Raw genomic sequence first — 113179 nt, 5'->3', positions numbered from 1 at the left:
AGCGTGCCAGGCAGGTCGCGGACTAGATGGAGATAGTTGAATCCGAGAACCGCGTTAAACCGTGCCGTGTCAGATGTAAGCGCTTCTGCCGTTGCGGTGTGGAAGATAAGGCCGGGAATGGGACCAGCGGCGTGTTTCTCATTGGCGATCGCGATCATTCCAGCGGAAATGTCCGTAGCAAGATAGTCTTGAACATCACCTGCGAGCCGGAGCGCCGTTGTTCCTGTCCCGCAGCCCAGTTCTAACACCCGGTCGTCTGGTCGCAGCAGGGCGCGGGTCCGGTCCAGAGTGCGCTCATATCCAGCCTGATCCGCAATCGCACCCATGGCGTACTTCCGTGACGTCCGGTCCCAGAAACGGGCGTCGCTCGCTATGCTCATGATGATTGCTCCCCAGATCGTGACGTTGCCTTACTCGGCAGCTGGAAGGCCGGTGTCCGCTCAAAGTCAAGCCCCGCAGAAGCTCGTGCGGCTATCGGCGGTGATGAGGTAGCTATCTCGCAGAATATCGCGCAATCGGCGGCAAATGGCGGAAGGGGTGGGATTCGAACCCACGGTACCCTTGCGGGCACGCCGGTTTTCAAGACCGGTGCCTTAAACCACTCGGCCACCCTTCCAGTCCCGGGACGGTGTCGCTTAACCCAGTCGCCCGCGCAAGGCAACGCGAAGTTGGGCGCCCTCGCCTCCAGCGTCTCTGTCAGGCAGGCGTCAGCCTGTTCCTCTAATCTAGCCCCTCGGCAACCCCGATGCCGGCGACATCTCCCAGGGCGTCGCTGGTTGCGAGGCCCGGTTGGATTGGTCTCCATGCCCGGGCCTCGTTTTGCGGCTCCCAAAAGCAAACGGCGCCCCGTGAGGAGCGCCGCCCTAAGCGGGCCTCTTCCGTCAGCTCAGTAGCCGCAGGACGCGCAGTTCATCTGCACCGGGGCGTAATAGGAATAGCCCGGCGAGACCATCTCGACACGTTGGCGGGTGGCGTATTGCGGCGGGATGCGCTCGTACTGGACGCTCGGGGGCGCGACCATCACGGTCTGCGGCACCATCAAGGTGCGATACTGCGCCGGCGTGCGGTGCGCGACGACGGCGCCAGGCGAGACCATCACGGTCTCGTCGACGGCGCGGTATTGCGGCGGCACATATTGCTGCTGATAGCAGGTCGTACACGGCGGCGGCGTATAGCAATTGTAGCAGCCTGCGGAAGCTGCGCCCGTCATGGAAATCGCGGCGACGGCGGTGGAGAAAACAACGGCGAGAGTACGAGACATTGCGGTGGTGCCCCAGTTGCCCGAAATGGATTTGCGAAGGTCGCGCGAGTATACGCTGCAAAGCCTTGCGTTGCCGAACTTCGTCAGGGCATCCTTAATGCGAACGGCCGATCGCGAGGGAGCGGTAAGAACTCATTGACCACGCGCATTAACGCGCGCGATGGGCGTCTGCTCCGAAGTCTGCATGACAAGCGAGAGCGTGCCCCCCCGGCTGGTTAGCTTCAACGCCTCGCTGCTCTTTCCAGGAACTCCAGCAGCGAGGGATCGGTCTCCTCGAGCTCGACAAAGCGGCGGCGCAGCTCGTCGGCGATTTCGGCGGTGGCATCCCGCGACCATCCCTCCGCGGTATTGAAGGCCACGATACGTGCGGGATGGAGATATTGCCCTTCGGCGAGATGTCTGAGCAGGGTCGCGCGATTGGCATCCTCCTCGGCAGTCTCACACCAGGCGCGGCCCAGCCGGCGGCCGAAGTCATCGAGCACGAGATAAACGTCGCGGTCGGTCGTAATTTGCGGCACGAGCGTTGGAGAATGACTCATGGCTAACTCCGCTACTGGCAATCCGGGCCGTTGCGGACAGGTCTCGACACGGCGACCGCCTCGGCCGGATTCGGAAAAAATGGATTTCGGCTATTTTTCTCAGGATGGCATGATTAAATCAAAAATAAAATGGAAATTAATAAAAATTAAATAGCGGGATGTGGACAAATGCACTAGGTTGACAGTGCCTGGCGGGCGAGCCCGCACGTCGGGTGCCCACTTCGCAAACGGCTCCCGCTCCCACCCCCAACAGCCCACGCCCCCGGGAAGCGGGGGCCGTTCTTTCCGAATATCCGTTCCGGCTCCGCGTTTCTTGCAACGGCGCATCTACGCGCTCGCGTGGAGCCGCGAGTCGTTTCGAAGACCGTCGATCCAGCCTGTGACGTGCCGATCAGGCGCTATCTCGAGCGCCGCTTCACCTCGCGCACGGCGCCGCGCGCGGCGCTGGTGGTGAGCGCGGCGTAAGCCTGGAGCGCGGTCGAGACGTTGCGCTTGCGGCTCTGTGGCTGCCAGGCGGCATCGCCCTTCGCCTCCTCCGCGGCGCGTCGCTTGGCGAGCTCCTCGTCGGAGACTTCCAGGCTGATGCTGCGGTTCGGGATGTCGATGGCGATGCGGTCGCCATCGCGCACGAGACCGATGGTGCCGCCCTCGGCAGCTTCCGGCGACAGATGGCCGATCGACAGGCCGGAGGAGCCACCCGAGAAACGGCCGTCGGTGACGAGCGCGCAAGCCTTTCCGAGGCCCATCGATTTCAGATAGCTGGTCGGATACAGCATCTCCTGCATGCCGGGGCCGCCGCGCGGGCCTTCGTAGATGATGACCACGATCTCGCCGGCGACGACCTTGCCGCCCAAAATGCCTTCCACAGCCGCATCCTGGCTTTCGAACACGCGCGCGGGGCCGGAGAATTTCAGGATCGAGGTATCGACGCCGGCGGTCTTCACGATGCAGCCGTCCAGCGCGAGATTGCCGTAGAGCACGGCGAGGCCGCCGTCCTTGCTGAAGGCGTGCGCGAGATCGCGCACCACGCCCTTCTCGCGGTCGTCATCGAGCGCGTCGTAGCGGCGCTCCTGGCTGAAGGCGACTTGCGTGGGGATGCCGCCGGGCGAGGCGCGGTAGAAGGTGCGGACCGTCTCGCTCTTGGTGCGCTTGATGTCCCAGCGCTCCAGCGCCTCGTTCATGGTCGACGCGTGCACGGTCGAGACCGAGGTGTCGATCAGCCCGGCCCGGTCGAGCTCGCCGAGAATGCCCATGATGCCGCCGGCGCGGTGCACGTCCTCGACGTGAACGTCGGCGACGGAGGGCGCGACCTTGCAGAGCACGGGCACACGGCGCGACAGCCGGTCGATGTCGCGCATGGTGAACTCGACCTGCCCTTCATGGGCGGCGGCGAGCAGATGCAGCACGGTGTTGGTCGAGCCGCCCATCGCGATGTCGAGCGTCATCGCGTTCTCGAACGCCCTAGAGTTGGCGATGTTGCGCGGCAGCACGGATGCGTCGTCCTGCTCGTAATAGCGGCGGACGAGATCGACGATGGTGTGCCCGGCCTCGACGAACAGGCGCTTGCGGTCGGCATGGGTTGCGACCACCGAGCCGTTGCCGGGCAGCGCGAGGCCAAGCGCCTCGGTGAGGCAATTCATGGAATTGGCGGTGAACATGCCCGAGCAGGAGCCGCAGGTCGGGCACGCCGAGCGCTCGATCACCTTGACGTCGTCGTCGCTGACCTTGGAGTCGGCGGCCGCCACCATGGCGTCGATGAGGTCGACGGCTTTGGTCTTGCCCTCAAGCTTGACCTTGCCGGCCTCCATCGGTCCGCCCGAGATGAACACGGCGGGGATGTTGAGCCGCAGCGCGGCCATCAGCATGCCGGGGGTGATCTTGTCGCAGTTGGAGATGCAGACGAGGCCGTCGGCGCAGTGTGCGTTGGCCATGTATTCGACGCTGTCGGCGATCAGCTCGCGCGACGGCAGGCTGTAGAGCATGCCGTCATGGCCCATGGCGATGCCGTCGTCGACCGCGATGGTGTTGAACTCCTTGGCGACGCCGCCGGCCTGCTCGATTTCGCGCGCCACCAACTGGCCAAGATCCTTGAGATGGACGTGACCGGGCACGAACTGGGTGAAGGAGTTGACGACCGCGATGATCGGCTTGCCGAAATCGGCATCCTTCATGCCTGTCGCGCGCCAGAGGCCGCGGGCACCCGCCATGTTGCGGCCGTGGGTGGTGGTGCGGGAGCGATAGGCTGGCATGGCGGTTTCCGTCCTCGGGTTTGGGGAGCCGGGCGGGAAAATATGGAGCCGCCTCAGGCCTTTCCGGCCGGATAGCGCACGGGCCGGCGAGGTGCAACGGGAACTTGGCGCGGACAGGGCTCCCCTGCTCCCGGCGCGGGCTCCTGCCGCGCCCCGGATGCAGCGCAGCGTTATCCCGGCGATGCGAAGCATCGTCCGGCGCGACGATGCGCTGCAGAGCCGGGGCCCATGTGGCAGCGAGTGCTGTGGCCTCCTGGATCCCGGCTCGCGCTTCGCGCGTCCGGGACACGAGATATGAGCCCTATTGCAGCGTCGGATCGAGCCGGTCGCGCAGCCAGTCGCCGATCACGGAGACGGCCAACGTGGTGACGACGATGGTGGTGGCCGGCGCCAGCATGATCCAGGGCGCCCGGGTCAGGTATTCCCGTCCGTAGCCGACCATGTTGCCGAGGCTGGTCATCGGCGGCTGCACGCCGAGACCCAGGAAGGACAGGCCGGATTCCATCAGGATCACCTCGGGGAAGACCAGCGTGGTCGAGACGATCAGGGTGGAGGCGATGTTGGGCAGGATGTGCCGGAGGTAGATCCGCGATGGCGTCGCCCCTAACTGGCGGACGGCGGCGGCGTAGCCTTGCGCATTGGCGGAAATCGCAAGACCCCGCGCGATCCGGGCGTAGCGCTCCCAGCCGAACAGGCCCATCAGGCCGATCAAGAGCGGCAGCGAGTTGCCGAAGAAGGCGAGCACGGCGAGGGCCATGATCAGGAAGGGCATGCTGGCCTGGAAGTCGGTCAGCATCAGCACGAGTTGCTCCACGGCGCCACGAAAATGCGCGGCAAGGAAGCCGAGCGTGGTGCCGACCACGGCCGAGATCGCGGTGGCGCCGAACGCGATCAGCAGTGAGATGCGGATAGACACGAGAAGCCGCGACAGCACGTCCCGGCCGAGTTCATCAGTGCCGAGCCAGTGCGCGGCATTGCCGGGCGCCGCCAAGCGATTGCGCAGGTCAAGCTGGGTGAAGCCGTAAGGCGCGATCTTCTCCGCGAAAGCCGCGATCAGCAGCATCGCGACGATCCATGTGATCGCGAGCGCGACCGAGACCGGGATCGCCGGCAGGCTGATGCGGCGGCTGGCGCTGTCCTTCAGCGTCGCGTCGGTCATGCGTGCGCTCCTTTGGTGCGCAGGCGCGGATCGAGGAAGCCATAGAGGAAGTCGACGATCAGGTTCGACGTCACCATGGTCATGGCGACCAGCAACAGGATGCATTGCACGACGGCGAGGTCGCGGTTGGCAACGGCGACCACGAGCAGGCGCCCTACTCCCGGCCAGGCGAACACGCTCTCGACCACCACCGCGCCCGCGATCAGCGTTCCCACCATGAAGCCGAGAATGGTGACGGTCGGGATCGCCGCATTCGGCAATGCATGCGACGTCACCACCTTGCGCCAGGGCACGCCCTTGGCCGAGGCGGTGCGGATATAGGGCTGGCCCAGCACCTCCAGCATCGCGCTGCGGGTGAAGCGCGCCAACACCGCAGCTCCGCCAAGGCTCAGCGTTGCGATCGGCAGGATGGCGTGGCGCCAACTGTCCTGCCCGCCCGAGGGCAGCCAGCCAAGCTGCACGGCGAAGACGAGCACCAGCACCAGCGCGAGCACGAAGCTCGGCACCGTGAAACCAGCCACCGCCGTCGTCATCACGGCGCGGTCGATTCCCGAGCCGCGATGCAGCGCGGCGTAAATGCCGGCGGGAATGCCGAGCGCGACCTTGAAGGCGAAGGCTGGCAAGGTCAGCGCCAGCGTCGCCGGAATCCGCTCCAGCACGAGCTCGATCGCGGGCCGGCCGTCGCGCATGGAGCGGCCGAGCTCGCCCTTGGCGATAGCGCCGAAATAGTCGAGATATTGAAACCAAATGGGATCATCGAGGCCCCAGGCCTTGCGAAACGCTGCAAGCACCTCCGGCGGCGCCTCCGGTCCCAGGATCATCAGCGCGGGATCGCCTGACAGCCGCAGCACGACGAAGGCGAAGGTGACGACGAGGACGATCGTCAGCGCCGCGCGTCCAATGCGAATGGCGAAATAGCGTCCCATCAGGCTGCGTCCCGTGTCGCGGCGCCGGTGACGAGATGGCAGGCGACCCGCCTGTCGCCGCCGACGGTTTCGAGCGCCGGCACCTCGCGCGCACAGCGCGCGACGGCGCGCGGACAGCGTGGGTGGAAGGCGCAGCCTTGCGGACGCGCGGCCGGATTCGGCGGATCGCCTGACAGCACGATGCGGCCCGCGCTGCGGCGGCCCGGCGCGGGTGACGCGGAGACCAGCGCTTGGGTGTAGGGGTGCTCGGGCCGCGCGAACAGGTCGTCGGCGCTGCCGATCTCGACGATGCGGCCGAGATACATCACCGCGACGGTCGTGCTGATCTGCCTGACGACGCGCAGATCATGGCTGATGAACAGCAGCGTCAGCGACAATTGCGCCTGGAGATCGGCGAGCAGGTTCACCACCTGCGCCTGGATCGAGACGTCGAGCGCGCTGACCGGCTCGTCGCAGACCAGGAAATCCGGCTTCGTCGCCAGCGCCCGCGCCAGCACGATGCGCTGGCGCTGTCCGCCGGACAGTGCGCCCGGATACCGCGCGCCGTGCGCCGGCGTCAGTTCGACCGCCCGCAGCAACTCGCGCACGCGCTCTTCGCGCATCGAGGGCGTGCCGATGCCGTGAATGTCGAGCGGCTCGCGGATTTGCGCTGCGACCGGCAGCCGCCGGTCCAGCGCGCCCAGCGGATCCTGGAAGATCATCTGCATGCGCGCCCGTTGCGCACGCCAGGCGGCCGTTCCCGGCACGGCCATCGGCTTGCCGTCGAACCGCACCTCGCCGCGGTCGGGCGGCTCGAGGCCGAGCACGATCCGCCCCGTGGTGGACTTGCCCGAGCCGGACTCGCCGACGAGGCCCAGCGTCTCGCCCTTGACGATCGTGAGCGACACGCCGTCGACGGCATGCACGGCGGTGCTGCGACCGAACATGCCGGAGCGCATCGAATAGGCGCGCGAGATCGCGGACACTTCGACGAGCGGCGCGCTCATTCGGCAGCGATTCCGAGCAGCGCGCGGCGCGAGGATTCGGCGCGGATGCAGGCAACGGTACGATCGTTCGCGATCGGCGCCAGACTCGGTGCGGCAAGGCCGCACGGCTCGGCTGCCAGCGCGCATCGCGGCGCGAAGGCGCAGCCGCTTGGCATGTGCGCCGGATCGGGCACGGTGCCGGGAATGGCGGTGAGACGGCGACGCGGTCCGTCGAGCGGCGGCAGCGCACCGATCAACCCTTGCGCATAGGGATGCACGGGATCGGCGAACAGCTGGTTGCTCGGCGCCTCCTCGACGATGCGGCCGGCATACATCACCGCGACGCGGTCGCAGTTCTCGGCGACGACGCCGAGATCGTGGCTGATCAGCACCATCGCCATGCTCAGCTCGCGGCGGACCGTGGAGAGCAGCTCCAGGATCTGGGCCTGGATGGTGGCGTCAAGCGCCGTGGTCGGCTCGTCCGCGATCAGGAGATCGGGATTTCCGGCCAGCGCCATCGCGATCATGATGCGCTGGATCTGGCCGCCGGAGAATTCGTGGGGATAGGCCTCGAGCCGCCGCGCCGCATCGGGGATGCCGACGACATCGAGCAGCCGCCGCGCTTCCGCCTTCACGGCGTTGCCGGAGAGATCGCGGTGCAGCGCCAGTGCTTCGCAGAGCTGCTTGCGGATGGTCAGCACCGGGTTGAGTGCGCTCGCCGGATCCTGGAAGATCATGGCGACCCGCCCGCCCCTGACGCGGTCGAGCTCGGCGGCCGGCGCGCCCAGCAGTTCGCGCCCGTCGAGCCGTACCGAGCCCGAGACTTTCGCATGCCGCGGCAGCAGGCCCAATGCGGCAAGCCACGTCACCGACTTGCCGGAGCCGGACTCGCCGACGAGGCCGACGGCCTCGCCCTTGCCAAGTGCGAGATCGACGCCGCGCAGGACCGGCACGCCGCTGAAGGCGACGCTCAGGCCTTCGATACTGACCAGCTGCGGCACCTCAGACCTCGAAATTGCCGGCGCGGAAATCCATCGCGAAGGCGGGCGCAGCCTTCCACTTGATCGATTTCGGCTTGGCCGTGAAGGTCGCATTCTGGTGCAGCACCGTGTAGGCGGGGTCCTCGCGTTCGGCGATCTCGAGCATGCGGTGGAACGCCTTCCTGCGGGCGGCGCGGTCGGTCGAGGTTTCCAGGAACTCCGAGAGCTTGTTCAGCTCGACATTGGTCCACTCGCCGATCTGCTGCTGCTGGCCGTTCGGACCGTGCTGGGCGACCAGCGAGGACACGGGATCGTTGAACGCGGCCGAGTTCGACCAGTCGCGCACTGCGCGGGCGGGCCCACGCTCCATGATCTGCGACCAGTTCTCCTTGGTCTCGATCTGCACGTTGAGGCCGACCGACTTCCACATCTCGACCAGGATCTGCGCGGTCGCGACCTGGTTGGTGTAGTAGTTGTTGAGCAGGCGATAGGGAATCGGATCGCCCTTGTAATTGGCTTGCTTGAGCAGATCCTGCGCGAGCTTGGGATCATAGGCCGGCACGTTCCAGTCGGCATTGAACATGTCGCCGTAGAATTCCCATTGCAGGCCCTTCGGAACGCGGGTGCGGCCGGCCCACAGACTGTCGACGATCGCCTGCCGGTCGATCGCATGGGTGAAGGCGCGCCGCACCAGCGGGTTGGCGAGCACGGCGTGGTTCTTGTCGAACACGGTCAAGCGGTGATTTTGAATCGTGCCGCCCTGCACTTCGAACGCCGAATTCTTCTCGATGCCGGCAATCTGGTCCGGCGGGATGTCGCAGGCGAACTGGTATTCGCCCGAGAGCAACCCGTTGATGCGGCTTGCGACCTCAGGCACTTCGAGGAAACGGATGCGCTTGAGCGGCGGCCGGCCGCCCCAATATTCGTCGTGGGCTTCGAGCGTCAGCGAGACGTCGGGCTTGAGCTCGACGACCCTGTACGGACCGGTGGTGACGGGCTTGCGGGCCCAATCGAGATAGCTTGCGGATTCTTCCCAGGCGCGGCGGTTCATGATGTCGGAGCCGTAGCGCGACAGCCGGCCTTCGATGGTGACGTCGGGCGTCGCGTTGTAGAAGCGCACCGTGTACTTGTCGACGGCATCGACCCGCGCCAGGTCCGGCCAGATGCGGCGGGCAACCGCGGGCACGTCCGGCGGCAGCTCCTTGCCCGGGCGCGGCGTCGGGATCTTCTCGAAGGCCTTGATGGTGGAGCGGTTCTTGGCCTCGGTCTCGCCGAACATGCGCTCGCGGCTGAAGGTGAAGACGACGTCTTCGGCCGTCAGTTCGTCGCCATTGTGGAACTTGACGCCCTGGCGCAGCTTCACCTCGACGGTCTGATCGTCGATGCGCCGCCATTCGGTGGCAAGGCCGGGCATGGCTTCGAGATTGCCGCGCCAGTTCTTGGAGATCAGGCCTTCCCAGATCGAGGAGAAGAACACGCGCTCGCCGACGTTGGACTGCTCGCGCAGCACGTCGAGCACGTTCGAATTGGTCACCTTCTGCACGGCGATCGTCACCGACGGACGGTTGTCGCCTTGCGCGACCGCAAAGCGCGGCAGCAGCAATGTGCTTGCGGCAGCGCCGCCGGACTTCAGGATGGTGCGACGGGTGAGCTTGCTCATGAGTGTGACCCTGCCCTTTGTGATGTCGGTTATTCGGCGAGCCCGAGCGCGGCGAGGTGGGCTGCGCCGGTGCGGACGTCGTCGTGGTTGCGGAGTTCAAGGATCAGCCGCGGATTTGAAGTCAGCCGGCCAAGGGCGCGGAACACGGCAACCCACGGGATGTTGCCTTCGCCCGGCGCCCAGTGCCGGTCGGCAAAGCCGTCGGTGTCCTGGAGGTGCACATGCGTCAGCATGTCGCCTGCAGTCTCGACGTAATAGTCCACCGGCGGCGCGCCGGTGGAGATGTGGGCGTAGTTGGCGTGGCCGGTGTCGAGCGAGACGCGGACCTTGCTGCTTTCGAGCGCCTTGGCGAGGCGCACCCGGTCGCGCGGATCCTTGTCCTCGATATTCTCGATGACGATTTCACAGCCGATCGTCTCGGCACGTGCGATCACTTCGGCGAGCGTCGCCTTGACGCGCTCGACCAGATTGCCGCGATTGTCGGGATAGAGATCGAGGTTGTTGTGGTCCCAGGTCGTGAACGGCGAATGAATCACCATCTGTGTCGCGCCGAGGAACTCGGCGGCGTCCAGCCCCTGGAGCAGGCGCTTGGTCACCGCCTGGCGGATCATGGGATCATGGCTGTCGATCTTGAAGCCCCAGAACGGGCCGTGGATACCGAGCCGTCCAGTGTGACCAGCGAGCATCTGCTTGATCTCGCCGGCGGTTGCGCGCCAGTCGCTATCGAGCAGATCGGCGCGGAAGAAGTCCTGGATTTCCAGATCGCGCTGCCGTTCCAAGAGCCAGTCGCGATGGGCAGGGATGGACTTGATGGACAATGCGGCGCCCAGCACCGGCTTCGACATGGCATGCTCCTTCGTCGTCAGCGATGACAGGGAGCAGCGCTAGACCAGTTCAATGACAGGCCCGTGAAATGCAGATTGAGAGGTGCCGATGAGATGTGGACATCCCATCGGTCGCGCGCTGCAGATCAGCCATCAGCGACCGATGCAGAACGGACACATGGCAAGCGCTATCGTGTCCGTAGTGATCCGGAATGGAATCCTAGCCGTCCTTCGCGTACATCGCGGGACATCGATCGGCGGCCACTTCCACGGGCATCACCTCTGATCGCGCAACATGGGGTTGGGGGACCACATGGGGCGGGGGATTGAAGGCTGGGGCAAGGTGACGAGGTCCGGACTCCTAGGCACTCCGGACCTCGAAACTTTTCAGATTGAACGCACAACGCGCCGTCCGGCTGGTTCAGCCGGGCGGCGCGTTGACGTTTCTGCGTCGTCTTTCGCTCAGCGTGATTGCGGCTCGATCGTAACCGTGCAATCACCCTGCCCTTGCGTCGCGACGACGATGTCGCCGGCGGCAGCGCCGAGGGCAATCGGCGCGGACGAGCCGCCGCCGGGCATCTGAACCGTCACGCTCAACGAATCCGTGCGCGCTGTCGAGCCCACCGTCGTGGGTTCCGCCTCCGCGACGTTACCGGAGGCATCGCGCCGCATGACACGGCAGTTCACGTTGCTGCCGGCTGCAGCCATGCTCGATGTGGCGGCGCCGCCCATTTGTGCGCGGGCCCGCGATGGATCGCGCGGCACCTGGCTGACGATGCGATGCGTGCGCGGCTCCACGATGACGACATCGTCATCCGTGGCAAAATACTCGTAGTCCCGATATTGCGGCTCGATCGAGATGATCTCGGGCGGCAACCGGTGGAGACGCACGCGCGGAGGAATCGTCTCGCCGACCCGGATGGCGATGTTCAGGTTGCGCTCCGGCTGCGCAAGGCGCGCGCGGCTGACGGTTTCAGACATCCGCACCTGCCTCTCGGTTGTGACCTGAGCCTGCTGATTGACCTGCGTATTGGTCTGCGTCGTCTGATTGGCTTGATTGGTTTGCGTGCCCGTCGCGGCAGGGGCGCTCTGGGCGTTGTTGGTCGGAGCCGTCCGGCTTGTGTCAGTCGCCGTTGCCGGCCGGTTGCCCTGTTGCGCCGGCGGCTGTTGCTCGGCGGCATTGCGCGGCGGCTGGGCCTGGTTGCGCTCGTTCTGGTTGGCCGCAGCTCCGGTGCGCTCGTTCTGCCGGCCGGTCGGGCCGGCCTTGGATTTCTCGGACTCCGCGGTTGATTTCTGCGGCGCAGACTTGTCCTGCTTCGTTTCTGCACTGCTCTTGCCGCTGTCGCGTCCTTGCTTCGCGCTCTCGGCCTCGCGGTTGCGATCGCGCGCAGGCTCGCGAGTCTCTTGTGCCTGATCCCTACCCTTCGGTTGATTGCGCTCGGAAGCCGTGGCCGGCTGACGCTTGTCTTCGTTGGCCTCGCGCTTGGCGGCGCCGCCTTTCTCCTCGCGGCCCGCGCCCTGCAGTCGCTCCTGGGCGCCCTGCGCGCGCTCTTGAACGCGCTCTTGAGCCGGACCACCGCGCTGCGGTGCAGCGCCCTTTGACGGTTCCTCGGTCCGTTTCGGCTCGTCCCTCCGCTCGCCGGGCGCCTGGGCGTAGGCGAAGCCGGACGCGAGCATGAGTCCGATCGCCGCAGTCGATAACATCAAATGTTGACGCATGGTCCCTCTCCTCGACAATTCGCAACAACAGACGCGAACGTTCTGTCGGTGCGAAGGTTCCTGAGCAGGAACGTAGCCGTGGAGTGAGCAGATCAGATCGCGCTCATATTGCATCCTTCAGCGTCAGTCGCGCCGTGAACGTCACGCTGGTCTTGCCGACCAGTGCCATGCCTTCGACTTCCGCACCGCCGGGGAAATAGTCGCCGGAAAAGCCGCAGGTGACCTCGCGGCCGCCGAATGCGAGCGTCCTGCCGACCACCTCAGTGTGCTGATTGACGATCATGTCGCCACGCCACTTGCCGTTCCGGAAGGTGTAGCTGCCGGTGTAGTAGAAGAAGCTGTCGCCGCCCATGATGCGGCCGTCGCAGAGCACGACCACGCCCCTTGCCTGCCCACGCTTGCCGTCTCGCATCTCGATGTCGAAAATGTAGAGACCGTTGGTGACCTTGGCCTCACCCGTTTCCGCCCCGTCCCCGGCCGACATCAGATCGTCCCTCCTCCAACGCCGCGCCGATCAGTTCGGCACGTTCCGTTCGAGATCCTCGAGCCAAGCGGCCGCACTCGAATCCGACGGCGCGCGCCAGTCGCCGCGCGGCGACAGTGAGCCGCCGGCCGAGACCTTCGGCCCGTTCGGCATGGCCGAGCGCTTGAACTGACTGAAGGCGAAGAAGCGGCGCAGGAACACTTCCAGCCAGCGGCGGATCTCCGGCAGATCATAGGCCTTGCGCCGGTCGCTCGGGAACGCCGGCGGCCATTCGCCCTTGGCGGCGTCACTCCATGCCTGAAGTGCCATGAACGCGATCTTGGACGGCCGCATGCCGAAGCGCAGCGTATAGAACAGGTTGAAATCCTGCAGCTCGTAAGGTCCGACGGACGCTTCCGTGCTCTGCGGCTTCTCGCCGGCCTCGACCGGCACGAGCTCGGGCGAGATTTCAGCGGCCAGGATCGAGCCAAGCGTCCGGTTGACGTCGTCGCTGAACTGTTTCGAGGAGATCACCCAGCGGATCAGGTGCTGGATCAGCGTCTTCGGCACGCCGGCATTGACGTTGTAATGCGCCATCTGATCGCCAACGCCGTAGGTGCACCAGCCCAGTGCGAGCTCGGAGAGATCGCCGGTTCCGATGACGATGCCGCCGTGATGGTTGGCGAGCCGGAACAAATAGTCCGTCCGCAGGCCCGCCTGCACGTTCTCGAAGGTGACATCATAGACCTTCTCGCCCTTGCCGAAGGGATGACCGATGTCCTTCAGCATCTGGGTTGCGGTGGTCCGGATGTCGAGTTCCTGCCAGCTCGTCCGCAACGCCTGCATCAGCGCCAGCGCATTGGTCTTGCTCTCGCTGCCGGTGGCAAACCCCGGCATGGTGTAGGCGAGGATGTTTTCACGCGGCAGGCCGAGCAGGTCGACCGCCTTGGCGGCGACGATCAGAGCATGGGTGGAGTCGAGCCCGCCCGAGACGCCGATCACGACGCGCTTGGTACCGGTGGCGCGCATGCGCTGCACGAGACCGGCGACCTGGATGTTGTAGGCCTCGTAGCAATCCTGCTCGAGCAGGCGCTCGTCGCTCGGCACGAACGGAAAGCGCTCGACCTTGCGCAGGAAGCCGATGTCGGCCGCCGGCGGCTTCAGGGCAAATGTCACCTTGCGGAAAAACGCCTCGCGCTGCCGACGGTTGTCGTCGAACGTTCCCATCAGCGCACGTTCCTGCCTGAGCAGGTCGAGATCGACATCGGCCAGCGTGATCTGGCCGCCCTGGCGGAACCGCTCGCCCTCGGCCAGCAACACGCCATTCTCGTAGATCGAGGTCTGGCCGTCCCAGGCGAGATCGGTGGTGGATTCCCCTGCCCCGGCGGCGGAATAGACATAGGCCGCGAGGCAGCGCGCCGACGTCGATTGACACAGCAGCGCGCGCGAGCGCGCCCGGCCGATCGTGATCGGACTGCCCGAAAGATTGATCAGCACGCTCGCGCCCGCGAGTGCGAGCTCGGAGGCCGGCGTCACCGGGATCCACATGTCCTCGCAGATCTCGACGCCGATGGTGAGGCCCGGGACGTCCTCGGCCGCGAACAGGAGATCCACGCCGAACGGTGCGTGCAGGCCGCCGATGGCGATCGTCTCGCCGGCGATGCCGGCGCCGGAGGCGAAATGCCGTCCCTCGTAGAACTCGCGATAGGTCGGCAGGTAAGACTTCGGCACCACGCCGAGGACGTTGCCGCGATGGATGACAACGGCGCAGTTGTAGATGCGATTGCCGAAGCGCAGCGGCGCCCCGACGATCAGGACCGTCATCAGCCCCGCGGAGGCCTCAACGATCGCGGCGAGCCCACGCTCGACCGCATCGAGCAGCGGATCCTGCTTCACCAGATCTTCGATCGCATAGCCGGACAGGCACAGCTCGGGAAACAGGGCAACCGCCACCGACTGCTTGTGGCAGGCATCGGCCGCCGCCAGGACGGCCTTTGCGTTGGCCGTGGGATCGGCGACATGGGATGTGGTGACACAGGCCGCCACGCGCGCAAATCCGTGAGCGTAGATCGAATGGAAAGTCATCGAGCGCAGTACCCTTGAATCTCTTCGCTGCCGAAGCTGTCAGCTCCGGACCATATGTAGCGCATCGACCGGGTCCCGTGCGAGCCATCCGCCGTCATGCATAACGGATTTGCAAGGCGGCCTGCCCAGCGCTGGCGAGCTCAGGCGCTGCGGGCCAGCACGCCGGGCAGATCGTCGCGTAGCCACCCGGCGATCCGGGGCCAGGCATGCGCGTGGGTGCGCGCGCCCATGAACAGGCCGAGGTGATTGCTCGGCTCGGAAGCCGCCGCAATGAAGGTTGGCGGCGTGCCGACAAGCCCGGCGGTGGCAAGCGCTTGCGTTGCCGGCACCACATCGTCGTCGAGCCCGGCGAGCAGGAAGATCGGCGCCTTGACGTCCTTCAGATGAATCGGGCGGCCGAGCGCGATGAAATTGTCCCGAGCAATCAGGTTCTCCCGGAAGATCCCGTTGACGATCTCGAGATAATAAGTGCCCGGCAGATTGAGTGTCTCGGCGTTCCAGCGGTCGAAGCGCGCGAGCAGCGCCGTGCCCTGCTCGTCCGAGAGATCCCTCTGCAATGCCGCCACGATATCGTCGCTGTCAGGCGCTTTGGACCAGAAGCGCAGCATCTCCTCGCCGCTGACATTGCCGCCGCCGCGCGCGACGAGCTGGTCATAGACCAGCTCGGGCGCGTTGCGGGCGAGCCGGGAGAGCGAGGAATCAATCGACAGGTCCACGGGAGCGCCGACCAGCACCAGCCTCCGCACCTTGGCTGGAAAACGCGCCGCGTAGAGCAGCGACAGCCATCCGCCCTGGCAGAGCCCGACGAGATCGACCGGCGCGCCGATCTCGTCGATGGCGACGTTGAGATCGCCGAGATAGCTGTCGATTGAGAGATAGCGCATGTCTGATGTCGCCGACCGCCAGTCGGTGAGATAGACCCGGTCGATGCCGCCATTTTGCAACGACTGCACCACGCTATGGCCCGACGCGAAATCGGCGATCAAGGCCCGGTGCAGCGCATAGGGGGCGCAGACCAGCGCCGGCTGGCCGGATCGGATCTGCGAGCACTCGCGCAGCTGCATCGTTGCGAGCTCCAACGCAACGCTGTTGGGGGTCGTCCACGCCAGGCTGCTGTCACGCTGCTCCGCGGGTGCGCGCTCCAGCCACCAGAAGCAGGCATCCATGGCAAGCTGCGCCGCCGCAAACGGCCACAGCCGCGGATCATCAGGAGCATGCCCTGGTCCATGTGTCTGTTTGGCGGTCTTTTCCACCATGGCTACCTCGATGTCCTCACAGGAACGCCTCGAGGCTGACGACGGCGATGCCGAGCTCTCGAAAACTTTGATGGGTCGCGGCGAGCGAGCCGTCGAGATCGATGCCTCGGCAGGCATCCTCGACGACGGCCACCTCCAACCCCGCCTTGCGCGCATCCTCCGCCGAGAAGCGGACGCAGAAGTCCAGCGCCAGACCGGCGACAAAGACGGTCTTCAGCTCGCGTTCGCGCAAATAACCAAGCAGTCCGGTCGGTGTCCGATGGTCGTTCTCGAACAGCGCCGAATAGGAATCGATGCCACGGCGAAAGCCTTTGCGCACCACGAGGCTCGCCCGTGTCACGTCGAGATCGCGGTGAAATTCAGCGCCCGCCGTGCCTTGCACGCAATGCGTCGGCCATAGCACCTGCCGGCCGTAGCCGAGCTCGATCGTCTGGAACGGCTGCTTGCCCGCATGGTTCGGCGCGAACGAGACGTGGTCGCTCGGATGCCAGTCCTGGGTCAGGACCACATTGGTGAATTTTTGGGCGATCCTGTTGATGGCGGGGACGACCTTCTCGCCGCTGGGAACGGCAAGCGCGCCGCCGGTACAGAAGTCGTTCTGTACGTCGATCACCAGCAGCACGTCGCGGTCGGATATCTTCATCGCAAGGCCCATTCGATCCGCCCGGCGTCAAGCGCCGGACGCTCCCTCCCAATGTCGATCTTCCGGCGCAGCTTCGCAACCACCGACCGCGTGCGGCGATACCGCGCTGACACCAAAGGGGCGTCCAGAATGCAACGGTTTGACCTTGTCCGTGTTGACTAGGAACAATCAAGCGAGGATTCTCAGACCGTCCGCGTGCTTGCGGATCGGATCAGGAACGGAGGCGAAGGTTCCCGAGGGCCGGCAGGGCCGCGGAAGCCGCAGGGCCATGGGCATCGGCAAGACAGGAAACATTCTTCTCGCCGATATCGGCGGCACCAATGCGCGCTTCGCGCTGAGCCTGGCCGAATCCAGCGATGGCGACCAGACCGGGCCGATCGACTATGTGAAGGTCGCCGACTTCCCGACCGTCCGCGAGGCTATCGCGGACGTCCTGGCGCGCCGCTCGGGCGGCGAGCCGCCCCAAAGAGCGGTGCTGGCGGTGGCGGGTCCCGTCACCAACAACCGCTGCGTCATGACCAACAGCCCCTGGGTCATCGATGGCAACGAGCTGCAGCCCGCGCTCGGCTTCGACAGCGTCCATGTGCTGAACGACTTCGAGGTGGTGGCCTGGTCCCTGCCCGCCTTGCAGCCTGCCGACCTGGTCCCGCTCGGCGGAGGCGATGGCTTGCCCGGAGAGCCGTTGCTGGTCGTCGGGCCCGGAACCGGTTTTGGTGTCTCCTGTCTGATTGAACGCCATGGCTCACGACTGGCCGTCGTCACTGAGGCCGGACACGCGACCCTGCCGGCAGAGAACGAGCGCGAGGAACGCGTCATTGCCTGCTTGCGCCGGCGGCTCGGCCATGTCTCCATCGAGCGTGGCGCACTCTCGGGTTCCGGGCTGCAGAACCTCTACGAAGCGTTGGCTGAGATCGACGGCGTTCAGGTGCCGCATCGCGATGCTGCCGCCATCACCAAGTCCGCACTGGAGGGCAGTTGCCCCGTCAGCCGCGCGACGCTGGAGATGTTTTGCGCGATCCTTGGCTCGGTGGCCGGCAATCTCGCGGTGACCTTCGGCGCCCGCGGCGGCGTCTATATCGCCGGCGGAATCGTGCCGCGCTTTCACGAGTTCCTAGCGGCCTCCGCGTTCCGGGCACGCTTCGAAGCGAAGGGACGCTTCCAGGATTATCTGCGCAACATCCCCACCAGGCTCGTGATCAAGCCTGATGCGAGCTTCGTCGGCTTGAAGATGTTTGCCGACCACACTTCGGATTGACGGACCGTCGCTCTCCGGGCTCCAGCAATTCACAGCAGATTCCTGTGCACGCCGGGTTCCGGGCAGGAACGTGCTTGCGTACACACTTCAGATGAGAAACAATCTCACGGTGTGTGGCGTAGTTGCGGGGGCGTGACATGCGTAAGCAGGATTTTGGTTTCGACTATCACCGCTATCACCGCCTGCTGCGCGAAGCCGACAGCGAAGACAAGCGGTTGGCCCTGATCGAACTCTTGATCGAGGAAAAGGCCCGTGACCGGCTGGCTGCCCAGCGCGCTTCGGATCGCGCGGCCATGACGGCCCATACCATTGCCACGGTGCTGAGGAACGGTCGCAATAGAGCCGATTGAATCACTCTCCGGCCATGCGCCCCAGCGATAATCGGTCAACCTGGAATTGTGGCTGACGGCTCGGGAAACATCGAATCGATCATTGCCTTGAGCTGATCCATCGCGATCGGCTTGCGCAGGATCGGCCTGCGCCGGAGCAAGGACGGCAGCAGTTCCGGACCGTAGCCTGTGGCGAACAGAAACGGCTTTCCGCGACGCTCGATCAGGTCGGCGACCGGATCGACGTAGACGCCCATCAGGTTGATGTCGAGGATGGCCAGATCGTATTGCGCGGTCATGGCAAAGGCGCTGGCGTCGCGCACATTGTCTGCTTCCGCGACGACGTGGTGGCCGAGTTCCTCCACCATGTCGGCGATCATCATCCGGATCAACGCCTCGTCTTCGACCAGGAAAACGGAGAGTCCGTCCGCCATATCAACCCCGCGATCAGCCTTGCGAAGCTAAGCATAACCGAATTGCGGAAAGGATTCACGAATTCGTGGCGGGCGCCGTTAATTCAGACGCGCCCGAACCGATTCAACTTGATCAATCCAATCCGCGCTCGTGGCTGAGGCGCACCATCTCCTGAATGAAGACCTGCTTCTGCTTGTCGTCGAGGCTCGAATAGAGCGGCTCGGCGGCGTCGGCGACGTTGCGCTGGTCGGAGGCGCGATCAATCAGAAACTGGGCCTCGTTGCGCATCTGCTCGATGATGTCGTCGGGTGGATCCCGCTTGGCGCGCGCAACCCGCAGGTTGAGCCGCTCTGCACCATTATGCCCGAGGTAGTGCATCGCGCTCGAGAAGCCGTACCAGTGCTTCTCCTGATCCGGCGTGAGGTTCAGCTCGGTCTTGATCCGCTCGATGTAGGAATCGCTGTTGGCGACGATCTGCTCGGCGGTCAGCTGCGGCGCGCCGGGCTGGGTGAGGACCGTGACGTCCTTGTTGTCTTTATTGGCCTTGTTGTCCTGCGGCGCGTTCTTCGCCTCCTTGCTCGCCTTGGCACCCTTGCCCGCCTTGGCGCTCTTGGCATCCTTGTCCTTGGCCGCGCCCTGTTGCTTGGCGTCCTTGCTGGACTCCTTGGCGGCCGGCGGCTGATTGCCGGCGTTGTTGTTGCCGACACCGAGCACGCCGGTGAAGACGCCGACCACGCCGCCGATCGCGCCGCCGAGCACGCCACCGACCGGACCTGCCGCCTTGTTCCCGGCCGCCGCGCCTTCCTGAACGCCTTTGACCAAACCTTGAGCATTCGCCACCGCGGCGGCACCGAGCAGCAGCGCGAGCACGGTCCCCAGCGCGAAGCATCGCCGCAGGTTCAGCCGCGCTGGCGTCGCCGGGTTGATCATTCTCGTCTCCATCGTCGATCTGACTGGCCTATCCGGCGGGAGTCACCCGCCAGCTGCAACTCTATCGTTTCCGCCGCTTCGAGGTCCAGACGCCGCTTGCTGTCCACGCCCGAAAAGTCTTTCACGCGAAGCGGTTATGCAGGCTTATTCGAAACTGCGGCGTAAATGCGCACGGATCGTTCTCAGACGTTCGACGCGAAGTGTGCATCGCAAAACAGCGAGCGCTCTGCGCCTGCGACGCCTCGACACGCGTCGCGACGTTCCCGGACACAACGTTAGTTTTAGATGCAGAGCCATTCGGCTTTCTCGACAGACGCGATCAATCATGATCTGATCGCGCTACCAATTTGCTGCGGCATGCGTGAATTGCCCACGCGGGCCGACGCACCAATAAGAAAGTCGAGCAACAAGAACGCAATAAAGAAGTCTCTCAGAGGAAACTCCAACAACAACACCAAGCGAGGAAACGAGATGTCACGCAAGGCACTGACGCGACGTCAATTTGTGGCTGCCACTGCAATGTCCTCCGCGGCGCTGATCACGGCGCCCTATGTCCGGGGCGCCTACGCCGCCGGCAAGATATCGATCGGCTTCTGGGACCACTGGGTGCCGAATGCCAACGACGCCTCCACCGCCATGGTCAAAGCATGGGGCGAAAAGGAGAAGGTCGAAGTCTCGATCGACTACATCACCAGCAACAACAACAAGATCCAGCTCACGGTCGCAGCCGAGGCCCAGGCGAAATCCGGTCACGACATCCTGCAGATGCCGACCTGGTGGCCGCACGCCTACGCTGAAAATCTCGAGCCGGTGAACGACGTCATGGAGCCGCTTATCAAACAGAACGGCGAGGTCAACGGCACGGTCAAATATCTCGGTCAAGCCGGCGGCAAGTGGCTCGCCGTTCCCGCAACCCCGGGAAGCCAGATCAAGGGTCCCTGCTCCCGCATCGATCTGATGAAGAAGCATGCCGGCATCGACGTGCAGGAGATGTACCCCGTCGGCGCGCCCGCAAAGGCGGACAATTGGACGTTGGAGACTTTCCTCAAGGCGGCCGAGGCCTGCCACAAGGGCGGCGTGCCATTCGGGATCGGCCTCGGCGAAACCACCGACAGCGTCGACACTGCAGGCGCGATCTTCCAGTCGTTCGGTGCCGAGCTCGTCAACGCCAAGGGCGACGTCACGGTGAAGACCGATGCCGTTCGTCAGGCGCTCGAATACTACAAGAAGCTGATCGCCTTCCTGCCGCCGGACGCTCCGTCCTGGGACGATGCCTCGAACAACAAATGGCTGATCTCGGGCCGCGGCGCGATGATCCTGAATCCGCCGAGCGCCTGGGCGGTCGCCAGGCGCGACGCGCCGCAGATTGCCGAGCAGTGCTGGACGCACGGCATGCCGTCCGGGCCCAAGGGCCGCTTCGCACCCTACCTGCCCTACTTCTGGGGTCTCTGGAGCTTCAGCAAGAACAAGGAAGCGGCCAAGAGCCTCCTCAGCTACCTGTCGCAGCCGTCATCGATCGAAAAGTTCGTCGCGGCGAGCGGCGGCTACGATCTGCCCGCCTACGCCAACATGACGACGCTGAAGACCTGGGCCGAGGAAGGGCCGCCGAAGGGGACGCTCTATCACTATCCGAACCCCAACAACCATCAGACGCTGTCGATCGCGGCGTCTCCGGCGCCGCCCAAGATCGCACAGCAGATCTACTTCCAGGCGACGTTGACCAAGATGGCACTGCGCTATGCGCAAGGCGAAAAGATGGAGGCCACGCTCGCCTGGGCCGAAGGCGAGTGCGAGGGCTTCATGCGGAGTTGATGCCGGGCGTGTGCCAGGCGGTTCACGCTTGAGGCGTGAGCCGCCACGCATCGCGTGCCGCCAATCGAGGAAGCCGGCCGATCGGGCCGGCTTCGCCAGTCGACAATTTCCGAGAAAGCTACGCCATGGCCGATGTCGTCGTTGAGCAAGGTCAAACAGTCCGTGCGGCGCGCGCGCGCAAGCCGACCAGCCTTCGCAATGCCCTGGGACGAAAATCGACGGTCGCGTTCTTCCTGACGCTGCCGCTGATCCTGCTGATAGCGCTGCTCGTGCTCTATCCGGCAGTCTACTCCGTTCATCTGGCAACGCTGAACAAGTCGATGCAGAAGTTCGTCGGCTTCGGCAACTTCCTGTTCCTGTTCAAGCGCGACACGTTCTGGATGGTGGTGAAGCAGTCCTGCATTTTTGCCGTCACGGCGGTGTTCTTCAAGGCGCTGATCGGATTCATCGTCGCCCATTTCGTGCACAACATTCCGGCCAAGGGGCAGCGCAAATGGCGCGGCATGCTGCTGGTGCCCTGGGTGATCCCGCCGGCGATGAGCACGCTGGCCTGGCTGTGGCTGTTCGACCCCTCCTACAGCGCCTTCAACTACACGCTCTCATTCTTCGGCATCGGCCCGATCAACTGGCTCGGCGACAATGTTTGGGCTCGCTTTTCCGTCATCCTCGTCAACATCTGGTACGGCGCGCCTTTCTTCATGATCATGTATCTGGCCGCGCTGAAGTCGGTGCCGGACCAGCTCTACGAGGCTGCGGCGATCGACGGAGCCAACTGGTGGCAGAAGATCTGGTACGTCACGCTGCCGATGATGCGCAACATCATCGCGATCACGGCGCTGTTCTCGCTGATCGTGACCTTCGCCAATTTCGACATCGTGCGCATCCTCACCTCGGGCGGCCCGCTGGACCAGACGCACATCTTCGCGACATGGGCCTTCAAGGTCGGCATCGAGGGCAGCGACATCCCACTCGGCGCCAGCGTCTCGCTGTTCATGGTGCCGATCCTCGCCATCGCAGCGATCTTCATCCTGCGCGATGTCTCTAAACGCGGGAATGAAGCCTGATGAGCACGCTTGCAATCGACAAGGCCGGACCGTCGCGCAAGGTCAAGTACGGCAGCATGAGCCGGGACCGCGCCTGGGCGCTGCGCTGGTCCTACTTCTTCCTGGTGCTGTTCGCGATCTTCTTCCTGACGCCGCCGATCTACATGCTGATCACCTCGCTCAAGAGCAGCGCGGAAATATCGGCGGCGACCAATCCCTGGTGGGTGTTTCACCCCACGTTGTCGAACTATGTCGAGCTTCTGACCTCCAACCAGTTCCTGCGCTTCTTCTGGAATTCGTCGATCGTCTCGCTCGCGGTCGTCCTCCTGACCATGTTGATCAGTGTTCCTGCGGCATTTGCACTGGCACGCATGAAGTTCTGGGGTTCGACGACGCTGGCGACCGGCGTCTTCCTCACCTACCTCATTCCGGACAGCCTGTTGTTCATTCCGCTGTTCAAGATGCTGGCGTTGGTTCAGGATTACACCGGCATCACGCTGCTCAACAGATGGTACGTGCTGCTGTTCATCTATCCGACGCTGACGGTGCCGTTCTGCACCTGGATCATGATCGGCTATTTCGCCTCGATCCCGAAGGAGCTCGATGAGGCCGCGCTCATCGACGGAGCTTCCTGGCTGCAGACCCTGACGCGGATCTTCATCCCCGTCGCGCTACCCGGGCTGATCGCTGCGACCATCTTCGCGTTCACGGTGTCCTGGGCGCAGTTCCTCTATCCCCTGGTGTTCACGACGTCGGTGGATCAGCTCGTGCTGCCGGTCGGCATCACCACCACGCTGATCAAGGGCGACGTGTTCAACTGGGGGCAGATCATGACCGGCGCGCTGCTCGGCGCCGCGCCGCCGCTGATCATCTACGCATTCCTGATGGACTACTACATTGCCGGCCTGACCGCCGGCGCAACAAAGGGTTGATGACGAGGAGCTGAAGTTCGATGGCTGACGTTGCTTTGCGGAAGGTAGTCAAGCGCTACGACGATGTCGAAGCCGTGCGCGGCATCGATCTCGACATCGCCGATCATGAGTTCATCGTGCTGGTCGGCCCCTCCGGCTGCGGCAAGTCGACGACGCTGCGCATGATCGCAGGCCTCGAGGACATCAGCGACGGCGACATCATGATCGGCGGCGATGTCGTCAACGACGTGCCGCCGAAGGACCGCGACATCGCCATGGTGTTCCAGAACTACGCGCTCTATCCGCACATGACGGTCGCCGAGAACATGTCGTTCGGGCTGCGCCTCAAGCACTACCCCAAGGCCGAGATCAAGGCGCGCGTAACGGAAGCCGCCCGACTCCTCGACATCACCGACCTGATCGACCGCAAGCCGAAGCAGCTCTCCGGCGGCCAGCGCCAGCGCGTCGCCATGGGCCGCGCCATCGTGCGCAATCCGAAGGTCTTCCTGTTCGACGAGCCGCTCTCCAATCTCGACGCCAAATTGCGCGTGCAGATGCGGATCGAGATCAAGAAGGTGCACCAGAAGGTGCGCACCACCACCGTCTACGTCACCCACGACCAGGTCGAGGCAATGACGCTGGCCGACCGCGTCGTGGTGATGAACAGGGGCCGCATCGAGCAGATCGGCACGCCGAACGAGCTCTACCACAAGCCGGCGACGCGCTTCGTCGCGGGCTTCATCGGCTCGCCGGCGATGAACTTCATCCCGTGCCGGCTCGAGGATGTCGGCGGCACGCTCCAGATCCGCCTCACCGACCGCATCGCTTTCCCGCTGCCGCCGGCCCGCGCGGCACGCTACAACGCGCTGCCGCGCACCGAGAAGCTGCTGCTCGGCCTCCGGCCCGAACATCTCACCGAGTCGCACGCGCACCTCGGGCCCGGCGTCGAGACCTTCGAGACCGTGCTTGACGTCACCGAGCCGATGGGAATGGAGACGCTGGTCTATTTCGGGCTCGATGGCACGCCGGTCTGCGGCCGCGTCGATCCCAATGCCGGCGCCAAGGACGGGGCACCCATGCGTTTGGCGATGGACCTCAACAACATGCACCTGCTAAACGAAGAAACCGGCGTCGTGTTGTGACGCCGGCCTAAGAAACGCGAGGCAGGCAGGGGAGCGATGGCGACCAACAAGAAGAAGATTTTCGTTACACAAACTTTGTCGCAAGGGGCACGCGCTCTCCTCACCCAGCGGGACGATATCGAGCTCGTCGAGTTTCCGAACCTGATCTCCGCCAGGGATTTCGAGGCCTTGCTGAAGAGCCATGCGCCGGTCCATGGCGTGGCGTTAGGTGCGACCGCCTTCGGCGAGACCGAGCTCGAGGCCGCCCGCGACATGAAGGTGGTGACCCGCATCGGCGTGGGCTACGACGCCGTCGACGTGCCCGCCCTGTCCCGCCGCAAGGTGCCGCTGATGGTGGCGGGCAGCGCCAACTCGCCCTCGGTCGCGGAAGCGGCTCTGTTCATGATGCTGACGCTCGCCAAGCGCGCGCAGGAGCTGCATTCCTGCGTCAAGGACGGCACATGGGCCGACCGGCTCGGCATGCTGCCGTTCGACCTCTACGGCAAGACCGTGCTCGTCATCGGCTTCGGCCGCATCGGCAGTCGCACCGCCAAGCGCTGCCTGGCGATGGAAATGAAAGTGCAGGTCTACGACCCCTACAAGCCCGCTGCCGACATCAGGACGGCCGGATGCGAGCCGGTCACCGACCTCGACGCCGCGCTGCCTCACGCCGACTTCGTCACCATCCACTGCCCGAAGACGCCGGAGACCGTCGGCCTGTTCGATGCTGACAGGATCGGCCGCATGAAGCCGAAATCCTATCTCATCAACACCGCGCGCGGCGGCATCGTGAAGGAGACAGCGCTCTACGACGCCCTGGTCTCCGGCAAGCTCGCCGGCGCCGGCATCGACGTGTTCGAGGTGGAGCCGCCGCCGGTCAGCAACGCGCTGTTCGCGCTGCCCAACGTCATCATGGCCCCGCACGTCGCCGGCGTCACGGTCGAGGCGGTCCAGCGCATGAGCGAGCAGACCGCGCGCAACATTTTGAGCGTGCTGGACGGCGATCCCATCAGGCAGAACGTCATCAATCAGGACGTGCTGGGCTGAGCCGAACTCGGGGCGGGCGACGGATGCGCCCGCCTTCGGGGATGCCAGAAAGCGTCCCATTTTGGTGCAGATCGGGCCCCAACTCAGCCTTAATCAAACGCGCGTAATGGGCTTGAAACGCGGCGGCGGTGGGACAGACTGGCCGGCGCGGCGAGCTGGAGGATGGACCTTGTCAGAGATCGACCCGACCGACCACGCGCTGGCGACGATCGCCAGCATCCTGGAGCACCCCGAGCCCGTTCTCGTCATTCGCCAGACCGAGACGGAAATCGTGGTCGCCGGAGAGCGTGAGCACATCGCGTCTGACGAGCCGCCGATCGTGGACGAGCATCCGGTGATCGACGAACATCCGGTGGTCGAGGAGCAGCCGCTGGTGCCGGAGCACACCGATGCCGACGGCTACAGCAAGGTCGGTCCGGGGCCCATGGTGGCGATCCGCCTCAAATGGACGGTCCATCGCGGCGACGACGGCCAGTACTACGTCCACGAGACCATCGGCGAACAGTCCGCCCCCGTGGTCAGCGGCCCGATGACGAGCGAGGCCGCGGTGCGTTTCGTCGATGCGCAGCAGGATGAGGCGAACAGGCGTTTCGAGCTGCTGCGTAGCGAGATCGCCGGCCGCAGCTCGCTTGCCGATTATGAGCGCAAGGGCGAAGCGTAAGGCAGCTTGCAGACCGGATGCGTCTGCACCTCTCCCGAAGAGAGAGGTGCAAATCGATCCTGCCGCTACTTCCTTCCAAGATAATCCTTCTTCACGAGCTCGACGCCTGCGTGCCGCAAGAGGTCGTAGGCCGTGGTGACGTGAAAGAAGAACTGCGGCACGCTGAAGGTCAAAAGCAGCGTCCGTCCGGTGAAGGGCAGCTCGGTGCCGTTCTTCAACCTGAAGAAGACATTCCGTTCCGCAGCCGGGTCGATCTCCGCGCGCGGCAGGCTTTCGATGAACTCGATCGAGGTCGCGATGCGCGCCTGAAGCCCGGCCATGTCGTGCTCCAGTGCCGGCAGCGCCACCGGATCGCGCTGCGCCAGCAGGGCCGACGCAACCGTGGCGTGGCGGCAGGCCTCGCCGACCTGCTGCGCCAGGTCGTACATGTTCGGCGCAAGGCGCATGCCGAGCAGAACCGTCGGGTTGAACTTGCGGGCCTCCGCATAAGCAACGCCCTTGTCGAGCAGCGCGGACAGGTTGTGCAAATGGGGCACGAAGAGGCCGACCGAGGCCTCGTACATCGAGATCGTCACCTCAAGGTTTCCTTTCAATTCCGCCTCGCCAGCGACGGGCATCCGGTCTAAATCCACATCCGAAGAGCTGCACAATGACAGCTCGCGCAGGGGTGGAAAAGAGATGATCGTTCGAATATCCGTTCGAATCGTGGCGGCTTTGGCCGTGATGCTGCTGGCAAGCCTTTCGGCCCAAGCGCAGCAGGCGCCCTCGCGCTTAGATGAGATCGTCAAGCGCGGCAGCTTGCGCGTCGGCATGACCGGCGACTACAAGCCCTTCACCTATCTGGACAAGACCACGCAGCAGTTCAGCGGCTTCGACGTCGACATGGCGGAAGCGCTCGGCAAGGCGCTCGGCGTCAAGGTCGAATTCGTGCCCACGGCCTGGCCGAAGCTGATGAAGGATTTCGAGGCCGACCAGTTCGACGTCGCCATGGGCGGCGTCTCGGTCACGTTCGACCGGCAGAAGAAGGGCTTCTTCTCGACGCCGATCATGCGCGAGGGCAAGACGCCGATCGCGCGCTGCGCCGACGTCGGCAAGTACCAGAGCATTGCCGACATCGACAAGAAGGGCACCCGAATCATCGTCAATCCCGGCGGCACCAACGAGCGCTTTGCCCGTGCCAACATCAAGCAGGCCGAGATCACCGTCTTCGCAGACAACACCGTGATCTTCGACGAAATCGCCAAGGGCAATGCCGACCTGATGATGACGGACGCCTCCGAGACGCACTACCAGCAGAAGCAGCACGCCGGCGTGCTCTGCGCGGTGCATCCGGAAAAGCCGTTCGATTTCTCCGAGAAGGCCTACTGGCTGCAGCGCGACATGGCGCTGAAGGCCTTCGTCGACCAATGGCTCCATGTCTCCATGGAAGACGGCAGCTTCAAGAAAATCTACGCCGCCTGGTTCGATTAGGCCGCGTCCTCCTGTCGCTTGCCTCGGCCAAACTTTGGACCGCCCCCTAGCCTATTGAACCCGGAACCGCCGGAAGACGACTCATACCAACGACAGTGATCTAGATCACGTTTTGCGAGTGAGCCGGCGCGTAAGGGTCGGTGCGGGGACCACCTGTTCAGGAGACGGAAATGAGGAAGCTGTTGGCTACGGCCGCATTCCTGTTGGCGAGCACGGCTGCTCAGGCACAGTACACCTTCGAATATGGCGGGCGCACCATCCGCATCGATCCCGACCGCGGCACGGTGCAGATCCCCGGCGTCTACGACAACACCGGTCAGAGCAAGGCCAAGAAGGCCAAGAAGAACGAGCAGGCGCCTCAGCAGGCCACGGTCGACCCGCAAGCGCCGGCTGCTCCGGCTCCTGCCCCCGCTCCCGCTGCGCCGCCCGCAGCCGTGCAGGCACCCGCGGCTGCCGCCGTCGCGCCGCCTCCTGCACCGCCACCGGCGGCTCCCCCGCCGACCACGACCGCCACCAACACGCCAGCCCAAACAGCCGTTGTGCCGCCGCCTGCTCCGCCTCCGGCTCCTGCTCCGGTCGAGCAGCAGGCCGCGCCCGCCGTGGCGCCGCCGCCCGTACCGACCGTGGCTGCCGCCCCGCCGGCGCCGCCTCCGCCACCCGCCGCGGCGCCTGCCCCCGCTCCCGTTCAGGCTGCCGTCGCGCCACCTGCTCCGGCAGCTGCGCCCACGCGCGATCTCAATTCGCCGCTCGGCGTCTGGCTCACCGAGGAGAAGGAAGGCAAGGTCCGCATCGAGCAATGCGGCACCAACCTCTGCGGCTATTCGGTCGACAGCAAGTCGAACCAGAACGGCGAGCAGGTGCTGATCAACATGAAGCCTGGCAAGGACCAGAAATGGTCCGGCCGCATCCTCGATCCGAATTCCGGCTCGACCTACGATTCGACGATCGCCATGAAGGGTAGCGACCGACTGCGCGTGCAGGGCTGCGCCTTCGGCGGCATGTTCTGCGGCGGCCAGACTTGGACGCGCGTGAACTAGAGTCCTCCAGGCCGTTTGATACCGAGTCATTCCGGGGCACGCGAAGCGTGAACTATGGTGCGCACTTGCGCACCTGAGAATCTCGAGCTTCTCGGGTGCGCAATTGCGCACCATAGTCGGCTCTACGAGCCGCCGGGAATGACCGTGCAGGCAGCGTGTGCCAGCTCACAGTGCCCCTTGTGCACGTGACAGCCCTCACATCGCCGGTTCGTCGCCCATGCCACGATCGCCGCATGATCAACCGCAGGGGCATGCCATGACTGGATTTCGCAGGGGTCTTTTCGCCTCCATTGTCGCCATCGCCTTCCCGCTCACACAGGCAGGCGCTGCGACAAGCAGCTTCGACGGCGCATGGAATGTCCGGATCACGTCGTCGAGCCAGGCCTGCGGCAACGGCGCAACCGTCGCGATCGGCATCAACAATGGTCAGATCGCCTCGAGCAACGCCGCGGTGAGCGCATCCGGCCGCGTCGCCGCCGCCGGCAATATCAACGTCACCTTGAGCACCGGCCTCAAGCGTGCCGTCGGCTTCGGCCGGCTCAGCGGCGCGTCCGGCTCCGGCACCTGGCGCGGCGCGATGTGCACGGGCACCTGGACGGCGGAGAGGATATGAGCCTCCGTGTCCCGGACAAGCGGCAACGCGCCAGCGTTGCCGCGAAGAGCCGGACCCAGTGCTCTCAGTGGAGCGAAGACTCTGGGCCCCGGCTCGGCGACGCATCGCCAAAGGCGATGCGTCGCCGAGCCGGGGCACGCGCGTCAGCCGACGGCCGCGCCGTATTCCGCGTCCGTGACCGGCTCCAGCCAGGTCGAATAGACGCCGTCGAGCGCTTCCTGCATGGCGATGTGGCACATGCCGTTGGTCGGCGATGCGCCGTGCCAGTGCAGCTCACCCGGCGGAATCCAGACGGTGTCGCCGGGGCGGATCTCGCGGATCGGCCCGCCCTTGGACTGGACGCGCCCGACGCCGGAGATGACGTAGAGCGTCTGCCCGAGCGGATGGTGATGCCAGTTGGTGCGTGCGCCCGGCTCGAACGCGACGCGCGAGCAGTTCAGCCGTGCCGGCGCGGGCGCCATGATGACGGGGTCCTGCCACACGGTCCCGGTGAAGTGTTCCTTTGGCGCGTGGCGGGTCGGCCGCGTGCCGGCGACTGTAATCTCCATGTGGGTCCTCGCTTTCGTTACTTCTTGCTCGCGGCGTAGCGCGCCTTGGTCTCGGCGTTCATGGGATAGAGGCCCGGCAGCACCGCGCCGTTGTTCACCTCGTTGACGATCCAGGCTTCCATGCGCTCCTGCTCGACGCCTTCGGCAAGGACGTGGTCGAGCATCGCCTGCGGGATCAGCACGCAGCCATCCTGGTCGGCAACCACGATGTCGTTCGGGAATACGGCGACGCCACCGCAGCCGATCGGCTCGCCCCAGCCGACGAAGGTGAGGCCCGCAACCGACGGCGGCGCGGCATAGCCGTCGCACCACACCGGCATATTGGTGCCGAGCACGCCCTCGACGTCACGCACGACGCCGTCGGTGACGAGCGCAGTGACGCCGCGCTTGACCATGCGCGCGCAGAGAATGTCGCCGAAGATGCCGGCATCGGTGATGCCCATAGCGTCGACGACGGCGATGCAGCCCTCCGGCATCGCCTCGATCGCGGTGCGGGTCGAGATCGGCGACGACCAGGACTCCGGCGTCGCCAGATCCTCGCGCGCCGGCACGAAGCGCAGCGTGAAGGCCGGTCCCACCAGGCGCGGCAGGCCCGGGCGCAGCGGCCGCGCGCCGCGCATCCACACATTGCGCAGGCCCTTCTTCAGCAGGACCGTTGTGATGGTGGCGGTGGTGATGCCGGCGAGGGTCTTGCGGGCTTCGGGGGACAGCGACATGGACGAGAACGAGCTCCGAGGTGCGGGAAAGAACGCGCGCATCTTGCGAGCCGCAGCCCTTGCGTCAAGGGCCAATCGCCCCACAAGAATGCAGGGCCGCAGCGCCGTTATGCGATGCGATAACAAGGCTTTATCGCTTCCCCTTGCATTAATTTATTGGACTTGCGGGCGCATTTACGCGAAGCAGGGACAAGCGGAACTCAAGTTCGAGCCCGCGTTCCCGAGAAGCCCGATTACGACAGCGCTCTGACAGCTCAATGGCCGCGACGCTTCCCCCGCCCCGCCTTCTGCCTAGTGGCGACAGCGCCGTCACGGTCGAGTTCAGCCGCACCATCGATGAGGACGCCAACCAGCGCGTGCTGGCGCTGGACAAGGCGCTGACCGCGGCGCCCATCGACGGCATCACCGAGACCGTACCGACCTATCGCTCGCTATTGGTGCATTACGACCCCGGCAAGATCGGTTTCGATGCGCTCGGCCAAAAGATCCTCCCCATCGCCACACGGCCGCTGCCGCCGGTCACCAAGGCGCGCCGCTGGCGCATTCCCGTCGCCTATGGCGGCGAGCATGGCATCGACCTCGAGGATGTCGCGAAGGCGCTGGGCACCACGCCCGACGACATCATCGCCCGGCACGCGGGCGGCGACTACAAGGTCGCCATGATCGGCTTCACGCCGGGCTGGTCCTATCTCAGCGGGCTCGACAAATCTCTGCACATGTCGCGGCGGCAGTCGCCGCGGCTGCTGACGCCGGCCGGGACGATCTCGATCGGCGGCATCCAGGCCGGCATCCAGTGCCTGGCCGCGCCGAGCGGCTGGCACTTGCTCGGCCGCACGCCTGTCAGAACCTATCAGCTCCACCGCAATCCGACCTTCCTCACCGAACCCGGTGATCGCGTGACGTTCTTCGCGATCGACCACAAGACATTCGACGAATTGGACCGCGCGGCGGAAGCTGGCGAGATCATCGCCGAGCAGGTGGACGCATGAGCCGGCTCGTTGTTACCAGCATCGGCCCTGCCAGCTCGGTCCAGGATGGCGGCCGCCATGGCGCGCAGCGCTACGGCTTGACGGTCAGCGGGGCGATGGACCGGCTGTCGCTGGCGGCGGCGAACACACTCGTCGGCAACGAGCCTTTCGCGGCCGCGGTCGAGATCGGCCCGTTCGGCGCCTCCTTCACCGCCCGCGACGGCGCAGTGCGCGTGGCGATAGCAGGCGCGCCGCGCAATGCGGACGTCGCCGGAAACCCGGTCGCGATGGACACATCGGTGACGCTGAAGGACGGCGAGACGCTGACGCTCGGCTTTGCCCGCGGCGGCGCCTTCACCTATCTCGCGATCGAAGGCGCCATCAAGGGCGAACCGGTATTCGGCAGCCTCGCGGTGAATGCCCGCGCCGGTCTTGGCAGCCCCTACCCGCGCCCACTCCAGGCCGGCGACGAGTTTACAGTCGATGCCGCGAGCGGTGCGCCGGAGCTGCGCATCGAGCTGCCGAAGCCAGCGACAGGCCCGATCCGCGTGCTGCTCGGGCCGCAGGACGACGAGTTCGACGAGACCAACAAGGCGCTGTTCCTGAACAGCGAATGGAAGATCTCGGCGACCTCGGACCGCATGGGCTACCGGCTCGAGGGCCCCGCCATCAAGCATCTGCACGGCCACAACATCGTCTCCGATGGCACCGTCAACGGCAGCATCCAGGTGCCCGGCAACGGCGCGCCGATCGCGCTGATGATGGACCGCGGCACCTCCGGCGGCTATCCGAAGATCGCAACCGTGATCACGGCCGATATCGGCCGCCTCGCCCAGACCTCGGCAGGAACCGCGTTCCGCTTCAAGGCTGTCAGCATGGCCGAAGCGCAGGACGAGGCGCGCAAGTTTGCGCAACTGATCCGCACCCTGCCCGATCGCCTGCGCTCCTCCGACACCGTCGCGCTCAACATCGAGGCGCTTAGCGATGCTAACGTGGCGGGCTATGCGGTCAGCGCAGTCGATGCCGGGACCTGGCAGGTCACGGCGGAGCCTTAAGCGACAACAAGACCAGAGGCGGAGAGCAACCCATGAAGACAGTCGATCTTAATTGCGACCTCGGCGAAGGTTTTGGCGCGTGGGAGATGGGCAACGATGCCGCCATGATCGAACTGGCGAGCTCGGTCAACGTCGCCTGCGGCTTCCATGCCGGGGACCCCGACATCATGCGCCGGACGGTGGAGCTGGCGAAAGCGCGCGGCGTCTCGGTCGGCGCGCATCCCGGCTACCGCGACCTGCACGGCTTCGGCCGGCATCCGATCGCAGGGCTCAAGGCTTCCGAGATCGAGAACCTCGTCGCCTACCAGATCGGCGCTTTGCAGGCGATCGCGACCGCGGCCGGCCACAAGGTCACCCATGTGAAGGCGCATGGCGCGCTCTCCAACGTCGCCTGCGAGGACGACATGACCGCGAAGGCGATCGCCGCCGGCATCAAGGCGGTCGACCCCAGCCTGATCTTCGTCGTGCTCGCCAATTCGAAGCTGGTGAAGGCCGGCGAAGACGCCAACCTGCCGATGGTGCACGAGGTGTTCGCCGATCGCGCCTATGAGGACGACGGCAACCTCGTCTCGCGCAAGAAGCCCGGCGCCGTGCTGCACGACGCCAACGCGATCGCCGAGCGCGTGGTGCGCATGGTGCAGGACGGCGCGGTGGTGTCGGTGACCGGCAAGGTCATCAAGATGCGCACGGATACGGTCTGCATCCACGGCGACACACACGGCGCCGTCGAGATCGCGCAGACCTTGCGTCAGGCGTTGAAGGCTGCGGGGATCGAAGTGGCGCCGTTCAAGCGCGGGGCTTGAGCAGGCCCGGTGTCGTAGAGTGGGCAAAGCGAAGCGTGCCCACCAGATTGATGTCGTCTGTTGAGGGATGGTGGGGATGGCGCGAGCGCGCCTTTGCCCACCCTACGAAATCGTCAAAACGGGTGCACCGAAAGCGTGCCGAACACGATGGCGGCAATGACTGCAAACGCGCTGTACATCGCAACGTGGTGCAGGCTTGCCCCGCTCCGACGCGAGAGCGAGCGCGCGTAGAAGTGCAGCCTGGCTTCCGCCGATAGTTCGCGCATGGTCGATCTCCAACGCCCCATTTGCGGGAGTATGAAGGATCAACCAGGGCGGGAGGCAAGATGGTGGCGGAAATAGCGATGAGGGCCCTCTGGAGGCCCCTCATAGCAGATGCAAATTCTCTCTAGGTGCTGGTTCCGAGAATCTTATTCGTTCAAATCCGAGCCAGTTGGAACCGGCCCGGATGACGGTGGAGTGACAGCAGGCTTAGTAAACGTCGGCCTGGAAACGGCCGGTCTTCTTGAGCTCTGCGACAAAACTGACGGCCTCATCCGTCGAACGCGCACCGAACTGCGCGACGATGTCGACCAGCGCGCGCTCGACGTCCTTGGCCATGCGCTTGGCATCGCCGCAGATATAGAGATGCGCGCCTTCGGCGAGCCAGGTCCACAATTCGCGGCCGACCTCGCGCATGCGGTCCTGCACGTAGAACTTCTTCTCGCCGTCGCGCGACCAGGCCAGCGACAGCCGCGTCAGAAGCCCCGAGGTCTTCATCGCGTTGAGCTCTTCCTGGTAGAAGAAGTCGCAATCGCTGCGCTGATGGCCGAAGAACAGCCAGTTCTTGCCGGGCGCGCCGGTCGCCTTGCGGTCGAGCAGGAAGGCGCGGAACGGCGCGATGCCGGTGCCGGGTCCGACCATGATGATCGGCGTCTTCGGATCCTGCGGCAGGCCGAAACCATGCGCCTTCTGCACATAGACCTTCAGCTTCTCGCCCTCGGCGATGCGCTCGCCGAGGAAGGTCGAGGCGACGCCGACACGCTTGCGCTTGCCGATCACGTAGCGCACGGAGTCCACCGTCAGCGACAGTTTTCCCGGCGTCGCATTGTGCGACGAGGAGATCGAATAGAGCCGCGGCTGCAGCGGCTCCAGCGCCTCGACGAAGGCTTCGGGGTGTGGCCGCGTGCCGGAAAACTTCTGCAGCGCCGCCATGACGTCGAGGGTTGCGGCATCGCCATCGGGATCCTCGCCCTGCGCCAGCGCCCGCGCCTTCTCGCGCTGCGCGCCGCCGGTGATGAAGGAGATCAGCTCGAACAGCGTGTCGGGCGCCGGCGACAGCGAGACGTCGTCGATCAGCACCTCGCGCAGCGTCTTGCCGTTGACCTCAGTGGTGTGCGAGGCGCCGAGCAGCGCGATGATCTGGTCGACGAGGCCGACATCGTTGCGCGCGAACACGCCGAAGGAATCACCGACCACGTAGTCGAGCTTGCTCTCGGAGAGATCGAACTCGATGTGGTAGGTTTCCTTCTCCGACTTGCCCTTGTTGAGAAGACGGCGCGACAGGAACGTCGCTTCGATCGGGTTGTCGCGCGAGCGGCCGGGCTCTGCGATCGTGACGGTCACTGCCGGCGCCGGAGCGTCGGCTTTGTCGATGGTCTTGGCCGCGGGCGCCTTGTCGAGCTCCTCGTAGAGCGACTTCAGCATCCGCGCGGTTTCCTTGCCGCCGGGGACGCAGAGATTGAGCCGCGCTTCGCTGCGGCTCGCGATCGCTTCCGAATAATCGTGGCAATTGTAGCCGCACTGCCCGCAATCCTGCTGTGCCATCGCCGCCATCATCTTGCGGCGCAGGGGGCGGCCCTCGGCGAGCTTCATTCGTTCGGCGATCGGCATGGTCTGGTCATGCCATGGCGCTTCGCCGTCGTCGCCGTCGCCGGCCACGCCTTGCATGACGGCAGCACCCTGCTCCGCCGACAGCGGTGCGGCGACGTCGGGCGACAGCAGCCCGGCAAAGAAGCCGTTCAGCCAGGAACGCTGCGCATCGGAGAACGGAGCGCTGGCGGGAATGAGGTCGAGTTTCGGCGGAGGGGTGATCTGGTTCATGCGGACACCTGTGCGTCGGCCAGCTTGCGTAGCGTCTCGCCGTCGTGGCGGCGCGCAAAAGACAGGAAGGTTTCGTCGGGAGACGAGCGATGGGCGATGTAGGCCTTGAGCAGTCGTTCGACCGTCTTCGGCGCGTCCTCGGCCTTGAGGTCGTGGTAGACCTCCTGTCCGACATCGGCGTCGGGACCGAACCCGCCGCCGGTGAAGAGGTGATAGCCCTCGACCGTGTCGTCCTCGCCGACCGGCACACGCGCGCCGATCAGGCCGATGTCGCTGATGTAGTGCTGCGCGCAGGAATGATGGCAGCCGGTGACGTGAATGTTGACCGGCTTGTCCATCTCGACGCGCGGCTCGCACCAGTCGCCGATCTCTTCGGCATGGCGCTTGGTATTCGCCGCTGCGAAGCGGCAACCGGCATTGCCGGTGCAGGCGATCAGGCCGGCACGGATGTGCGAGGCCTCGACCGCGAGCCCGATCTGCTTGATGGCCGCGATCGCAAGCTCGACATTCTCGTCACGCACGCCTGAGATCAGCAGGTTCTGCCAGACCGTGAGGCGGATCTCGCCGTCGCCGAGATCGCACGCGACCTTGGCAAGGCCCCGCATCTGATCGGAGGTGAGCTTGCCGAGCGTCAGCGACACGCCGATCCAGTTGAGGCCGTCCTGCTTCTGCTTGTGCACGCCGATGTGGGCCGTGCGGTCCGCGGAGGGCCGCGGGACAAACGCCTCTTCCGGCACGCGCGTGAACGGCGTCTTCAGCCGCTCTTCGACCAGCTTGAGGAAGCCGTCATGGCCCATCGCGTCGAGCACGTATTTCAGCCGTGCCTTGTTGCGGTTGGTGCGGTCGCCATGGTCGATGAACACGCGCACGATGGCGTCGGCGACGGCGGTCGCCTGCTCCGGCCTGACGATGATGCCGGAATATTTTGCAAAGTCCTTGTGGCCGGTGATGCCGCCAAGGCCGAGCCGGAACCAGACCCCCGGCTCGACGCCGAAACCGTCCTTCACCTCGTACGCGGTGAAGGCGATATCGTTGGTCTCTTCCAGCACCGCGATCCTGCCGGCGCCGTCGAAGGCAACGTTGAACTTGCGCGGCAGGCCGTAGAGCGAGCGGTCATTGAGGATGTGGTAGTGCCACTCGCGCGCATAGGGCCGCGTGTCGATGATTTCCTGGGGATCGATGCCGGCCGTCGGCGTGCCCGTCACGTTGCGGATGTTGTCGGCGCCGGAGCCGCGCGAGCACAGGCCGAGCTCCTGAATGCCTTCGATCAGCTTCACGGCATTCTTCGGCGGGATCTCGCGAAGCTGGAGATTGGCGCGCGTCGTGACGTGGCTGTAGGGCCCGCACAGCTCGTCGGCGAGATCGGCAAGGCCGGACAGCTGCCAATGCTTCATGATGCCGTTCGGAATGCGCAGGCGGCTCATGTAGGAGTCCTGCGTCGGCGCGACGTAGAAGATGCCGTAATAGCGCCAGCGGAAATTGTCTGCCGGGGTCGGCGGAGCGTTGTCGAGCGCCTGCTGGCGCAGCCGCGGATAGGCGTCGAAGGGATGCTCGTCGCGCTTGAACTTCTCCTGGTCGGCGAGCTTCTTGCCCGACGCGATCACCTTGTCCTGCGCCTTGATGTGCACGGCGTCGGGACCAACAGGCTCGGCATTTGCCTTGCCGCTGCCGCCACCAAGGCCGCGGCCGACCCGGCTGATCTGCAGGCCGGTCGTGAAGCCTTCGAGATAGCGTTTCTGCTCGTCGGTAAAGTCGACTGAGAGCGTATCGATTTTCATGGTCGGTAACGAAGCTCCTGCGGCCACCAAAGTGGCTTCGACGGATTGGCGCGACCCGCGAGGAACTAGGGCTGGCTCAGGAGCCGGCTTCGTCACCCACGGTCCGATCAGCTTCGTTGCTGCGGGACTTGGCTCAGCAGGCACCTATGACAAGCTGGCCGCAGTGCAACATTCAAGTTGCGTGCCAGCTTGGTCGAAATAAAAACCACCGCAGTTTCAGGTAATTAGGAGAGGCTCCGGGAAATACCGGCCTGAATGCTCTCCCGAAATTCGAGCAGTCAGCCCAAACATTAGCCAACGAACTCTCGTGCTCAAAAACAAAGCAGACTCGAATCAGACCTTCCAGCGCCCAACCGCGAAGGCCTCGAGATGTCCCCGGATGTTGATGGGGTCGAAGACGGGGCCGGCAAAGGCGCCGAACGCCGCGGGCGCTTCGGTGGGTGCCCCGTTGCCGAGGGCCGCGTCGTAAAGCTCAGGTCTGAACACCGCCATCGCCGTCTTGACGCCGTCAGGGGTCAGCGCCGTCTGCCCCCACCGCACCATCTGCGCATAGAGCCAGGCGGCCTGCACCGGATCGGGGCGGCCTGCCTCCTCGCGGCCAACCAGGAGGTAGCGGCCGCTTTCGCGGAAGGTCCCATCAGGGGAAATCTTCAGGCGCCCCGTCAGGGTGCGCTGGATGACCTCGGCATCGACGCCGATCCGCTCCGGCTGCGCCAGGATCCGTGCCGTCTCGGTCCGATTTTCCGGATGTTCAATGAACTCGGCGGCCTTCACCGCCGCGCGGACCAGGCTGGCGACCACATCCGGGTGGGTCTCAGCCCAGGTCTGGCGGACCGCCAGCACCTTCTCCGCCGCACGGACCAGGATGTCGGAGACGAAATGCAGGATGTGGCCGATGCCGAGATCGACGGCGATCGAGTTCCAGGGCGCGCCGACGCAGAACGCATCGACATGGCCGTTCTTGAGGCTGTCGACCATATAGGGCGGCGGCAGCACCACCAGGCGCACGTCCTCATCGGGATCAACGCCCGCCGCGGCCATCCAGAACCGCAATTGATAGTTGTGGGTGGAGAACGGGAAGGTCATGCCGAAGGTCAGCGGCTCGGCCCCTGCCTTGCGCCTGATGGCAACGACTTTCGCCAGCGCCTTCGCGGTCGCCATCGGGTCGAAACGATCGCCGTCGATCTGCTCCATCAGAGCGGCATGGAGCGCCGGCGACACGGTGATGGCATTGCCGTTGATGCCGAGATTGAAGGGCGCGGCGATCGGCACCTTGACGTGACCGAGCCCGAGCGAGGACGCGATCGCGACGGGCGCCAAGAGATGCGCCGCGTCGAACAGGCCGATATTGAGCTTGTCGCGCACGTTGGACCAGGAGACCTCGCGCACCAGCTCGACCTCGAGCCCTTCGGCGGCGGCAAATCCCTTGTCGACCGCGACGATCAGGGCGGCGGCATCGACCAGCGGAATGAACCCGATGCGTAGGGTGGCGGTCATTTCAGCATCTCCGACGCGGTGATGATCGACTGCGCGATCTCGCCGATCTTCTTCTTCTCGCGCATCGCGGTGGAGCGCAGCAGCACATAGGCCTCGTCCTCGGTCAGGCCCTTCACCTTCATCAGGATGCCCTTGGCACGTTCGATGATCTTGCGGTCCTCGAGCTGCGACTTGGTCCGCTCCAGCTCCTCCTGGAGCTTGGCGAAGGCGTTGAAGCGGGACACGCAGAGGTCGAGGATCGGCTTGATGCGCTCCTTCTTCAGCCCGTCCACGATATAGGCCGACACCCCCGCCTCGACCGAGGCCTGGATCGAGGCTGAATCGCTCTGGTCGACGAACATGGCGATCGGCCGCTTCACGGCGCGGCTGACCTGGAACATCGCCTCCAGCACGTCGCGGCTGGGGTTCTCCAGATCGATCAGGATGATGTCGGGATCGACCGCATAAATACGGGCGAGCAGGCTCTGCATCTCGCTGATATGGACGACCTGGGTGAACCCGGCCTCCCGCAACCCCTCCTCCAGGATCGCGGCCCTGACAGGGCTTTCGTCGACGATCACGATTTTGGGCGACTGTTCGGCGCTCATGTCTCACTCACCACCAGTGATTCATCCATAGCACGCCGGATCGCCCTGCAAAGGGTTGTAATTATGGGCAATTGGGACTAGCTCAGACCGGTCAATCAGGCAGATCAGATATGGATCAGACGGCTGCGCCCAAGGTCAGCTTCGTGTCGATCGGCGGCGCGCGAGGGAACGAATGTAAACTTTTCCGTGCCGCCCACTCGCCCGATGGCAGCTGATCTGAGCTTACGCTCTCACGGAATCTTCGCGCCAACGATCATCTTGTCGAGCAGTGGCACGGCGGCCAACACCGCCCTCTCGTTCTTGCCGGAGACCGCTAGCCGCACGACGTAGGAGTTGCCGTCCTTGTCGAGATCGGCGTAATGCGCGATCACTTCGACCGGTTGGTCCTTCAGGGACGGATTGTCGTAGCGGTTGATGATGACCTTGGAGTTGACCGAGGGAAGCTTGGCGATCTTTGCATTCTTGCCGGATGTCGTTGCCCAATCCCGATCGCTGGCGGCGACCCATTGAACCAATTTGGTCCGGCCCTTGTTGTAGCGGCCTTCGGCATAGATGATTGCTTCTGCTTCACCGAAGTTCTTCCCGTTAGGCACGAACATCGATGCGCCGTACTTAACGCTCGCGGCCTCGTCCCTCACCCACCCATCAGGCGTTATCACGCGTGGCCTGAATTCCGGACACAATCGTTCTTGCCGATCGCAGACATGGATGATCTTGTCGACTTCGGCTCGCGCCGGAAACATCGCGCCATAGGAAACGGTAACGAAAGCCAAGCCGAAGATGAACCGGCGCATCGCAGTTAAGCTCCGTGGAATCAGGCAAGAAACAGAATAACAACCAAAACGGGCACGTTCGAGCAATTCACCTCGGATCCTCCACTCGTTCGATCCGAATGAGCTTCCAGATGAGGAACCCTCAGCCAGTCCATACCTTCCTGGTGACTGGCCGATCACGCCAAATACGCGCGAGTACTGCTTTAGCACCGTGCCGCATACGTTAGTTATTGAGTTTCGCCATCGGTTCAATTAGTTGGATCGCAAATCCGAACAATTCAGATGCAAAGTCCAGGCGATTACATGGAAAGAGCGCCGCGTATTTCGTTCACATCACTCGGGTGCCCCAAGGCCTTGGTGGATTCCGAGCGCATCATCACGCGCCTGCGCGCGGAAGGCTATGAGCTCGCCCGCAAGCATGACGGGGCCGACATTGTCATCGTCAACACCTGCGGCTTCCTCGACAGTGCCAAGCAGGAATCGCTCTCGGCGATCGGCGAGGCCATGGCCGAGAACGGCAAGGTGATCGTGACCGGTTGCATGGGCGCGGAACCCGAGCAGATCGAGCAGGCCTATCCGGGCGTACTCTCCATCACCGGGCCGCAGCAATATGAGAGCGTGCTCGACGCCGTGCACCGCGCGCTGCCGCCGGCGCACAATCCGCATCTCGACCTGGTGCCGCCGCAGGGCATCAAGCTGACGCCGCGCCATTACGCCTATTTGAAGATCTCCGAGGGTTGCAACAACCGCTGCACCTTCTGCATCATTCCGAAGCTGCGCGGCGATCTCGTCTCGCGCCCGGCCAATGACGTGCTGCGCGAGGCCGAGCGGCTGGTCGGGGCCGGCGTCAAGGAGCTGCTGGTCATCTCGCAGGACACCTCGGCCTACGGAGTCGATCTCAAATATGCCGAGAGCCCGTGGAAGGACCGCCAGGTCCGCGCCAAATTCCTCGACCTTGCGCGCGAGCTCGGCGAATTAGGAGCCTGGGTCCGGCTGCAATATGTCTACCCCTACCCGCATGTCGACGAGGTCATCGCGCTGATGAACGAGGGCAAGGTGCTGCCCTATCTCGACATCCCGTTCCAGCATGCGAGCCCCGAGGTGCTGAAGGCGATGAAGCGGCCCGCGGCACAGGACAAGACGCTGGCGCGGATCAAGCGCTGGCGCGAGGAATGCCCCGATCTCGGCTTGCGCTCGACCTTCATCGTCGGCTTCCCCGGCGAGACCGATGCCGATTTCGCCTATCTGCTCGACTGGCTCGATGAAGCCGAGATCGACCGCGTCGGCTGCTTCAAATACGAGCCGGTCGCCGGCGCAACCTCGAACGCGATCGAGAACCCCGTGCCCGAAGAGGTCAAGCAGGAGCGCTACAACGCGCTGATGGCCCGCCAGCAGAAGATCTCCGCGCGCCGGCTGAAGCGCAAGGTCGGCACGCGCCAGCAGATCATCATCGACGAGGTCGGCCCGACCGTTGCGAAAGGCCGCTCCAAGGCAGATGCGCCCGAGATCGACGGCGCGGTCTATCTCTCCAGCCGCCGCCCCTTGCGTGTCGGCGAGATCGTCACGGCCAAGATCGAGCGCGCCGATGCGTACGATCTGCACGGCAGCGTCGCGGGATTCTGAGGGCGTTCCGTCATTGCGAGCGTAGCGAAGCAATCCAGAATCCCTCCGCGGGGACAGTCTGGATTGCTTCGCTACGCTCGCAATGACGATGTGGAGACAATCACGCCAGCCATTTCGGCACCCAGCGCTCAGGCCGCGGGGCACGGGCGAGATCGGCCTTCGCTTCGGACAAATTCGCCGGCTCGCCCTCGATGGTCGGGCGCAAATCATATTCGAAGCTCGGCATGACGCGGCCGTCGGCATAGAGGCCGAATTTCATCGCATACCATAGCCCAAGCTCGGGCTGCGCACGGCGCATCTCCTCGCGCAGGTCGCGCAGCAGGGATCCGATCGAGGCGGCCTCCTCGAACGGCTGCGGCCCAGGCGAGAGCACGCGCGCCTCGTACTGCTTGCCGACGATCGCGACCTCGAAATGCGTTTTGTCCCAGGGGGACTTGCCCTTGGGCAGATGCGCGGCCAGGCGCCAGCCGAGCTCGGCCATCAAGCGGTGATTGGCCCAGTAGTCCTCGCGATCGCGGCCCCATTTTTCAACGAAGCCGCGGAAGTCGGGCAGCTCCGGGGCGCCGTCGTCGCACGCCGCCTTGTCGCAGACCGGCTGTCCGGCGAGCCATTGCGCGAGTTCGACCGTTTGAGGCTCGACCTCGTCATGCGGCTTCAGATCGCTCCAGGCCCTGTCGAATTGCTGCGATGTCAGCCGCGTCAGCAGCGCGTCGAGAGACGGCGCGAGCAATTCGTAATCGCCCTCCGACCCCAGTCCCACGATCGGCGGGTTGTCGCGGTCGAGGCCTGCGCCATACCAGCCGCCGACGGCCGAGCCATCCGGCAGCCGCATGAAGAGTGAAAACCTGTCGCGCAAGGGACTGCCGTCAACGATCGGCGCGGAATCGGAAAATTGGCCTTGCAGGGAAAAGCGGCCGACGCTGCCCCAGGGGCGCCCCTTGAGCCAGGCGGCAAAATCGACCAGCAGCGGCGGCGCGTCGATGCCCGGAGGAAATGCGCCGCGAATGCTGTCGAGGTCGATCGGGTAAGGCGTGTCGGACAAGGCTGAAACTGTCTCGTTGGTCCCGCCATTCTTGGTCTGAGCCGAGTTGCGTCCGGTTCGAACCAATTCGCGTGCTTCGATCACAAACGCGCCAGCGACGCAATGGTTTCCACGGGGTCCCACGCGAGACTACCCCGCGCATGTGACACTATAGTGCATTCACGCAGGGGTCACGGACTCGGCCTAACTCTGCCCGCGCTTTCAACGCGAGCGAGGAACGAGGATGAGCCGCCTCTCGGACATGCTGCGGACGCAGCGCTTCGACGATTACCGCTTCTACCACCAGAGCACCGTCAACCAGACGCTGCACCTCATCAGCGCCGTCATCTTCCTCGGTTGCTATGCCCTGCTGTTCAAGGACCCCGCCATCGCCGGCATCGTCGGCTGGCTCGCGATGCTGACGCGGCAGACCGGGCATTTCTTCTTCGAGCCGAACGGCTATGACGCCGTCAACGACGTCAGCAACGAACACAAGGAAGCGATCAAGGTCGGCTACAACCAGACCCGCAAGATCGCGCTGCTGCTGGTCTGGGGCAGTGCGCCGCTTGCGCTGTTCGCCTTTCCGACGTTGTTCGGACTGTTCGATGCGCCGGCCTCTCGCCTCGATTTCATCCGGCATGTCGGCACGCTCTGGCTGGCCATCGGCATCGGCGGCGGACTTGCGCGCATGCTGCAGCTGTTCGCCAGCCGCGGCGTCGCGACCGGCCTCGTCTGGGTGTTCAAGGTGCTGACTGACCCCTTCCACAACATCGCACTGTACTGGAATTCGCCGCTCAAGCTGATGCGCGGCGAGCTGATCGACACCGCGATTGCGGATGCGGATTGGGGCGACGTGGACGCCGAAGAAGCCGCACACCCGACCTGACCGATGCACGCTCGGCGGGTATCCCGCAAAACGTCCGCTTGACAAGTCCTGCCATTCGGCTGTAGGGACGCGCCCCATGATCAACTCTCGGACCCACCGCCGCGCAGCTTTCCGTCGTCGCACCCGCGACGATGATGGGTTGCGCCATGTCCGACGACGCCGCTGAAGCACTAGAATTCAGCCAGTTTTCGAGAAGGCCGCATCCGCAAAGTGCGGCCTTCTTGCTTTTTGCGTCCCTTTTCCACCCGCCTCCAGAGGAGTTCGACATGACCACCGCCACCCATCCGTATGACGCGCTGATGGACATCACCGCACGGCCCAAGGCCGTGTTCGTCCGCGGGGCCGGCTCCTACCTGTGGGACGACAGCCGCAAGCGCTATCTCGATTTCGTGCAGGGCTGGGCCGTGAACTGCCTCGGCCACTCGCCGCCGGCGGTTGCGGATGCGCTCACAGCGCAGGCCAAGCGGCTGCTGACGCCGAGCCCGGCCTTCTACAACGAGCCGAGCCTCAAGCTTGCGCAGGCACTGGTCGAGAACAGCGCCTTCGACCAGGTGTTCTTTGCCAACTCCGGCGCGGAAGCCAACGAGGGCGCGATCAAGCTCGCGCGGAAATTCGGCAGCCTGCACAAAGCCGGCGCGTTCGAGATCATCAGCTTCGAAGGCGGCTTCCACGGAAGGACACTGGCGACGATGTCGGTCTCGGGCAAGAAGGCGTTCGAGCCGCTGTTCGAGCCGAAGGTCGCCGGCTTCAAGAAGGCGAAGCTGAACGACATCGCCTCGGTGGAGAAGCTGATCAACGCCAACACCGTCGCCGTGATGCTCGAGCCGATCCAGGGTGAATCAGGTGTGTGGCCGGCGAGCGACCAGTTCCTGCAAGAGCTGCGCGCGCTCACCGAGGCGCACGGCCTGCTGCTCATCTTCGACGAGATCCAGACCGGCATGGGCCGGACCGGAAAACTCTTCCACTATGAGCACGCGGGGATCGCGCCCGACATCATGACGCTCGGCAAGGGCATCGGCGGCGGCGTGCCGCTCGCGGCCCTGCTCGCGACCGAACGCGCCTCCTGCTTCGCGCATGGCGACCAGGGCGGCACGTTCAACGGCAACCCGATCATGTGCGCGGCGGGACTTGCGGTGCTCGAGGAGGTCAACAAGCCCGACTTCCTCAAGGCGGTCGCCGAGACCGGCCTCTTGCTCGAAAGCGAGCTGCAGAAGGTCTCGGCCCGGCACGGCCTCGGCGGCGTACGGGGACGCGGCCTGCTGCTCGCGCTCGACCTCAAGCTGCCGATGGCGCCAAGCATCGTCGCGCAGGCGTTCGAGGCCGGCGTCCTCCTGAACGCCCCGCAGGTCGACACCCTGCGCTTCATGCCGGCACTGAACGTCACGAAGGGAGAGATTGCCGAGATGATCGATTGTCTCGACGGGATTTTGACCAAGGCCGGCGCAGCACGCCGCGTCGCGTAGCCCTCTCCGTGCCCCGGACGCAGCGCAGCGCTTCCCCGGCGATGCGGAGCATCGTCCGGTTCAGCGATGCGCTGCAGAGCCGGGGCCCATCTCTCCGAAGCGTCCCGTCTTGCCAATCGCGGAATATCAGAAACAGCTGGCCGTCAGCCGTCTCCTTTGTCCTTGACAGGCATAAGCTGCTACCGACAGACTTCAAATGGTGCAGTTGGTCCATGACCTGAGACAGATTTCATGGCACTTCTCATTCGGCCAGAAGAGCTGCCGCGTTGGGTACCGGGCGAACTATTGCGTTGCAGCGACGGGCAAGGCTGGAGCGGCGTCGGACTGCGATCCTATCGTTACAAGGGCCTCGACGTCCCGGTCCCGGCAATGGCCGACTTTATGGTTGTCTCCTACAAGCGCGGCAGCACCATGATGGAACGGCGCTTTGACGGCCGCTGGACCCGGACTGAGTGCCATCCTGGGGATGTTTCGCTCTTGAGCCGGTCACAGGCGTCGCACTGGCACTGGACTGAGCAGATCGATGTCACGCACGTCTACTTGTCGGACGCGGTCGTGTCCCGGGTCGCTGCCGACGTACTCGAGCGGCCAGTAGCCGCCGTTCGGCTCCACGACATCCTACGCACGCAGAGCCCAATCGTGACGGACATCGTGGAAGCCATCTCGCGGGAAGCAAGTGGCAACGGCATTGGTGGGGCACTCTACGTGGACGCACTGAGTACCCAGCTCGTCGTCAATCTGCTTCGCGACTTTGCGGCCGTGCAGTTTGTGGACAGGTCCGGAAGAGGCGAGCTACCGCCGGCCATACGCAAGCGCATTGTCGAATACGTCGAAGCTCGCATCGATCAGCCGATCACACTCGAGGAACTTGCCGAGGTCGCGTCCATGGGCGTATGGACGTTCGGAAAGCGCTTCCGAGCGTCGTTTCAAATCACGCCCCACCAATACGTCGTGGATCGTCGAATCGAAAAGGCTCGCCAAATGTTGGCGATTGGCCGACTTCCGGTGAAGGCCATTGCGTCGGAATGCGGATTTGCTGACCAGGCTCACCTGACGCGCGTCATGCGCGCTCGGCTTGGTCGAACGCCAGCCTCGCTGCGGGACGACAGGGCCTGACAGACAAGAAGAGCCCCCTCACCTGATCCTTCAACAGGTTCACCGATTCATTCAAGACGACCGCCCGTAGGCGCTCTTAGCTTCCCCCTCATGGTCAAAACGGCCTAAAGCCGCTCAAGCGGCAGCACAATCAGAGAGGAAACGATCATGGGCACCTTGTTGGAGCCGGCTACGTCGCGCGCGGATGGAGCGACGACGAAGCTCGACGCGATGGTCATCGGTGCTGGTATCGCTGGTCTCTACCAGCTCTACCGCCTGCGCGAGATGGGACTGAAGGTCCGCGCATACGACACGGCATCGGGAGTGGGCGGCACCTGGTACTGGAATCGCTATCCCGGTGCACGCTTCGATTCCCAAGTCGAAGTCTACCAGTATTGGTTCTCCGAGGATCTGTACAAGGCCTGGAAGCCGAGCGAACGCTTCCCGGCGCAGCCGGAGACCGAACGCTGGTTGAACTTTGTCGCCGAACGCCTCGATCTGAAGAAAGACATTCAATTCAACAGCCGGATCGTCTCCGCTCACTATCGCGAGAAGGATGGCCGCTGGACGGTGAAGACTGAGGCCGGCGAGACGATCGATACACAGTATCTGCTCGCCTGCTGCGGGATGTTGTCAGCGCCGCTGGCCGATCGTTTTCCCGGCCAGTCGACTTTCCGAGGGGAAATTCACCATACCGGCCTTTGGCCCAAGAACGGCGTTGATCTCAGAGGCAAGCGCGTTGCCGTAATCGGTACCGGCGCAACCGGGATCCAGGTCATTCAGACCATCGCACCCGACGTCGCCGAGATGAAGATCTTCGTGCGCACACCGCAATATGTGGTGCCGATGAAGAACCCAAAGTATAGCCAAGCCGAATGGGACAAATGGGCGGGTCAGTTCCACGAACTGAAGAAGCGTGTCCGTTCCACTTTCGCCGGCTTCCACTACGATTTCGAGAACCGTCCCTGGGCAGAACTGACGCCTGAACAACGCACGGAGGTGCTGGAGAAGTTCTGGGATGAGGGCTCGTTAGCGATGTGGCTCGCAACCTTCCCGGAGATGTTCTTCGATGAATCGGTCAGCGCCGTCGTGTCCGACTTCGTGCGCAAGAAAATGCGCGAGCGGCTGCGAAACGACCCGAAGCTCTGTCGCCTGCTGATTCCCGAGGACTACGGCTTCGGGACCCATCGGGTGCCGCTCGAGAACAACTATCTCGAGGTCTATCTCCAGGATAACGTCGAAGCGGTCGACTGCCGGAGCACGCCGATCGAGCGCATCGTGCCCCAGGGCCTCCAGACCTCCGACGGCAAAGTGCACGAGGTCGACGTCATCATCCTGGCGGTTGGCTTCGACGCCGGATCCGGCGCGCTGAGCCGAATCGACATTCGCGGCCGTGACGGCCGCTCGCTGAGAGATCAGTGGAAGGAGGAAATCCGCACCGCGATGGGCCTCCAGATCCACGGCTATCCGAATCTGTTTGCGACCGGCGCGCCGCTCGCACCCTCGGCAGCCCTCTGCAACATGACGACATGCCTGCAGCAGCAGGTGGACTGGATCAGTGAGTGCATTGATTACGCGCGGACGCACGGCAAGCAAACGATCGAGGCCAGCCGAAAGCTCGAAGACAGTTGGGTGAAGCACCATGACGAGACTGCCGCGGCGACGCTCGTGGTCAAAACCGACTCTTGGTACATGGGCTCGAATGTCGACGGTAAGCCACGCCGGCTGTTGTCCTACATCGGCGGGGTCGGCAACTACCATCGCCAATGCGACGAGCTGGCCGCCAGTGGCTATCCCGGCTTCTCAATGAATTGATCCTGGCCTCTGGAGGAGAATGCAGATGAGCAATAATCCGTACTATGGGCCCGAAGGTCATGGCCCCTATGAGATGATCGACATCGGCGAGGTGAAGTTGGAGGAAGGCGGCATCATTCCCGGCTGCAAGCTTGCCGTCGCCACTCATGGCGCGCTCAACGCCGCGAAAGACAACGCCATTCTTGTTCCCACCTGGTACTCGGGCACGAGCAAGATCATGGAGCAGGTCTATATTGGGGAGGGACGCGCGCTCGATCCGAAGAAGTACTTCATCATCGTTGTAAACCAAATCGGCAGCGGACTATCGACATCGCCCCACAACGCCCCTGGGGCTTTGGCCGGGCCGAACTTCCCGAAGGTCCGGATTGGCGATGACGTGCGCGCCCAGCATCGGCTGCTGACTGAAACGTTCGGGATCACGCGTTTGGCGCTCGTGGTTGGCGGATCGATGGGAGCACAGCAGACCTACGAATGGGCCGTGCGTTATCCCGAGTTCGTCAAGCGCGCGGCGCCAATCGCCGGCACAGCAAGGAATACCGAGCACGACTTCGTCTTTGCCGAGACGCTGAACGAGGCAATTACATCCGATCCAGGGTTCCGCGAGGGCCGCTACGGCTCACCGGCCGAAGTCGCTGCCGGTCTCAAGCGACAAGCGAAGCTCTGGACGGTCATGGGCTGGAGCACCGATTTCTTCCGCGTCAATCGCCACAAAGCCATGGGCTTCGAAAACATCCAGGCGTTCGTGGATTCCTTCATGACCGCATACTTCTCCCCCATGGATCCGAACAACCTGTTGGCCATGGCCTGGAAATGGCAGCGTGGCGACGTGAGCCGCAATACCGATGGCGATCTCGCGGCCGCTCTGGTGGCGTATCAAAGCCAAGACGTTCGTGATGCCCATCAGCCATGACATGTTCTTCCCCCCGGGCGACTGCGAGGCCGAGCAACGCTTGATTCCAGGCAGCGAGTTCCGGCCGTTGAAAAGCATCGACGGACATCTTGGGCTGTTCGGTACCGATCCGGACATGCTGGCGCAGCTCGACACGAACCTGTCCGAGTTGCTGGCCACGCCGGTAAACTGAACCTGCACACACAGCGCGTGGCGTAGAGCCTGTCCCGTGCCCCGGACGCAGCGCAGCGCCCCTTCGGCGTTGCGGCTCGTCCGGGACACGAGGCCTACGGCTTCAAGATCGACGCGCCCGTGGTCTTGCGGCTTTCGAGATCGATATGCGCCTTCGCTGCGTCCTTGAGCGCGTAGGCGTGGTTGATCGGCACGTGCAGCTTGCCGTTGATGACGGCGGCGAACAGCGTGTCGGCGCCCTCCAGCAGTTCCTTGCGCGTACCGATATAGTCGTTGAGCTTCGGCCGCGTCGCGAACAGCGAGCCGTGATTGTTGAGCTCGGCGATCGAGAACGGCGGCACGGGACCTGAGGCATTGCCGAACGAGACGAACATGCCGCGCGGCTTCAGGCAGGACAGCGAGCCCGGGAAGGTCGCCTTGCCGACGCCGTCATAGACGACATCGCAGCCCCCGTTGCGGCTGATCTGCTTCACGCGCGCAACGAAGTCTTCCTCGTTGTAGAGGATGACGTGGTCGCAGCCGTTGGCCTCCGCGAGCTCGGCCTTCTCGCGCGAGCCGACCGTCCCGATGACATGTGCGCCGAGCGCCCTCGCCCATTGGCAGGCGAGCAAGCCGATGCCGCCGGCCGCGGCATGGATCAGCACGCGATGGTGCGGCTCGACCTTGAAGGTCTTGTGCAGCAGGTACCAGACCGTCAGCCCCTTCAGCATCAGCACGGCGCCCTGCTCGTAGGTGATGTGGTCGGGCAGCTTGACCAGCTTCTCCCAGGGGATGTTGCGCTCGCCGGTATAGCCGCCGAGATTGTAATAATAGGCAACGCGGTCGCCGGGATGGAAATGCGTGACGCCGGGCCCAACCGCGACAACCTCGCCCGAGGCCTCGTTGCCCGCAATGAAGGGCAGCCCCGGCGCCTTGTAGAGGCCGGTGCGATAGTAGACGTCGATGAAGTTGAGGCCGACCGCATGCTGGCGGATCCGCACCTCGCCCGGGCCGGGCGCCGGCACGTCGACGCTCTCATAGACCAGGGCTTCGGGGCCTCCGACCTTGTGCACACGGATGGCTTTGGTCATCGCCTGACCTCCTCTTCTCCAAGGCTGAGCGAAAGACATCGCGCCCGCCTTGTCAACTCAACGCTCACGGGAACGGCTAGACCGACGGCTTGCTCGCCTTCTTGCGGTTGCGTCTCGCCAGCACGTTGAAGAATTCCACCGCCGCCGAGAACGCAATTGCGAAATAGATGTAGCCGCGCGGAATGTGAAAGTGGAATCCGTCCGCAACCAGCGCGACGCCGATCAGCACCAGGAAAGCCAGCGCCAGCATTTTCGTCGTCGGATGCTCCGCGACGAAGCGCGACACCGGCCCCGACGAAATGTACATGATCAGGCAGGCGATCATGACGGCCGCGATCATGATCTCGATGTCCTGGGCCATGCCGATCGCGGTGATGATCGAGTCCAGCGAGAACACGATGTCGATGATCACGATCTGGACGATGACCCAGAAGAAGGCGCTGCGGCCGGACGTCTCGTCGCCCTCGCCTTCATCGGCTTCGACCTCGCCGTGAATCTCGTGCGTCGCCTTGGCGATCAGGAACAGGCCGCCGCCGATCAGGATGAGGTCGCGCCAGGAGAAGTCGTAACCCGCAAACGAGAACACCGGCGCGGTCAGGCCGATCAGCCAGACCAGGACGCTGAGCAGGATGATGCGGAAGATCAGCGCCAGCGCGAGCCCGATCTGGCGGGCGCGGTGCGCCTGCTGCTCCGGGATGCGCGAGACGATCACCGACAGGAAGATGACATTGTCGATGCCGAGCACGATCTCGAGCGCCGTCAATGTCAGCAGCGCCGCCCAGGCTTCGGGGCTGGTCAACAGGTGCATCACGCCAAGGGTCTAGCCAAGGATCTCGCCAGGCGGATCAAGGCATCGCTGAAGCTGATCCAGACCGCGATGGCGCAGAGCACGAGGGTCACGCCGGTGCCGACGCGAAAATCCATCTCCAGCGTGTAGAGGCCGAGCACCGCCCAGATCGCGATCAGCGACATCGTCAGCCAGCGCAGCCGCACGACGCGGACCGGATGCAGCACGTGGAACGGCACGAAGGTCAGCACGACGAGCGCGGCCACCAGCAGCGTCGACCAGAGCGGGGGCCAGTGCAGCAGGAACAGGTAGAACGCCGCCGCATTCCACAGCGCCGGGAAGCCGCGGAAATGATTGTCGTCGGCCTTCATGCGCAGATCGGCGAAATATAATGCGCTGGTGACGATGATGGCGACGCCGAGCAAGGGCGCTGCGACCGGCAGCAACAGCCCGCTGGCCACGATCGCATAGGCCGGGACGAACACATAGGTGACGAAGTCGACCACGAGATCGAGCACGTCACCCGACCAGTTCGGCTGCACGTTCTTGACGTCGAGTCGGCGCGCGATCGGCCCGTCGATCGCGTCGATGATCAGGGCGATGCCCAGCCACTGAAACATCGCCGCCCAGTGCTCGCGCACGGCCTCCAGCATCGCGAGCAGCGCGATCGCCGCACCGAACGCGGTGAAGATGTGCACCGAGAAGGCCGCGGCGCGGATCGCCGGTCTCGGCTTGAGGGAATCCTGCTGCGTATCCATGGCTTCTGCTATCAGAATGCGACCGGTTTGCACATCCGCCATTGCGGCGCACGATCGCACAATTCGCCATAAAATCAGGCGAAATCAGCGGGCTTGAATTTGCCGCGGGGCGTGTCATTTGTCGTTCCATGACAGACGCATCGACACTCCATGACGCGGCCGTGATCGGCGGCGGGCCGGCGGGACTTGCGGCGGCCATCGCACTGGCGCAAGCGGGTGCACGGACCGCACTGGTCGCGCGGCGCGTGCCCTACGCCGACAACCGCACCACCGCGCTGCTCGGTGCCTCCATCGACCTGCTGGAGATGCTCGACGTCTGGTCGCGCTGCAAGGACAAGGCGGCAGCGCTGGAGGTCATGCGCCTCGTCGACGACACCGGCCGGCTGTTCCGCGCGCCGGAGGTGCGCTTCTCCTGTCACGAAATCGGCCTCGATGCGTTCGGCTACAACATCGACAACCGCTCGCTGATGCTGGCGCTGGAAGCGCGCGCGGCTGAGCTGGCCAATCTCGTCCGCTTCGACGGCGAGGCCGAAAGCATCGTCATCGAAGCCGATGACGTCGCGGTGCGCACGGCCTCCGGACAGTTTCTCTCGGCCCGCCTGGTGGTCGGTGCCGATGGCCGGCACTCGCTGTGCCGCGAGGCCGCCGGCATCGCGGTGACGCGGCGCGAGCTGAACCAGACCGCGCTGACCTTCAACGTCGGCCATGCCCGGCCGCATCGCAATGTCTCGACCGAGTTCCACACGCCGCACGGTCCCTGCGTGTTCGTGCCCCTGCCCGGCGACCGCTCCAGTATAGTCTGGGTCTCGGCGCCGGCGGAGGCCGAACGGCTGCGCGGCCTGAGCGACGAGGAGCTGTCCGCCGCGATCGAGAAGCAATCGCATTCGATTCTGGGACGCATGACGGTCGAACCCGGGCGCAACCTGTTCCCGCTCGCGATCGAACGTCCAAAATCCTTCGGGCGCGACCGCATCGCGCTGGTTGGCGAAGCCGCCCATGTGGTTCCGCCGATCGGCGCCCAGGGCCTCAATCTCGGCCTGCGCGATGCCGCCGACATTGCCCGGCTCGCCGGCGAAGCCATCGCTGCGGGCCAGGATCCCGGCGCGGACGAGGTGCTCAAGCGCTACGACCGGGCGCGGCGTCCGGACATCCTGAGCCGCACCTTTGCGATCGACATCGCCAACCGCTCCTTGCTCAACGACTTCCTGCCGCTCCAGCCGGTCCGCGCCGTCGGCATGCACCTGCTCGGCGCCATCGGCCCGCTCCGGCGTTTCGCCATGCGCGAAGGGCTGACGCCGACGTGGCGGCGGTAGGTTTGGCGGCGGCCAAGCCCGCTTAAGGAAACGCCAACCTTCCCGTTTGGATCGCCCACATCACGCTGGTCAGCGTGACCACCGACGCGAACGTCCCCAGCAGCACCGCCACCGAGGCGGACTCGATCCAGGCATCGTTCTGCCGGGCGATCACGAACACGTTCAGTGCCGGCGGCAGCGAGGCCATCAGCACCGCCGTCGCAGCCCAGGGCTGCGCGAACGGACCGAACGCCAGCATCAGGCCGAACGCCGTGAGCGGATGGATCAGCAGCTTGACCGCGACCACGCCCGGCACCTCCCACGGCACCCGATCGAACGGTCGCAGCGCCACGGTCACGCCGAGCACGAACAGCGCGGTCGGCGCGGCCGCGTTCTGGAGGAAGGTGATGGTGCGGTCGAGCGCGACCGGCAGCTCGATATGCAGCGCTGCGACGGCTGCGCCAAAACAGGCCGACATGATTAGCGGATTGAGCACGATCTGCTTCAGCACGACGCCGAAGGCGTGGACGAGCGAGGGATGGTCGCGGTCGGAGAGCTCGATCAGGAGCGGCACGATCGTGAACAGGAAGATGCTGTCGCAGCAGAAGATCAGCGCGGTCGGTGCCGCCGCCTTCGGCCCCAGCACCGCGAGCGCCAGGCCCGGCCCCATATAGCCGATATTGCCGTAACCGCCTGAGAGCCCGGCGAGCGTCGCTTCGCGCAGCGTCAGCCGTCCCAGCAGCTTGCCGACCACCAGCGCCAGCGTGAACGCCGCAACCGTCGACAGCGTGGTCGCCACCAGGAACGGCGGGTTGTTCAATTCCGAAAACGGCGTCTTCGACATGATCGCAAACAGCAGCGCCGGCAGCGACACGTAGAGCAGGAAGAAGTTCATCCAGGCGAGCCCTGATTCCGGCAGAGACTTGAACTTGCCGCAGGCAAACCCGACAAAGATCAAGCCAAAATATGGAAGGGCCAGATTGAGGATATCGACCATTATTGAAGTGTTTTCTGAGGACTTGGGGGCTATCCGCCCCGGACGCGAAGGTTAATTCCCGACAAGGCCACTAGCATCGGCCACAATCCTGGTCTATCGACGGGGGATGATTAAAGCGCGGACCGCGAAATTCCAGATCGGACAGGTCGTTCGCCACCGGATCTTCTCGTTCCGGGGGGTGATCTTCGACATCGACCCGGAATTCAACAACACCGAGGAGTGGTGGCTGTCGATTCCCGAGGAGGTGCGGCCCAACAAGGACCAGCCGTTCTATCACCTGCTCGCGGAGAACGCGGAATCGGAATACGTCGCTTACGTCTCCGAGCAGAACCTGTTGCCCGACGATTCCGGCGAGCCGGTCCGGCATTCCCAGGTCGCCGAGATCTTCATCAAGGACAAGGCCGGCGGCTATCGCCCGCGCAATCCATCGCTGAATTGAAATTCGCCGTCAGCAAGGGGCAGCAAAAAAGGCGCTCGAACCGAGCGCCTTTTTGCATGTTTGGGATGTGATTACTTCTGACCAGCCGGAGATGCGCCGGGAGGCGTGCCCTGCTGCTCGAGCTTCTTGCGCTGCTCGTCCGCCTTCTTCTGAAGCTCTTCCTGAAGCTTCTTCTGGGTTTCCTCGAACACCTTCGGATCGGTCGGCGGACCGTCATAGGCCTTCTGGAATTCGCCGGCGAGCGGCAGCGGCAGGGTCAGCGGTGCGCCGTTGGCGTTGATCGCCTGGACAACGAGATTCTGGCCCTTCTTCATGCTGTTGATGAGCTCGGGCGAGGCCTCGTAATCCGACATGCAGCCGTTCTGGAAGCAGATCACATAGGGTTGCTGCAGCGGCGCGTTGCTGTCCACGATGATGCGGGTGCCGTGAACCAGCTGCATGCCGAGCGGCAGCGTCACGCGCAGGATTTTCTTGGGCTCGCCTTCCGGCTCGATGATGACGGCCGCGATGACCGGCTGGCCTGACTCGATGCGCCCGTCCTTGCCGGTGAAGCAGACCTGCTTGGCATTGGCGTCCTGGCCCTTCAGGCAGAACTTGGTCCAGGGGGCGTAGATCAGCTGTATCTGCTGGTCAGCGGGCTGGGCCGCGCCCTGCTGCGCCGGAGCGCCCTGGGCGGGAGCCTGCTGGGCCTGCGGCGACGCTGCGGGCGCCGGAGCCTTGGGGGCAGCCTTCGGAGCGGCCTTTGGGGCCGGGGTCGCCTTGGGCGCGGGCGCGCCAGGAGCCGGTGCGGGAGCTTGGGCCTCGGCGGCAAACGGAACGGCCAACGCCGTCGCCGTCAACAGGGCGAGAAGTCGCCCGCGCGGCCGGACGGACGCGGCCAAGTAACGAAAATTCATTGCGGAAAACCCTTTCTGAACGGGAAGTGCCCGAACCGCTCCGAAGCGCCGAACCTGGCCGCCTTGGGCGCGGCTCTCTCCCCGTCAATTGAGGCGGATAAGTGACGGGCTCGACGCTCTTGCGCGATTGGGTGCCTTCTTAACGTGGCCGACGAAAAGATCAATGCCGACAAGCGTCTTTGGCCACATCCCCAGCTGCCCCCAGTGAAATTCCCTGTGATAGGATTCAGGCCCGCCGGTCCTCGAATCACCGTGTGCCGATGTCCATGTTCCTGCGCCCTCTCAAGGGCTCCGGCGTCCGTCTTTGCGCCCTCGCCCTTGCTGCGGCCACCGGACTTTCGGCAGGCGCCCGGGCCGAGGAGGCCCATGCCATCGCCATGCACGGCAAGCCGGCTATGGCTGCCGATTTCACCCACATGCGATACGCCAACCCCGATGCTCCCAAGGGCGGCCGCCTGACTTGGGGCATTCTCGGCACCTTCGACAGCCTCAATCCCTTCATCGTGAAGGGATTGGCGGTGCAGCCGGTCCGCAACTACGTGGTCGAGAGTCTGCTGGCACGCGGCCAGGACGAGCCGTTCACGCTTTACGGTCTGCTCGCCAGGACGGTCGAAACCAACGACGAGCGCAGCTTCGTCACGTTTCGTCTCGATCCCCGCGCCCGCTTCTCCGACGGCAAGCAGGTAGCGGCCGAGGACGTGCTGTTCTCCTGGCAATTGCTGCGCGACCACGGCCGCCCCAATCACCGGCAATACTACGCCAAGGTTGCCAAGGCCGAGGTGACCGATCCCCGCACCGTCCGCTTCGACCTCACCGGTGCCAACGACCGCGAGCTGCCGCTGATTCTCGGCCTGATGCCGATCCTGCCGAAGCACGCGGTCGACGTCGCGACCTTCGAGGAGACGACGCTGACGGCGCCGGTCGGCTCGGGCCCCTATCGCGCGACCGCGGTGAAGCCGGGCGCTAGCGTGACGCTGACCCGCAATCCCGACTATTGGGGCCGCGACCTCGCCATCAATCGCGGGCTCTACAATTTCGACGAGATCAGGCTCGATTATTTTCGCGAGGCCAACGGCCAATTCGAGGCCTTCAAGCGTGGCCTTTATGATTTCCGTGTCGAGCACGAGCCGCTGCGCTGGCACGACGGCTATGATTTTCCGGCCGCCAGAAGCGGCGAGGTGATCCGCGACACCATCAAGCCCGGCGTGCCGCAGCCTTCCGAATTCCTGGTGTTCAACACCCGCCGTCCGATCTTCGCCGACATCCGGGTGCGGAAGGCCCTGACGCTGCTATTCGATTTCGAGCTGGTCAACCGCAACTATTTCTTTGGCCTCTATTCGCGCGTCGCCGGCTATTTCGCCGGCTCGGAGCTGTCGGCCTATGGCAGGCCTGCGGATGCACGCGAGCGCGAGCTGCTCAAACCGTTCGCCGCGCAGATCCCGCCCGAGATCATAGACGGCAGCTACCGCCTGCCCGTGACCGACGGTTCGGGCCGCGACCGCACGACGCTGCGCGCCGCGCTGAAGCTGTTGTCAGAGGCAGGCTACGATCTCGACGGAACCGTACTGCGCAATCGCGCGACCAAGGCGCCCTTCACCTTCGAGATCATGGTCACGACCCGCGACCAGGAGCGCATCGCGCTCGCATTCCAGCGCGACCTCAAGCGCGCCGGCATCGAGGCGACCGTGCGGTCGGTCGATCCCGTGCAGTTCGACCAGCGCCGGCTCGCTTACGAGTTCGACATGATCCAGAACCGCTGGGACCAGTCGCTCTCGCCCGGCAACGAGCAGTATTTCTATTGGGGCAGCGCCGCCGCGGACAATCCGGGCACCCGCAACTACATGGGCGCCAGGGATCCCGCGGTCGATGCCATGATCGCCGCCCTGCTCGCGGCCCGTGAACATACGGATTTCGTCTCGGCGGTGCGCGCGCTCGACCGCGCCCTGATCGCGGGCTGCTACACAATCCCGCTGTTTAACGTATCGGAGCAATGGATCGCGCGCTGGAATCGGATAGAATGGCCGAAGGCCACCTCGCTCTCGGGCTATTTTGCCGGAGACCTGGTGGGCGAAGGGGCAGCCGCAAGCTCATCAAGCAAAGTGACGCCGTGAACCAGCCAGCCGTATCGCCGACGCTCGACACACTGTTTCAGCGCACGCTGATGCGGCAGCCGCACGCAACCGCTCTGCTCGATCCTCTCAACAAGGCGCGCGTGACCGGGCACCAGCCGCGGCGAATGACCTACGCCGAGGCTGACACGGCCATCGAGGCGCTGTCGGCCCATTTCGTCGAATCGGGCCTGCCGGCGAATTCCGTCATCGCGATCCAGTTGCCCAACACGGTCGAATTCGTGCTCACCGTGCTTGCGGCCCATCGCGCCGGCCTCGTCGTCGCGGTGCTGCCCCTGCTGTGGCGGCATGCGGAGCTGACCGCGGCGCTCAATCGCACCGCAGCGCGCGCCATCGTCACCATGAGCACGGTCGACGGTGTCAGCTATGCCGACCTCGCGATGCATGCCGCAGCCGAGGCGTTCTCGATCCGCCATGTCTACGGCTTCGGAGGCGACCTGCCCGAAGGCATGGCCTCGCTCGACCACGTGCTGGCCCGCCCGCCCGGCACCACGCGTGCCGTGATCCAGGACGGCCGCAAGGCGGCGATGATCTCCTTCGACGTCACCGCCGAAGGCTTCCGTCCGGTGCCGCGGCCGCATTTCAGCCTGATCGCCGGCGGTCTTGCGATGTCGCTCGAAGCCGACATCAAGCAGGGCGCGACCGTGATGGCGGCGTTCACGCCGATGTCGTTTGCGGGCCTCGCCTCCTCGCTCGCGGTGTGGCTGCTCTCGGGCGGTACGCTGGCGCTGCACCATCCGTTCGAGAACGAGGTGCTGGAGCAGCAGATCAACGCGCACCAATGCGAGGTGCTGATCGCGCCGGCCCAGCTCGCGCTGCGCCTCGGCGATGCCGGCCTCGCGGCGCGGATGCCGTCGTTGCGCAACGTCATCGGCCTCTGGCGCGCGCCCGAGCAGGTCGCGGCGAGCGATGCCTGGATCGCGCCGCATGCGCCGCTGACCGACGTCTATCTGTTCGGCGAGGCCGGACTGTTCGGCGCCCGCCGCGGCGAGGACGGCATGCCGGTGCCGGTCAAGCCCGGGCCGCACGGCGCCCCGCGCGAGCAGTCGGGCTCCTCAATTGCGGGGGAGATCCTGCTGACACCGAAAGGCACGCTCGGCCTGCGCGGCGCGATGGTGCCGATCGCGGCCTATGCCCCACCGCAGCCGGTCGGAGAGACGCTGACGGCGCAGCCGCCGCGCGACTATGTCGATACCGGCTATGCCGCGCGGCTCGACCGTGCCAGCGGCGCGATCTGCATCACCGCGCCGCCCTCCGGCATCATGGCCGTCGGCGGCTACCGCTTTCTCTCCAACGATCTCCAGGAATGGGCGCGCCGGCTCGGCCAGGGCGCCCTGCTCACGGCGCTGCCCGACCGCCTCTCGGGGCACCGGCTGGCGGGACGGGCCCAGGACAATGCCCGCGCCCGCGAGGCGCTCAGCGAGCTCGGGCTTAACCCCCTGATGGTCGAGGCTTTTCGCGACCACTCCGGGCCGGCCTAGGCACAGTTTCGCGCCTTCCGTTGACGCAGCATTAAGGCGGCCAAACTAGATTGCGCGGCATCTGTTGCGTGATCTGAGTCTCTCGATGTCCCAGGCGGGCCCGATCCTGTTTGTGTCCGATACCCACCGCCCCGCCTTCGTGGCGGCGCTGGACGAGGCCCGGCTCTTTCCGGTGGTCGACACCGACTGGGCCAGCGCGGCGCGTGCGGTTGAAGCGGTGCAGCCGGCCGCGGTTCTCGCTGCGATGCATGCCGGACACGAGCCGCACGTGGCGGCGCTCGCAAAGAAGATTGCCGATCAATCGCCTTACCTTCCCTTCGTGGCCCTGGATGCGGCGGGCATGCTGCCTCACAACGCCCTGCCCTTCTCCTCGCGCGGCGGCAATCCCGACCGCCTGATCGCGCGGCTCCGTGCCGCGCTACGCGTGCGCACACTGCATGCAACGGTGCTCCGCCGGCTGCCGGAAACGAAGGTCGCGCTGCCGGAGGGCGATCCCGCACGCGACGCCACCGTGCTGCTGATCGGTCGCGGCGCGGCCTATCCCACGCTCTCCGTCGCGCTGGGTGAGCGCGTCGGCGTGGTCGGCGCGCTCTCGATCGAGGCCGCCGCCAAGCACCTCAACACCCGCGACCTCGACGGCGTCGTGCTCGCCGAAGGTTTTACCGCGCGCGTGACCGATGCCTTCCTCACCGTGCTCGCCGAGGACACCCGCTTCCGCAGCCTGCCGGTGGTCGTCACCGCGCATCAGCTCACGCAGAGCTACGACATGCCCAATCTCGAGCTGATCGCGGGCGAGCCGGCGAGTATCGCCGCCAACGCGCTCCCCTTGATCCGCCAGCACGCGATGGAAGCGCAGCTGAGCCGCGCGCTACGCGCGATCGATGCCGGCGGCTGGCTCGATCCGCGCAGCGGCCTGCTCACGGTGGAGGCCTTCGCCCGCGATTTTGCCAAAGCCGTCGAGCAGACGCTCGCTCGCGGCGGCGGCCTCTCCGTCGCACGCTTCGCTTTCGATCCCGGCAACTCCCGTGCCCAGCTCGACGCCGCGCGCATCCTCAGCCGCCTGATGCGGCAGATGGATTTTGGCGCGGCGCAGAAGGACGGCTCCGTCATCGTCGTGTTCGCGGAGACCGACTTCCGCACGGCGCACATGATTGCGCGCCGCCTGTCGGCGGTGATGCGGCACACCTCCAACGGCAAGCACGAGATGCGCAGCGATCCCATCGTCAGCGTGGACTCGCTTTCGCCGTCTGATACGGCAAGGTCTCTGCTGGCACGGCTGTCAGCGGACGCGTCAAGGGCGGCGTCGTAGCCTTTTCGCGAACTGTTTCAACAAACACCGTCATTGCGAGCGCAGCGAAGCAATCCAGTCTGTCTCCGCGGACGCATTTCTGGATTGCTTCGCTACGCTCGCAATGACGTGGTGAGGCTGGTGCCTCCTACGCCGCCTTCTTGCTCTCGGCGAGCTGCGCCAGCTGCCGCATGATCTCCGTGGTGCCGACGAGGCGCTCTTCCGGGGTTTCCCAGTCCTGCAGGAACACCACCTTCATGTCGGGCCGCACCTTGGCGGCCTGGCCGTAGCTGCGGATGAAGGTCACGAGGCGCTCGGGATGGGCGAAGGAATTGTCGCGGAAGACGATGACGGCGCCCTTCGGGCCGGCGTCGATCTTCTCGACATTGGCCCGGCGGCAGAACGCCTTGATCGCGGCGACCTTGAACAAATAGCGCACCTCGTCGGGCAGGACGCCGAAGCGGTCGCGCATCTCGGCGCCGAAATTTTCGATCTCCTCCTCGGTGTCGAGGTCGGCGAGGCGCCGGTACAGCGACAGCCGCACCGAGAGATCGCTGACATAGTCCTCCGGGATGAGCACGGGCATGCCGATGGTGATCGACGGCGACCAGCGGTCGGCGGCAGGCTCGGAGACGCCGGCCTTGAGGTTGACGATCGCCTCCTCCAGCATCGACTGGTAAAGCTCGAAGCCGACTTCCTTGATGTGGCCGGACTGCTCCTCGCCGAGCAGATTGCCGGCGCCGCGGATGTCGAGGTCGTGCGAGGCAAGCTGGAAGCCCGCGCCCAGCGTCTCCAGCGATTGCAGCACGGTGAGCCGGCGCTCGGCCTGCGCCGTGATCTTCTGCTGCGCCGGCAGCGTGAACAGCGCATAAGCGCGCAGCTTGGAGCGGCCGACGCGGCCGCGGAGCTGGTAGAGCTGGGCGAGGCCGAACATGTCGGCGCGGTGCACGATCAGCGTGTTGGCGTTGGGAATGTCGAGGCCGGACTCGACAATCGTGGTCGACAACAGGATGTCGAACTTGCCGTCGTAGAACGCGGTCATGATGTCCTCGATCACGGCGGGCGGCATCTGGCCGTGCGCAACTGCGACCTTCATCTCCGGCACGTTCTTGTCGAGGAAGTCCTTGACCTCGGCGAGATCGTCGATGCGCGGCACCACGTAGAACGCCTGGCCGCCGCGATAGCGCTCACGCAGCAGCGCCTCGCGGATCATCAAGGGATCGTGCGGGGCGACGAAGGTGCGCACCGCGAGGCGATCCACCGGCGGCGAGGCGATGATCGAGAGCTCGCGCACGCCGGTGAGCGCCAGCTGCAGCGTGCGCGGGATCGGCGTCGCCGACAGCGTCAGCACGTGCACCTCGGCGCGCAGCGCCTTCAACCGCTCCTTGTGGCTGACGCCGAAATGTTGCTCCTCGTCGACGATGAGCAGGCCAAGATCGCGGAACTTGATCGCCTTGCCGAGCAGCGCATGGGTACCGACGACGATGTCGACCGAGCCGTCAGCAATACCCTTCTTGACCTGGTTCAGCTCCTTGGTCGGGATCAGGCGCGAGGCCTGCGCCACGTTCACCGGAAAGCCCTTGAAACGCTCGCTGAAGGATTTCGCGTGCTGGCGAGCCAGCAGTGTGGTCGGTACCACCACCGCAACCTGCTTGCCGTCGAGCGCAACCGCAAAGGCGGCACGCAGCGCCACCTCGGTCTTGCCGAAGCCGACGTCGCCGCAGATCAGCCGGTCCATCGGCCGGCCCTTTTCGAGATCCTTCAGCGTGGACTCGATGGCCCCTAACTGGTCCTCGGTCTCGTCATAAGGGAAGCGCGCGCAGAACTCGTCGTAGAGGCCCTGCTGCACCGGCAATTTCGGCGCCTCGTGCAGCATGCGCTCGGCGGCGATCTTGATCAGCTCGCCCGCGATCTCGCGGATGCGGTTCTTGAGTTTGGCCTTGCGGGTCTGCCAGCCGGAACCGCCCAGACGATCGAGCTCGACCGTGGTCTGGTCGGAGCCGTAGCGCGACAGCAGCTCGATGTTCTCGACCGGGAGGAACAGTTTTGTCTCGGCGGCATAATGCAGCTCGAGGCAGTCATGCGGCGCGCCGGCGACGTCGAGCGTTTGCAGGCCGATGAAGCGGCCGATGCCGTGCTCGACATGGACGACGATGTCGCCGGCGGCAAGGCTCGTCACTTCCGAGATGAAATTGTCGAGCTTGCGGCTGACCTTGCGCGGCCGCACCAGGCGGTCGCCAAGGATGTCCTGCTCGCTGATGATAGCGATCTCGTCAGTCTCGAAACCGCTCTCGAGGCCGAGCACGGCGAGCATGGTCTCGTTACGCGGGGTCGCCTGCACCGTGCGCCAGCTGTTGACACTGGTGGTATGGGCGAGCTTGTGGTCGCGCAGCATCGATGTCATGCGGTCGCGCGAACCTTCGGTCCACAGCGCGATCACGACCTTCTTGCGCTGCGCCTGCAACGCCATGACGTGGCTGACGACGGACTCGAACACGTTGACATTGGTGTCGTTGCGCTCCGGCGCGAAGTCGCGGCCCTTGCGCGCGCCGGCATCCACCACCGAAGTGCCATCGGTCGGCACGGAGAACGGCGTCAGACGCGCCAGCGGGATGTCGCCGAGGCGCTTGGTCCATTCCTCGTCGGTCAGGTAGAGCCGGTCGGGCGGCAGCGGCTTGTAGATGGCGCCGCCACCGGGATGCTCCATCGCCTCGCGACGGGCCTGGTAATAGTCGAGGATCTGCTTGAAGCGCTCGCGGACGGCGTCCTCGGCCTGCGGCTCGATCGCGACCGCCGCGCCTTGCAGATAATCGAACAGCGTGTCCATCCGATCCTGGAACAGCGGCAGCCAGTGCTCCATGCCGGGATGGCGGCGGCCCTCGCTGACGGCCTCGTACAGCGCATCGTCACGCTCGGGCGCGCCGAACTCGGCAACATAGCCCATGCGGAAACGGCGAATGGTGTCGGTGACGAGCTGGAACTCGGAGACCGGCACGAGGTCGAGCGAGCGCATGTCGAGCAGCGTGCGCTGGGTCTCGGCATCGAAGGAGCGGATCGATTCCAGGCTGTCGCCGAAGAAGTCGAAACGCACCGGCTGCTCGAGGCCGGCCGGAAACAGGTCGAGGATACCGCCGCGCACGGCGTATTCGCCGGGCTCGCGCACGGTGGAGGAGCGGTTGTAGCCGTTGTGCTCGAGCCAGGCGACGACGGTGTCCATCGGCACGACGTTGCCCGGCGCGACCGATAGGGCCTGCGCCGCGACAAGCTCGCGCGCGGGCACGCGCTGCACCACCGCGTTCACCGTCGTCAGCACGATCAGCGGCTTGTCGCTACCGGTGAGCGAAGCCAGCCGCGCCAGTGTCGTCAGGCGTTGCGCCAGGATGCCGCCATGCGGCGAGACGCGGTCATAGGGCTGGCAGTCCCAGGCCGGAAAGGTCAGCACCGGCAGATCGGGCGCAAAGAACCTGAGCGCGCGTTCGAGCTGCTGCATGCGCGGACCGTCGCGGCAGACCACGGCGAGGCTCACCGCCGGCTTCTTCGGCCGTGCCGCGATCGCACGGGCGAGATCGGAAACGACGAGGCCCTCGGCACCCTCCGCGACATTGGCGAGCGTCAGCGCGCGGCCGGGCGCGAGCAGCTCGGCCGGCGATTTCATTCCCTGCTTCATGCGTTGCCGTCCGCGATCGGAAACGCCTTGATGCGGGCAAACAGCGCGCCGGTGACGTCGGCCGGCAGCACCTTGTCGCCGGTGATGGCGGCATAGAGATCGGGATCGTTGACCTCGAGCAGGCGCTCGAGCTCGCCGAGCTCGGTGTCGGACAGGTTGCCGATCTCGGCATCCGCGAAGCGGCCGAGGATCAGGTCCATCTCGCGCGTGCCGCGGTGCCAGCAGCGGAACAGAAGCCGCTTGCGGCGCTCGTCCAGCCCGTTGCTCGATCGTGTCGTTCCCGTCATGTCTCAAATCCAGTCAAACGCAGAAAGCCCGGACGTGCCGGGCGGGGGTGATATAGCCACTCAAGGTGGCCATGTCAGCCTTTTGTTGTTGCAATTGTTTACGGTCGTCATTGCCGGGCTTGCCGTCTTCGCAAAGCTTCGCCGGCCTGCTATCGGGAGCCCGGCGAAGCCCCTTGCGGAGCCGGGACCCGGCAATCCATCCTCTTGAATAGATGGATGCGCGGGTCGAGCCCGCGCATGACGAATGTTGCGAAAATGCGCCCCAGCCTGCTCAATCCGCTGTTTGCTCCCGTGACCAGCCTGCCCGGCGTCGGTCCGAAGCAGGACAAGTTGTTGCAGTATCTGCTCAGCCGGAGCGAGGCGCCACGGCTGGTCGATCTGCTCTTGCATCTGCCGAGCCAGGTCATCGACCGCCGGGCCCGGCCGAAGATCCGCGACGCGGCCGTTGGAACCATGGTGACGCTGGAGGTCACCGTCGATCGCCACCGCCCGCCTCCGCCGCGCAATTCGCGCGCGCCGTATCTGGTCTATGCCAGCGACGATACCGGCGATGTCTTGCTGACCTTCTTCCGCGCCAAGCCCGGCTATGTCGAGAAGCTGCTGCCGGTTGGCGAGAAGCGCTACGTCTCCGGCACGCTGCAGATGTATGACGGCATCCCGCAGATCGTGCATCCTGATCGCGTGCTCGACGAGGAGGCGATCTCAAAGCTGTCCGGGATCGACCCGGTCTATCCGTTGACCGAGGGCCTCGCGCTCGGCTCGCTCCGCCGCGCGATCGCGCAGGCGCTGCAGAAGCTCCCCGCTCTGCCGGAATGGATCAGCCCCGAGGTGCTGCGCCGCTGCAATTTCCCCCCGGTCGCGGAAGCGCTCACGCGCGTGCACCAGCCGGTCGAGCTCACGGACATTTTGCCCGATCATCCGTTCTGGTCGCGACTCGCGTTCGACGAGCTGCTGGCCGGCCAGCTCGCGCTGGGACTGATCCGCGCACAGCTGCGTCGGCCGGCCGGCGTCCGCAATGCCGGCGATGGGCACCTGCGCAGCAAGATCATCGACGCCCTGCCCTATGCCCTCACGCCCTCGCAGCGCAACGCCGCCGCCGCCATCGCCGAGGATCTGAAGCAGCCTGTGCGCATGCTGCGCCTGCTCCAGGGCGACGTCGGCTCTGGCAAGACCGTGGTGGCGCTGCTCGCTGCCGCCGCAGTCGCCGAGGTCGGCAAGCAGGCCGCGCTGATGGCCCCGACCGAAATCCTGGCGCGCCAGCACATCAAGACCATCGCGCCACTGGCCGAGCGCGCCGGCATGCGCGTTGCCATCCTCACAGGCCGGGAAAAGGGCAAGGAGCGCCGCGAAATCATCACCCAGCTCGCCGAGGGCGAGATCGATCTCCTCGTCGGCACCCATGCGCTGATCCAGGACGATGTGATCTTCAGGGACCTCGCCCTCGCCGTCGTCGACGAGCAGCACCGCTTTGGCGTGCGCGAACGGCTGGCGCTGACGTCCAAGGGCGAGGCCGTCGACGTGCTGGTGCTGAGCGCCACGCCGATCCCGCGCACGCTGGTGCTGACCTATTTCGGCGACATGGACATCTCGGAGCTGCGCGAAAAGCCGGCCGGCCGCCAGCCAATCGATACCCGCGCGGTGCCGATGAGCCGGATCAGTGAGGTCATGGAAGGTGTCGGCCGCGCGCTCGAAGCCGGCAAGCTGGTCTACTGGATCTGTCCGCTGGTCGAGGAATCCGAGGCCGAGGGCACCGAGCATCTCACCAACGCGACCAAACGTTTCAAGAGCCTGCAAAGACGTTTCGGCGAGCGTGTCGGCCTCGTCCACGGCCAGATGAAGGGCACGGAAAAGGACCGGGTGATGGGCCAGTTCGCCGCCCACGAGATCGGCCTGCTGGTCGCAACCACCGTCGTCGAGGTCGGCGTCGACGTGCCGGCCGCGACCATCATGGTGATCGAGAACGCCGAGCGCTTCGGCCTTGCCCAGCTGCACCAGCTTCGCGGTCGCATCGGGCGCGGCTCCGAGGCCTCGACCTGCATCCTGCTCTATGGCGAGCCGCTCGGCGAGATGTCCAAGGCGCGGCTGAAGGTGATCCGCGAAACCACCGACGGTTTCCGCATTGCCGAGGAAGACCTGAAGCTGCGCGGCGAAGGCGACGTGCTGGGCGTACGCCAGAGCGGCCTGCCCGGCTACCGCATCGCGCGCCCGGAGGTGCACGGCCAGCTCATCGCCCAGGCCCGCGACGAGGCGCTGCGAATCCTGAAGGACGATCCGAAACTGAAGGGCGAGCGCGGCGAGGCGCTGCGGTGCCTGCTGTACCTGTACGAACGGGACGAGGCGATCCCGCTGATCGGGGCAGGCTGAGGCTTCCGCAAAGATGGTCCAAGAGGGACTCGCAGAGTCTCCTCCTCGTCGTTGCGAGCGGAGCGAAGCAATCCAGAATTCCTCCGCGGAGACAGTCTGGATTGCCTCGCTGCGCTCGCAATGACGATGCGAAGACATCCGCAACTCGACGGGTCTGTACGCGGAGACTGCCCTCATCCCCTCTTCTTGCTCGTCTCGGCAAACGCCTTCATCAGCTCCACCTCCACAGCCTCCCCCTTCGCATCCTCAGCCAGATGCTCGAACCACCGTGCAAACCCCTCATAGATCTGGCTGGCCGGATGATCCGGGCCCAAGAATCCGGAAATCTCCCGCATCTCCGCGACCCAGCGATAGGCTTTCGGAATCATGTCCGGCAGCGCGACGTCGAGCCGCGCCAAAATTGCCGGCTGGCTGAGCGCGAGCTCGTCGCGCAGCGCATCGGCTGCGCCCGCCTTCGTGGCCGCGATCACCATGGCCGAGCCGATGCCGGCGAGACCCTTGACGATGCCGGCGTACGACATCTTCAACGCTGACGCCGCGCCGACCGGTCCTTCGACGACCCGCACGTCGAGGCCGAGATCCTTCAGCACGGCGACGTCCTTGGCATGCTCGCCGGACATGTAGAAGGCCGGGCTCTTGCCGCCTGGCTGCGGCGGAAAGCCGATGATGCCGGCATCGACGAACGGCGCCTGGGCCGAGCCGATGATCTCCTCGATCCTTTGCACCGTATCGACATTGACGGCGTTGCAGTCGACCACCACAGGCTTCTTCTCGCGCCTGACGATCAGCGAGGCCAGCCGTTCAGCCAGCGCCACAGCCTCGCCCGGCGGCACGATCGAGAGGATGATGTCGGCGTCAGCAATCGCATCGTCCTCGGCGCCGATCATCCCGGCGTCCGCCGCGCGTTTCAGCGTCGCCTCGCTCCGGCCCTTCAGCGACGTCAGCACGCGGGCGCCGTTTTCGCTGAGCCGGCGGGCCACGGCGCCGCCCATGGCACCGGGGGCGAGGATCGCAATGGTTTTGGACATCGTGCACTCCAGGTCGACTTCCGAGCAGTGCGCTCGGATCAACCCGAGAATAGCAGAGGCCGGATGCGCCCGCGTGAACGTGGCCATCCCGCGACGGAATGGCCCTACTCCGCCTTCGCAGGCTCGGGCTGGAGCGCGGAGGCATTTGCAATGCGCGCGGCGTTCGCCACGCCGGCAAGCGCCGCCGCCTTCTTCGGATCAGGTGCCGAGCCCGGCTGCACGACGCCGGCCGACATGATCAGCGTGGCTGCGTCTTCGGCGCTGAGATCGACCTCGATGATCTTGCTCTTCGGGACATAGAAGAAGAAGCCGGTGGTCGGGTTCGGCGAGCACGGCAGGAACACCGAGACGTGCTCCTCCTGCCCTGGCAGGTTGCGCGCGATGTCCTCGTTCGGCGATTGCGAGATCAGCACGATCGACCACATGCCCGGCGAAGGAAACTCGACGAGGCCGACCTTGCGGAAGCTCGAGCCCTTGCCCGAGAACAGCGTCTCGAACACCTGCTTCAGGCCGCGATAGATGGCGCGCACTGCCGGGATCCGGCCGAGGAAGGTCTCGCCGACATCGACCAGCGTGCGGCCGATCAAATTGGCCGCGAGGAAGCCGACCAGCGTCAGCGTGAAGAATGCGACAATCAGTCCCCAGCCGGGAACGCCGTAAGGAAGATAGGTTTCCGGCCGATAGGCCAGCGGCACGAACGGCCGCACCACGCCGTCGACCCAGGTGACGAACCACCACACCAGATAGAGGGTGATCGCGATCGGCCCCGTCACGACGAGGCCGGTGAGGAAATAATTGCGGAAACGGCCCATCAGGCCGGTATGCGGTTCCGGAACGGGATCAAGAGGCGCAGGCGCGTCGTCGCGGGGGGTCATTCGGGTTCCAGGTCGGTCGCTACAAGCAAGCTAGGGTCTTCTAGCAGGTTTTGGAAGACTGCGACCGACCGATATCCCGATTGCCTATTCCACGGTCACCGATTTCGCGAGATTGCGCGGCTGATCGACGTCGGTCCCCATCACGACAGCCGTGTGATAGGCGAGCAGCTGCACGGGGACGGCATAGACCATCGGCGTGAATGCCGCCGCCATGTCGGGCATGACGATGGTGACGAGAGACTCGACGGTCGCCTCCGCCGCGCCCTTGGCGTCGGTCATCAGGATGATGTTGCCGCCGCGCGCGGCGACCTCCTGCATGTTGGAGACGGTCTTCTCGAACACGCGATCGTGGGGCGCGATGACGACGACCGGCATGGTCTCGTCGATTAGCGCGATCGGCCCGTGCTTGAGCTCGCCGGCGGCATAACCTTCGGCGTGGATGTAGGAGATCTCCTTCAGCTTCAGCGCGCCTTCGAGCGCCAACGGAAAGCTGGTGCCACGGCCAAGATAGAGCACGTCGCGCGATTTCGCGATCTCGCGCGCGAGGCGCTCGATCTGGATCTCCGTGGTGAGCGCATCCGCCATCAGGCGCGGAACCTCGACCAGGCCGTGCACGAGCTTGATCTCGTCCTCGTCGGACAATACGCCGCGCGCCTTGCCGGCCGCCACCGCGAGTGCGGCGAGCACCATGAGCTGGCAGGTGAAGGCCTTGGTCGAGGCAACGCCGATCTCCGGCCCGGCCAGCGTCTGCAGCACGGTGTGGCTCTCGCGCGCGATGGTCGAGGTCGGCACGTTGACGACGGCCACCGTATGCACGCCTTCCGCCTTGGCATAGCGCAGCGCCGCCAGCGTGTCGGCGGTCTCGCCGGATTGCGAGATAAAGATGGCGAGATCGCCCTTGCGCAGGGGCGCCTCGCGATAGCGGAATTCGGAGGCGACATCGACCTCGACCGGCAGGCGCGCAAAGCGCTCGAACCAGTACTTTGCAACGAAACCGGCATAGCTCGCGGTGCCGCAGGCCGTGATGTTGATGCGCTGGATGGTGTTGAAGTCGAACGGCAGCTGCACCGGCAGAGCGACGCGCTCGGTCGCCATGTCGACATAGCGCGCCAGCGTGTGGCCGACCACCTCCGGCTGCTCGTGGATCTCCTTCGCCATGAAGTGGCGGTAATTGGCCTTGTCGACCAGCGAGGTCGAGGCCGCATGCCTGATCTTGTCGCGCTGGACGGCGTAGCCGTCCTTGTCGAAGATCTTTGCACTGTTGCGGGTCAGCACGACCCAGTCGCCGTCCTCGAGATAGCTGATCGTATCGGTGAACGGGCCGAGCGCGATGGCGTCCGAGCCGAGATACATCTCGCCGTCGCCGTAGCCGATCGCCAGCGGCGGTCCGTTGCGGGCGCCGACCATGAGGTCGTTGTCGCCGGCAAAGATGAAGCCCAGCGCGAAGGCGCCGCGCAGGCGCGCCAGCGTCAGCTTGACAGCTTCGACCGGCTTGTTGCCGCGCGCGAGCAGATCGTCGACGAGATGCAGAACGATCTCGGTGTCGGTCTCGGTGTGGAACACCGTGCCCTTCGTCTCGAGCTCCTCGCGGAGCTCGCGGAAATTCTCGATGATGCCGTTGTGGACGACGGCGACGCGTTCGGTCGCATGCGGATGGGCGTTGTTGACGGTCGGCTTGCCGTGGGTGGCCCAGCGCGTGTGACCGATGCCGGTGGTGCCCTTGAGCGGCTCCGCCTCGAGCCGCTTCTCCAGATTCTTCAGCTTGCCCTCGGCGCGGCGACGCTCCAGGTGCTTGCCTTCGAGCGTGGCAACGCCCGCGGAATCATAGCCGCGATATTCAAGACGTTTGAGCGAATCCACCAATTGCTCTGCAACCGGCTCGCGCCCGAGAATGCCGACAATCCCGCACATGCGGATCACTATCCCCCAAATCGTCGAAAAATCGCCTAAACGACACGCTCGATTTTTAGCGAAACTACCTGGGAACCAGATACTCAATATTTATTGCTGATTGAGACAGCACCGGGTCGCGACCCGAACTTCGCCTGCGTCGAATTGGCCGGCCTCAGACCGCGCGCATTAACTTGCTATTAACAAGTTTGACCAACGATTCCTACCCAGGAGACACAAGGTCATGAAGGGCTCGTCCGACCGCAAAGGCCTGTCATCGATGTCCGTCCGCGCCAGCGAGACCACGGGCACGCACCTTGCGCATTGGCCGCCGCCCCTGCGCGGCAAGGAGAACAAGCCTCTCTTCATCAAGCATCCCGAAGGCGCGCCGGTGAAGCGCGCCAAGCCGCGCGGCTGGCGCCTGACCCGCGCGATCTTCTCCGAATTCGCCGACGACGAGTAGCGGCGCTTATTTTTCGGCCTTCTTCCCGCCGGTCTTCAGCTCGCGATAGCGCGCGGCGCCGCCTTCCCGGATGGTCTGCTGGTTGCGCTCCAGCGCCATCGCGTCGTCGGGTACATCCTTCGTGATCACCGAGCCCGAGCCGATATAGGCGCCGTTGCCGATTGTCACCGGGGCGACCAGCGAGGAGTTGGTGCCGACGAAGGCACCCTGCCCGATCACCGTCTTGTGCTTCTTGAAGCCGTCGTAATTGCACGTGATGGTGCCGGCGCCGATGTTTGAATTGGCGCCGACGGTGGCATCGCCGATATAGGAGAGATGGTTGACCTTGACGCCGGCCTCCAGCGTCGCCGCCTTGGTCTCCACAAAATTGCCGATGCGCGCGCCATCGCCGAGCGAGGTGCCGGGACGCAACCGCGCATAGGGACCGATCGAGACGTTCTTGCCGAGCGTGGTCTGCACGATGTGTGAAAAGGAATGGATCACGGTGGCGTCCGCGATCGACACACCGGGGCCGATCACCACGAATGGCTCGATGGTCACGTCCTTGCCGAAAACTGTGTCGGCGGAGAGATAAACGGTCTCCGGCGCGATCAGCGTGACACCGGCCTCCATCGCCGCTCTGCGCAAGCGCGCCTGCATCACGCCTTCGGCCTCGGCGAGCTGTGCCTTGGTGTTGATGCCGCGTACCTCGTCCTCGCTCGTCTCGATCACCACGGACTCCCATCCCTGCCTGCGGACGATTTCGACCGCATCCGTCAAATAATATTCGCCCTTGGAATTGGCGTTGCCGATTTGCCCGAGGATGTCGAGCGCGCGGCGGCCGTCGATCGCCATCACGCCGGCATTGCACAGGTCGATCTTGCGCTCCTCCGCGCTGGCGTCGGCCTGCTCGCGGATCGCGACCAGGCGGTCGCCCTCGACGATGAAGCGGCCGTAGCCGGTGGGATCGGCGGCGCGAAAGCCGAGCGCGGCAATCGCGGCGCCCGCGGCGAGCGGCGCGCGGAGCCGCGCAAGGGTCTCGGCCGAGATCAGCGGCGTGTCGCCGAAGGCGATGAGAAGATCATCCGCACCGCGCGCGATCGCCTCGCGCGCCGCCAGCACCGCATGCGCGGTGCCAAGGCGTTCGCTCTGCACGAAGGTGAGCGCGTCGGGGCGGATCCGCTTCGCCTCATCAGCGACCGCCTGGTGATCGGGGCCGATCACGACCGCGAGCGAGGTGCCGGTTCCCTTCGGCGCGGCGGCGAGCACATGGGCGAGCAACGTCTGGGAAGCGACGGGATGCAGCACCTTCGGCAGGCTCGATCGCATGCGGGTGCCTTCGCCGGCGGCGAGCACGATCGTGAGGCTGGAACGGGCGGTCATCGCAATCCTGATAGATATAGCCGAATCAATTGGCGCGACGGGCAGCGAGCCCCTCAGAAGCTATCGCCTTGCTACCCCCGCAAACGCCCGGAATTCAAGTGCGGCGCGCATTTCCTGTTAATGTTCCATGATTGATTCGGGGAAGCCGGACAGGGCTGGGCACTCAACGTACATGGCAAAGGATTCCGACCCACTGGCGGATGCCTTCGGCACCAAGGAGACCGGCGGGCTGTTCTCCGGACTTTTGGCCGAGGAAAACGCGTTCGACCGCCGTATGATGTGGCGGCTGGGCTCGTGGGGCGTGGCGGCGGTGGGCGCCGTTGTCATGGCCGTGATCGCCAACCAGGTCCAGCTCGGATGGCGGCGCGACCAGGTTGCGTCCGCCGATCTCGCGCGCCAGGCCGACCGGCTCCAGGTGCTGACCAAGGAAAGCCAGAACGAGGCCCGCCGCCTCGCCGCTGCCATCGAGACACTGAACAGCGACCGCGACCGGCTGTATTCGCGCGTCACCGTGCTGGAGCAAGGGCTCGATTCCGTCACCGGTGCCATTGCCAAGCAGACCGTCACGCCGCAGGGCACAAAGCCGCAGGACGCAGCGCCAACACCCGCAGCTCCCAGCGTCGCGCCGGTCGCCTCGACCCCGACGAGCGAGAAGCCGCGCACCGAAGCGGCCAAGGATTCTCAGAAGGACATTGCGAAGGAAACGTTGAAGGAGCCGGCGAGCCCACCGGCGCAGACCGCGGCCGCCGCCTCGCTCGTGCAACAGACGCCGGCGATGAATTCGGCGCTGCCGACCATTCCGCTGGTACCGTCCAAGTCGCTCATGGCGCCGCCGGATCCGGCCGCATCGAAACTGATTCAGCCCGAGGCGGCTGAGAAGGCTGCCGAGAAGAAGGCCGAGCCGGCGCCCGCCCCGGCCGAGGTCGTTGCGGCGGCAACAAAATCATCGGACGCGGCCGAGAGCGAATCCCCTGCGATCGCAGTTCAGCAGACCCGCTTTGCGATCGATCTCGGCGGCGCCAACTCGATCGACGGCCTGCGCGCGCTCTGGCGCGGCCTGACCAAGTCGAATCCGGAGATCGCGGCGCTGCGGCCGATCATCATGATCAAGGAAAGCACCACCGGCCTCGGCATGCAGCTCCGCCTAGGGGCCGGCCCCCTGGTCAACGCCGCCGCCGCCGCAAAATTCTGCGCGAGCCTCGCCGAGAACGACCGTCACTGCGAGACCACCGTATTCGATGGCCAGCGCCTGTCGATGCGCGGCGGCCAGGACAAGAGCCAAGACAAGGGCCAGGAGAGGACGCAAGAGAAAGCTCAGGACAGGGTTCAAGAGAAGAGCTCGGAGAAGAATCAGGGCGCGGTCCCGCAAGCCGAAACCGCACCCGCGCCGAGCGCAAAGCCCGAGAAGCCGCAGCGCCACCGCAGCTATTCCTCAAAACGCTCGAAGCGCGAGGAGCCCACGCCTGCTCCCGCGGCGCAGCCTGCGCCGGCGGCGCCGGCGAAACCGGAGGCGGCGTCAACGTCCGCAGGATCGACGTTGTCGTCGTTCTTCCGACGATAGGACAGATTCCGTTTCCACCTGAACGCACGGTGAATGACGGCTTCCTATCGCGCGCACAGACGGACTCGATTTTCAGCCCGTCATGGAAACCAGCCGCAGATTGCCAGGTTATCCCGCTCGTGAACCGGAGCGGCCGATACGCCATCGTGCCCGCCTCCATGACCAAGGGAGACACACGTGAAGAAATTCGTCATCGCAACGGCCGCCGTTCTCGCCGCATCCTCGGCGCTTGCGCAAACGACAAAATCGCCGGGCGCCTCGAGCAACGCGCCGGGTCAGCAGATGCAGAACACGACGAAGCCTTCGACAGGTCCCGGCGCCTCCGAATATGCGCCTGGTCACCAGACCAATACCACCGCTGGACCGGGCCATTCGGAGAGCGCGCCCGGACAGAAGATGCAGAACACCACGGGTTCGAGCACCAAGAACACGGGTTCGAGCACCAAGAAGTATTGATGCGCGGTCGAATTCGTTCAACTCCGCCAGACGGCGCCGACCTGGTCGGCGTCGTCGCCCTGTCAGAGATGGCCCCGCACCGCACGATCGCGATGATCGTTCGAAGTTGCGGCAGCATGCGACCAACGGACGCTTGGACCTGAACCGCGCTTTCGCAGCACGTTCGCACTTATATCTGGTCCAATCCAAGCGTCGCCCTATTTCCGAACTCGCGGGTTTTGATGAACGAACTGGATGACGTTCTGAGGCTTCTCGTCGCAGCGGGAACAGGGCTGCTGATCGGCGTCGACCGCGACATGCACGACAAGCCAGTGGGAATGCGAACCCTGGCGCTGGTGGCTCTCGGCTCCGCACTGGTTTCGATCTCCGTGATCGAGTTCCAGAACTTGCGCGACCACCCGGATGCGATCTCCAGAGTCATTCAGGGCGTCGTTACGGGTGTGTTGACCGGCGTCGGCTTCATCGGCGCAGGCGTGATCCTGCACGACGCCAAGGCGAAGACGGTTCACGGCCTCACCACAGCCGCAACCGTCTGGATTGCGGCCGGCCTCGGCATTGCCTGCGCGTTGGGAGCCTGGCTGCTTGTCGGAGCAGCTATCGCGGTGACGTTGCTCGTGCTGTTCGTTCTGGGCTGGGTCGAACGGCGGTTGGGTTTGAAATAATCCTGGCGCCGGCTTGAAAACACCCGCCCATCGAGGTCGAGCTTGATCGGCCCTTGATGCAGGCGATGACCTACTCGATGCGCGCCTTTTCCTTCAGATCGCGGATGCGCATCTCCGCTTCGTCCTTTGACTGGACGATTTCCGACCAATCGTCCACCCGCGCCTCCTTGCTCAGCCTTTTGAGCTCGCTCAGCTGCTTCTGCGTTGGCTTGTCCATGGCTCACTCCTCGACGGCAACCTGCGTCAGGCGTCACAATGTTCAGAACCAGCCCGACCCTCGCGTGTTCCCAAAGGATGCTCGGGCAGCCGGATCAACAGAAACATCACCTGCCCTGTTGCCTGCCCGCACCATCCCGACCATATTGCCGCCATGACAAAAAAGCCCTTCCGCCTCACGCCCTACCAGGTGCAGTTCCTGATCGTCGTCGGCTTCGCCTCCGTCGGCTATGCGCTTTATGTGCGTTATCTCGCGATTGAGCTGTCGCAGGTCGCCCTCGCCTGCGACGCCGGCCTTCAGACTGCGATCTGCAAGGCGCGTTCGGTTGCGACCGTCCTGTTCAAGAATTCGGTGTTCGGCATCGTCGCGCTGGTGGTGGCGACGCTGAACCTGATGCGGCCGTCGATCGTGCTGCTCACCGTCGGCATCGTCGCCGCCGGGCTCGGCATCGTGCTCTACAATGTCGTGCTGTCGGGCCTGGCGATCGGCCTGTTCATTCTTGGCTTTGCTCGGCCCGCGCCCGCCACAGCGTGAGCGCGAACAGGAGATAGATCGCGCAGGTCCACAGCGACTGCCAATTGTCGCGGCCTTCATTGAAGAGCACGAAGACGGCCGACAGCGCCAGCACGCCCGCGAACACCGCTTCCGCGATCGGACGCTGGCCGATCTGCGGCCGGTTCAGCATCAATAGCGCGAACGGCACCACCGCCATCGTCAGCGAGGCGTAGGGAAAATCCTTGTAGCGCGGGTCGAACACGAAGCCGAGTGCGGTCGCCGCCGCGATCACCGCCGTCACCGCCAGCGTCAGGCCGAGCACCGCGGTGAGCTTCGACCATTTCCGGCCCTCGCGCGGGCCGAGCAGGTCGAGGAAGGTCGGAAGGCTGCGGCCGATCACCATCGCCTGCGCGCAGAAGATCGGCGACAGGATGCCGGCAAGCAGCAGCGCGCCCCAGAGCAGCCAGCCGCCGATGCCGTAGCTCTCGTAATACATCTTGTCGGCGCCGATCCCGAGCAGGATGCCCGCGGTCGTCGCCGAGATGCCGACGCCGAGCCAGGCCGAGAAACGCGGCGTCCACGGCCGCCGGCGCAGCGTGATCAGCGCGACGGCGAACACCAGCACGGAAAGGCCCATGCCAGCGCCCATGTACCATTTCCAGTACGGGAAATTGCTGATCGGCTCGCCCGGCGGATATTTCAGGCTCCGGCGCACCGAGTCATACAGGCCCCAATAGCCGCCGACCGTGCCTTCCAGCCTGCGCTTCCACGGCTGGTCGTAGGACTCGATCAGATTGACGCGGAACTTCTGCGCCTTCGCAAGGCTCAGGATTTCCGAGACGACACGCGCCTGGTTGGTGCGCGACGGCAGCGCGCCGTCGCGCATGCGGCCCTCGCTCGGCCAGCCGGTTTCGCCGATCAGGATCTCCTTGCCGGGAAACGCCACCGCCATGCGCTCGCGGATCGCCTCGACATGGGCGGAGGCGAACTTCGCCTTCACGGGGAAATCCTCCCAATAGGGCAGGATGTGGATCGTGACGAAGTCGACGGCGTCGTAGACCTCGCGGTTCTTCAGCCAATACTCCCACACATCGGCATAGGTGACGGGCACGCTGACCTGCGTCTTCACTGAGCGGATGATCGAGACGAGGTCCGCGGTCGTCATCTCGCCGCGCAGCAGCACCTCGTTGCCGACGATGACCGCGGTGATGACATCGGGGAATTCCTTGGTGAGGCGAACCGCGAGCGCGGCCTGCGCAAAATTCTTGGTGCGGTTGCTGGAGAGCCAGATGCCCTGGAGCACTTTCAGCCCGCCGATTTTGGCGGCGATCGCCGGCACCTGGTCGAGCCCGTTCTCCATCGAATAGGTGCGAACGCAGTCGGTGATTTCCTTGAGCTGGCGCAGGTCCTGCTCGATCTGGTCGGCCTCGATATGGGTCCATGCGTCCAGCGGCGACTGCTCGCCGCGGAACGGCGCGTAGGAGACGCACTGGACCTTGTCGGCGGGGTCGATCGGGGCGCGCGCGAGTGTGATCGGCGTGGCAAGCCACCACCACACGGCAGCAATCGCACCCAATGAAACGAGCAGAAGCGCCAGTGGCGTACGAAGAGAAATCGGTTCCGTCCTCCGCGAAGGGTCCGTCGATTACCTGCTCGCACGCAATCTGCCAAGGGGGGTGCCTGGTGAGGATCCGCTCCTCCCCCAAAGGAATCCGGCTGCGGCCGTTCGACCGGGCTCTAGGATCGTGACTTTGCTGGACAAAATTCGAAATACAGGTCATGGACTCCGAAAGACTTTTCCGCCGCATTGGAGACCCATTTGGACGCCATCACCGGCGCGTCCGCGGGATCCTGACGCGGGCGGCCAGCGGATACATTGGGGAATTCATGCGGCAACGGGTGTTCGAGTCACGAAATGCGGTCCTGCGGCAGTTCGCCGCCACCTTGGCCGTCTCTTCCCTGCTCGTTCTGATGGGGGTTGGTGGTGCCTCCGCCCAGAGCGGCACGCCGGCCCCCGACCAGGGCAAGGCGGCCTCCCAGCCCGCCGACGCCGCCAAGGATGCCGCCCAGAACCAGCGCCGCACCGACGAATTCGCCGAAGCGGCCCAGGTCATCAACGGCCCTGCCGGCAACCCCGAATGCGTCTGGCTCGGCCGGCGCGTGGTGCGGCTGATGTGGCGGGACGACCTCGATACCGCGTTCCGCCATCTCGATCTCTACGACCGTTTCGGCTGTCCCGGCGGCCACATCCAGGCTGCGTTCCGTTGCCTGACCCGCTTCGGCGGCCAGATCGATCCCAAGGTTGCCGAAACTCTGGACAGCCGTGTGCACGCGTGCTGGATCAACCCGGCCGCCCAGCCGCAGCAGGCGGCGGCTGCGGCCCCTCAGCCGGCAGCGCCAGCTGCCAATGCGCAGCCGCAGCCGGCCGCGAGCCCCTCGCCTGCAGCAAGCCCGTCGCCGGCGCCGGCGAAATAGCCCAAGGTCCTAAATAGCCTTGGTCGTTTCAGCTGTCGTTCAGGAACGGTCGGCCATAGACACGGTTGGCACTGCCGCGCGTCGTTCGAAAAGGCCATGCCCTCATAAGGACATGAGGCCATGACAGTTGTGAAACCGCGCGGCAGAGTTATGCTCCCTTTGCCGCGGACTCGGTCGGATCTCGGGGTCAGATCCGCTTCCCTGCCACCTCAGCCCCTTTTGGTTTAGCCGCGATGCGCGTTGTCGCCGCCGTTCTGTTGCTCGTGTCTGCGCTTCACGCAGGGCTGTGGGGGGTCTTGCGCGACAAGGAACCCGCGCCTGATTTCAAGGGCCTCTTGCCCAGCGTCTCCTACGCGCCGTTCGAAGGCTCGGCCCACCCCGACATCGACAACATCCCGACCGTCGAGAAAATCCGCGCCGACCTGAAGACGCTGTCGACCATGACGCGCGCGATCCGCCTCTATTCGTCCACCGGCGGCGTGGAGCTGGTGCCGCCGATCGCGGCCGAGTTCGGCCTCAAGGTCACCGTCGGCGCCTGGATCGACAAGGACAAGGATCGCAACGAGCGCGAGATCAAGGCCGCCATCGAGCTTGCCCGCAAGAACAGCAACGTCGTCGGCGTCGTCGTCGGCAACGAGGTGATCTACCGCGGCGAGCAGAAGGTCGAAGACCTCATCGACATGATCAAGAAGGTGAAGGGCTCGGTCCGCGTGCCCGTCACCACCGGCGAGATCTGGAACATCTGGCGCGACAATCCGGATCTTGCCTCCAACGTCGATTTCATCGCCGCCCACGTGCTGCCCTACTGGGAAAACTTCCGCTCGGACCAGGCCGTCGACCAAGCTGTCGACCGCTACAATCTCCTGCGTAACCTGTTCCCCGGCAAGCGCATCGTGATCGCAGAGTTCGGCTGGCCGAGCCAGGGCTACAATTTGCGCAACGCCGATCCGGGTCCGTTCCAGCAAGCGCTGATCCTGCGCAACTTCGTCACCCGCGCCGAAGCCATCGGCATGGAATACAACATCGTCGAAGCCATCGATCAGCCCTGGAAGTTCTTCGAAGGCGGCGTCGGTCCTTATTGGGGCATCCTCAACGCCAGCCGAGAGCCGAAATTCGCATGGACCGGCCCGGTGGAGAATCCCGACTATTGGAAGCTGATGGGCATCGCGCTCTTGGTCGGCATCCTGCTGTCGCTGCCGATCCTGCGGATTGAAAAAGCGACCTCGAGACAGGCCTTCCTGCTGTCGGCAACGGCCAATGGCGTCGGCGCCTGGGCTGCGACCGTGTTCGCGTTCTGGAACAGCCATTATTTCATCTTCGGCTCGGCCTTCGCACTGACGCTCGGCATGATCCTCCTTGTTCCTCTCGTCCTTATCGCGATGGCGCGCATCGACGAGATCGCCGCGGTCGCCTTCGGCCGTCCGCCGCAGCGGCTGATCACGAAGGACAAGCCGGTCGAGAACGTGCCCGAGACTTACTGCCCGAAAGTCTCGATCCACATCCCCGCTTATTTCGAGCCGGTCGACATGCTCAAGCAGACGCTGGATGCGTTGTCGCGGCTGAACTATCCGAACTACGAATGCGTGGTCATCATCAACAACACGCCGGACCCCGCCTTCTGGCAGCCGATCCAGGATCATTGCCGCGCGCTCGGTGAACGCTTCAAGTTCATCAATGCCGAGAAGGTGCAGGGTTTTAAGGCCGGCGCGCTCCGGATTGCGATGGATCGGACCGCGGCGGATGCCGAGATCATCGGCATCCTCGATGCCGACTACGTCGTCGAGCCCGACTGGCTGAAGGACCTCGTGCCGGCCTTTGCCGACCCGCGCGTCGGCCTGGTGCAGGCGCCGCAGGAGCATCGCGACGGCGACCTGTCGATCATGCACTACATCATGAACGGCGAATACGCCGGCTTCTTCGACATCGGCATGGTCCAGCGCAACGAGCTCAACGCCGTCATCGTGCACGGCACGATGTGCCTGATCCGCCGCGCCGCGATGGACGTGGCCGGCGGCTGGTCGTCGGATACGATCTGCGAGGATTCCGATCTCGGCCTTGCGATCCAGGAGCTCGGCTGGGTCACCCATTACACCAACACCCGTTACGGCGCGGGCCTGCTGCCCGACACTTACGAGGCCTTCAAGAAGCAGCGGCACCGCTGGGCCTATGGCGGCCTGCAGATCGTCAAGAAGCACTGGCGTCGCTTCATGCCCGGCGCCAGCCGGCTGACACCCGACCAGAAGCGCGAATATGGCCTCGGCTGGCTGAACTGGCTGGGCGCCGAAAGCCTCGGCGTCGTCGTGGCGCTGCTCAACCTCGTCTGGGTGCCGATCGTCGCCTTCGCCGACATCGCCATCCCCGACAAGATCCTGACGCTGCCGATCATCGGCGCCTTCGTCGTCTCGCTGGCTCACTTCCTGTCGATGTACCGCGCCCGCGTCGCCATCAAGCCCGGTCAGATGTTAGGTGCCATGATCGCGGCGATGAGCGTGCAATGGACGGTGTCGCGCGCGGTCGCGCAGGGCCTGATCACCGAGCACATCGCCTTCGCCCGCACCTCCAAGGGTGGCCTCAGCAGGATGTCGATCGAGTTCCAGGCGTTCTGGGAGGCCGTGATCGGCGCCCTGCTGCTAATCGGCGCCGGCGTGTTGATCGCCACCAACAGCTACCGCCAGATCACCGAGATCTACATCTTCGCCGGCGTGCTGGTGCTGCAAAGCCTGCCGTTCCTGGCGGCAGTCGCCATCGCCATCCTCGAGCTCAGCCGCATCAACTCGTTCCAGTTCTGGCGCGACAGCGCGATCCGCACCGCCGAGCTGATCGGCCTCCGCCCGGTCGCGCTGCCCCACCCGGGCGGCACGCCGCAACCGGTGCCGAGCGAGGTGCGGCGGGAGGCGAACTAGGGCCCTCATGGTGAGGAGCCCGCCCAAAGGCGGGCGTCTCGAACCATGCAGGCCGAGCTCGGCCGGCCACCTCCAGCAGTTCAGCGTGGATGACAGCCCGCCAATCAGGTTGAGCATTCCGGCCTAAGCAGCAGAAACCGCGAACAAATCCCCGCCCCTGCCACGATCTTCGGCAACCACCCGCACTATTGACCTCCGCAGCCACTCCCCCTACACAGCGCGGGCCGACAGCATGATCCGGAAACAACCGGTTTTCCCCGCGACGCAAGCCTAGAGCGCAGCGGCAAGTCATGCTTCTCGAATGTCCGAAGACGATGGCGATCTCTTTATCGATGCCATCCGCGGCCATGGGAGCGCGTAGCTCAGCCGGTAGAGCACGTGACTTTTAATCACGGGGTCCTGGGTTCGAGCCCCAGCGCGCTCACCAAGCAAAATCAAGCACTTATACCTAGATTCAAGCCTCTTCATCTCCCTCGCAAAATCCCTTGTGCACACGCCATGCACACGGGAGAGCGGTGATGCTACTGCGCTCGCTGCTCGTCGCGTTCGCTGGTCAGGTCGCCGTCGCCGCTGTGTTGTTCGTTGTCATCTGCTGGAGAGAGCGGGTGAAGCGGCGCCGTGAAGCGGATCAGAACGGAGAAGGCCCGCCAGCGTGATCCGGCGGGCCGATAACCCTTAAGCGATCGGAGCATCCGCCATCCGCTGGATGTCCCGAAGCAGTGATGCCACGATTGGCTCCGGATCGCTCCCGTCAACGCCGTCGAAACCCTCGCCATCGATCTCAAGGCATCGGAGCTTCGCCCTGAGGCCCTCCACAGTCGCTGCTTGAGCCTCGCAGAGTGCCTGTCGCGCCTTGAAACAGGCTGCACTAGCGCGCTTCATCTCGCGCTCGGCCTTGACGAAGCCGCGTGGCCGCCTGTTGTACCAAGCATCCCACGCCGAGACGATCTCCGCGCCTCGCGCCTTTAACTCCTCCGACGCCGGAAGACGCCGCTGAGTGAGGATCATGCAGTCGGCGGTCTCGTGCTTTTCAGTTTGCCAACGGTCCAAACACTTCCATTGACCGATGTCGCACGGCCGATGCCAATATTCGTCGGACGCCTCGAACAGCTCCATCTTCTTGCCGAGCTCGAAATCTCGCGGCTGTATACGGAGGATCTCCGGCGGGTCGACATGTGCCGATCGGCGGTCAAGCGCAATCGCGGCGTCGGAATAGCGCCGCTCCGCGGCAAGGTAGGCATCGACAAGTTCAAACACCCTCGCGTCTGGGTGACTGCTCGCTGGCGCCTCCACTATGTTGGTAGGCAGCGGAGCGGCGGCCAAGGGCAGCGAGACGATTGCGTTCATGAAAAACCTCCTGCTGATCTGCGCCCCGCCCGAGGGAATCCCTCCGGCCGGCGATGGTTCGCGCTCGTTTTTGACTCCCTGTCCTGCGTCGGCAGGGCTGGCTGGAATCAGAGGAGGTGAGGAGAATTGACCGGCGCCTGGGGCGCTGGTGGATCGGTTGGTCATGGGATACCCCGCGGAGTAGAGCCGGCTTCTCAGGGCCGGGCGCCAGCGGCGGGCTGGCACCGGGAGGCTGAGAACATGTCCGCGAGAACATGCGCCACGACCTTTCCCGAAGGTCTTGTATAGCCGTGGCACTCCCGGCATAATGAGCCGGTCGCAGCCCACGGCAAATGGGCGCGGTACTATTTTCAGCGGGACATGAGGCCCGGCAAGGCCGATGGCCCGCCTATCGCGGATGAAGCGCTATCCCCGGCAAGGGACCGCTTCGGGAGTTCTCAGGCTCCGCGAACATCTCATCACGGATTTGGTGATTTTTCAATGAACATTGCCCCCCCCCCGGGGGGGGGTTGCAACATGGCGAGCTAGGCCCGCTCCCAGATCGGCGGGTTTTTCTCGAACAGAAGTTTAAGCCACTCCTGAAGGCCGGCGAACACCTCATCTTCACGAGAGATTCTTCCTCGCAACCTATCGCAAATTGCTATGTGAGCATGCGCCGGATGCTTATTGCCCAGATCGTCAAGATCACACTCATCCACGACGGAAAAGCCACGTTCGCCATTCACCTGGTAGTCTCGGATGACAGCCACGCTTGCCGGCCGGAGTTGACTGAACCTTTCACCGCTAGGTCGAACCATCAACGGTTCTAAGATTTCTATAAGAGCTGGTAGCTCGAGCGCGACCACCTCGCCTAGGCGCCAAACAGAGAGCTGTCCGTTCCATAAATGGCCTGCAGTCACAACAGACGACTTCAAGCCTCCCTTGATCTGCGATGGAAAGATGCCTCTATGAATACTCTCGTCCGAGCGAATAGCTCCTGGCGAAACGCCGGGATCTCTCGAAACTAGTTCGCGAGCACATACCTGTGCGCACGGCATGCTCAGCTCGCAATAAGATTTCGGACCAAATTTTCGTCCAGCTTGAACGCGATCTGAACTTCCTCGCGCACTCCTAAACTCCAGGAGACGGAACGTGGAGGCTCGATGGTTGCAAGCACGCCCAAGACTTTGCCATTGCCTCGAAACACGAGTGAAAACGAACTCTCTTTGTCTGCCGCAATCCACCGCAGCGCGACGGAGCCGTCCTCTTCATCGATGTCAATCAAGGGAGTTTTCAAATTAAGCGGAAGCCGCATCGCAACAGTTTCGACGTCGGCCAATACACGTTTCGAAGGAGCGACCGTCCCTGGACCTGCCCACCCATCCCTCACCCTACCAAGTTCACGGACGATCTTGTCCGCGACGGTTTGAGCTGGTGCAAATAGCGGTTTCTCGTCTTTTGCCTCAACGAGGTAAAGCTGCTGCTCGCTTCCGCTCGGAAGGTAGCCGATGACCATCCATCCAGACTTACCAACCCCCTGTGAGCAAGTGGACAAGGACCCAGAAAGGTAACGATCTCGCGCCAAGCCGAGTCCAGGTCGCAGAGACCGTGCCGTTGTTTGCAGCGCGACATCATAGGCAATAACGTCCGACTCGTCATAAAACTCATCAGACGCCAGATAATCGGCGGCGGCGTTCGCGTCCCGAAATGCGTTCAAAGTGTTATGGTTCATCCGCCTAGACCAATCTTCTTCGACATTTCGGGGCTGAGCAATTCTTCCAAAACGAGCTTGTTCTGTGAGTGAAGCTTATTCATCGTCTCGTCGAGACGGTCATCAACCGCAGTTAGCTCCAGTGGTGCCCCAAATCTAACCTCCTGATTATGGGTTACCAAAACGAGTAGCTGGCCTGAGTTGGGCTCTCGTATGGCATCAACGTTCAGTTGATTCAACCATAGGTGCGAATCACTTCCTTTCTCAAACCATCCTACATGGTTATGCCATGTGGGACCGGCCTCAAACGTTATATTGGCTATGAAACGGCTCTTCTTCAGAAGTTCGGATAGCTCATATTCGTCCCGATTCGCGACAAACTGATCCACCACCGTATGACCTAGAACGGTGACTTTGCGGCTTCGGTCACCTGACGGGATCACCGAGAGGCCTACCCTGAGATACCGCTGGGCGGTGTCCCAAATCCGGGCCCACCTGGTGTACCGAGTGCAGTCCACAGCTAATTCTTGTCCCATCAAGCGCAAGGCCCATGCGGGCGTACCGTCTGGCCGGAGGTGAGCGAGCTGTACGCCCTGCATGCGACGGGGTGCCGGAGTGCCGGACGGAGCGATGTTTAGCTCGATTCCTTCTGGATTTTGGACTGCGGGAAGCTCGCTAGTTAAATCGCGACGGCGACCCAAAGCCTGCACGGCAGCTTGGGACACAGGACCATCGAATGCCACCGAAAAGGTCGCGGATTGCACTGCATGATCCGCATTTACGGGCTCAAAATCCATATCTCGGTCCGGTTCCACGTAAATCCGCTAGCAAATTCCTAACGCACAGTAAATCAAAACAGATGAACGGCGATTTAAGGTCCAAACCCGCCCAGGGGTGCCTAAAGCCCACGGGCGCGGCCATGCACCTCAATGTTTCGTGGCCCCGGCCGGCACCGGCTCGTCAGCCGCCGCCACCTGATCGAAGGCCATCCCGATCAGCCGCTGCGCGAGGTCGTGCAGGATCTCGGCATCATCGTCGCCGCGAGAGTAGCAGACGGCGGCCGCGGCATGCAGGGCCCGGCCACAGGCGATCAGGCCGGCCAAGGTCAGCTTTGGAGCATCCGCGACCAGTTGAGCGACTTCCTCGCACGTCTGGTTGTCCAGACCGGCAGAGGCCAACTCGACTAACCGGCGCTCGAGCATCAATGCAATTACGCCTTCGTCGTGGATGGCAGCAGACATTGTTCCTGATCCTCTCTGGTGAGCCGCTGATGGATGCGCCGCAGTTCTTCCGCGCCGTCTTCCCAGGGCTTGCCGATGAAGCGAGCCCATCGTCTGATTGTCGCGATCTCGTCCGCCGTCAGTCCCGGCGTGTCGATGCGAACAGCACACTCCGAGACGATGTTCTTGTGCTCGATCATAGCCGCGCACCATTCCGGTGATCCGGCGGCAGGGGGCGCGGCCTCTGTCCGCTCCAGTGCTGCTTGTGCTGCCGCCCGCTCGCCCTCGTTGGAGCTTTCAAGCAGCTTCGCGATCTTTTGTCGGCGTGTGAGCATCGGTTGCCCTCGCTACAAGTTCCTGGATGCGGTGATCACGCAGAAGCACGGGAGCGGCGCCCGACACTGCGGCCTGAATTTCGTTCTCGCTGAAGCCGACGCTGGCGAGCGCTTCTTTAACAGCACCCTGCCCTTTAATGCCGGTGGCGAGTTGTGCGATTTGCAGACAGATCGGGCTCGACAAGTTGAGCGGCGTCGGCGTCTGCCACAGTTGCTGAAGCTCGGCCCTTGTGCCGCCAAGGCTCTCCACCATCGAGACAACCCGCTCTGTATCCTCTGCCGACCAGTCCGGCCGCAGCGCCTCGAATGCCTCGACTTCAGCCGCGCATTCCGTATTCCAAGCTTCAACCTCTTCCTTGCATGCGGCTTCATACGGCCCGCGAAGGCTCAGAGCATAGCCGTAGACCGCTTGGAAATCGGGATTGGTGAGCACCGCGGTGTCGTCCATGCCGTTGAACAGAGGCAAGGCACGATCGATGAAGTCCGTAAGCGTCGCATGATGCGCTAATTGCTTTTGAGTGGCGGCGGCTCGCGTCTGCCGCAGCTCGGAAAGGTCGGCAAAGGGCTGCTCGATCTGCCTTGCAGCTTCCCTGACAGTTACCTCCGCCTTTTTCGCCTTGCGTGCGGCCGGAGGCTTGCCGGTGACGCGCTCGGACAACACAGAGGCGGCATCATCCAGCGACAACCACTTGCCTTTGGGACTGGATACGAGAGCCGAAGACGTTCCCGTCTCTTCGGCGAAGACGGGAGCAAGCCGCTCTGCCGCTTCAGTCAAGGTTAGAGCGTTCGTCATCAGATGTTTCCTTTGAACGTGCGGAATGCGGCGTGGCTGGAGTCATTCAGAAAGCGCTTGATGTACTTCCGATCTCGCTGCCTCATCGGTTCGGCCAGCTTGTCGAAGAACAGATTGAGGGGCAGACGCGCGACCACCTTGCCGTCACCGAACCGCTGTCCAAGGGAGTTGTTGAACTCCTCGCTGTTCGCCGCGAGCAGATCGTCAACCGGCGTTTCGGTCTTGACCACCCACGCGTTGCCGATGTCCATGAAGTAGGTCACCGTGCCGTCTTCATCGCGTGAGAGAACCTTCCAATCTTCCATTCGAGCCATGCTCCATAGAGGAGGAGCGGCCCCGAAGGGCCGCCCCAGGTCGCGATTACTGGTCTGCCATCGTCGGCACGGTCGCGGAAGCGACATAGCCGAGAACGTTCCAGCGCGTGCCATCGGCACATTCAAAGCGAATGTGAGTGCCAACGTCCGGCGTTACCACCGTCAGCTTGGAATTGGAGTTGCCGTCACTGCGGACGGGCACAAGCTCGTCAGCGCCCGTGCCGGAGTCCGTATCCAGATGAATCACGCCACCCTTGAAGTAGTTGGTGTCTGAGCCGGACGTGATGATCCAGTTCTGAGCATCAGCCGCCGCGCCAGTGTAGGCAAACTCAAACCACAAACCCGTGGCCGGCGTCGGCAGCGAGATCGTGCAGGTTGCCGTCAAATCGGGGATGTAGTGGATCAGCCCCGAATTATCCGCATCGACAGTGTACGTGGCAGCGTCAGCAACCGTGATAGGAAAGTGAGTAACAGGCATGTTCGTTTTGTCCCTCTTAGGCGCTGGCGCTCAGGCCGAAGGTGTCGGCGATGACGGTGGAGGCTTGCTCGTTCTTCATGACCAGGCAGAACTCGGTCACGACGGCGCGCTTTTCGGCGTCGCCGGTCTTCGCAAGCTTTTCCGTCTGCATGGCGCGGAAGACGCCGCGAGCGACGTAGTCCGGGTCAATGACCAGGACGTTCCGCGAGGCGGACGCGTTCAGCATCACGCGGTTGGGCACCACAGCCAGCTCGCCGAAGTCCGACAGATACATGTCGGCCGCAGCAACGATCGCTGTCTTCTTGCCGTTCGCCGCGGAGCGCTGCTGCGCCACGTTGCTGTCCGACATGAAGGTCGAGAACATCCGCTTGTTGTACGGGGAGACCATCACCGTGGTGGGATTACCGCCCGCGTTGTAGCAAGTCGAAATCGCGGTATCGAGGAGCAGCTTGGTAAAGGCGCGCTGGGTGCCGTTGGTGGCGGCCGAAACAAGGCCGGTGCCCGAGCTGAAGCCGCCAGACGAGCCGCCAGAGCCACGCAGGCCATTGGTGGACGTTGCCGAGCTGATCCAGGCCGGGAAGCCAGCCGAGACGCGGCCGGTCGTCGAGCTGCCGGCCGACGAAGCGACGTTAGAGACCAGCGAAAGCTCAACGTCCTTCTTGATCTCGGCGCCCATCTTGGCGAGCTGGTAGCCCAATTCCGACTTGCGGCCGGCCTTGTCCGCCTTCTCCTGGGAATTGGAGACGATCAGCGTATCGCTCGCAATCTGGGTGAAGTTCTGCACGCGAACAGTCGGGCTCTTGGTCTGGAAAGCGTAGTCATCGCCTTCGACCTGAGCATTCGCAGCCGGCGCGCGAAGCGTATCGGTCTGCCAGTCATGACGAGTTGCGGAGACCGGGACGGAGCCGATGAGGGACACAAACGGGGTGTCCTTCGGCGAGATGTTGTAGACAACATCCTCCAAGTCTTCGCGATTACCTACACGATCGTAGGTCTGCAACGTTCCGGAAACGACAGTCATTGTCAGTCTTTCATGCGTTGGGCGAGGATCGCTGCTGCGTCATCCAATCGCCCGGTGTTCTGGAAATGCTCGAATTTCGTTCGTGCAGCGCGGTCGGATCTCGCGACCCTGTCCATGCGCCTGTTGCTCGACAGCATCGGCACGCCTGCAACCTTGTCCTTCACCTGAGAGACCGATCTTTTGGCCTTCAGGTAGCGGGTCAGGTCGCGCACGATCCGGAAATTCCGCCAATCGTTCAGCATGACGTTAAGCTCCTCAACCGAGCAGCCGTATTCCGCCATGGTGTCGATCGCGTCTTCCTGAAATCGCCGGGCTTCCTTCGGGTTCGCCAACTCCGGCATGACCTCGAGCAGCTTGTCTCGCTGCTGTTGCCTTGCCAGTAACTGCCGATGCACGAAATCGCGCCCTTCGGCGTCGCGTGCTGCCTGTGCAGCCTCGACTTCATTCCGAGCGGTTTGCTGGGCATGCGCTATGATGCCCATCTTGAACTCGTAATCCGCCTGTTGATCCTTCCAGAGCTGAGGGTCAGCATCGATCAAGCTCGGATCGGGTTGCTGAGGCAGCAGGACAGCGGCGACCACATCCAGCGTTTGGCGCAATTCTGCAACCAGGCCTGCGTGGCGTTGGACTTGGGCGCGAAGATCCTCAAAGCGAGCTCGCTCTTCAGCGAGGGCCTGGGTTTTCGCGGTGAACGTTTTGCGGCTGATATAGCCGCGCTTCAGTTCTCGCATTGAAAGCTCGGCGCCGTCCTTGAGCGTGACCTTGGTGTCATCGCTCAGTGCCGGCGGATCGACTTCCTTTTCCTCAACGGCTGGCGTGCGGCGTTCGGCCGGGACAGCATCGTCATGGAAATCAGACGACAAGACTTCCGCCGCGGTTGCGACGGTCAACTCGGTAGATTGGGCATTGACGGGCGCATCTGCGCGGGCGTCGGCTTCCATTTACCTATCCTCTAACGGCCCAAAAGGGCGGCAAGGGGGAGGCCCCTTGCCGCCAGTCATGGACCTCGACCAGGGAGGAGACCCAGGCCAAGCTTCGAAAATCAAACAACCCATGCTGCATCAGGAGCGGCGTAGTTTGTCCGCTCCCTCCCTGCTAAAGCCAATCGTGTCGCAATGCGCAGCGCCGTCTCGCCCGGTTGCAGCACATACGAAGTCCGCTCGCCCTCGATTGGCGCACCCTTCCGATCGGTAAGCCTGACCGTGGTGCCGTCAAAGGTGTAATGCACTTCCATCACCGCGCCGGGATCTCCGGTCTCGTCATTCGGTGCGCGCGTTTGGGCCAATGTCGAATAGCGAGCAGCCCGCGGCTTACGAGGCTTCGGCTGCTTGCTCGCGCTGTGCGCCTTGAGTTTCGCGGTCCAGCTCATCAGAAGCGCTCCGCGAGAACGTCCACCAGCCCGCGGACTTCAATCGAACTATCCGGCTCCTTGGTGGTCTCGAAATACTGGCGCTGAACGGAGATCGTGCTGGCGGTCGCTGCCGCGCTGCGGATTTCCGTTCCGTTGGCGGCGCGCTCGGTCAGGCAGACAAGCTGCTCGCCCGCGTTCACGCGATCGACGATGTCCGCCTTGGAGAAGGGGCCAAGGTTCAGAAACTCGTTCTCGCGGCCGATGCTGCTCAAAGTCTCAATTTGAGAGCTTGAAATTCGCTCCGGTCGGAAGTGAAACACGCCGCGAGCGGTCTCGTGCCTCTCCAAGCCTTCAGGCAAGGGCAGCTCGGGAGTGCCGGCCGGAAACATCTGGACCGCGCGGCGGCCCTCTAGAAGCTGCCGCTGCTGGATGCGTAGGGTTTCGGTCGTTTCTGCTATGCAGCGCTCCATCAGACGATCCTCAGAAGGTAATTCAGGATGATGGTCGGCTGAAGGATGCCAAAGGCGGAGCTCGTGCCGCCCTGCGCCGTGCCGGCAAAGGTCGATGCGGCCTGCGAGGCGGTAATCGTCGCGGTACTGGCGCCGATCGAGAACGCACCGCCGCCCGTGGTGGAGTTGTTGGCCTGGGCGGCATTGTGATTGATCGTGATCGCGCCGTTCGTGATCGTACCTGCTGGCGTGTAGGGCGGTAGGTTCGCCGTCGCGAGCTGCCTGGACTCTGAACCGCCCGTTCCCCCAAGCGTCGTCGGACCCGTAATGAAACTGCCGGTCAATCGGCTCGCTGCACTGCCACCCATATCGTCTTTGCCGGCAACGACACGTCCGCGAAGGTCCGGCACATTGAAGGTCGTCAAACCATCGCCCGCGCCGTAGGCCGTGCCCAGCAGCGAGAACGCAGTGGGATAGGTCAACCTGCTGATGGCCTGCCCGTAGGCGAGAACGAACGAGCTATTCGGAGCCGTTGTGCCCGCGAAGGGCAAGACGCCGCCGATCGGAATGCCGTAGGGGTTGCCGAAGAAGCTTTGCAGATAGAATGCCGCATCGCTGCTGTTGTACAGCGCAACGTAGGGCGTGCCCTGGACGAGAACGCCAGCCGGCAATTCAACCGATGGGGCTGAGCGCAGCGGTTTCGCACCGAGGCCGTCCACGTTGAGCGTTACCGTGGCGCCATTCGTGGCGTGCGGCGTGAAGGCTACCAAATTCCCGTTGAGGCGAGCCAACGTGTCGAAGCTCTGGTAGGTCGTCACCGTGAATGCGGTTGACGAGCCACCTGTGACGGTCGCGCCTGCGATGTCGTCGGCCCACTTCTTGACCGAGGCCATTTCGGCCCGTGCGCTGTCATTGACGCTGCTGGGCGGCATTCCTTCGGCCCACGAGATGCTGGGATCTTGGTTCGCGTTACTCGCCGCCGTCTGTGACCACCATGCAACGCCGCTCATGCGTGCTCCCAAGACTTGAGCACCACCGGATACGTCCGAACCACCCGATCACCATCCAGGCGCAGGGGAAGCGGCTTCATCCGCCAGTGCTTGGCAGGGTCGAAGGGCTGGTTGTCCTCGTTCTCGATCGGCAACCACTCGCCACCGCGGTCATCCTTAGCCGGCTTGAAGCTGGTTGCGAGCAACTCACCGTCCTTGACCAGGCAGTATTGCTGCTCGCCCACGGGAAAGCCCTCAGAGGCCAACGCAGCGTCTGCAATCGAGCGGAGATAGGCAGAGACGGTCAAGCCCTTGCGCTCGGCAGCGGCCTTCAGAAGCTCTTCGCGGGCATAGTGAAACTGAGGCATCAGCGGCTCGGCGCTCCAGTGCAAATCATCTCCGATGAATGTAGTACGATTTGCCGGACTTCGTAATCTTTTATCACGGCAACAAACGGCTTTTAGCACGCTATTTCAAAGCGATAGGTAATTCGTCGGAATGAATGCACACGCTATGCACACAGAAGGCAAAAGTCTGCGTCAAAATGACTCGGTGAGGATCGCCGCAAGGCAAGGTGCGGAACAGTTCCGCGCTTAGTGTTGAACTGTTCAACACCTTGCCAGCGTTGCGGCGTTGCGCCTGCGTTGCGGTAACGTTGCGCGCAACGATCAGGTCCTAACGTTGCGCCGTTGCGTTACGGTCCACCACCCTATAGGGGTGGACGTAACCGCAACGCGTAACGCCCTCACGCGCGCGTAGTTGTTTCGTTTGTCTCGGCTCCTCACTGGAAACTTGCGCAAATTGCGCAGGTTTGATGCGTCGCAAGTTGCGATGCATGGCGTTCCGTGATCTCACCGGACAACCGGGGCAGCAGATGGTACCGCATGTGGCTGGCGGGTGATCGTCCAGCCTCTCTGCTGCATCAGCTCCAGCGCAGCCCGTACCTGCATGTCCGAGAGCAGGCACATTGGCGTGTGGTGCTGGAGCATCCGGGCCAGCTCGCCCAGCTCGGTATCAGTCAGCATCACCATGGAAGCTTGGCCTCCCATGCAACCGTCACCTCGGCGGGCTGGCTGGGCTCGTCCCGCTGTCCCAGGTAATGCCGGCGCAAAGCAGCCTCGATGATCCCGAACACGGCTTCCGGCATCTCGTCTGAAGGCGCTATCTGCTCGATCAGGTCTGAAACTCGAGTTATGCGAGCCCAAGCCTCTGGCGATAGGTCCGCTGGCGGCTGGGCAGGCTGATAGGTGAGTTGGGGCGGCGGTCCTGCCGGCTGCCGTGGCTTTGGCCGACTGCTGTCTTCCGGGTAGTCGTCGGCGATCTCGCCAGCGCGCGGAACGCCTGTGTTAATGATGGTGCGCCGGTCTGCGCTTCTCGTCCTGCCGTCCACCTCTCGCATCAGATCGGCCACGGAGGCGTCGGCGCCCTCGCTCAGATCGTAACCGAGCCGGACACTCTTGGCGCCCTTGGCGCGGGCCTCCTGCGCAGCCTTCTCCACCGCGGCGTCATGCTCTGGCGTTCCCTGAGGGATAAGCGAGCCATCCTCGCGCAACATGGGATGCACGATCACCCGGATTGAGTCTTGCCAGCGGAAGGCGCCGCCAGCCTGGACGCCAACCAGCTCAATCTTGTTGACGCTCTCGCCTTCCTGGACGTTCTGCCCCAACAGCTCCATCTTGTCGCCGTAGCGCTTCGGGAAGAGCCGGCTGGCGGTCCATTTCAGACTGTCCACCTTGAGCCGATCGCGCTGCACCTTGGCGTGGTTGGCAACGGCCGACGTCTTGCCGTCCTTGCCCTGGTCGAGAATGACGTCGCCGCTCTCGTCAAAGGCGATGGAGAGGATCTGCTCGGCGTAGAAGTCCATCAGGGCCTCGCGGGCCTCTGCGAAGCGCTTCCGAAACTCAGGTTTCGACGCTAGCCAACGATAGACGGTGACGCGGCCGGGCATGTTCTCGTCGGCGCAGATCTTCAGGAGGCCCTTGCCGTTGACCATCTGGTCGCAGATCGCGTCAACCACCTCGGGGCTGTATTCGGTTGGTCTAGGCATTGTTCGCCCTCCAGATGCCGGCGTATTCGCGCACGAGGCCCTTATCGCAGAGCTGCGATCGGACATTGTGAAGCGTGGCGCGGCGCTTCACTCCAATTCCGATCTCGCGCGCCTTCTCATTCCAGTCGTCGGTACTGAGGCCGGCCGGTCCAGCGTCGCGAAGCAGGCGATACATGGCCTCCTGGGTCTCGCTCAGCCGCTTCTCGCGAGTTGCCGGCTGTGCCTGTGCTTGGGCCTCGACAACGATGTTGACCGTCACTGGGTCGCCGTCCTTGTCGGTGCCGAAGTGCTGAATTTCTGACTTGAACGAAAAGAGCGGCCCGTCCGGCGCGTCATTCGCCTTCGCAACAGTGGCGGTTTTAATGTCGTCGCCGCCGATCGTCACAAGCAGATCAACGTCACCATAGAGCGCGTTGGAACCGCGAGCGCCTCGAGCCTCGTCCTTGCCGGTGTGGCCGATCAGCGCGATATGCGGGCCGCATAGATCGTCCTTGATGCGCTGAAGATTGGCGAACACCTTGCCTTGGTCCTTGGCGCTGTTCTCGTCGCCACCGCCGGCAGCAATCATCTTGGCGAACGTGTCGAAAATCAGCAATCCAGCGCAATTCACGCCAGGCAGATGCGTGAAGTAGTTTTCGGCACGCTGTACCGCATCGACGACCAGCGAGACCGTTGTCGGGTTCATCATGTCGAGCATCCCCCCAATGATAACAATCGGGATGGGGTGGTCCTCAGGCAAACCGAGTTGCCGGCGGTGCGCGATCAAGCGGCGCTTCACGAGGTCCGCACGCTCCAGTGCGAAGTAAACCACGCCAATCGGGTTATCCGCGGGCCTTCTGCCAAACCAGGACGAGCCGAGCGCAACGCTCATTGCCGCTGAAGCCAGAAGCGCAGATTTCATTCCGCCAGGGGGCGCAACCCACGCTGAAGTCTCGCCCCAAGCGAAGATCCCCTTAACGATGTGGGCCTTTTCGCACTCATCCGTGAGGCCGATGAATTCGAGGGCGTCAGCTCTCAGGGCACCCTTGCTCCTAATTCTCAGCTCCGCGAAACGCTTGCTCCGCTCGCTCGGCTCGGTCGGGCCGGGCGTCGGCATTGTCGGCCACGCATCTGGAAAGGGATCGAGAGCGCGCGGCTTTGGCATCTCGATATCGAAGAGATGGTTCCCGTCGCTGTCATAAGCCCCCAAATCTTGGTGCTCAGTCATTCGCACCTCATCAGCTCGGGATAGACCAGATCAAGCGCGCCCATTTCCTCCAGCTTCGCGTCAAGCTCTGCCGTCGTCATGGTGCCGTTTTTGACAGCAAGTCCCATAACCTTGGTTTCATGGGCGAGCCATTGTGCGCGGCTGTACAGGAAGCGCAGCCCAGCAAGCTGTAGCTGCTTGCGGATCTCTGGATCGCTGACAATCAAATGGTCGCGGGTGAATGTTCGCTCGTGCCTCATCGCGCCGACCTCCAAACAGTCCGGCGCCGCTTCCGCTCAACATTGGGCACGATGGGCTTGCCGAACACGACAGCGGCGAGCTGATACGCAAATGCACGCTCTGCCATCGGATCGGCTTGAATTGGCGGGAGAGAGGCGATATTATCCGAAAAGATCGAAGCGCCAGCCAGATCGGATTTCGGAGCCCCACACGCCGCCAGCGTTGTGGGGTTCTGCTTTTGAGGCTGCATCAGGCGGCAACCTCTGCTTCCTTGACCCTGCGCTTGCGCGGGATGCCGCGGCGCTCACCGGATGTCGAGGCCAGCTTGCCTGCCTCCAGCCAAGCATCGAGGTCGTCCAGGTCATACCGAACGGTCCCATTGCGCTTGATGAAGACGGGGCCGCCCCCGGTGCAGCGAATCTTCGTGAGGTAGCTTTCAGCAAATCCGGTGTAGATCGCCGCGCCTCGCGTATCGACCGGCGGCCGGTGGGTTTTCTCGGTAGTCATTTGGCAGTCCTCATGTTGTTGAGACCGCCATCCAATTACTTCGCCTTACCCCATCAATCGCGGTGACGCCTTCTCAAAGATCGAAACCGCGTCACCCTAGAGCCTTCTGAACGGCCTTGTAGTGGCTGATGATAGTTTCGTCCTCAAGCGATCCCTGAACCTTGATGGCCGCCAAGGCTTTCTGAACGAACTTTATCCCTGGGTTGCTGCCCCGCGTGGTTGTGAACGGTCTCTTGAATGTGTCGGCATAGATGCCCGGAAGCCGACAACCGACCAGCCATTCGATGGCAGAGATTGGCGCCTCTCCGAGAGGCGTCTCCCTCTCCTCGGATTCCATGGCCCGCTGTGCAGCCCTCGCAACCTTGTGCACGTCGCGGGCCATGTTGAAAAATTCCTGAATACGGCGGCGGTCCTGCCCCCTTTCAATGGAGATCACCCTTCGCAAGCCGTCATTCGTTGGCGCGCTGTCTTTTGCCCTCTCCGAGAATTTAGCGATGCGATGGAGGCTCTGCTCAATTTTGCCAATCTCGCGCGCTGCAGCGTTCGACGATGGGGCCTTCTCGTCCTGAAGGTATATCTCGTAGATCACCCGGCTCTCGATCAATGACAGCACCAGCCGCTTCCTTCTAACGGCGTGCAATGCATGGAAAGCCGACTCCTGTGAGAGCGCAGCACTCACCGTTTCGAAGGTGATGGGGTTCTTGGTTCTGGCGTCACCACCATATGAGCGAAACGACCTCATGCCCCGGCCCTTTCGAGCTTCACAACGTTATCTGCCGGCGGATTGAGGATCATTTCCACCATTGAAGCCAGCGCCTCGAAGGCCTTCCGTTTCTCGTCCAGGTATTCATACCGGTCGTAGGTCTCGCGCACGCCACCGATCACGTGCCCCATGCAGCGCTCAGCATGATCGGCATCGACTTTCGCTCGGCTCATGAGGCTTCGGCCGGTGCGGCGAAGGTCGTGAAGCTGCCAATGCTTCATGGGCGCCCTGCCCTCGGCCTTGCGGATCTTCGCAATCGCCCGATCAAGCTCCTTCTTGGCCTTGCTGAAGCCACTGAAGGGCTTGGCGCCGTCGAGCTGGCCGCCGCTGGTAGTGGTCGAAAACACGTACCAGGAATTGCCCTTGCAGCCGGCGGGCCTCTCGCCGAACAGCTCCCGTAAGGCTGGCGTCACCGGGATAACGTGGTCCTGCTTGTTCTTGTACCGCGAGCCCGGAATGATCCAGAGGTCGCCTTCGAGCTCGCTCGTGTGCATCCGGGCGGATTCGTTGCGGCGGGTCAGGGCGAGCAGCAGGGACTTCACATAGCGGGGATAGCAGGCCGGCTGCTCGATCTGCTCCAGGGCCTTCCAAACGTCCCTGATCTCGTCGTCGGCCAGGATGCGCTTCCGGGCCCGCTCCTTTGGCTTGGTCTTTGCCATGCCGCGGACGATCGGCGATTTGAACTCGTCATCCTGGACCATCTGCCAGTTGAAGGCCTTCCGGACGTGCGCCAGGACGCGATCAGCCATCACCGGGCCGCTCTCGGCCTTGATCTCATTGAGCATGGTGGTGATGTCGCTGCGCTTCAGGTCGTAGATCGACTTATCCCCAATCCGCGGCCGGACATGGTTGGTGAAAGCGGCCTTCACCTGATCGCCGCTGCGAAGCCCTTCAACGTGGTCCTTCTCGAAAGCGTCGAGCACAGCATTGACGGTATTCGCGGCGGTCAGCTTCTCCCGCTTGGCTTCGGCTCGAGCCTCCTCAAGATCCCCTTGCGGGTCCTTCTTGTCGGCCACCTCGCCGGCCGCTTTCTTGGCAAGCTCCCTCGCCTGCTCGGCCGTGATGCTGCCGTGCAGCCCCAAACCAAGCCAGCGTTGCTTGCGGGTCGTCTTGTCTCGATAGCGGAAACCGTAGGTCACGGCGCCGCTGTTGAGGCACCGAGCGACGAAGCCCTTCACTTCCTTGTCCGCGAGGATCTGCCCCGCCGTCATCCGGTCAACTTGCGACTTACTGATCTTGACCTGCATCGCCGCCCCTCATGCACACAGAGTCGTTACGTGGTCCGTGTGCACACTATATGCACACAGCCCCAGGTCAACGCAAGCAATTTCTGGGAACCTATCGCCAACCCGCGCAAATGCTGCTATTCAAGCGTTTTCAGGCAGAAAGCGGGGAAATTCAATGATTGCAGCAGGTTGGGATGTGTGCACGAACGTGACTTTTAATCACGGGGTCCTGGGTTCGAGCCCCAGCGCGCTCACCAAGTCGGATCTATGATTTAGCCGAAAAGACGAACCGACCGAAAAAGCTCTGTGTGGGCACAGTGTTGGCAAATTGATTGTGACGCTGCGCGGCGCGCGAAGATATATGCTGGTCACACATGCGGGCGGCCTCGGCGCGATAGTTGGCAGCAATCTCGAGCAAGCCGGCGCGCCCCTCCGACGAAGCTGCGTCGGCCGCCAGATCTTGGCAAAGCCGCTCGAACGCCCTGAGCCCGTCGAAGATGCGTTGTTCCTGCCCCATCTGGCCGATCAGACTCCGGCAAGGCCCAGCGGTCAAGTCCCGGTTTGGTGCCGAAGCTCAGGGTTGATGGGCGGCCCGCTGCGCGTGACCAAGGGCTGCCGGTTCTGTCGATCCGCTTCGATGGCGCCGCGAATTGCTGAAGCGCTCGTGGCGCTCGCCTCGATGCAGTCGTCGTTACCGATCCGAATCTCCTGCTCGATGCGTTCCGCCGCGAGCGCCTCGGCCGCCATGACGAACGACAACTCGGCAACACTCAGATTGTCTCGGATGTTCGCCATCGGATCGAGCCCGCGCGCCTGGCGGATCTGATGAGATCGTGCCCCGAGCAATTTCATATAAACGGCTTCAGTGCAGAGCATGTAGCCCTTGCCGGTGACGTGATGCTGCTTGAGGGTGTCGGTGTATGCGACGCGTTGTGATCGAGAAACAGCCCGGGCACCGACCCACCTGTTCTCCTCAGCAGTGGCGCGCTGCAATATCTCATCTGCAAGCGACGCGTCCCCTGAGCGATATCTCAGCCAAATTTCGCGTACAAATAGCTGGCGTTACGGCCTTATTTTCCTTCAAAGAGGAATTGACGATCTTTTTTTCGACCTCGGCAATGAGCGCTTTCGCCATTCGAGTGTTGCGCCATTTTGACGGCGCCTTTCCCGCCCCTTTCTTGGAGGCCCGCCAAAGGTCATCCAGGCAAATGTTTCCGTGACTATCCTCATAAACGCGGTGGCCTCGCAGGACCAGAATGCTCGACTCGTTCAAGGTCACAACTCCTGTGTGTTGCGACCACTAGGTGCTTGTGGATTTCTCCAGCGATAGTACAAGTGTCTTATTCAAGGGGCTGTACTACGCACGTCGTGGTCAGATTTGAATTAAGAAAGGCGGTCACCCGGTGGTGCGGGGCCGCCTTTCGGCTTTTATGAGCTCAGTTTGATCCTGGCGGAGTTACCGCACCATTCCTTGACGCCGCCACGAATCAGCGTGAGTTCATGACAATCATTGGACACCCGGGGGCGGATTCCGCGCAACGAACATCGTAGGCACTCGTCGAGTTACGAACAGGCACCTGCCTGCTTGTTGTGCGAATCTCTGTCTATGTTGGCTCGTTTTCAGGAAATGTCACTCTTTGACAACATCCGGGCATTGCCGGGGATTTGGCCGCACGCGCTGCAGCATTATCCACACCCATGACGCGCAGTAGCTCGCGCGCGTTCGAAGGCCCAAGGGATTGATAATTTGACTCTCGCCGGCGCCGCGTTTCGATGGCGGGATGCCTCGCTCAGCTCGACGCCACACACCTGCGCACGCCGACGGCCGGCCGGTGAAGATCACGCTTGGCAAGATGCGAGAGATGGGCGTTCGCGGTGTCCTTCGCCCCAACGTCCTTTTCGGCGACTGTTAGATCACGCCCAAAATGATGAAAAGTCCGATTTCAACCAGTAAGACCGCCCCCGTCATCGCGGAGACAAGACACAGGTCACCCGGTGATAAGTGCAGCATGTTCTCACCAATCGAAGAAACGGCCCCTATGGCATAAGCAGGGGACTAAGGATTGCCGGGGCCGTTTCTCGGAGATCCTTGACGCGTTCGTCCGGCGCCAAGCAATTCTATCCTAGCCCAAATTTAAATCGTGTCCATATTTAATTTGATTAAATGTTATAATTATAGCGCCATCGAATTTAACTATATAATATCGGAAGGCTTGCAAATGCCCGCCAGCGTGAACCGGCGGGCGCTGTGAGGGCGAGCCGAAGCCCAGATCTAGCGCGAAGGTCTCTCACGCGCAGCATTCAGATCCGCTTTTATGCCACGAGATTGCTGCATTAGCCGGCTGCCGACTTGGGGGCGGCTCATTGAGGTCTCGCGCCCATGGTGCCCTTGATCGAACTGCCGAACCTGAAGTGACCTGATCAGAGCTCACGCAAGCAGAGACAAGTAGGCCAGAAAGGCCGACCAATACCGCCTGCGTCATCGCGTGGATGCCCATGCTCGCCTAACCGAGATGCTTCCGAATCGATCCTCAGCATGAGCAAATCAGGGCTTCGTGGCCGCCTGTTCGTTATGGCCCCGCCATGAAGCCATTTTTGCCAGGCCGCGAAGTCGGCCTGAAACAAACGAGGCCCACCCTCCTCTCTTCCAGCGCATGTCCCAGAAGGGAACGACCCTCTATGATCAGCCCAACATGGACTCGCAAAGCACGCAAGCTCGTTATCGTAAATTTGCTGATTGGCGCGGCCGCTCTGTTCGGATTGGCCGCTCATGAGCCAGTCTCGAGTGCTGCCCTCGGTAGTGAATGGCGATGCAACAGAGCGGCATTTGTCCTAACGACGTGTCATCACGTGGCTGACGAAGTTATGACGCAAAGAACGGCCGCTCTGGACTAGCGAGCAAGCCACAACGGGTTGTCCAAAATCCGGCAACGAGGCTGAATAGGGCGAACGCGGGACCGGAGCCCCGCGCCCTTCCGTCATTTAACGCTTCAGCCGTCGGCGGTGCGTCATCGGCCGCTGCCGGTCCTGCTTCCTGAGCCGCGCCGCCCAGCGCGTCCGTCATTTTCAGCCGCAATCGCTCGTCGTCAAACGAGTGATTTCTTGACCAAGGGAATGCGGCCAAGCTCTGGTCCGGGTGATCAAACCCAGAGCCATCCCCACCATATTTTGGTTAAGATTGTCCGTTCCCTTGCAGGGGAAAATTTGCGTGCTTGCGCCTTGATGTCGCTCGCCGTCAGCGTGTCATATAGGCGTATAGCGATGGGACAAAAGGCCCCCATTTTGAAGCGGGCACACCCTCTGCCCGATCTCCTGAAAATGCTTCAGGAACTTGAGGATCTAAGAGAGAAGGTCCGGCTGGCCGAGGCCGCCCGCGTTTTGCACTAAGGCTCGCGGCGCGTAGACGCCGCCCTTTTCGTTCCCTGACGTGAGATCCCAATTGCATTCCCGCCGGCACCGTCCTTGCCAATCCAGTGTATCGCCGTCGGGTCCTGGCAGGGAGCCGTTTCACAATGAAACAGAAATCTCGAGTCCCAAAGCCGCGCAAGCCTACTCTGGCACACATGGTTTCCGATCTGGTGCGATTGCTTGAGGCGATGAAGAACCTTGAGGAGCTGAGAGAGAAGCTCCGAGCCGCGGAGGCCACCCGTGTCCGGCATTAGCACGTAGGATGGGTTGAGCTCTTGCGAAACCCATCACTCGTTGCGATCAGCGCGCTGCGATCCGCGATCGATCATCGGAGCAATCCTCGATGGTCGCGGAGTGACCGACCGAATTGCCAGCGATGGGTTTCGCAAGGGCTCAACCCATCCTACCCCCTGTACGATCTCGAAACCGGTTCGCGTGCGGCAGGCGCGGTGCGGAGTTGCGGCCGAAGTTTCCCAAGGGGTGACTAGGCCGGGCCGAGGCGCGGGGCCGCCCTGCGCGCTACAGCACCGCCGGATATGGCGACCACACGCGCCGCGCTATTCCATCTCGTCGCTCTGCGAGTGCGCTGCCAGTGCTTTTCGCGCCTGCTGTTCGATGACTCTCACCGCCGCATCGATGACCCGCTCGTGGCCCTCGTCGAGAGATTTGTCCTTCATCCAAGCATACAGGTAGACCGCCAAAGCATCCTGCAGTGTCATGGCAGGCTCCTCTTTCGAACAGCGTCGTGTAACCGTTCGGAATGATCCTGCTTTATGCACACCAACGCAATCAGATGGAGTCTTTAAGTCGGGGTTAAGCTTGATAGCAGCAATGCAATTCAAATATTCGTCTCTGCGGTGGCGCGGCAAAGCGTGGCGCGGAGGCGCGGGCGATGTTTTCAGCGCGCAGGATGGGTTGAGCGCTTGCGAATCCATCACTCGTTGCGATCAGCGCCGCTGCGATCCGCGATCGATTATCGAAGCAATCCTCGAAAGGCCGCGGAGTGACCGACCGAACGCCGGCGATGGGTTTCGCAAGGGCTCAACCCATCCTACGCGCTATCCGCCTCGGCCGACGTTTGACGAGGCGTTGTTGAGCCAGCGTTGCGTTGCCTCGTCGCTCCAGCCTGGGACCGCGAAGCGCGCCGGCGGGCTGGTATTCGTGCGGGTCCGGTCCATCGCCGGATGGCGTGCGCGGGGGTGATGCACAGTTGCGGCATTTGCTGAAGTGCAGAGGACGAGCAATAGACCCATGACAAGAAGAGAACGCATCGCACCATTTCCAATCGAGCAATCGCTCGCACTTACTTGATGCGCCGATCGGTTCGCCGCAACGATAGCGACTTCACGAGCACGAGAGAGAATCGCGAGCCGGGATTGCCTATCCGGCCGCGGTTACTGGCGTTCCTCGTACCTATTGCATTGGCTATCGCCCAGGCGCACCCGGTTGAGCTCCTGAAATGGGGGATCACAACGCAGGAGCGTGTACACCTTGTAAGAAGGCTGAGGGACGCGCCAGCAGAGATTCTGTCCCGCTGGTATCTTGTACCTCTCCCCGCTCGACAACGTATAGCTACACGAGGCATCCGGGACGTTCGTCTTCGCCTCTGCGTGGGCCTGGGCAATCGCAGCCACCGTGAGGAACGTCACCAACAATATACGCATTGTTCCTACTCCGCATATCTGATCGCACATTCTGGAATTGGGATGCGGACATCGCCGCAACAAGTCACAGATTCCTGAAACGCACGACTGGACGGTTATGAAGGAAGGACGCGTAATCCCATTCGCTGACCGCGATCTCCAGGCGTCGGTATGAACGACCTTCTTCTCAGCTTTCCGGCGCCGCCGTCGCAGCCGGCACGCTTCCAATTGAGTATTTCGGCCACGCTCGCACGCTGATGGCGGTTGCCATCTCTGACCTGCATTGGCATTGCTGGACATCCTGCGTCCGAGACGTCATTTCCCGACGTCGGGCGGCCGCGCCAAGCGCCGCTTTGGCCGATCGGGTTTTGCCGATGACGATTTGGATTTTGCACACCTGCGAATTGCTGCGGCCGGTTTGCCGTCGAGGCTATGCCTCTCTTGTATTTGCTCGGCCGCGATCACGCGGGAGCGCAAATCTTTCAATTCGGAAAGCCCGGAAGCAAGCTCGTCCCAACGCTGCTTCAGAACAGCGGTGCGATCACAAGTACCCATTGCACGCCCCCAACACCACCCAAGTCCGACAACCGGGAAAACTATGCAAGAAGGCAATGCGGTGGCGAGGGGACAGTTCCTATTGAAAGTGCTGCGCCGTGGTCGCAGCCCTGCGCTGCAAAAAATGGCTCAACATCCCATGTCGCGAACGCCTGGAAGCGGTTAGAGTCAGGGAATGCGATCGATAGATCGGGCGATCGGCAATGACGGCCCCGAGCGTGGGGCTTTTGGGGTGTGGAGGCCAGGGCCGCTGGAGGTGCTTGGACCCTTGGGGAAGGTCAGAGCCACCAAAGACTAGGAAAACTCGGCAATCACTTCTGTTCGCTTTCGCACATTGCCTGTACCGTCCATTTGCCGGGAACGGAGCCAAATTGCCAATGAAGGATTATCGGGCCCAGATCGAGAAACTTCGGAAAGAGGCGGCCGAATGCGCCCTGATCCGCGACTTGGCAACCGATCCAGCCAAGCGCGAGGTGTTCGACCGGCTTGCGAGCCACCTCACGGTCCTGGCTGACCAGGTTGAAATGGCGATGCGTGAGCGGAATACCGGGACTGACCCGTCTCGGCCCTAGAAGGCGCGCCGCTTACCACGCGGGCCAGATCAGTGCGGACATTGTCCAACTGATTTCGTGTCTCAAGCTTTCGGGGCTGCGGCTGTGGCCGGCATGTTTGGTGGAGCTCCAAAGCTGCTGGCGCACCGCTTGATCCGGATATGCGCATAGGAACGTTTCGACCGGCGGCGAGTCCTACAGGCGCAATCCATCCCGTATTCCGCGTGGATCGAACGATGGAAAAAGCACTCGCCTATGCCATCTCGGCGGCCCTCGTGGGCTTCGGTCTTTTGATCTTTTTCGCCGGCCTATCCTCCAGCTCGCCCGCTTTATGGACAATCGTCGCGCTGGTCCCGATCACGATCGGGATCGTGAGCGCCTTTGGTCCTGTGTGACTGAATGTGGAAATCAGGCCTTTAGGTCAGCGCGTCTGTATTTTCCGAATCGGCAACTCGTGTTCGCTCTCTCGTAATTCAAACTCCTGGTGACGCGCGTGAGCCATTTCGTCTCGATGCTTCTGCTTGCGACGGCCCTGGTCTTGACGTTGTGCTTCGGAGTGGCGGCCTGGCGCCTCTCAGCGGACAAAGAGGCCGACATCACCGCCACGATTTCACATCAGGAATACGGCTGGAGGTCGAGGCCCAACAACGGAAGCCCCTGATTGCGGTAACAGTGCACTAAGCCCGGTTACGCTCGCCGTTGTTGCACGGCTGCGTGCTTCCAAATCGGCTCAAGAAGACCCGTCAGCGTGAACCTCGGATCAGGTCAGCGCGGACAGCGTCCCAACCGCTTTGCTTGACTTCCCTTCAGCTCTCCGGCGCCGCCGTCGCAGCCGGCACAGTCAGCGGCGCCCCGCCAACCGAAACAGGCCCCAGAGGCTTCGACGGCCGAACCAGCCGTTTCCGCATCGCTGCGGACAGTCCATAGCGGGCATTCGCTCGTCGAATGGAGGACGTGACGTCCGACATCATCACATTTTGCAGCGAGTCGACCTTCGCGATCAGCGTGGACAGCTGCGACGATATCTTCTTCACGTCGACCCGCTCGTCCGTGATGCTCTGGCGCAGGGACAGCAGCACCATTGAATCCTGTTGCAGCAGAGTCGCATTTTGCTGCGATGCGTGGTTGTTCTCCTGCAGCAAAGCCGTGTGTTGCTGCTGGGCCGATTGAATCTCCTTCAAGGCAGCGACGACCGGATCCGGCTTCGGCGCCGGCGCTTGCTGGCGCGGAAGCAGTGCAGCGAGGCCGCTGACATTCAGCGACGGCAAGCCGGACGGCAACGTGTAGATGGCCGCCGCGCCGTTAATGGCGAGGGCACACACCGCCAGCAGCAGGACCGTTTTTCGGGCGGGCCGTTTGACCGGCCCTGGATCTTCCAGGGCCGCGGGTTCGTGCGCTGCTGCGGCGGCAGCAAGTGCGACCGCGTCGAGCTCTTCGGCGAAGCTTTGTGTTTCGAAGGTCGTGGTCACGTGCATTGACCCCAATGAGCGAGCAAGAGGAAGCCGCCCCTGGAACGTCCTCGCGACGAGTCCTTGTCCGCAGCACCCAACTCCAACTGCCTCAAATTGTGAGCATTTTGGATTAATTCCACGTTAGCGGCGGGGCTGGCGGACGGCTCGGCGACTCCGGCCGATTACGGAGGCCGATGCGATGCAGCGACGAAAACAGCCGGGAAGCTACCCTGACAGCACAGTCGCTCCGGCGCCCCTGAACACGCGCCGAAGCGGATTTACCGAATCTGGCAGAATACCCCTGTTTTGCCCGAGGGTGCAATCGGATGCGTGCTGGAACTCCGGCGCCAGAGATGCGACGGATCACACATCAACAGCTGTGTCAGCCCCCCGCGCCATTGGTCGCGACCGGCCTATCCGCGCGCTGCAGAAGACATTGTGGCAGAAGCACTTAGCTACTGTGCATGGGGTTGTTTTCGCATTTTGATGCGCCCTAACCCTCATCCAGCAGCTCGAACAGCTCCATCACCCGCGGCGCATCGTGCAGCGGGCTGTGATAGTTGCGATTGCGCCGAGCCTGTCTCTTCGCCCCCGCACTCGCAGACTACGAACCTGGCTTTATCGGGCTCGGAACGCGTCTGCGCGACACATTCGTTCGTCGCTCGACTTGCGCTTTGGCATCGAGCACCTTGTCTCCAGCCCGTGCGGCCCGCGATTGCCTGACCTGGTCCGAAAGACTCGAGCCTCTCCCTGACAGACCCTCTGCACCAACACTGGTGTTTCCTTGAGCCTGTGTTGCCGGCCGGAATCTGTTCTGGAGCGGCGCCGAACCAGTGGCCAATTGATCCTCATTGCTCGTGCCGCTCCCGATCGCGCCGATCGGCAGGCCATTTGGAGCGCGACCAGCCCCGGCATTTCTCGCTGCCTGGACTGCCGCCCGCGACCTCGCGGGCGTGGCGGGCTGAACGTTCGGATTGGCCGGCTCGCTGTTGGTGCCCAGATTTCCGCCGGTGGCGGTGTCTTTCGTCCCCATTCCCGGGGGCGCTGAGGGACCCGCATTGCCTGCACTCGTCCCCATTCCAGAAGGTGCCGATCCGCCAGCGCTGCCCGGCCCCGTTCCCATGCCCGCGCCTGCGGACCCGGCATTTGCGCCGCCTGCTTGCGCCAGGGCCAACAGACATGAGCTTGCGACAATCGCGGCAATGACCGGAGGGATGGCATGGGACATCGGACAATCTCCTTCGCCACGCCCCCGTTAACTATAATGGTGGAACAGGGTTCCCGCTACGAACTCGCAATTGAAGAAGCCGGCCACTGGGACGACGCCAACGGACCGCGTGCCTGCCTTGCTTCCGGTATCCGCGCCGACGAATGCGCGAGCCCGCTCACCCCTCATCCAGCAGCTCGAACAGCTCCTCCACCCGTTCGAACGGCGCGTCCTGCATCTTGGCGTGATAGACGACGCGGTCGCCGTCGCGTTGCAGTGACTTTCCCCGCGACTTCCGCAAGCGTCCGGGCAGGAACGTCGCGGCCGCAGCTTCAGGGCCGACGTCGAGCCGGATGATGCCTCTGCGCTTGCACGCGATCCTGAGCTTCGCCGCGGCGAAGAAATCGCCGGCGCCCTTCGGCAAAGGTCCGAAGCGGCGGGAGGTTTCCTCCTCGAGGTCGTCGAGATCGTCCTCGCTGCTGCATCGTGCGGCGCGCGCATAGAGCTCGAGCCGCACCGGCTCGGACTGCACATAGCTCTCGGGCAGCATGTCCCCGACCGGCAGATTCAGGTCGGGTACCCACACCGCGGCGCGCTCTTCGTCGGCCTTCTCCGAGGCCATTTTCAGGAGGTGGCTGTAGAGCACCGGCCCGAACACCTGGACGTGACCGGACTGCTGCTCCGAGAACAGGTCACCCGCACCTCTGAGGTCGAGGTCGCGCTCGCTGATGGCAAAGCCGGCGCCCGGCCGGCTGAACTCCTCGAGCACGGCGAGCCGCTTCTCGGACTGTCCGGACTCCGTCTCGGTCAGGAGATGGGCGAAGGCGCGGATACCGCCGCGGCCGACGCGTCCGCGCAGCTGGTGCAGCTGGGCAAGACCGAACTTTTCCGGCCAGCACACCACGATGGTGTTGGCGCGGGGAATGTCGAGGCCGCTCTCCACGATATTGGTCGCGAGCAGGACGTCGGCACCGCCTTCGACGAAGCTCATCATGCGGTCGTCGATCTCGTCGGCAGGCAGTTTGCCGTGCAGACAGACGATGCGCAGGTCAGGCGCCACCGCCCGCACCCGCGCCAGCATGGGATCGAGATCCTGGATGCGCGGACAGATCAAAAAGCTCTGGCCGTGGCGGCGCTGCTCGCGCAGCAGTGCGGAGGCAATGGCGGCGTCCGACAGCGGCGCGATCCTGGTTGCGACCGGAAGCCGGTGCACTGGCGGCGAGGCGATCACGCTGAGATCGCGGAAGCCGGCAAGGCCGGCGGCGAGCGTCCGCGGGATCGGCGTCGCGCTCATCATCAGCACATGGACGTTCTTGGCAAGGCCGGCGAGCTTTGCTTTCTCGGCCGCGCCAAAATGCTGCTCCTCATCGATGATGACGAGGCCGAGATCATCGAACTTGACGTCCTTGCCCGTGAGCGCCTGCGTGCCGATCACGACCTTGATCCGGCCGCTGCGCAGTCCCTCCCTGGTTTCCCGCAGCTCCGCGCCTGACGTCGCGCGCGACAGGTTGCCGACCTCGATGCCGAACGGCGCAAAGCGCCTCTCGAACGTCGCGACGTGCTGCCGCGCCAGCACCGTCGTCGGCACCGCGATCGCCACCTGCTTGCCCGACAGCACCGCGGCAGCGGCGGCCCGCAGCGCCACCTCGGTCTTGCCAAAACCGACGTCGCCGCAAATCACGCGGTCCATCGGATGACCGGACGCAAGATCGTCCAGCACGTCGCGGATCGCCTGAGCCTGGTCGATCGTCGTGAAGTAAGGGAAACGCGCGACGAACTTCTCGTAGGCCGATCCCGGCGGCACCAGCTTTTCGGCGCGCCGCCGCCGGCGCTGGCTGATGTGCTTGGCGAGCACCTTGCCGGCGATCTGGATTTCGCGCTCGGCTGAGGTGCGGCGCGCCCACCATGTGCTGCCATCCGCCTTGTCGAGCGCCAGCTTGCCGAGCTCGGCTGCGTAAGGCCACATCAAGGCGAGATCGGGCGGCGGCACCAGAACCGCATTGTCGCCGCCGAACTTCAGGCGGATCATCTCGCGCATGGCGCCGCCGCCGGTGTTGACGGTCTGCAAGCCGTCGAGCACGGCGAGGCCGCGCTGGAGATGGACCACCACCGTGCCCTGCTCGGGCACATCGGCATGGTCGAAGGCTGCGCTCCAGGCGCGCGCCATCGGCTGCGGATGATGAGCGCGGCTGCCGAGCACGTCGGACGCCGTCACCACGACCAGAGGCTTCTTCCCTGGCAAGACGAAGCCGGCGTCGAGATCGGCCAGCAGCGCCGCCTCGCCGCCCCGCCTGCGCGCCGCCTCGTCCCAGTTCTCGCAGCGCTCCGCCTTGACGCCGCCCATCCGCTCCATCACGCGCAGATCGTCCTCGTGCGCGGCGACGAGGATCAGCCGCGATCCGGCCCGGCGTGTCTCCTCGACAAAGGCACGCAGCGCCTTCCTGGAGGACGTCAGCTTCGAAAATTCCGGGACGGGCTGGAAGGACGCCGTCCGCGGCAGTACCTTCATGCCCTTGGAGAGCTGCTTCCAGTCGCGCCGTCCGAGATATTCGCGCTCCCGCTCCGCGCGGGCTGCGGCCTCCTCGATCGTATCAAGCCATCCGTCGGCGTGTAGCGGGACGCCGGCGTCCGCGATCCATTTCGCGCCCCCGCAATAGTCGAACAGGCTCGCGCGCCTGCCGCGTTTGCCGGCAAGGCCGAGCCGCTCCGACATGGGATCGACGAGCAGCTCCCTGGTCTCGAAGATGATCCTGTGCTCATGCGGGTCGAACGCCACGATCCGTTTGATCGCATGCTGCGAATGCTCGATCCGGAACGGCCCCAGCGCGCCCGCTGGAAATATCTCGAAGGTCTGGCCGTGGAACAGCGCCCCGCCCGGATAGTCCGGTTCATCGTCGAGATCGTAACCCAAGGCTTCGAGTCGGGCCTCGAGGTCCCGCTCGGAGAACGTGCCGCCCACTTTCAAGCTCAGGCTCAGGCGCGACAAGCTCGCCGGCGGCGGCAGGCGCTCCATCACGGCTTCCGCCGTCGACACCAGAAACAGGGGTTTCTTGGATTTTGCGAGGCGCCTCAGCACGGAGGCCCTGCGCCCTGCGAGTTCGTGCGACGGCTCCAGTTGATCGAACGGCAAAGTGTTCAATCGCGGAAACACCAGCACCTCGCAGGATGGGTCGAGCGCGTGGATGACGCTGCCCAGCCGCTCCGCCCTGTTCTCGCTCTCGGCGAGAAAGACGATGCCGCTGCGTCCGGACTGCTTCCATTGTCCAAGCAGATGGAGGGCCATCATGCCGAGGGGCGACGAAGACGAGATCGTGGCGCGCTGCGATCCTTTGCTCTTCTTCGGCGCCTTCTTGGCCACCCCTGCCTTTTTGGAAAGCCTCACTTGAACCCGTTTCTCTTGAACCGTCGCAAACTGAACGCGAGCCGCCTTCATCTCGAATCGGCAGCTCGCCGCCATGCATATGGGATTTGCCCCGCGAACGCACCCCTCGCGGGCAACGTCCGGGCACGCCATCGCGATCCCGGCAGTTTGGCCATTGATCGCCCAGCACACATTGGAACTGGCTCGTTCCGAGCTGTGAAATGCGGCCCGCGCTTTCAATGCGAAAGTCGATGCGATCGAGGCGCTACGCAGCAGCAGGCATGAAAAAGCCCCAGCGCTTGGAGCCACGCTGGGGCGTTCGTTCAAAATGAAGCGGTTAAGCAATGACATCTTTATAGCAGCGGTTTCGCCGCGCGCTTGTGAACTGGTTCACACGCGTGCGCCAAACGACCTCAGTGCGAAGGCCCTGAGGTCGCCAACCTTTGTGGGGAAGGTTTTCTCGCGGCCCGGGGGCTTTTGGGGTTGGGGATGGGCCGGGAGCCAGGAATCTACGCGCAACGCGCAGAGTCGTTCCAAGCAGGTGGGCGGGAAGTCTGCCGGCGCGTTCGGCGCAATGCCGGTTCGATCTATCAGGAACGGGGTACCGCACCCTTCCGGTTTGGGCTTGCGCAAGCAGCGCGCTAGGATGCCTCCTTTGACGGAGGCTCATTTGAAACCATGCATTTTCATCGGCGCCATCGCGCTGCTTGCGACGGTCCCCGCCCACGCACAGACGCTGGTCGATCCCAACAAGGTTGCTCCCGAATATCGAGAGGCGGCCGAGAAGCGCCGGGCCGAGCAGTTGCGCCAGCGTGAATGCGCTCTGAAGGCGGATCTCGAGAAGGTGCTGCCCAGGGATCGCACTGCCTTCCTCAACCATTGCCTGGAGACGATGGCAGCCAAGCAATAGCGGCTGACCGACCTTTCCAACCGGTGACTTCCGCCGCCGGCCGATGGCGCTTGGCCGCGCGCGTGCTGCAAGCATCCAGCCACGAAGGCATTCAGGCTTTCTTCAGACGCCGCTTCCTCGGAAACAGGCGGTCGCGGATGTAGCGCGAGGTCGGCGTCAGGCGTATGCCGCGGGGCTTCTGCCAGGCGGCGCGGTCGATCTCCTTCTTGTCGCCGATCGCCAGCCTGCCCTTGGCGGACTTGGTGATGAAGATCGCGTCGCTCATCTTGCGGCCGGAGCGCTTGTTCCTCGCCTTCACTTCTTTCCAGAGGCTGATCCTGCCGAGCTTCAGCTTGGGCAGCTCCTCCCTGATCTCCCGCCGCAGGCAGTCCTTCTCCGACTCGCGCGCACGCTTGCGGCCGCCCGGGAACATCCACAGGCCGTCCGACCGGCGTCTGACCAACAATACCTTGCCGCGCCTGGCGGCAACCAGCTTGGAAGACTTCGCCATTGCTGCCGTCATCGAACACAGAATCGGCCCAATCGTAACTTGTCTAGTCGAACAGACAAGTTCGCTGCAGCCTTGATCACAGGACGCCAGCCATTGGGTCCTGGCGCGGCACGGCCGGCAGACCGCGCCGTCTGCGGCGCGAGTTCAGCCCTTCCCCGCCTCCGCCCGATCCTCGGTCCTGATCCAGGCCATCATCATTTCCCAGGCCACCGACAGGATGATCGGTCCGATGAACAGTCCGACGATGCCGTGGGCCAGCGTGCCGCCGATCACGCCGACGAAGATCACGATGGTCGGGGTGGTGAGGCCGCGCCCCATGACAAGCGGCTTCAACATGGTGTCGATGAAACCGACGACGACGAGAAACACGGTGAGGAGCAGCGCCGTGGTGACGTCCTTGGCGGTCCAGATCCAGATGATCACCGGCAGCAGCACGAGGAAAGCACCGATCTGCACGATCGAGAGCAGCAACACGATGAAGGCAAGAAGGCCCGCGCTCGACACCGAAGCGAGTTTGAAGCCGATGCCGGCGAGCAGCGCCTGCACGATCGCGACGCCGATCACGCCCTGCGCCACGGCGCGGATGGTCGCGCCCGCAAGCGACAGGAAATGCTCGCTCTGCTCCGGCACGATGCGGAACAGGAAGCTGCGCCCGGCCGCGACCAGCCGCGGCCCATGCGGAAACAGGAAGCCGGCCACGAATACGGAGACGAGAAACTGGAGCGTGCCAAGGCCGGCGTCGCCCGCCAACGAGAGCAGCGGGCCTGCCAGCGGCTGGAGATACGGCGCCACCTCGCGCACCACCGCCCGAACGTTGTTATAAGCCTGGTCCCAGAGGTCATAGAGCCAGGGGCCGACCAGCGGCCACGATTTGAGCTGCTCCGGCGCCGACTGGAGCACGAGGTCCCCGGTGCCGAGCTGGTGTGCCAGCTCGCGCACGCCGTCCACCGCGCTGATGCCGAGCCAAGTCGCCGGACCAATGACGATGCCCAAGGTGATCAGGGTCAGGATCGCTGCTGCGGTCTTGGGCCGGCCGCCGAGGACCTTGGCAACCCAGCTGAACGCCGGATAGAACGCGACCGCCAGCACGCCGCTCCAGGTCAGGATCGGCACGAACGGGCGGATGATCAGAAAGGTCCAGATGATCAGCAGGGCAAGCAGGCCGAGCCGGATCACGAGCTGGATGACGTCCTCTCCGGTCAGGAGCTGACGGAGGCTTTTCACGGGCACAGCTTTCCTTGCGGCATGAACGCAACTTCCGGCGCTTGTGAGGCCCAGCCGTTATTGCCAGCAACGCATCCTGCGTCAAGGCGACTGGAACTGACATGCTCCCGATTGGGAACAGATCGGGCCATTCCGCATTCCGGGACGATGACGCCCCCGCCCGAGAGTCTGGTGGGCCAGCGGATATCGCATCGCCTGCGCTCTAACCAGCTTGGCTAACGCCGATTAACCGGATTTCCCCGCGCCAGTTTACGCCGCTGCAAACGCTGGCGACTACTGTGGATCGAGGTCACCGAAACGCATTCTGGGCAATGGCCAACAGCATCTGGACGATCGAAGAGTTCACCTGTGCGGGTTGCGGCATGAACTACACCGCGACCAGAGAGGAGCACAGCGAGGCCCACACCGGCAGCTTCAAATGCGGCATCTGTAGCGGCGTCGTGCACGCCTGGTCCGGCAAGCACCATTTCTTCGGCTGGCAAGCCGTGAAGACGAGGCCGCTTGTGTTCGGGAGGCGCTGGGCGGGCGTCGAGTGGTAAGCTGCCCGCGGCGTTCACAGGATCGGCCGAATTGCACCGGCGCCGTTTGGACTCCGTTCACCGATCGCCGCTAGATCAGGATGGATCCTCCGCGTCGAACCCCATGGCCGACCTCAACGCCGTCCTGACCAGGCTCAACGACCGTCTGCTCCGCCTCGAGGGCGAGCTGTTCGTGCTGCGCTCGCTGGCGCGCGCGACGCTGACGGCTGGCGACGACCATGCGGCACGCATGCGCAAGCTGGTCGAGGCCGCAAAGGTCGCGCTCGACGACGAAGCCAAGCGCCCTCTGGATAAGCCAACCCGCAAATATGTCGATGCGGCAACCGCACTGGTGGAGGAACTGCTGGTCGAGCCGACGCCGGCGCGGCCGCTGTTCACGGTGATCGACGGTGGCCGGCGCGACTGAGCGCGCCCGCCTTGGCACGGCGATCGATTATCGCCCGTACATGCCGGGAGCGCGTGCGCTATTCGGATAGCACTGTCCGCTCGAATAGTTGTAATCGTAGCCGTGCGGACACAGCCCGCCGCGTCGTCCGTAGTATTCGGGAGCGCCGTAAGCGCCGGGTGCACGCGCCCTGTTCGGATAGCAACTGCCATTTGAGTAATTGTAGTCGTACCCGTGCGGACAGAGGCCGCCACGTCTTCCGTAGTATTCGCCCGGTCCGGGATTCCGCGTATAGACGCCCGGCGCGTGATAGTCATTGGGATAGCAGCGGCCGTTCGAGTGGTTGAAATCATAGCCGTGCGGACACTGTCCGCCCGGACCACCTCTGAACTGAACTTGCTCCACCATGGGCGCCGGCGTTGCGGCAGGCACGGTTGCAAACGCAATCAGGCCGGCCAGCGCAAGCTCGATCATGACAACTCCTCCAAATCACG

At 64.0% G+C, this 113179-nt stretch carries 107 protein-coding genes, 2 tRNA genes and 1 pseudogene (1 of these 110 cut by a window edge); 40 read left to right on the top strand and 70 right to left on the bottom strand.

The genetic code is table 11. The features are described 5' to 3' along the window. The 16 genes from ACVIIV_RS25310 to pncA all read right to left on the bottom strand — a co-directional run. Nucleotides 1–380, bottom strand: partial view of a class I SAM-dependent methyltransferase gene (locus ACVIIV_RS25310; RefSeq protein WP_456746565.1) — the 5' portion only. It extends 259 nt beyond the left edge of the window; the window shows 380 of its 639 coding nt (coding positions 1–380); the start codon lies at nt 378–380; its stop codon lies off the left edge, out of view. Nucleotides 381–526: 146 nt separating this feature from the next. Then, a tRNA-Ser gene (locus ACVIIV_RS25305) sits at nt 527–616 on the bottom strand. A 270-nt stretch (nt 617–886) separates the two neighbouring features. Then, nucleotides 887–1210 carry a hypothetical protein gene (locus tag ACVIIV_RS25300; protein WP_456748821.1) on the bottom strand — a complete coding sequence of 108 codons (324 nt, stop codon included), beginning with the start codon at nt 1208–1210 and terminating at the stop codon, nt 887–889. A gap of 272 nt (nt 1211–1482) precedes the next feature. Next, complete coding sequence (locus ACVIIV_RS25295) at nt 1483–1800, bottom strand: hypothetical protein (protein WP_456746564.1); 318 nt, start codon at nt 1798–1800, stop codon at nt 1483–1485. A gap of 398 nt (nt 1801–2198) precedes the next feature. Beyond that, nucleotides 2199–4049 (bottom strand): dihydroxy-acid dehydratase, encoded by a 1851-nt coding sequence (gene ilvD / locus ACVIIV_RS25290; RefSeq protein WP_456746563.1) that lies wholly within the window; start codon nt 4047–4049, stop codon nt 2199–2201. A 301-nt stretch (nt 4050–4350) separates the two neighbouring features. Then, entirely contained in the window at nt 4351–5208 is an 858-nt protein-coding gene (locus ACVIIV_RS25285; protein WP_456746562.1) for an ABC transporter permease, read from the bottom strand. Then, entirely contained in the window at nt 5205–6134 is a 930-nt protein-coding gene (locus ACVIIV_RS25280) for an ABC transporter permease (protein ID WP_456746561.1), read from the bottom strand. Before ACVIIV_RS25280 ends, ACVIIV_RS25285 begins: the two co-directional genes overlap by 4 nt. Then, complete coding sequence (locus ACVIIV_RS25275) at nt 6134–7120, bottom strand: ABC transporter ATP-binding protein (protein WP_456746560.1); 987 nt, start codon at nt 7118–7120, stop codon at nt 6134–6136. Before ACVIIV_RS25275 ends, ACVIIV_RS25280 begins: the two co-directional genes overlap by 1 nt. Continuing rightward, nucleotides 7117–8100: an ABC transporter ATP-binding protein gene (locus ACVIIV_RS25270; protein ID WP_456746559.1), complete on the bottom strand. Its 984-nt coding sequence runs from the start codon at nt 8098–8100 to the stop codon at nt 7117–7119. The genes ACVIIV_RS25275 and ACVIIV_RS25270 overlap by 4 nt, the downstream gene beginning before the upstream one ends. A gap of 1 nt (nt 8101) precedes the next feature. Further along, nucleotides 8102–9739 carry an ABC transporter substrate-binding protein gene (locus ACVIIV_RS25265; RefSeq protein ID WP_456746558.1) on the bottom strand — a complete coding sequence of 546 codons (1638 nt, stop codon included), beginning with the start codon at nt 9737–9739 and terminating at the stop codon, nt 8102–8104. A 29-nt stretch (nt 9740–9768) separates the two neighbouring features. Next, complete coding sequence (locus ACVIIV_RS25260; protein WP_456746557.1) at nt 9769–10584, bottom strand: sugar phosphate isomerase/epimerase family protein; 816 nt, start codon at nt 10582–10584, stop codon at nt 9769–9771. Nucleotides 10585–11025: 441 nt separating this feature from the next. Then, nucleotides 11026–12282, bottom strand: a complete 1257-nt coding sequence (locus ACVIIV_RS25255) for a DUF1236 domain-containing protein (protein ID WP_456746556.1) — start codon at nt 12280–12282, stop codon at nt 11026–11028. Between the two features lie 103 nt (nt 12283–12385). Continuing rightward, a complete protein-coding gene (locus ACVIIV_RS25250) occupies nt 12386–12766 on the bottom strand; it encodes a GrlR family regulatory protein (RefSeq protein ID WP_456746555.1) in 381 nt (126 codons plus the stop codon). Nucleotides 12767–12796: 30 nt separating this feature from the next. After that, nucleotides 12797–14830, bottom strand: coding sequence for an NAD(+) synthase (locus tag ACVIIV_RS25245; RefSeq protein WP_456746554.1), 2034 nt, complete (start codon nt 14828–14830; stop codon nt 12797–12799). Nucleotides 14831–14970: 140 nt separating this feature from the next. Next, nucleotides 14971–16086, bottom strand: a complete 1116-nt coding sequence (locus ACVIIV_RS25240) for an alpha/beta fold hydrolase (protein ID WP_456746553.1) — start codon at nt 16084–16086, stop codon at nt 14971–14973. 16 nt (nt 16087–16102) lie between these two features. Next, nucleotides 16103–16741, bottom strand: a complete 639-nt coding sequence (gene pncA, locus ACVIIV_RS25235; protein WP_456746552.1) for a bifunctional nicotinamidase/pyrazinamidase — start codon at nt 16739–16741, stop codon at nt 16103–16105. Between the two features lie 256 nt (nt 16742–16997). On the opposite strand from pncA, the gene glk reads away from it, so the two are divergent. Both glk and ACVIIV_RS25225 read left to right on the top strand, forming a co-directional pair. Continuing rightward, nucleotides 16998–17984, top strand: a complete 987-nt coding sequence (gene glk, locus ACVIIV_RS25230; protein ID WP_456746551.1) for a glucokinase — start codon at nt 16998–17000, stop codon at nt 17982–17984. Nucleotides 17985–18121: 137 nt separating this feature from the next. Continuing rightward, nucleotides 18122–18334: a hypothetical protein gene (locus ACVIIV_RS25225; RefSeq protein ID WP_456746550.1), complete on the top strand. Its 213-nt coding sequence runs from the start codon at nt 18122–18124 to the stop codon at nt 18332–18334. 35 nt (nt 18335–18369) lie between these two features. Here ACVIIV_RS25225 and ACVIIV_RS25220 read toward each other — a convergent pair whose 3' ends face one another. Together ACVIIV_RS25220 and ACVIIV_RS25215 are read right to left on the bottom strand one after the other, a co-directional pair. Beyond that, complete coding sequence (locus ACVIIV_RS25220) at nt 18370–18747, bottom strand: response regulator (RefSeq protein WP_212373248.1); 378 nt, start codon at nt 18745–18747, stop codon at nt 18370–18372. 112 nt (nt 18748–18859) lie between these two features. Beyond that, a complete protein-coding gene (locus ACVIIV_RS25215) occupies nt 18860–19657 on the bottom strand; it encodes a Spy/CpxP family protein refolding chaperone (RefSeq protein WP_456746549.1) in 798 nt (265 codons plus the stop codon). A 471-nt stretch (nt 19658–20128) separates the two neighbouring features. On the opposite strand from ACVIIV_RS25215, the gene ACVIIV_RS25210 reads away from it, so the two are divergent. The 6 genes from ACVIIV_RS25210 to ACVIIV_RS25185 all read left to right on the top strand — a co-directional run bounded on the left by ACVIIV_RS25210 (nt 20129) and on the right by ACVIIV_RS25185 (nt 26252). After that, complete coding sequence (locus ACVIIV_RS25210) at nt 20129–21469, top strand: ABC transporter substrate-binding protein (protein WP_456746548.1); 1341 nt, start codon at nt 20129–20131, stop codon at nt 21467–21469. A 125-nt stretch (nt 21470–21594) separates the two neighbouring features. Continuing rightward, nucleotides 21595–22533, top strand: coding sequence for a carbohydrate ABC transporter permease (locus ACVIIV_RS25205; protein WP_456746547.1), 939 nt, complete (start codon nt 21595–21597; stop codon nt 22531–22533). Beyond that, the gene (locus tag ACVIIV_RS25200; RefSeq protein WP_456746546.1) at nt 22533–23444 is read left to right on the top strand and encodes a carbohydrate ABC transporter permease; all 912 of its coding nucleotides are present in this window, start codon (nt 22533–22535) and stop codon (nt 23442–23444) included. Before ACVIIV_RS25205 ends, ACVIIV_RS25200 begins: the two co-directional genes overlap by 1 nt. 20 nt (nt 23445–23464) lie before the next feature. Next, nucleotides 23465–24565 carry an ABC transporter ATP-binding protein gene (locus ACVIIV_RS25195; protein WP_456746545.1) on the top strand — a complete coding sequence of 367 codons (1101 nt, stop codon included), beginning with the start codon at nt 23465–23467 and terminating at the stop codon, nt 24563–24565. A gap of 36 nt (nt 24566–24601) precedes the next feature. Next, nucleotides 24602–25591 carry a hydroxyacid dehydrogenase gene (locus tag ACVIIV_RS25190; RefSeq protein ID WP_456746544.1) on the top strand — a complete coding sequence of 330 codons (990 nt, stop codon included), beginning with the start codon at nt 24602–24604 and terminating at the stop codon, nt 25589–25591. A 169-nt stretch (nt 25592–25760) separates the two neighbouring features. Beyond that, nucleotides 25761–26252, top strand: a complete 492-nt coding sequence (locus ACVIIV_RS25185) for a hypothetical protein (protein WP_456746543.1) — start codon at nt 25761–25763, stop codon at nt 26250–26252. A 65-nt stretch (nt 26253–26317) separates the two neighbouring features. Here the strand turns inward: ACVIIV_RS25185 and ACVIIV_RS25180 are convergent, their stop codons facing one another. Next, the gene (locus ACVIIV_RS25180; protein WP_456748820.1) at nt 26318–26815 is read right to left on the bottom strand and encodes a DUF1993 domain-containing protein; all 498 of its coding nucleotides are present in this window, start codon (nt 26813–26815) and stop codon (nt 26318–26320) included. Nucleotides 26816–26930: 115 nt separating this feature from the next. Between ACVIIV_RS25180 and ACVIIV_RS25175 the strand changes: the two genes are divergently transcribed. From ACVIIV_RS25175 to ACVIIV_RS25165, 3 genes are all read left to right on the top strand, one after another. Next, nucleotides 26931–27722, top strand: coding sequence for a transporter substrate-binding domain-containing protein (locus tag ACVIIV_RS25175; protein ID WP_456746542.1), 792 nt, complete (start codon nt 26931–26933; stop codon nt 27720–27722). 170 nt (nt 27723–27892) lie between these two features. Next, nucleotides 27893–28759, top strand: a complete 867-nt coding sequence (locus ACVIIV_RS25170; RefSeq protein ID WP_456746541.1) for a DUF2147 domain-containing protein — start codon at nt 27893–27895, stop codon at nt 28757–28759. A gap of 256 nt (nt 28760–29015) precedes the next feature. Continuing rightward, entirely contained in the window at nt 29016–29372 is a 357-nt protein-coding gene (locus ACVIIV_RS25165; RefSeq protein WP_456746540.1) for a hypothetical protein, read from the top strand. 143 nt (nt 29373–29515) lie between these two features. Here ACVIIV_RS25165 and ACVIIV_RS25160 read toward each other — a convergent pair whose 3' ends face one another. Both ACVIIV_RS25160 and ACVIIV_RS25155 read right to left on the bottom strand, forming a co-directional pair. Then, nucleotides 29516–29920, bottom strand: coding sequence for a (R)-mandelonitrile lyase (locus ACVIIV_RS25160; protein ID WP_456746539.1), 405 nt, complete (start codon nt 29918–29920; stop codon nt 29516–29518). A gap of 17 nt (nt 29921–29937) precedes the next feature. Then, nucleotides 29938–30636, bottom strand: coding sequence for a ribonuclease activity regulator RraA (locus ACVIIV_RS25155; RefSeq protein ID WP_456746538.1), 699 nt, complete (start codon nt 30634–30636; stop codon nt 29938–29940). A gap of 257 nt (nt 30637–30893) precedes the next feature. Between ACVIIV_RS25155 and pxpB the strand changes: the two genes are divergently transcribed. The 3 genes from pxpB to ACVIIV_RS25140 are packed head-to-tail and all read left to right on the top strand — an operon-like array spanning nt 30894 to nt 33462. Continuing rightward, a complete protein-coding gene (gene pxpB, locus ACVIIV_RS25150) occupies nt 30894–31625 on the top strand; it encodes a 5-oxoprolinase subunit PxpB (RefSeq protein ID WP_456746537.1) in 732 nt (243 codons plus the stop codon). Next, entirely contained in the window at nt 31622–32659 is a 1038-nt protein-coding gene (locus tag ACVIIV_RS25145) for a 5-oxoprolinase subunit C family protein (RefSeq protein WP_456746536.1), read from the top strand. The genes pxpB and ACVIIV_RS25145 overlap by 4 nt, the downstream gene beginning before the upstream one ends. Nucleotides 32660–32691: 32 nt before the next feature. Then, nucleotides 32692–33462 (top strand): LamB/YcsF family protein, encoded by a 771-nt coding sequence (locus ACVIIV_RS25140; protein ID WP_456746535.1) that lies wholly within the window; start codon nt 32692–32694, stop codon nt 33460–33462. Between the two features lie 113 nt (nt 33463–33575). Here the strand turns inward: ACVIIV_RS25140 and ACVIIV_RS25135 are convergent, their stop codons facing one another. The 6 genes from ACVIIV_RS25135 to ACVIIV_RS25110 form a co-directional block, all read right to left on the bottom strand. Continuing rightward, nucleotides 33576–33728, bottom strand: a complete 153-nt coding sequence (locus ACVIIV_RS25135) for a hypothetical protein (protein ID WP_212373225.1) — start codon at nt 33726–33728, stop codon at nt 33576–33578. Nucleotides 33729–33933: 205 nt separating this feature from the next. Further along, nucleotides 33934–35544 carry a sulfite reductase subunit alpha gene (locus tag ACVIIV_RS25130; RefSeq protein WP_456746534.1) on the bottom strand — a complete coding sequence of 537 codons (1611 nt, stop codon included), beginning with the start codon at nt 35542–35544 and terminating at the stop codon, nt 33934–33936. Continuing rightward, on the bottom strand, nt 35541–37322 hold the full coding sequence (locus ACVIIV_RS25125; protein ID WP_456746533.1) for a NirA family protein: 1782 nt from the start codon (nt 37320–37322) through the stop codon (nt 35541–35543). The genes ACVIIV_RS25130 and ACVIIV_RS25125 overlap by 4 nt, the downstream gene beginning before the upstream one ends. Nucleotides 37323–37655: 333 nt before the next feature. Then, nucleotides 37656–38819 carry a CmpA/NrtA family ABC transporter substrate-binding protein gene (locus ACVIIV_RS25120; RefSeq protein WP_456746532.1) on the bottom strand — a complete coding sequence of 388 codons (1164 nt, stop codon included), beginning with the start codon at nt 38817–38819 and terminating at the stop codon, nt 37656–37658. Beyond that, nucleotides 38816–39406 carry an ANTAR domain-containing response regulator gene (locus tag ACVIIV_RS25115; RefSeq protein ID WP_145633838.1) on the bottom strand — a complete coding sequence of 197 codons (591 nt, stop codon included), beginning with the start codon at nt 39404–39406 and terminating at the stop codon, nt 38816–38818. The genes ACVIIV_RS25120 and ACVIIV_RS25115 overlap by 4 nt, the downstream gene beginning before the upstream one ends. A 230-nt stretch (nt 39407–39636) precedes the next feature. Further along, a complete protein-coding gene (locus ACVIIV_RS25110; protein WP_456748819.1) occupies nt 39637–40200 on the bottom strand; it encodes a hypothetical protein in 564 nt (187 codons plus the stop codon). 282 nt (nt 40201–40482) lie between these two features. On the opposite strand from ACVIIV_RS25110, the gene rimO reads away from it, so the two are divergent. Next, a complete protein-coding gene (gene rimO, locus ACVIIV_RS25105; RefSeq protein WP_456746531.1) occupies nt 40483–41802 on the top strand; it encodes a 30S ribosomal protein S12 methylthiotransferase RimO in 1320 nt (439 codons plus the stop codon). 100 nt (nt 41803–41902) lie between these two features. On the opposite strand, the gene ACVIIV_RS25100 is transcribed toward rimO, so the two are convergent. After that, nucleotides 41903–42844, bottom strand: coding sequence for a hypothetical protein (locus tag ACVIIV_RS25100; RefSeq protein ID WP_456746530.1), 942 nt, complete (start codon nt 42842–42844; stop codon nt 41903–41905). A 223-nt stretch (nt 42845–43067) separates the two neighbouring features. Here ACVIIV_RS25100 and ACVIIV_RS25095 point away from each other — a divergent pair, with 223 nt between their 5' ends. From ACVIIV_RS25095 to ACVIIV_RS25070, 6 genes are all read left to right on the top strand, one after another. Continuing rightward, a complete protein-coding gene (locus ACVIIV_RS25095; RefSeq protein ID WP_456746529.1) occupies nt 43068–43709 on the top strand; it encodes a hypothetical protein in 642 nt (213 codons plus the stop codon). 266 nt (nt 43710–43975) lie between these two features. Continuing rightward, nucleotides 43976–45172, top strand: a complete 1197-nt coding sequence (locus tag ACVIIV_RS25090) for an acetylornithine transaminase (protein ID WP_456746528.1) — start codon at nt 43976–43978, stop codon at nt 45170–45172. A 231-nt stretch (nt 45173–45403) separates the two neighbouring features. After that, nucleotides 45404–46288: a helix-turn-helix domain-containing protein gene (locus ACVIIV_RS25085; protein WP_456746527.1), complete on the top strand. Its 885-nt coding sequence runs from the start codon at nt 45404–45406 to the stop codon at nt 46286–46288. Nucleotides 46289–46435: 147 nt separating this feature from the next. Continuing rightward, complete coding sequence (locus ACVIIV_RS25080) at nt 46436–48082, top strand: flavin-containing monooxygenase (protein WP_456746526.1); 1647 nt, start codon at nt 46436–46438, stop codon at nt 48080–48082. A 25-nt stretch (nt 48083–48107) separates the two neighbouring features. Beyond that, nucleotides 48108–48992 (top strand): alpha/beta fold hydrolase, encoded by an 885-nt coding sequence (locus ACVIIV_RS25075; RefSeq protein ID WP_456746525.1) that lies wholly within the window; start codon nt 48108–48110, stop codon nt 48990–48992. Beyond that, a complete protein-coding gene (locus ACVIIV_RS25070; RefSeq protein WP_456746524.1) occupies nt 48976–49164 on the top strand; it encodes a hypothetical protein in 189 nt (62 codons plus the stop codon). The genes ACVIIV_RS25075 and ACVIIV_RS25070 overlap by 17 nt, the downstream gene beginning before the upstream one ends. Nucleotides 49165–49258: 94 nt before the next feature. On the opposite strand, the gene ACVIIV_RS25065 is transcribed toward ACVIIV_RS25070, so the two are convergent. From ACVIIV_RS25065 to pcsA, 3 genes are all read right to left on the bottom strand, one after another. After that, complete coding sequence (locus ACVIIV_RS25065; RefSeq protein ID WP_456746523.1) at nt 49259–50233, bottom strand: quinone oxidoreductase family protein; 975 nt, start codon at nt 50231–50233, stop codon at nt 49259–49261. 76 nt (nt 50234–50309) lie between these two features. Continuing rightward, the gene (locus ACVIIV_RS25060) at nt 50310–51044 is read right to left on the bottom strand and encodes a TerC family protein (protein WP_456746522.1); all 735 of its coding nucleotides are present in this window, start codon (nt 51042–51044) and stop codon (nt 50310–50312) included. After that, a complete protein-coding gene (pcsA, locus tag ACVIIV_RS25055; protein WP_456746521.1) occupies nt 51041–51820 on the bottom strand; it encodes a phosphatidylcholine synthase in 780 nt (259 codons plus the stop codon). Before pcsA ends, ACVIIV_RS25060 begins: the two co-directional genes overlap by 4 nt. Nucleotides 51821–51906: 86 nt before the next feature. Here pcsA and ACVIIV_RS25050 point away from each other — a divergent pair, with 86 nt between their 5' ends. Then, nucleotides 51907–53091: a UbiH/UbiF family hydroxylase gene (locus ACVIIV_RS25050; RefSeq protein ID WP_456746520.1), complete on the top strand. Its 1185-nt coding sequence runs from the start codon at nt 51907–51909 to the stop codon at nt 53089–53091. Nucleotides 53092–53113: 22 nt separating this feature from the next. Here the strand turns inward: ACVIIV_RS25050 and ACVIIV_RS25045 are convergent, their stop codons facing one another. Next, nucleotides 53114–54067: an AEC family transporter gene (locus tag ACVIIV_RS25045; protein ID WP_456746519.1), complete on the bottom strand. Its 954-nt coding sequence runs from the start codon at nt 54065–54067 to the stop codon at nt 53114–53116. 106 nt (nt 54068–54173) lie between these two features. Between ACVIIV_RS25045 and hspQ the strand changes: the two genes are divergently transcribed. Then, nucleotides 54174–54506, top strand: coding sequence for a heat shock protein HspQ (hspQ, locus tag ACVIIV_RS25040; protein ID WP_028178766.1), 333 nt, complete (start codon nt 54174–54176; stop codon nt 54504–54506). Nucleotides 54507–54577: 71 nt separating this feature from the next. Here hspQ and ACVIIV_RS25035 read toward each other — a convergent pair whose 3' ends face one another. Continuing rightward, nucleotides 54578–55402: an invasion associated locus B family protein gene (locus ACVIIV_RS25035; protein ID WP_456746518.1), complete on the bottom strand. Its 825-nt coding sequence runs from the start codon at nt 55400–55402 to the stop codon at nt 54578–54580. A 260-nt stretch (nt 55403–55662) separates the two neighbouring features. Between ACVIIV_RS25035 and ACVIIV_RS25030 the strand changes: the two are divergent. The 3 genes and pseudogenes from ACVIIV_RS25030 to ACVIIV_RS25020 all read left to right on the top strand — a co-directional run bounded on the left by ACVIIV_RS25030 (nt 55663) and on the right by ACVIIV_RS25020 (nt 60321). Continuing rightward, a pseudogene (locus tag ACVIIV_RS25030) lies at nt 55663–57505 on the top strand (extracellular solute-binding protein). Nucleotides 57506–57509: 4 nt separating this feature from the next. Further along, the gene (locus ACVIIV_RS25025; protein ID WP_456746517.1) at nt 57510–59012 is read left to right on the top strand and encodes an AMP-binding protein; all 1503 of its coding nucleotides are present in this window, start codon (nt 57510–57512) and stop codon (nt 59010–59012) included. A gap of 85 nt (nt 59013–59097) precedes the next feature. Continuing rightward, a complete protein-coding gene (locus ACVIIV_RS25020) occupies nt 59098–60321 on the top strand; it encodes a GGDEF domain-containing protein (RefSeq protein WP_456746516.1) in 1224 nt (407 codons plus the stop codon). 127 nt (nt 60322–60448) lie between these two features. Here the strand turns inward: ACVIIV_RS25020 and mfd are convergent, their stop codons facing one another. Together mfd and ACVIIV_RS25010 are read right to left on the bottom strand one after the other, a co-directional pair. Then, complete coding sequence (gene mfd, locus ACVIIV_RS25015; RefSeq protein ID WP_456746515.1) at nt 60449–63967, bottom strand: transcription-repair coupling factor; 3519 nt, start codon at nt 63965–63967, stop codon at nt 60449–60451. Further along, a complete protein-coding gene (locus tag ACVIIV_RS25010) occupies nt 63964–64254 on the bottom strand; it encodes an FAD assembly factor SdhE (protein WP_456746514.1) in 291 nt (96 codons plus the stop codon). The genes mfd and ACVIIV_RS25010 overlap by 4 nt, the downstream gene beginning before the upstream one ends. Before the next feature lie 255 nt (nt 64255–64509). On the opposite strand from ACVIIV_RS25010, the gene recG reads away from it, so the two are divergent. Then, nucleotides 64510–66618, top strand: a complete 2109-nt coding sequence (gene recG / locus ACVIIV_RS25005) for an ATP-dependent DNA helicase RecG (protein ID WP_456748818.1) — start codon at nt 64510–64512, stop codon at nt 66616–66618. A gap of 173 nt (nt 66619–66791) precedes the next feature. Here recG and ACVIIV_RS25000 read toward each other — a convergent pair whose 3' ends face one another. The 3 genes from ACVIIV_RS25000 to glmS all read right to left on the bottom strand — a co-directional run bounded on the left by ACVIIV_RS25000 (nt 66792) and on the right by glmS (nt 70432). Then, nucleotides 66792–67646: a DUF1932 domain-containing protein gene (locus tag ACVIIV_RS25000; RefSeq protein WP_456746513.1), complete on the bottom strand. Its 855-nt coding sequence runs from the start codon at nt 67644–67646 to the stop codon at nt 66792–66794. A gap of 104 nt (nt 67647–67750) precedes the next feature. Continuing rightward, a complete protein-coding gene (locus tag ACVIIV_RS24995; protein WP_456746512.1) occupies nt 67751–68521 on the bottom strand; it encodes a DUF502 domain-containing protein in 771 nt (256 codons plus the stop codon). 84 nt (nt 68522–68605) lie between these two features. Then, nucleotides 68606–70432: a glutamine--fructose-6-phosphate transaminase (isomerizing) gene (gene glmS, locus ACVIIV_RS24990; RefSeq protein WP_456746511.1), complete on the bottom strand. Its 1827-nt coding sequence runs from the start codon at nt 70430–70432 to the stop codon at nt 68606–68608. Between the two features lie 223 nt (nt 70433–70655). Between glmS and ACVIIV_RS24985 the strand changes: the two genes are divergently transcribed. Beyond that, a complete protein-coding gene (locus ACVIIV_RS24985; protein WP_456746510.1) occupies nt 70656–70874 on the top strand; it encodes a hypothetical protein in 219 nt (72 codons plus the stop codon). Nucleotides 70875–70880: 6 nt separating this feature from the next. Here the strand turns inward: ACVIIV_RS24985 and glmU are convergent, their stop codons facing one another. Further along, nucleotides 70881–72236 carry a bifunctional UDP-N-acetylglucosamine diphosphorylase/glucosamine-1-phosphate N-acetyltransferase GlmU gene (gene glmU / locus ACVIIV_RS24980; protein ID WP_456746509.1) on the bottom strand — a complete coding sequence of 452 codons (1356 nt, stop codon included), beginning with the start codon at nt 72234–72236 and terminating at the stop codon, nt 70881–70883. A 172-nt stretch (nt 72237–72408) separates the two neighbouring features. Here glmU and ACVIIV_RS24975 point away from each other — a divergent pair, with 172 nt between their 5' ends. From ACVIIV_RS24975 to ACVIIV_RS24965, 3 genes are all read left to right on the top strand, one after another. Beyond that, nucleotides 72409–73797: a hypothetical protein gene (locus ACVIIV_RS24975; RefSeq protein ID WP_456746508.1), complete on the top strand. Its 1389-nt coding sequence runs from the start codon at nt 72409–72411 to the stop codon at nt 73795–73797. A gap of 177 nt (nt 73798–73974) precedes the next feature. After that, nucleotides 73975–74253, top strand: coding sequence for a hypothetical protein (locus tag ACVIIV_RS24970; protein WP_456746507.1), 279 nt, complete (start codon nt 73975–73977; stop codon nt 74251–74253). 221 nt (nt 74254–74474) lie between these two features. After that, nucleotides 74475–74915, top strand: a complete 441-nt coding sequence (locus ACVIIV_RS24965) for an MgtC/SapB family protein (protein WP_456748817.1) — start codon at nt 74475–74477, stop codon at nt 74913–74915. Between the two features lie 70 nt (nt 74916–74985). Here the strand turns inward: ACVIIV_RS24965 and ACVIIV_RS24960 are convergent, their stop codons facing one another. Further along, the gene (locus tag ACVIIV_RS24960; protein WP_456746506.1) at nt 74986–75132 is read right to left on the bottom strand and encodes a hypothetical protein; all 147 of its coding nucleotides are present in this window, start codon (nt 75130–75132) and stop codon (nt 74986–74988) included. A gap of 153 nt (nt 75133–75285) precedes the next feature. On the opposite strand from ACVIIV_RS24960, the gene ACVIIV_RS24955 reads away from it, so the two are divergent. Further along, the gene (locus ACVIIV_RS24955; RefSeq protein ID WP_027573458.1) at nt 75286–75666 is read left to right on the top strand and encodes a hypothetical protein; all 381 of its coding nucleotides are present in this window, start codon (nt 75286–75288) and stop codon (nt 75664–75666) included. On the opposite strand, the gene ACVIIV_RS24950 is transcribed toward ACVIIV_RS24955, so the two are convergent. Beyond that, nucleotides 75626–77185, bottom strand: a complete 1560-nt coding sequence (locus ACVIIV_RS24950; protein ID WP_456746505.1) for a glycoside hydrolase family 17 protein — start codon at nt 77183–77185, stop codon at nt 75626–75628. The genes ACVIIV_RS24955 and ACVIIV_RS24950 overlap by 41 nt on opposite strands. Before the next feature lie 329 nt (nt 77186–77514). On the opposite strand from ACVIIV_RS24950, the gene ACVIIV_RS24945 reads away from it, so the two are divergent. The 3 genes from ACVIIV_RS24945 (at nt 77515) to ACVIIV_RS24935 (ending at nt 81432) form a co-directional block, all read left to right on the top strand. Further along, on the top strand, nt 77515–78102 hold the full coding sequence (locus ACVIIV_RS24945; RefSeq protein WP_456746504.1) for a beta-1-3, beta-1-6-glucan biosynthesis protein: 588 nt from the start codon (nt 77515–77517) through the stop codon (nt 78100–78102). Nucleotides 78103–78335: 233 nt separating this feature from the next. Then, entirely contained in the window at nt 78336–81005 is a 2670-nt protein-coding gene (locus tag ACVIIV_RS24940; RefSeq protein WP_456746503.1) for a glycosyltransferase, read from the top strand. Between the two features lie 351 nt (nt 81006–81356). Continuing rightward, nucleotides 81357–81432 (top strand) — tRNA-Lys (locus ACVIIV_RS24935). A 248-nt stretch (nt 81433–81680) separates the two neighbouring features. Here the strand turns inward: ACVIIV_RS24935 and ACVIIV_RS24930 are convergent. The 24 genes from ACVIIV_RS24930 to ACVIIV_RS24815 all read right to left on the bottom strand — a co-directional run bounded on the left by ACVIIV_RS24930 (nt 81681) and on the right by ACVIIV_RS24815 (nt 101088). Continuing rightward, the gene (locus ACVIIV_RS24930; protein WP_456746502.1) at nt 81681–82352 is read right to left on the bottom strand and encodes a hypothetical protein; all 672 of its coding nucleotides are present in this window, start codon (nt 82350–82352) and stop codon (nt 81681–81683) included. Nucleotides 82353–83391: 1039 nt separating this feature from the next. Beyond that, nucleotides 83392–84063, bottom strand: coding sequence for a hypothetical protein (locus ACVIIV_RS24925; protein WP_456746501.1), 672 nt, complete (start codon nt 84061–84063; stop codon nt 83392–83394). Further along, entirely contained in the window at nt 84060–84839 is a 780-nt protein-coding gene (locus tag ACVIIV_RS24920; RefSeq protein WP_456746500.1) for a TIGR04255 family protein, read from the bottom strand. Before ACVIIV_RS24920 ends, ACVIIV_RS24925 begins: the two co-directional genes overlap by 4 nt. Before the next feature lie 129 nt (nt 84840–84968). After that, on the bottom strand, nt 84969–85283 hold the full coding sequence (locus tag ACVIIV_RS24915; protein ID WP_456746499.1) for a hypothetical protein: 315 nt from the start codon (nt 85281–85283) through the stop codon (nt 84969–84971). Further along, nucleotides 85253–85597 carry a hypothetical protein gene (locus ACVIIV_RS24910; protein ID WP_456746498.1) on the bottom strand — a complete coding sequence of 115 codons (345 nt, stop codon included), beginning with the start codon at nt 85595–85597 and terminating at the stop codon, nt 85253–85255. The genes ACVIIV_RS24915 and ACVIIV_RS24910 overlap by 31 nt, the downstream gene beginning before the upstream one ends. Beyond that, nucleotides 85560–86390 carry a hypothetical protein gene (locus ACVIIV_RS24905; RefSeq protein WP_456746497.1) on the bottom strand — a complete coding sequence of 277 codons (831 nt, stop codon included), beginning with the start codon at nt 86388–86390 and terminating at the stop codon, nt 85560–85562. Before ACVIIV_RS24905 ends, ACVIIV_RS24910 begins: the two co-directional genes overlap by 38 nt. Beyond that, entirely contained in the window at nt 86390–86695 is a 306-nt protein-coding gene (locus ACVIIV_RS24900) for a hypothetical protein (protein ID WP_456746496.1), read from the bottom strand. The genes ACVIIV_RS24905 and ACVIIV_RS24900 overlap by 1 nt, the downstream gene beginning before the upstream one ends. 55 nt (nt 86696–86750) lie before the next feature. Further along, nucleotides 86751–87182, bottom strand: a complete 432-nt coding sequence (locus tag ACVIIV_RS24895) for a hypothetical protein (protein WP_456746495.1) — start codon at nt 87180–87182, stop codon at nt 86751–86753. Nucleotides 87183–87198: 16 nt separating this feature from the next. Beyond that, on the bottom strand, nt 87199–88203 hold the full coding sequence (locus ACVIIV_RS24890) for a DUF5309 domain-containing protein (RefSeq protein ID WP_456746494.1): 1005 nt from the start codon (nt 88201–88203) through the stop codon (nt 87199–87201). Nucleotides 88204–88205: 2 nt separating this feature from the next. Beyond that, nucleotides 88206–89144, bottom strand: coding sequence for a hypothetical protein (locus ACVIIV_RS24885; protein ID WP_456746493.1), 939 nt, complete (start codon nt 89142–89144; stop codon nt 88206–88208). Nucleotides 89145–89245: 101 nt separating this feature from the next. Then, nucleotides 89246–89572 carry a hypothetical protein gene (locus ACVIIV_RS24880; protein ID WP_456746492.1) on the bottom strand — a complete coding sequence of 109 codons (327 nt, stop codon included), beginning with the start codon at nt 89570–89572 and terminating at the stop codon, nt 89246–89248. Beyond that, entirely contained in the window at nt 89572–90024 is a 453-nt protein-coding gene (locus ACVIIV_RS24875; protein ID WP_456746491.1) for a hypothetical protein, read from the bottom strand. The genes ACVIIV_RS24880 and ACVIIV_RS24875 overlap by 1 nt, the downstream gene beginning before the upstream one ends. Next, the gene (locus ACVIIV_RS24870) at nt 90024–91013 is read right to left on the bottom strand and encodes a phage tail protein (RefSeq protein WP_456746490.1); all 990 of its coding nucleotides are present in this window, start codon (nt 91011–91013) and stop codon (nt 90024–90026) included. Before ACVIIV_RS24870 ends, ACVIIV_RS24875 begins: the two co-directional genes overlap by 1 nt. Continuing rightward, complete coding sequence (locus tag ACVIIV_RS24865) at nt 91010–91360, bottom strand: hypothetical protein (protein ID WP_456746489.1); 351 nt, start codon at nt 91358–91360, stop codon at nt 91010–91012. The genes ACVIIV_RS24870 and ACVIIV_RS24865 overlap by 4 nt, the downstream gene beginning before the upstream one ends. A gap of 483 nt (nt 91361–91843) precedes the next feature. Then, entirely contained in the window at nt 91844–92023 is a 180-nt protein-coding gene (locus tag ACVIIV_RS24860) for a hypothetical protein (RefSeq protein ID WP_456746488.1), read from the bottom strand. Continuing rightward, entirely contained in the window at nt 92017–93009 is a 993-nt protein-coding gene (locus ACVIIV_RS24855; RefSeq protein ID WP_456746487.1) for a terminase small subunit-like protein, read from the bottom strand. Before ACVIIV_RS24855 ends, ACVIIV_RS24860 begins: the two co-directional genes overlap by 7 nt. A 22-nt stretch (nt 93010–93031) precedes the next feature. Beyond that, the gene (locus ACVIIV_RS24850) at nt 93032–94246 is read right to left on the bottom strand and encodes an AAA family ATPase (protein WP_456746486.1); all 1215 of its coding nucleotides are present in this window, start codon (nt 94244–94246) and stop codon (nt 93032–93034) included. Next, nucleotides 94243–94485 (bottom strand): hypothetical protein, encoded by a 243-nt coding sequence (locus ACVIIV_RS24845; RefSeq protein WP_275518115.1) that lies wholly within the window; start codon nt 94483–94485, stop codon nt 94243–94245. Before ACVIIV_RS24845 ends, ACVIIV_RS24850 begins: the two co-directional genes overlap by 4 nt. A 229-nt stretch (nt 94486–94714) precedes the next feature. Next, nucleotides 94715–94972, bottom strand: coding sequence for a DNA-binding protein (locus tag ACVIIV_RS24840; RefSeq protein ID WP_456746485.1), 258 nt, complete (start codon nt 94970–94972; stop codon nt 94715–94717). Nucleotides 94973–95063: 91 nt separating this feature from the next. After that, nucleotides 95064–95714, bottom strand: a complete 651-nt coding sequence (locus ACVIIV_RS24835) for a hypothetical protein (protein WP_456746484.1) — start codon at nt 95712–95714, stop codon at nt 95064–95066. Beyond that, on the bottom strand, nt 95711–96982 hold the full coding sequence (locus ACVIIV_RS24830; protein ID WP_456746483.1) for a tyrosine-type recombinase/integrase: 1272 nt from the start codon (nt 96980–96982) through the stop codon (nt 95711–95713). The genes ACVIIV_RS24835 and ACVIIV_RS24830 overlap by 4 nt, the downstream gene beginning before the upstream one ends. 244 nt (nt 96983–97226) lie before the next feature. After that, complete coding sequence (locus tag ACVIIV_RS24825; protein ID WP_456746482.1) at nt 97227–97478, bottom strand: hypothetical protein; 252 nt, start codon at nt 97476–97478, stop codon at nt 97227–97229. A gap of 32 nt (nt 97479–97510) precedes the next feature. Further along, nucleotides 97511–97954 (bottom strand): hypothetical protein, encoded by a 444-nt coding sequence (locus tag ACVIIV_RS24820; RefSeq protein ID WP_456746481.1) that lies wholly within the window; start codon nt 97952–97954, stop codon nt 97511–97513. A gap of 2972 nt (nt 97955–100926) precedes the next feature. After that, nucleotides 100927–101088, bottom strand: coding sequence for a hypothetical protein (locus ACVIIV_RS24815; protein ID WP_456746480.1), 162 nt, complete (start codon nt 101086–101088; stop codon nt 100927–100929). A 1856-nt stretch (nt 101089–102944) separates the two neighbouring features. Here ACVIIV_RS24815 and ACVIIV_RS24810 point away from each other — a divergent pair. After that, nucleotides 102945–103139, top strand: a complete 195-nt coding sequence (locus ACVIIV_RS24810; RefSeq protein ID WP_456746479.1) for a hypothetical protein — start codon at nt 102945–102947, stop codon at nt 103137–103139. A gap of 215 nt (nt 103140–103354) precedes the next feature. Next, nucleotides 103355–103513 carry a hypothetical protein gene (locus ACVIIV_RS24805; RefSeq protein ID WP_164936882.1) on the top strand — a complete coding sequence of 53 codons (159 nt, stop codon included), beginning with the start codon at nt 103355–103357 and terminating at the stop codon, nt 103511–103513. Nucleotides 103514–103924: 411 nt separating this feature from the next. Here ACVIIV_RS24805 and ACVIIV_RS24800 read toward each other — a convergent pair whose 3' ends face one another. Together ACVIIV_RS24800 and ACVIIV_RS24795 are read right to left on the bottom strand one after the other, a co-directional pair. Further along, the gene (locus ACVIIV_RS24800) at nt 103925–104593 is read right to left on the bottom strand and encodes a hypothetical protein (RefSeq protein WP_456746478.1); all 669 of its coding nucleotides are present in this window, start codon (nt 104591–104593) and stop codon (nt 103925–103927) included. Nucleotides 104594–105954: 1361 nt separating this feature from the next. Continuing rightward, the gene (locus ACVIIV_RS24795; protein ID WP_456748816.1) at nt 105955–109062 is read right to left on the bottom strand and encodes a DEAD/DEAH box helicase; all 3108 of its coding nucleotides are present in this window, start codon (nt 109060–109062) and stop codon (nt 105955–105957) included. 745 nt (nt 109063–109807) lie between these two features. Here ACVIIV_RS24795 and ACVIIV_RS24790 point away from each other — a divergent pair. Next, nucleotides 109808–110047 carry a hypothetical protein gene (locus tag ACVIIV_RS24790; protein ID WP_456746477.1) on the top strand — a complete coding sequence of 80 codons (240 nt, stop codon included), beginning with the start codon at nt 109808–109810 and terminating at the stop codon, nt 110045–110047. Nucleotides 110048–110138: 91 nt separating this feature from the next. Here the strand turns inward: ACVIIV_RS24790 and ACVIIV_RS24785 are convergent, their stop codons facing one another. Both ACVIIV_RS24785 and ACVIIV_RS24780 read right to left on the bottom strand, forming a co-directional pair. Beyond that, nucleotides 110139–110537 carry an NUDIX hydrolase gene (locus ACVIIV_RS24785; RefSeq protein WP_456746476.1) on the bottom strand — a complete coding sequence of 133 codons (399 nt, stop codon included), beginning with the start codon at nt 110535–110537 and terminating at the stop codon, nt 110139–110141. A 144-nt stretch (nt 110538–110681) separates the two neighbouring features. Continuing rightward, the gene (locus ACVIIV_RS24780; protein WP_456746475.1) at nt 110682–111761 is read right to left on the bottom strand and encodes an AI-2E family transporter; all 1080 of its coding nucleotides are present in this window, start codon (nt 111759–111761) and stop codon (nt 110682–110684) included. A gap of 311 nt (nt 111762–112072) precedes the next feature. On the opposite strand from ACVIIV_RS24780, the gene ACVIIV_RS24775 reads away from it, so the two are divergent. Both ACVIIV_RS24775 and ACVIIV_RS24770 read left to right on the top strand, forming a co-directional pair. Next, nucleotides 112073–112300 (top strand): hypothetical protein, encoded by a 228-nt coding sequence (locus ACVIIV_RS24775; RefSeq protein WP_456746474.1) that lies wholly within the window; start codon nt 112073–112075, stop codon nt 112298–112300. Between the two features lie 103 nt (nt 112301–112403). Further along, nucleotides 112404–112706: a hypothetical protein gene (locus tag ACVIIV_RS24770; protein WP_027575377.1), complete on the top strand. Its 303-nt coding sequence runs from the start codon at nt 112404–112406 to the stop codon at nt 112704–112706. 27 nt (nt 112707–112733) lie between these two features. Here ACVIIV_RS24770 and ACVIIV_RS24765 read toward each other — a convergent pair whose 3' ends face one another. Continuing rightward, a complete protein-coding gene (locus ACVIIV_RS24765) occupies nt 112734–113159 on the bottom strand; it encodes a hypothetical protein (protein ID WP_456746473.1) in 426 nt (141 codons plus the stop codon). Nucleotides 113160–113179 lie beyond the last annotated feature (20 nt).

This window comes from Bradyrhizobium sp. USDA 4354 (genome assembly GCF_054060315.1).
The sequence above is the reverse complement of the archived record's forward strand: the minus strand, read 5'-3'. Positions and strand labels throughout refer to the sequence as shown.

Coding starts and splice junctions, on each gene's coding strand:
- ACVIIV_RS25300 (WP_456748821.1), bottom strand. CDS start 1,210: ATGACGGGCGCAGCTTCCGCAGGCTGCTACAATTGCTATACGCCGCCG.
- ACVIIV_RS25295 (WP_456746564.1), bottom strand. CDS start 1,800: ATGAGTCATTCTCCAACGCTCGTGCCGCAAATTACGACCGACCGCGAC.
- ilvD (WP_456746563.1), bottom strand. CDS start 4,049: ATGCCAGCCTATCGCTCCCGCACCACCACCCACGGCCGCAACATGGCG.
- ACVIIV_RS25285 (WP_456746562.1), bottom strand. CDS start 5,208: ATGACCGACGCGACGCTGAAGGACAGCGCCAGCCGCCGCATCAGCCTG.
- ACVIIV_RS25280 (WP_456746561.1), bottom strand. CDS start 6,134: ATGGGACGCTATTTCGCCATTCGCATTGGACGCGCGGCGCTGACGATC.
- ACVIIV_RS25275 (WP_456746560.1), bottom strand. CDS start 7,120: ATGAGCGCGCCGCTCGTCGAAGTGTCCGCGATCTCGCGCGCCTATTCG.
- ACVIIV_RS25265 (WP_456746558.1), bottom strand. CDS start 9,739: ATGAGCAAGCTCACCCGTCGCACCATCCTGAAGTCCGGCGGCGCTGCC.
- ACVIIV_RS25260 (WP_456746557.1), bottom strand. CDS start 10,584: ATGTCGAAGCCGGTGCTGGGCGCCGCATTGTCCATCAAGTCCATCCCT.
- ACVIIV_RS25255 (WP_456746556.1), bottom strand. CDS start 12,282: ATGCGTCAACATTTGATGTTATCGACTGCGGCGATCGGACTCATGCTC.
- ACVIIV_RS25250 (WP_456746555.1), bottom strand. CDS start 12,766: ATGTCGGCCGGGGACGGGGCGGAAACGGGTGAGGCCAAGGTCACCAAC.
- ACVIIV_RS25245 (WP_456746554.1), bottom strand. CDS start 14,830: ATGACTTTCCATTCGATCTACGCTCACGGATTTGCGCGCGTGGCGGCC.
- ACVIIV_RS25240 (WP_456746553.1), bottom strand. CDS start 16,086: ATGGTGGAAAAGACCGCCAAACAGACACATGGACCAGGGCATGCTCCT.
- pncA (WP_456746552.1), bottom strand. CDS start 16,741: ATGGGCCTTGCGATGAAGATATCCGACCGCGACGTGCTGCTGGTGATC.
- glk (WP_456746551.1), top strand. CDS start 16,998: ATGGGCATCGGCAAGACAGGAAACATTCTTCTCGCCGATATCGGCGGC.
- ACVIIV_RS25225 (WP_456746550.1), top strand. CDS start 18,122: ATGCGTAAGCAGGATTTTGGTTTCGACTATCACCGCTATCACCGCCTG.
- ACVIIV_RS25220 (WP_212373248.1), bottom strand. CDS start 18,747: ATGGCGGACGGACTCTCCGTTTTCCTGGTCGAAGACGAGGCGTTGATC.
- ACVIIV_RS25215 (WP_456746549.1), bottom strand. CDS start 19,657: ATGATCAACCCGGCGACGCCAGCGCGGCTGAACCTGCGGCGATGCTTC.
- ACVIIV_RS25210 (WP_456746548.1), top strand. CDS start 20,129: ATGTCACGCAAGGCACTGACGCGACGTCAATTTGTGGCTGCCACTGCA.
- ACVIIV_RS25205 (WP_456746547.1), top strand. CDS start 21,595: ATGGCCGATGTCGTCGTTGAGCAAGGTCAAACAGTCCGTGCGGCGCGC.
- ACVIIV_RS25200 (WP_456746546.1), top strand. CDS start 22,533: ATGAGCACGCTTGCAATCGACAAGGCCGGACCGTCGCGCAAGGTCAAG.
- ACVIIV_RS25195 (WP_456746545.1), top strand. CDS start 23,465: ATGGCTGACGTTGCTTTGCGGAAGGTAGTCAAGCGCTACGACGATGTC.
- ACVIIV_RS25190 (WP_456746544.1), top strand. CDS start 24,602: ATGGCGACCAACAAGAAGAAGATTTTCGTTACACAAACTTTGTCGCAA.
- ACVIIV_RS25180 (WP_456748820.1), bottom strand. CDS start 26,815: ATGTACGAGGCCTCGGTCGGCCTCTTCGTGCCCCATTTGCACAACCTG.
- ACVIIV_RS25175 (WP_456746542.1), top strand. CDS start 26,931: ATGATCGTTCGAATATCCGTTCGAATCGTGGCGGCTTTGGCCGTGATG.
- ACVIIV_RS25170 (WP_456746541.1), top strand. CDS start 27,893: ATGAGGAAGCTGTTGGCTACGGCCGCATTCCTGTTGGCGAGCACGGCT.
- ACVIIV_RS25165 (WP_456746540.1), top strand. CDS start 29,016: ATGACTGGATTTCGCAGGGGTCTTTTCGCCTCCATTGTCGCCATCGCC.
- ACVIIV_RS25160 (WP_456746539.1), bottom strand. CDS start 29,920: ATGGAGATTACAGTCGCCGGCACGCGGCCGACCCGCCACGCGCCAAAG.
- ACVIIV_RS25155 (WP_456746538.1), bottom strand. CDS start 30,636: ATGTCGCTGTCCCCCGAAGCCCGCAAGACCCTCGCCGGCATCACCACC.
- pxpB (WP_456746537.1), top strand. CDS start 30,894: ATGGCCGCGACGCTTCCCCCGCCCCGCCTTCTGCCTAGTGGCGACAGC.
- ACVIIV_RS25145 (WP_456746536.1), top strand. CDS start 31,622: ATGAGCCGGCTCGTTGTTACCAGCATCGGCCCTGCCAGCTCGGTCCAG.
- ACVIIV_RS25140 (WP_456746535.1), top strand. CDS start 32,692: ATGAAGACAGTCGATCTTAATTGCGACCTCGGCGAAGGTTTTGGCGCG.
- ACVIIV_RS25135 (WP_212373225.1), bottom strand. CDS start 33,728: ATGCGCGAACTATCGGCGGAAGCCAGGCTGCACTTCTACGCGCGCTCG.
- ACVIIV_RS25130 (WP_456746534.1), bottom strand. CDS start 35,544: ATGAACCAGATCACCCCTCCGCCGAAACTCGACCTCATTCCCGCCAGC.
- ACVIIV_RS25125 (WP_456746533.1), bottom strand. CDS start 37,322: ATGAAAATCGATACGCTCTCAGTCGACTTTACCGACGAGCAGAAACGC.
- ACVIIV_RS25120 (WP_456746532.1), bottom strand. CDS start 38,819: ATGACCGCCACCCTACGCATCGGGTTCATTCCGCTGGTCGATGCCGCC.
- ACVIIV_RS25115 (WP_145633838.1), bottom strand. CDS start 39,406: ATGAGCGCCGAACAGTCGCCCAAAATCGTGATCGTCGACGAAAGCCCT.
- ACVIIV_RS25110 (WP_456748819.1), bottom strand. CDS start 40,200: ATGCGCCGGTTCATCTTCGGCTTGGCTTTCGTTACCGTTTCCTATGGC.
- rimO (WP_456746531.1), top strand. CDS start 40,483: ATGGAAAGAGCGCCGCGTATTTCGTTCACATCACTCGGGTGCCCCAAG.
- ACVIIV_RS25095 (WP_456746529.1), top strand. CDS start 43,068: ATGAGCCGCCTCTCGGACATGCTGCGGACGCAGCGCTTCGACGATTAC.
- ACVIIV_RS25090 (WP_456746528.1), top strand. CDS start 43,976: ATGACCACCGCCACCCATCCGTATGACGCGCTGATGGACATCACCGCA.
- ACVIIV_RS25085 (WP_456746527.1), top strand. CDS start 45,404: ATGGCACTTCTCATTCGGCCAGAAGAGCTGCCGCGTTGGGTACCGGGC.
- ACVIIV_RS25080 (WP_456746526.1), top strand. CDS start 46,436: ATGGGCACCTTGTTGGAGCCGGCTACGTCGCGCGCGGATGGAGCGACG.
- ACVIIV_RS25075 (WP_456746525.1), top strand. CDS start 48,108: ATGAGCAATAATCCGTACTATGGGCCCGAAGGTCATGGCCCCTATGAG.
- ACVIIV_RS25070 (WP_456746524.1), top strand. CDS start 48,976: ATGCCCATCAGCCATGACATGTTCTTCCCCCCGGGCGACTGCGAGGCC.
- ACVIIV_RS25065 (WP_456746523.1), bottom strand. CDS start 50,233: ATGACCAAAGCCATCCGTGTGCACAAGGTCGGAGGCCCCGAAGCCCTG.
- pcsA (WP_456746521.1), bottom strand. CDS start 51,820: ATGGCGGATGTGCAAACCGGTCGCATTCTGATAGCAGAAGCCATGGAT.
- ACVIIV_RS25050 (WP_456746520.1), top strand. CDS start 51,907: ATGACAGACGCATCGACACTCCATGACGCGGCCGTGATCGGCGGCGGG.
- ACVIIV_RS25045 (WP_456746519.1), bottom strand. CDS start 54,067: ATGGTCGATATCCTCAATCTGGCCCTTCCATATTTTGGCTTGATCTTT.
- hspQ (WP_028178766.1), top strand. CDS start 54,174: ATGATTAAAGCGCGGACCGCGAAATTCCAGATCGGACAGGTCGTTCGC.
- ACVIIV_RS25035 (WP_456746518.1), bottom strand. CDS start 55,402: ATGAATTTTCGTTACTTGGCCGCGTCCGTCCGGCCGCGCGGGCGACTT.
- ACVIIV_RS25020 (WP_456746516.1), top strand. CDS start 59,098: ATGTCCCAGGCGGGCCCGATCCTGTTTGTGTCCGATACCCACCGCCCC.
- mfd (WP_456746515.1), bottom strand. CDS start 63,967: ATGAAGCAGGGAATGAAATCGCCGGCCGAGCTGCTCGCGCCCGGCCGC.
- ACVIIV_RS25010 (WP_456746514.1), bottom strand. CDS start 64,254: ATGACGGGAACGACACGATCGAGCAACGGGCTGGACGAGCGCCGCAAG.
- recG (WP_456748818.1), top strand. CDS start 64,510: ATGCGCCCCAGCCTGCTCAATCCGCTGTTTGCTCCCGTGACCAGCCTG.
- ACVIIV_RS25000 (WP_456746513.1), bottom strand. CDS start 67,646: ATGTCCAAAACCATTGCGATCCTCGCCCCCGGTGCCATGGGCGGCGCC.
- ACVIIV_RS24995 (WP_456746512.1), bottom strand. CDS start 68,521: ATGACCCCCCGCGACGACGCGCCTGCGCCTCTTGATCCCGTTCCGGAA.
- glmS (WP_456746511.1), bottom strand. CDS start 70,432: ATGTGCGGGATTGTCGGCATTCTCGGGCGCGAGCCGGTTGCAGAGCAA.
- ACVIIV_RS24985 (WP_456746510.1), top strand. CDS start 70,656: ATGAAGGGCTCGTCCGACCGCAAAGGCCTGTCATCGATGTCCGTCCGC.
- glmU (WP_456746509.1), bottom strand. CDS start 72,236: ATGACCGCCCGTTCCAGCCTCACGATCGTGCTCGCCGCCGGCGAAGGC.
- ACVIIV_RS24975 (WP_456746508.1), top strand. CDS start 72,409: ATGGCAAAGGATTCCGACCCACTGGCGGATGCCTTCGGCACCAAGGAG.
- ACVIIV_RS24965 (WP_456748817.1), top strand. CDS start 74,475: ATGAACGAACTGGATGACGTTCTGAGGCTTCTCGTCGCAGCGGGAACA.
- ACVIIV_RS24960 (WP_456746506.1), bottom strand. CDS start 75,132: ATGGACAAGCCAACGCAGAAGCAGCTGAGCGAGCTCAAAAGGCTGAGC.
- ACVIIV_RS24955 (WP_027573458.1), top strand. CDS start 75,286: ATGACAAAAAAGCCCTTCCGCCTCACGCCCTACCAGGTGCAGTTCCTG.
- ACVIIV_RS24945 (WP_456746504.1), top strand. CDS start 77,515: ATGCGGCAACGGGTGTTCGAGTCACGAAATGCGGTCCTGCGGCAGTTC.
- ACVIIV_RS24940 (WP_456746503.1), top strand. CDS start 78,336: ATGCGCGTTGTCGCCGCCGTTCTGTTGCTCGTGTCTGCGCTTCACGCA.
- ACVIIV_RS24930 (WP_456746502.1), bottom strand. CDS start 82,352: ATGAACGCAATCGTCTCGCTGCCCTTGGCCGCCGCTCCGCTGCCTACC.
- ACVIIV_RS24925 (WP_456746501.1), bottom strand. CDS start 84,063: ATGAACCATAACACTTTGAACGCATTTCGGGACGCGAACGCCGCCGCC.
- ACVIIV_RS24920 (WP_456746500.1), bottom strand. CDS start 84,839: ATGGATTTTGAGCCCGTAAATGCGGATCATGCAGTGCAATCCGCGACC.
- ACVIIV_RS24915 (WP_456746499.1), bottom strand. CDS start 85,283: ATGTCTGCTGCCATCCACGACGAAGGCGTAATTGCATTGATGCTCGAG.
- ACVIIV_RS24910 (WP_456746498.1), bottom strand. CDS start 85,597: ATGCTCACACGCCGACAAAAGATCGCGAAGCTGCTTGAAAGCTCCAAC.
- ACVIIV_RS24905 (WP_456746497.1), bottom strand. CDS start 86,390: ATGACGAACGCTCTAACCTTGACTGAAGCGGCAGAGCGGCTTGCTCCC.
- ACVIIV_RS24900 (WP_456746496.1), bottom strand. CDS start 86,695: ATGGAAGATTGGAAGGTTCTCTCACGCGATGAAGACGGCACGGTGACC.
- ACVIIV_RS24895 (WP_456746495.1), bottom strand. CDS start 87,182: ATGCCTGTTACTCACTTTCCTATCACGGTTGCTGACGCTGCCACGTAC.
- ACVIIV_RS24890 (WP_456746494.1), bottom strand. CDS start 88,203: ATGACTGTCGTTTCCGGAACGTTGCAGACCTACGATCGTGTAGGTAAT.
- ACVIIV_RS24885 (WP_456746493.1), bottom strand. CDS start 89,144: ATGGAAGCCGACGCCCGCGCAGATGCGCCCGTCAATGCCCAATCTACC.
- ACVIIV_RS24880 (WP_456746492.1), bottom strand. CDS start 89,572: ATGAGCTGGACCGCGAAACTCAAGGCGCACAGCGCGAGCAAGCAGCCG.
- ACVIIV_RS24875 (WP_456746491.1), bottom strand. CDS start 90,024: ATGGAGCGCTGCATAGCAGAAACGACCGAAACCCTACGCATCCAGCAG.
- ACVIIV_RS24870 (WP_456746490.1), bottom strand. CDS start 91,013: ATGAGCGGCGTTGCATGGTGGTCACAGACGGCGGCGAGTAACGCGAAC.
- ACVIIV_RS24865 (WP_456746489.1), bottom strand. CDS start 91,360: ATGCCTCAGTTTCACTATGCCCGCGAAGAGCTTCTGAAGGCCGCTGCC.
- ACVIIV_RS24860 (WP_456746488.1), bottom strand. CDS start 92,023: ATGGTGATGCTGACTGATACCGAGCTGGGCGAGCTGGCCCGGATGCTC.
- ACVIIV_RS24850 (WP_456746486.1), bottom strand. CDS start 94,246: ATGACTGAGCACCAAGATTTGGGGGCTTATGACAGCGACGGGAACCAT.
- ACVIIV_RS24845 (WP_275518115.1), bottom strand. CDS start 94,485: ATGAGGCACGAGCGAACATTCACCCGCGACCATTTGATTGTCAGCGAT.
- ACVIIV_RS24840 (WP_456746485.1), bottom strand. CDS start 94,972: ATGACTACCGAGAAAACCCACCGGCCGCCGGTCGATACGCGAGGCGCG.
- ACVIIV_RS24835 (WP_456746484.1), bottom strand. CDS start 95,714: ATGAGGTCGTTTCGCTCATATGGTGGTGACGCCAGAACCAAGAACCCC.
- ACVIIV_RS24830 (WP_456746483.1), bottom strand. CDS start 96,982: ATGCAGGTCAAGATCAGTAAGTCGCAAGTTGACCGGATGACGGCGGGG.
- ACVIIV_RS24825 (WP_456746482.1), bottom strand. CDS start 97,478: ATGGGGCAGGAACAACGCATCTTCGACGGGCTCAGGGCGTTCGAGCGG.
- ACVIIV_RS24815 (WP_456746480.1), bottom strand. CDS start 101,088: ATGACACTGCAGGATGCTTTGGCGGTCTACCTGTATGCTTGGATGAAG.
- ACVIIV_RS24810 (WP_456746479.1), top strand. CDS start 102,945: ATGAAGGATTATCGGGCCCAGATCGAGAAACTTCGGAAAGAGGCGGCC.
- ACVIIV_RS24805 (WP_164936882.1), top strand. CDS start 103,355: ATGGAAAAAGCACTCGCCTATGCCATCTCGGCGGCCCTCGTGGGCTTC.
- ACVIIV_RS24800 (WP_456746478.1), bottom strand. CDS start 104,593: ATGCACGTGACCACGACCTTCGAAACACAAAGCTTCGCCGAAGAGCTC.
- ACVIIV_RS24795 (WP_456748816.1), bottom strand. CDS start 109,062: ATGATGGCCCTCCATCTGCTTGGACAATGGAAGCAGTCCGGACGCAGC.
- ACVIIV_RS24785 (WP_456746476.1), bottom strand. CDS start 110,537: ATGGCGAAGTCTTCCAAGCTGGTTGCCGCCAGGCGCGGCAAGGTATTG.
- ACVIIV_RS24775 (WP_456746474.1), top strand. CDS start 112,073: ATGGCCAACAGCATCTGGACGATCGAAGAGTTCACCTGTGCGGGTTGC.
- ACVIIV_RS24770 (WP_027575377.1), top strand. CDS start 112,404: ATGGCCGACCTCAACGCCGTCCTGACCAGGCTCAACGACCGTCTGCTC.
- ACVIIV_RS24765 (WP_456746473.1), bottom strand. CDS start 113,159: ATGATCGAGCTTGCGCTGGCCGGCCTGATTGCGTTTGCAACCGTGCCT.